The sequence below is a fragment of the Gemmatimonadota bacterium genome, assembly GCA_016704275.1.
GTDB lineage: Bacteria > Gemmatimonadota > Gemmatimonadetes > Gemmatimonadales > GWC2-71-9 > Palsa-1233.
Genome location: JADJAK010000002.1, coordinates 173,015 through 286,783, shown reverse-complemented (window position 1 = coordinate 286,783; position 113,769 = coordinate 173,015). Strand labels below are relative to the sequence as shown.

Genomic DNA, 113,769 nt, shown 5'->3' with positions numbered 1-113,769 from the left:
CGAGGGTGAGGTCGTCGTGGTGGGCGAGCACTTCGGCGTGCGGATCACGCGGGTGCTTTCGTTGCCGCGCGACACGGCGCCGCGTACCGGGGGACGCTGAATCGTGTATAGCGCGCTCGCAGCCCTTCTCATCACCGCGGGCGTGATGGTGCTGGCCCTCAAGCTGCTGGGCCGCCTGCAAGGGGTCGCGCCGCGCGGCGAACAGAGCGGTACGCTGCAGGTGCTCGACCGCATTGCGACCGGGCCGCGTCAGGGTGTCGTGCTCCTCCGTGCGGCCGATCGCGTGCTGATTGTTGGCGTGGGCGACGGCCACACGTTGCTGGGCGAGCTGGGCCCCGAGGCCTCGGAGGCGTTGCTGGCGCGGCGCGATCGGGCTGCAGCGGCCCGCACCGACGGCTCGCCGTGGCGGGCCGCGCTGTCGCGCGTCGGGCTGGTCGCGGCGCTGGTCCTGCTCCCTGCGATGGCATCGGCCCAGACGATCACGGTGCCGCAGCCGGCCGCCACGGGACGTTCCGCGGCGACGGGGATCAAGGCACCCACCGTGAAGGCGCCGACCCCGCCGACGATGGACGTGCGGGTGGGCGACGGGAGCGAGCAGTTGCGGCTCACCGGTGCCGTCGGCGTGGTCGTGCTGATGGGCGCACTCACGCTGCTCCCCGCCGTCTTCATGCTGATGACGGGCTTCACCCGCATCCTGATCGTGCTCTCGTTCCTGCGGTCCGCGCTGGGCACGCAGGGGGCGCCACCCACGCAGCTGCTGGTGGCGATCGCGATCATCCTCACCGGCGTCGTGATGCAGCCGACGCTGACCGAGGCGAACCGCGATGCCCTGCAACCCTATCTCCGCGGCGAAATCGGGCAGGTCCAGGCCTACGAGGCGGCGATCGTCCCGATGCGCCGCTTCATGCTCGCCAACACGCGCGACAAGGATCTCGGCGTCTTCGCCGAGTTGAGCGCGGTGCCCGATTCGGTGGCCGTGGAAGACTTGCCGACCGCCACGGTGATGTCGGCTTTCGTGACCAGCGAGCTGCGCACCGCCTTCCAGATGGGCTTCATCATCTTCCTCCCCTTCCTCGTCATCGACCTGATCGTCGCGTCGGTGCTGATGAGCATGGGGATGTTCATGTTGCCGCCCGTCCTCGTCTCGCTGCCGTTCAAGCTGTTGCTGTTCGTGCTCGCCGATGGCTGGACGCTGGTCATGCAGAACCTCGTCGCCTCGTTCCGGCCAGGCTGAGATGACCCCGCTGATTGCCGCCGACCTGCTGCAGCGCTCGCTCACGGTGGTGCTCACCGTGGGCGGTCCGCTGTTGCTGGCCGCGCTGATCGTCGGCGTCGTGATCTCGCTGATGCAGGCGGTGACGCAGGTGCAGGAACAGAGCCTCACCTTCATTCCGAAGCTGGTGGTCGTCGCCGTCGTGTTCGTCGCGGCGCTCCCCTGGATGCTCCGGGCGATGGTCGAGTTCACCGTCGGCATGCTGCAGTCGTTGCCCCAGGCCGCGCGATGAACTCGCTGAACCTGGTCGACGCGCTCCAGCCGATCAACTGGCCCAACTTCGCCTTCGTCAGCGCGCGCGTCGCCGGCTTGATGACGGTCGCCCCGCTCTGGGCGATGACGGTGGTGCCGGCGCGGTTGCGCGGGTCGATTGCGGTGGTGTTGTCGCTGGCGCTCCTGCCGCTCGTGCCGCCGGTGGAGTGGCCGATCGACGGGCCGTCGCTGGTCGTGCCGCTGGTGGCGGAGTTGCTGCTGGGGCTGGCGATCGGCCTGGCCGCGGCCTGCTTCCTCTATGGCGTGGCGGTGGCCGCGGAAGTCATCTCGCTGCAGATGGGGTTGTCGCTCGGCGCTGCCATCGGCGGAATGAACAACATCGGCTCTCCCGGGATCGGGCAGCTGGAGGGGCAGTTCGTGCTCGCGGTCTATGTCGCGGTCGGCGGGCATCTCACGCTGCTCACCGGGCTCGCGCGGTCGCTGCTGGTGATCCCACCCGGCTCGGCGATCGATGTGGCCGAGGGTGGCCGCTACATGGTCGTGCTGGCGGGCGGCGTCTTCTCCACCGCGGTGCAGGTGGCGGCGCCGATGATGGTCGCGCTGCTGGTGACCAACCTCGCGCTCGCCGTGGTGAATCGGGCGGTCCCGCAGCTCAACACCATGATGGTGGCGGTGCCGGTGACGGTCGCCGTCGGCTTGATCGCGCTGGGCGCGACGCTGCCGTTGGCAACCGGCTTTGTCACCGGCTGGGCCAATGACCTCGGGCGAAGCACCGATGCCGTGGTGCAATCCTTCGTGCCGGCGTGGCCCGAGCCATGGCCGAATACCATGCCCAGCAAAAGAGTGAACTCCCCACCCAGCGCCGGCTTGAACAGGCGATGGACGAAGGACGCGTCCCGAAGAGCCAGGAGCTTTCCGCGGCGATCGTCCTCCTGTCGGGTGCCACTGCGCTCGCCGCGTTTGGCGGGAGCGCGCTGGGTGAGGGGTCCTTCAGTGTGCTCCGTCGGACCGTGACCGCGTTGTCGGGGCCGGAGATGACGGAGGCAGGGGCGGCGGCACTGTTGCGGGGCCTGACCGAGACGACGCTCACGGCGTTGCTGCCGTTCCTCGCGGCCGTGGTCGTCCCGGTGCTGGTCGTCAACGTGATCCAGGCGCGCGGCGTCCTCTCGTTCACGCCGATCACGCCGCAGCTCTCGCGCATCTCGCCGATCGCCGGCCTCGGCCGACTCCTCTCGGTGCAATCGCTCTTCGCCCTCGGCAAGGCCATGGTGAAGCTCGGCGTCATCGGTTGGGTGACGTGGGTGGCACTCTCGCGCGCCTGGCCCGAGCTGACCGGGCTCGTTGGTGCGACCGCGCCCGCGGTGCTGGCCACGACACGATCGGTCACCATCCGACTCGTGCTCTTTGCCGTCGGTGCCTTCGCTGCCGTCGCCGTGGTTGACTACCTGTTCGAGGTCTGGCGCCACCAGAAGGGGCTGCGGATGACGCGCCGCGAGATCTTCGACGAAATGCGCGAGAGCGAGGGCGACCCGATGTTGCGGAGCCGCCGCCGCTCCCTGGCGCAGAGCTTTGCGCGCCGCCGGATGCTGCAGCAGGTCAAGCAGGCCGACGTGGTGATCGTCAACCCGACCGAGATCGCCATCGCGATCCGCTACGACGGGCGCAAGTCGATTGCCCCGGTGGTGGTGGCGATGGGGCAGCGCAAGCTCGCCGAACGGATCCGTGCGATCGCCCGCGAGGCCGGCGTGCCGATCGTGCGCAACGTCCCGGTCGCCCGCGCCCTTCTTGCCGGGGCGCGCGTTGGCCAGCCGATTCCCCCGGCGCTCTACGCCGCCGTCGCCGAGGTGCTCGCGTTCGTCTACCGTGTGCGCGGACGCCTGCCGCAGCACCTGGCTGAGGTGCGCGGCCGGTGAGCGCCGTCGGCGGACTCGCCCCGATCAGCACCACCGCGGCGGAAACCTCCGGCCGCGGCGTCGGCGTGCTGCCCGCTGCGCGGAGCGGCGCCGGAGGCTCGACCGCACCCAACGTCTTCAAGCGCGCCCTCGGCACCGAGGGGTGGCTGGCGATTGGCGTGATGCTCATCGTGGCACTGCTCATCGTGCCGCTGCCCCCGATCCTGCTGGATGGGCTGCTCGCGCTGAGCATTGCCCTCTCGGTGCTGGTGCTGCTCGTGACGCTCGGCACCCGCGATCCGATCGACTTCAGCGGCTTCCCGTCACTGCTGCTCCTGTTGACGCTCTTCCGCCTTGGTTTGAACGTCAGCACGACGCGACTGATCCTGGCGGACGGGTACGCCGGCGAGGTGATCAACGCCTTCGGCAACTTCCTGATCGGCGGCAACGTCGTCGTCGGCCTGGTGATCTTCCTGATTCTCGTGGTGATCAACTTCATGGTGATCACCAAGGGCTCTGGGCGCATCGCGGAAGTCGCGGCGCGCTTCACCCTCGACGCGATGCCCGGCAAGCAGATGGCGATCGACGCCGACCTCGGTGCCGGCCTGATCGACGAGGCCGAGGCGCGGCGGCGCCGCACCGACGTGGCACGGTATGCCGACTTCTATGGCGCGATGGACGGTGCGGCGAAGTTCGTCCGCGGCGACGCCGTGGCCGGGCTCATCATCACGGCGATCAACCTCGTTGGCGGCTTCGCGATCGGGATGATGCAGCAGGGGCTCAGTGCCAGCGACGCGATCACCCGCTACAGCGGGCTGTCGATCGGCGACGGCCTCGTTTCCCAGATTCCGGCGCTGATCGTCAGCACGTCGGCCGGCATCATCACGACCTATGGCGCCTCCTCGCCTGGTGTCGGTCAGGCGCTCGGCGGCCAGCTGACGCGCAACCCGCGCGCGCTGGGCATGTCGGCCGGGGTCCTGGTGTTGCTGGCGATCTTGCCCGGCCTGCCGGCGCTGCCGTTCCTGGCCCTGGCCGGGGCGGCGGGCGCGATGGCGTGGGCTGGCCGTCGCCCGTCGAGCGTGATGGCGCCGGTGAGCACCACGCCAAGCGCGACGGTCGCGTCGGCTGTGCCGGGGACGGCACAGATGCGTGAACTGCTCCAGGTCGAGCCGATCGAGGTCGAACTCGGCTACGCCCTCATCCCGCTCGTGGATGAGGCGCAACAGGGCGACCTCCTGCCGCGGATCGGACTGCTCCGTCGGCAGCTCGCCACCGAACTCGGCATCATCGTCCCGCCGGCACGCATTCGCGACAACATCCAGCTCTCGCCGACCGAGTATGCCATCCGGTTGCGCGGCGTGCGGGTCGCCGGCGGCGAGATCATGCCGCGTTACCTGCTGGCGCTTGACGCTGGCGGTCGCGGGCTGCCGCTCGACGGCATTCGCACCACCGATCCGACCTTCGGCATTCCGGCGCTCTGGATCACGCCCGAGCGGCGCATCGAGGCGGAGGCGAGTGGCTACAGCGTGGTCGAGGCCCCGACCGTGCTGGCCACGCACCTGATGGAGACGATTCGGCGTCACGCCGGCGACATTCTTTCGCGTCAGGATGTCCGCGAGCTCGTCGACGGCCTGCGCGAAACGCACCCCGCGCTCGTGGACGACCTCATCCCCGCGAAGCTGCCGCTTGGTGCGCTGCACCGCGTGCTGCAGCGCCTGCTGCGCGAGGGACTGCCGGTTCGCGACCTCGTCACCATTCTCGAGACGCTCTCCGACGCCGCCGACCAGAGCAAGGATCCGGAAGTGCTCACCGAGCATGTGCGGCGGGCGCTCGCGAACGTGGTCGCCCAACTCTTCGCCGATCCGGACGGCACCGTGCGCGGCATCACCATCGGCCCGCGACTGGAGTCGGCGTTGATGATGCTCTTCGCCCCTCGGGCCACGCGCGATGGCCAAACGCTCGAGCCCGACCAGTTGACCGGTCTGTTGCGTGCCCTGAATGAGCTGGCCACGACCGCGCGCCGCGACGGCCGCTCGAGGCCGCTGATTACCCCGCCTGCGCTCCGCGTGGGCATCCGTCGCCTGGTTGAACCGATTCTGCCCGACCTCCCGGTGGTCTCGCTCGGCGAATTGCCGCCGCAGATGCCGGTCCAGAGTCTCGCGATGTGGGAGCTGACCCGTGCCACTTGAAACGTTTACCGGGACCCACGTCCCGTCGCTGCTGCAGCAGGCCCGTGAGCGGTTGGGCGCGGATGCCACCATCGTGGCCGTCCATCGCGAGGGTGGTCGCTTCACCGTCGTGGCCACCGACGAACCACCACCGGCTCTCCGCCCCGCGCCTGGCGCGCGCACGATGATGCCGGAACCTCGGGACTTCCGCCGCATTCTCACCGACCAGGTGAGCGATGTGCCGGCCCGTCCTGCGCCCGCCACCGCGAGCCGCCGTGCCAAGACACGCCCACGCGTGATTGCGCTCGTCGGCCCGACCGGGGCGGGGAAGACCACCACCATCGCCAAGCTGGCAACCTCGGCGGTGGCGTTCGGTGCGCAACGGGTCGGACTGCTCGGACTCGACCACTATCGCATCGGCGCCGTCGAACAGCTCGCCGCGTACGCCGAGATCGCGGGATTGCCGCTCGCCACCGCCTCGTGCGAGGCCGAGCTCGCGCCCGCGATGGCACGACTGGCCGATTGCGATGTGATCCTCATCGACACGCCGGGGCGCTCGCCCAAGCAGGGCGATGACCTCGCCACACTGCGGCGGTGGTTGCTGCACCTGGCCCCCGATGAAGTGCACGTGGTCATCCCCGCGGGGTTGATGCCGCAGTTGGTGCGTCGGATCGTGGCACAGTACGCCAGCTTCGGCGTGACGCACCTGCTCGCCACCAAGCTCGACGAGTGCCCGACCGACTCCCGCGTCTTCGACATCGCCGTCGCCGACCGGCGCCCGATCCGCTGGTGCACCGACGGTCAGGAAGTCCCCAGTGACCTCCACGCGGCCGAGCCGTGGCTCGCGCCGGCAGCGGCGCGGTTGGCCGAACGCCAGTTGCGCACGCAGGAGGTCGCATGAACGATCAGGCCGCCGCCCTGCGCGAAGCGCGCCGCGATCCGATCCGCTTCCCGCTCCCTGCGGGCGGGGGCGACGCGCCCGCGGTGGTCGTGGGCAGCGGCAAGGGCGGCGTCGGCAAGTCGATCGCTGCGGTTTCCTTTGCCGCGTCGCTCGCCGAGGCGGGGCACCGCGTGCTGCTGGTGGATGGCGACCAGAACCTTGGCAACCTCCACGTCCTGCTCGGTGTGCGCCCCACGCTGACACCCGAGGCGCTCCTGCATGAGTCGCTCGCGCCCTCGGACATTGTCCTCCCGGTGGCCGAGCGCCTCTTCCTGATGCCCGCCGATTCGGGCACCGACGCCGTGCAGCGCCTCGGCCCGACCGATCGGGCGCGACTCCAGCGGCGGGTGAGCGGGATCTACGCCGACTACGATGCCGTCATCGTCGACGCCGCGGCGGGACTCGACAGTGCGCTGCGCTGTGTCGCACTTCACGCGACGCGCCTCGTGGTGATGACGATGCCGGAAGCGACGGCCCTGACCGACGCGTATGCGTTGATCAAGGTGGTGCACGGGCAGTTGCCGCGATTGCCGGTCGATATCGTGGTGAACCGCCTGCACGAACCGCACGAAGGAGAAATGGCGTTCGACAAGCTGCGTGCCGCCGCGGCCCGCTTCCTCGGCCGCCCGATCGAGTACCTCGGCGGCGTCCCGGAAGATCGGGAGATGCGCGCCCTGGCCGCCGATCCGGCGCGGCTCCTCCGCCCGAGTCAGGGGACGGCCGCCCAGCGCGCCTTCGCCGGCCTGGCGACACAGCTGATGTCGCGTGCCGCGATGTCGGCGGCCTGATCCACATGACCACGCCCAGCGAGTACCTCTGGCAACGCTGGCGTGACGAGCACGATGCATCGGCGCGCGCGGAGCTGTTGTCACAGCATCTCGGGCTCGTGCATCACGTGGTCCGGCAGATCGCGGCCCGGGTCGGTGACGCGGTGGCGTACGACGATCTGATCGGGGCGGGCACGCTCGGGTTGGTGCAGGCCTTCGAAGGCTTCGATGCCACCAAGGGTGCGGCCTTCAGCACCTATGCCACCACGCGGATCCGCGGCGCGGTCCTCGACGAACTTCGCGCCGCCGACTGGCGTCCGCGCTCGGTGCGCACTCGGGTGCGCGAGCTGCACGCTGCCGCGGACGCACTCGCGCGCACGCTCGGGCGCCCGGCGACGCCCGACGAGGTCGCGACGGCGCTGCAGATCGATGTCCCGACCTACTGGCGCTGGCATGCCGATGGCGAGACCACCACGATGATCCCGATCGACGCGCCGGTTCCCTCGAGCGAGCGCGGCAACGTCACGCTCGGGGAGATGATCCCCGACGCCGATGGGCCGGCTCCCGATGCGCCGCTGGAGGAAGAGGAGTCGAAGCGTGTCCTCCGCGAGGCGATCGCCGGGCTCCCCGAACAGCAGCGCACCGTGCTGACGCTCTGCTACTTCGAGGAACTCACGCTGCGGCAGATCGCCGAGGTGCTCCACGTCACCGAATCGCGGATCTCGCAGGTGCGGACGGCCGCGCTCAAGCGGCTCCGCGACCTGCTCACCGCCGACGGATTCGCGCTATGAGCCGGCGGCGGAACGGCACGACTTGCCGGACGGATCTGCCGCACCACCGGCGCGGGCTGATGGGGTTGGTGCAAGCTGTTGTTGGCAAAGGAGTTACGGACGCTTCCCGCGCGGCACATCGCTTGCACCTTCAGGGCCTGCATCTCTTGGAGGCTCCATGACCTTGCCTGCGATCGTCACCTCGGCACGTACCCTCGGCTACTACACCCGGCTGCAGGAAGTGACCGCCAACAATCTCGCCAACGTCTCGAGCGACGCCTACAAGGGCGACCGCATCACGGCGCAGGCGCTCGCCGGTGACACCTCCCCGACGGCGGTGCATACCCTCGATCTCCGTCAGGGGACGCTCCGGGAGACCGGCCGCGGCCTCGACGTCGGCCTTGAGGGTGATGGCTTCCTCGTCGTACGGACCGCCCAGGGCGAGCGGCTCACCCGTGGCGGGTCGTTGGAGATCTCCCGCGAGGGCTTCCTCGTCGATCGCCACGGCGACCTCCTCCTCGGCGAGGATGGACCGCTGCATGTCGCCGGCAAGGAACTCGTCCTCGAGGCCGATGGCACGGTGCTGGTGGATGGGGCCCGCGCCGGGCGCCTCCGCTTCGAGACGGTGGCCAGCCCGACGGCGCTGTTGAAGGAGGGCGAAGGCCGCTTCCGCACGACCGCCGCGACGATTGGCGCGGCCGGGCTGCAATTGCGGCAGCGCTCGCTCGAGGAGGCGAATGTCTCCCCACTGCTCGGCACGGTCGACTTGATCATGATCCAGCGCGCCTACGCGGCCAACACCGAGGCGCTGCGCACGATGGATGGCGTCCTCGGCACGGTCACTGGCGACATCGGCCGCGTCTGATGCGGCGACACATGGCACACGGAGACTTCACATGAATCCCGGCATGCGCACCTCGGCGAGCGGCATGATCGCCCAGCAGAAGATGGTGGACGTGATCGCCAACAACCTGGCCAACGTCAACACGACCGGTTTCAAGCGGAGTCGCGCGGCGTTCGAGGATGTCCTCTACGAAACGGTCCAGGGTCCCCGCTCGCCCAACGGCGAGGCGGTGATCAGCGCGATGCAGATCGGCCACGGCGTCCGGCTCGCCGCCGTCACGCGCATCGATGGGCAGGGTGGCCCCGAGATGACGGGGCGTCCGCTCGACCTCACCATCGAGGGCGAGGGCTTCTTCCAGGTCGAGACCGCCGATGGCGGCATCGCCTACACGCGCGACGGCTCCTTCACGCTCTCCGAGAGCGGCCAGCTGCTCACGCAGGGTGGCTACGCGCTCGTCCCCGGCATCGTGATTCCGCCCGATGCGACGGTGGTGACGATCAGCGGCAACGGCATGGTGTCGGTGTCGGTCGGCAAGGATGCCCAGACGGTCGAACTCGGGCGCATCGAGCTGGCGCGCTTCGCCAACACCACCGGCCTGTTGAGCGCCGGCGGCAACCTCTACACCGAATCGTCCGCCTCCGGCGCCCCGATGACCGGCATGCCCGACGAGAATGGCTTCGGCCGGATCCTGCAGGGATCGCTCGAGTCGAGCAATGTCGAAGTGGTGCAGGAGATGACCGACATGATCGCGGCCCAGCGCGCGTACGAAATCAACGCCCGCGCGATTCGCGCGGCCGAAGACATGATGCGCTCGATCGATGACCTCATTCGCTAGCCTGGCGCTCCTCGCGCAGCTTGCGGCGACGACGCCAGCGCCCGCGGTTCCCGCGGCGCTGGCGACGCGCGTGCAGGCCGCAGTCGCCGAGCAGTGGCAGCTGGCGCCCTCGGCGGTTCAGCTCGCCTGGGGCGCGCTGCCCGCGTGGCGAGCGAGCGACCTCGAGGCGCCGCTGCGCCTCGGCACCATCGGGCGCGATGGCTGGCTGGTGGTCACGCTGGAACCGAGTGGCGCCGCACCGCGTGCGGTGCGGGTGCGCGCCGGAGCCGCCGCCCCGTTGCCGGTGGCCGCGCGCGCGCTCACGGCTGGTGTCACCCTCACGGCCGCGGATATCCGATGGGAGTCGCCGGTGCAGTGGGGTCCGCCGGAGGCGACCGCGTCGCTGGTCGATGTCGGCTGGGAAGTGCGCCGGACGTTGCGCGCGGGCGAGGCGCTCCGCGGCGTGGCCGTGGCGGCGCCCACCGGGGTGGCCAGCGGTGCGCCGCTCCGCATTGTCTGGGCGCGGAATGGCGTCGAGATCGAGATGGACGCGGTGGCGTTGACGGCCGCCCGTGTTGGCGAAAAGGTGCAGGCTCGCACGACCACCGGACGCGTGATGGCGCGGATGACCGCGCCCGGGATCGCCCGGATTGAAGGAGGAGAACGATGAACACTCATCGCGCGCTGGCGGTTGCGATGCTCGTGATGGCCGGCCCACTGGCCGCGCAGACGCCCGTTACCCCAGCCAATACGGACAGCGTCCGGCCGTCGGCGCCACCGCCGGGCGGCCGCCGGCTGGGCTGGACCTCCGACCGACGTCCGCTCCGCGTCGGCGATCTGCTGACCGTCATTGTCGACGAGCAGACCTCCGCGAGCGAACGGGTGATCACCAGGGCCAAGACCGATCGCAGTCAGAAGGGCACCATCGACGCCAACGCCGCGCCGGTCGACCTCCAATCGGTCGGCATCGGCTACAAGTCGGAGTCGGACCAGACCGGGCAGCGCAACCGCACCGGTGACCTGGCGGCGATGTTGACGGTGCGGGTCACCGGGATCGAGCCGAGCGGAGTGCTCCGGGTCGATGGTGGCAAGTTGGTGACCGTTGATGGTCGCAAGCAGGAGGTGCGACTCGGCGGTCTGGTGCGTCCCGAAGACGTCACCGCCGGGAATGCGGTGCTCTCGTCCAGGATCGCCGACGCCTCGATCAGCTACAAGGGGAAGAACATCGATCCGAAGACTGGCCTCTTCGGCAAGATCCTCGGGTTGCTGTGGCCGTGAGATACGCCCTCGCAGCCGCGTTGTTGCTGGCCCCGCTGGCGCTCGGCGCGCAGGTCCGTGTCGGCGATCTCACCACGCGCACCGGCGAAGTGCCGGTGCGCATTGTGGGCTATGGGTTGGTCGTTGGTCTCGACGGCAGCGGCGATCGCTCCTTCGGCACCTCGTCCGGCTCGGTGCAGACGGTGCGGTCGGTCGTCAACCTCCTCCGACGCTTCAACATCGAAGTGCCGCCCGAGCGGCTCCGGCTGCGCAACGTGGCCGCGGTGCTGGTGACGGCGGAGATCTCGCCCTTCCTGCGGCCGGGCGGACGCTTCGAGGTGCAGGTCGCCTCCCTCGGTGACGCCACCTCCCTTCGCGGGGGCGTCCTCTGGATGACGCCACTCGTTTCGGACCCCGATCAGGCGCCGATCGCCACGGCCCAGGGCGCGATGCCGGTGCAGGCCGATGATCGTGGCCGCTGGGGCAATCGTGGCGCCTCAAGTGGCCGGATTGTCGACGGCGGGCTGCTCGAACTGGCCCTCCCGGCGGTCGCGGCCGTGACCGAGCCTCGCCTTCTCCTCCGGACCCCGGACTATCCGCTGGCGGCCAAGGTGGCGGCGGCGGTCAACGCCGTCTTCGGCGACAGCACGGCCCGGGTGGAAGATCCGGGCTCGATCCGGCTCAGGGCTCCGGCCGGAGCGACCGATAACCTTCCGGCATTCCTCGCCTCGGTCGACACCGTCCCGGTGACGGTCCCGATGGTGGCTCGGATCATCATCGACGCCCGGAGCGGGGTCGTGGTCGCGGGGGGCGATGTCCGTGTCGGGCCGGCGGTTGTCTCGCTCAAGGGGATCACCGTGCGGGTCGGCGATGCACCGCCAGCCACCCCGACGCAGGGTGTGGTGGCTGTGGGGCCGCAGGCGACGGTGCGGGACATCGCGGTCGGTCTGCAGTCGATCGGTGCCGCACCGGCCGACGTGGCCGCGGTCTTTGACGGCCTCCGCGCCGCCGGCGCGATCACGGCGATGGTGGTGGTCCGATGAGCAGCATCGGTGCCGTGCCGGGACAAGGTCCGACGCCGCCGAGTGCACGCGACCGATTGGAGCAGCAGGCGCAGGCGTTGGAGTCGGTGTTCTACGCGCAGCTCTTTCAGGCGATGCGCCAGTCGGTGCCGAGCGAGGGCGGGTTGCTCGAGCAGTCGACGGGTGAACAGATGTTCACCGGCATGCTCGACGAACAGGTGGCGCGGTTTGCCGCCGAGCGCAGTGACAGCGGACTGGCCGCTGCGATGACGAAGCAGTTGGGTCGCAACCTCCCACCGGAGGACGCGGCGGTGACCGCGGCTCCGGCCGCAGGGAGCGGGAATGTCCGACGTGGGTGAAGCGGCGCCGTTGCGCGCTGCGCAGATCATCGCGGCGATCCAGGCCGAAGAGCGGCTCCTCTCGGAGTTGCGTGGCGCGCTGGAGCGTCAGCGTGCCGGCATCGCCGAGGACGACACCGCCGCCATCGATGCAGCGACCCATGCCGTTTCGCGGTCCGTGTTGACGCTCGACGAAGCCCGTCGTCGGCGCGAGCAGCTGGTCCAGCTGGTCAGCGGCGGCGAGTCGGTCGGGCTTGACGGAATCGATCGCTTCATCGGCGAAGTCCCCGGCCTCCGCGAGGCGCGCCGCGCGGTCCGCCGGGCTGCCGAGGCGGCCGTGAGCGAGCTGGCGATGAACCAGGCGATCCTCCGGAGTGCGATGCGGACAGGCGATGCGTACCTGCAGTCGCTATTTTCGTCGGTGAGCGGGCCCGCCTCGCACTACCTGCCCCAGGAGGGGCTGGTCGACTCGCCCACCCCCAGCGGCGTCGTTCTCGACGCGCAGGCCTGAGCCATGTCGCTTGCCTCGATTCTGTCGATTGCCCGGTCCGCCCTCGTCACGCAGCAACGTGCGATCGATGTCACCGGCCACAACATCGCCAACGCCACGACGCCGGGGTACACCCGCCAGCGCCTGGAGATTGTTGCCGAGACGCCGTTCCGCACCCCGAAGGGCACCGTGGGGCGCGGCGTCACCGACGCCGGCGTCTTCGCCAATCGCAACGTCTTTCTCGACGCCACCGTGCGCCGGGAGCAGGGCAACCTTGGCCGGTCGGACACGCTGCGTGACATGCTCGGCCAGGTCGAGGCCGTCTTCGGCGAGCCGTCGGACACCGGGCTCGGCGCGACCCTCGATGCCTTCTTCAGCGCCTTCAGTGACCTCGCCAACGATCCCTCCTCGCTCGCAGCGCGGAGCGTGGTCCGGCAGGCCGGCAGTTCGCTGATTCAGCAGGTCGGACTGATCTCGGGTCGGCTCACCGACCTCGCGACCGACACGACCACGCGGACCCAGGACGCGGTCAGTCAGGTCAACGCGCTCGCCACGCAGATCGGCGAATTGAATCGCGACATCGTCGTGCAGGGCGGGCCGAACAAGACCGCGCCTGATCTCGAGGATCGCCGCGGCCAGTTGATCGACGAGTTGTCGAACCTGATCCAGGTGCGGGTGATCGATCATGCCGATGGTTCGGTGGGCGTCATCACCGGCGACACCCTGCTCGTGGACGGCAAGTTCGCGCAGCAGCTCGAAGTCCGTCCGCTGGTTGGCGGCGGCGTCGGCGTCGGCGTCATCGGCAGCGCGCGCCTGATCGATCCGGTCGGCGGGACATTGGCGGCGCTCACCGCATTGGGGCAGCAGGCGGTTCCGAGCATTCGCGCCGAGCTCGACCGCTTGGTCGCCGGCGTGGTGGGGGCGGTCAACACGGTCCATGCGGGTGGCACGACGCTGGGTGGGCTCACCGGCATCAACTTCTTCGACCCAGCCGGTGTGACGGCGGGCACGATGCGGTTGTCGACCGATGTCGCCGCCTCGGTGTCCAATGTCGTCGCCGGTACGACCTCGGCAGCGGGCGACAACCGCGTCGCCCTCGCGTTGGCCGGCCTGCGCAACGCCGGCATCCCGTCGCTCAACAGCAGCACGCCGGGCGAGTTCTACACCGCGCTGGTGACCACGGTCGGCACGCTGGTGCGGGATGCCGAGCGCGACGCTGAGGTCGCCAGCACGCTGGCCGACTCCGCCTCCTCGCGCCGCTCATCGGAAACCGGCGTGTCGACCGACGAAGAGATGGTGAAGTTGATCGTCCAGCAGCAGGCCTACGCCGCGGCGACGCGTCTGGTGACCACGGCCAATGAAATGATGGACGACCTGTTGCGGATGGTCTGAGCGATGCTGGTCCTCAACCGGCGGCCGGGTGAGGCGATCATCCTCGATGGGGGGATCCGGGTCGTGGTGCTCTCGTGCGACAAGCGGGGAGCGCGCCTCGGCATCGAGGCGCCCGCGACGACGGGGATTCTGCGCGAGGAGTTGGTGAAGCAGGTGGCATCCGAAAATCTGCGCGCGGCCAGCGCCGGCGATCACACGGCGGCCTGGGCCGCCCAACTGCCGCTACGCGCGCCGAGCGGTGAGGCTGGCAGCGGCACGCCGCCAGAGCGGTAACCGGAAGGCGAGCACCGCGCCGGCGGTCGCATCGGCCTCCAATTGCAGGTCCCCCCCATGACGACGGATGAGATCACGCGCCACCGGTAGTCCGATGCCGTGCGCGTTCGCCGCGTTCGCCCCACTCACGAAGAGCTCGAAGACGCGATCGCCATCGCGCAGCACCTCGGGAATCCCTGGGCCCGTGTCGGCGACGCGCACGACCACGGCATCGCCTTCGACGGCGCCAGACACCACGATCTCCCCGCCCCCCTGCGTCCGCACCGCCTCGATCGCATTCTCCAGCACGGCGTACATCGCCTCGGCCACATCGCCGGCAATGCCGATCGCGGGCGGCAGGGTGCGCGGCACTTCGGTGCGCAACGTGATCGGCGTCGGGCCGATTGCACGGCGCGCCAGCCGGACGGCCACCTCGGTGACGTCCGCGACCGACAGCGGCGTGATCCGTTGCCGTTCGGTGAGCGCGAACGCCTCGAGCAGCGAGACCTCGGCGAGCAACGCGTCCCGCAAGCGCGCGCACGCCTGGTCATGGGCCCTGAGCCCTTCGGGACCCCGCGATGCCGTCAGCTCGACCACGTCGACGACCTGCGCGAGGTCGCGCAGCGCGTGCGCAACGCTCCGCGCGATCGCCTCACCGAGGCGTTCGCGATGCACGCTGCGGAGGAGTTCAAGGTCGGTCGCGGAAGTGCTGTTGGAGAACGGCGCCAGAGAGCGGTCCTCGGGGAGTGGGCCATGCCCACCCCGGAGTCAACCGGTGGTGGGTCGGATCGGAACGCCGTGCACGATCGGGTCGGAGAGGTGCCGTCGACGGATCAGGTCGAGGGTGGCCTGGTTCAGCACCGAGCCGGCTGACAAGAGCTTGACCCCCGAGGCGGTGTGCAGGTCCGCGGCGAGAATCATCCCCTCGCGGAGCCGTGCCGGCGGCACCAGCTCCTGGTGACGGAGCCAGTTCGGGTCCATCTCAGTGGAGACGAGCACCTCCATCGCCGCCAGCACAGCCGGGTCGTACCAGGTGCCGGCGTGCTGCCCCAGCATCGACAGGGCAACGGCCAGCCGGCCCTTCCCGTTGCCCGGCACCCGGTCCGCTGCCGCCAGCAGGTCGTGCGCCCCCCGGAGAATCCGGGAGCGCATGGGAATCTGGCCTTGTTGCAGGTCCGTTGGGGCGCCGGAGCCGTCCCAGTTGGCTCCCATCCCCTCCAGCAGCATGGCCGCATCCGCCAAGGCTGGAATCTCGCCCAACATCGCCGAACCCGCGAGGGTCACCTCCGAAGGGAGGCCGTAACCGGAGCCGAGGGAGGGGACGCGCTGGTCCCGGATGCGCCCCAGTTCGTGCAGCCGGGCGGCGAACTCCATGGGAATGAGGAGGTCCGAGGGGACCTCGATCGCGTTGGCAACCGCCGTCGCCGCGTGCACCAACGCCTCCCCGCGCGCCCTCGCGCCCGGGATGGAGGCGTCGAGCGTGGTCGCCAGGAGCGCCACGAGGCGGCGAATGCTGTCGTCGGGCCCCGAGATCCGGCTGCTCCGGCTCCGCTCCGCGGCCCGGCGCTCCATCAGCACCATCAGGGCGCCGGCCACGTCGACGGGATCGGCGGGCCAGGTGAGGATCGCGTCCACCCCTTCCCGCCAGGCGGCGATCCGGATCGTGGCGGCGTCCTGTTCGGCGAGCAGTACCGTCGCGGGGTCCTGGCGCTGCTCCTCGCCGTGGAGGGTCCGGAGCAGGACGAGCCCCTCGAGGTCGGGCGGCTGATGCACCCCGACCACCGCGTCGACCGGCATGGTGGCGAGGGTATCGAGCGCGGCATCCAGCGTCCGGACCCGCACCACCTTCACCCCACCGAGTCGGTTCAGGTCCGCCGCGAGCACATCCGTTCCTGCCGGGCGCGCCTCGACCAGGAGGACCGTGCGCGCCGGGGCGCGGCTCATCGCGGAACTCTCGGGGGCGACGGCGGGAAGCGGGTCGGATCCTGCTTCGGCGGAAGCGAATCGGCGGCGGGCACGGTCAACTTGACCTCGATGGTGACTCGGCGATTCTGCGGGGCGAGCGGGTCGGTGGCGACGCGGAGGGACCGATCGGCCAATCCGCGAACGGCCAGGATCTGGCCATCGCTCAGTCCCCCGCCGACCAGGAGTCGACGCACCGCGTTGGCGCGATCGGCGCTGAGCTCCCAATTACTATAGCCGCTTCCGTCGCCATAGGGGCGGGCGTCGGTGTGGCCCTCGATCACGATCGGGAACTTGGCGCGGCCCAGCATGCCGCCAAGGGCCCGGAAGATCGGCTCGGCGAGGCCCCGCGGGGTCGGGGAGCCGGTGGCGAAGAAGACGCCGGTCGAGTCTTCGAGCAAGGAGATCCGCAGCCCCTCATCGGTCATCTCGATCACCAGGTTCTGCTTCATCTCCCCGGTCATCATCGAATCGCCGATGCTGGCCTGGAGTTGCTTGCTCAGCGCGAGCAGGTCGGCACGCTGGCCCATGCTCGACTGGATCTGGATCGGGTTGGTGGACGGGACGAGCGGCTGGCCGGCACCCGGGATCATCGAGGTGCCGAACTGGTCGCCGCGGCCGAGCGGATCCTGAAAGTAGCCCGCGATCGCGCTGCGGACTTCCGAGCTCTGCGTGATCAGCCAGAGCACCAGGAAGAGCGCCATCATCGCGGTCATGAAGTCGGCGAAGGCCACCTTCCAGGCACCACCGTGGTGCCCGCCGTGTTTGTTGACCTTGCGGACGATGCGGATGACCGTTTCGCGGTCACTCTTCACGCCGCCTTCTCCTGCCGCGTGGCCTTGCACGCCGCTTCCATCTCGGCGAAGGTGGGCCGCGTGTCCGCCGTGATGGCCTTCCGCGCAAATTCGGAGGCGATGATCGGCGGCAAGTTCTTCGCGAACGCCACGATCCCCGCCTTCAGCACCAGGAAGATCCGGTGCGACTCCCCGTTCTGGGTCTCCACCGCCGTGGCGATCGGTGCCACGAAGCCGTACGAGAGCAGAATGCCGAGGAAGGTGCCGACGAGCGCCGAGGCGACGTGGTGGCCGATCTCCTCGATCGGGCCGGCGATCGCCTGCATCGTCACGACGATGCCGAGCACGGCGGCGACGATGCCGATGCCGGGGAGGGCGTCGGCCACGCGGGTCAGGGCGGCCACGGTCTTGGCGTCCTCGTCGTGGTGCACTTCGATCTCGGCTTCGAGCATCGCCTCGAGGTCGTAGGCCGGCACCGAGCCGGCGAGGACCGTCCGCAGCGCGTCGCAGAGGAACTCGACGGCGTGGTGATCGTTGGAGATCGAGGGATACTTCTTGAAGACGCTGCTCTCCTCGGGGCGCTCGATGTGCGACTCGATCGCGATCAAGCCGTCCCGACGGGCCAGCTGGAAGAGCTCGAAGAGGAGGCGCAGGACGTCGAGGTACCCCTCCTTCGAGGGGGCGGCGCCGGTGAAGACCCTGGGGATCTTCTTTGTCAGGTGGCCGAGGACGGACTTCGGGGTGGAGATCAGGACGGTGCCGACCGCGGTGCCGACGATCACCACCCACTCGGACCAGGCCAGGAGGACGGCGAACGGGCCATGGGCCATCGCGAAGCCGCCGAGGACCGAGCCGAGAACCACGATGATGCCCAGAATTGCAAACACGCCCGTCGATCTCCCGATGATGGTGACTCGTCTGTTATCGGTCGGGCCGGGCGCCAGCATTACCGGGCCACCTCTGGCGGCTGGGCCCGCTTCTGTTAGACTCGGAGCGGTTCCCCTGACCTCCAGCGACCCTTTCGGACGGGCCATGCTCCTTCACCACCGCTTCCTGCGCACCGCCAAGGTGTACGCCGGCAAGACGGCCATCATCGACCGTGCCACCGGCACCCGCCTGACCTACGAGCGGGCGCTGATCGCGGCGCTCATCCTCTCGGAGAAGTTCTCGGACGGCGAGGAGGGCTTCCTCGGCATCATGCTGCCGACGTCGGCGGGGTGCGTGCTCTCGATCCTGGGGAGTCTGCTGGCCGGCCGGACGCCGGTGATGATCAACTACTCCACCGGGGCGGCCGCGAACTGCGTCTACGCGCAGAAGAAGTGTGCCTTCAAGACGGTGATCACGTCGCGGGCATTGCTGGAGAAGATCAACTGTCCGACACTGCCGGGGATGGTCTTCATCGAGGACCTGATGGCCGGCATCTCGGGGGTGGACAAGGCACTCGCCGCGTTCCGCGCCAAGCTCCCGCTCGCGCTGCTGCTCAGGACGGTGCACGGCGGTGACCTCGACGAAATGGCCGTGATGCTCTTTACCAGCGGCAGTGAGCGCGACCCCAAGGCGGTCCCCCTCACGCACCGGAATATCAACGCCAATCTCGAGGCGATCTCCTCCCTCCTCGCCGTCAGTTCCGCCGACATCTTCCTCGCCAACCTCCCCCTCTTCCACGTCTTCGGCCTCACCACCAATCTCTGGCTGCCGTTCTTCCACGGCATGACGGTGGTCACGTATGCCAACCCGCTCGAGTTCAAGACGATCTGCGAGATCATCCGCTCGGAGCAGGTCACCTTCGTGGTCGGGACGCCGATCTTCATGTGGGGCTATCTGCGGAAGTCGGAGCCGGGCGACTTCGCCTCCTGCCGGATCATGCTGACGGGGGCGGACAAGACGCCGGACACGCTGCGGCAGGAGTTCAAGCAGAAGCACAACCTCGAACTGCTCGAGGGCTACGGCTGCACCGAGACGTCGCCGGTCATCTCGTTCAACTTCCACGGCGCCAACCGGCCGGGCAGCGTGGGGCGGCCGTTGCCGAACGTCCGCGTGCGGCTGGAGCATTACGAGACCGGCCAGCCGTGCGAGGTGGGAGAGATCGGCAAGATCCTGGTGCAAGGCGAGAGCGTGATGCAGGGGTACTTCGACGACTTCGAGGCGACCACGCTCAGCATGCGGAATGGCTGGTACGACACCGGCGACATGGGGTACCAGGACGCCGATGGCTACCTCTGGCACGTGGGGCGGCTCAAGCGCTTCGTGAAGATCGGCGGCGAGATGGTCTCGCTGATCCGGGTCGAGAACGTCCTGGAGCGCTTCCTCCCCGAGGGGGTGGCCTGCTGCGTGGTCGAGGTGCCGGACGGGGTCCGTGGGGCGCGGATCGTGGCGGCGGTCTCCCAGCCGGTCGATCAGGGCGCGCTCCTGAAGCAGCTGGCGACGGAGCTGCCGAACATCGCGATGCCGAGGGACTTCGTGGTGATCGAGGAGTTGCCGACGATGGGGAGCGGGAAGATCGACTTCCGGCGGACCACGGAACTGGTCCGGGACATCGTCCAGGCGGGGTAGGGAAGGGTCCGACTGGGGTCCCGACCGGTTGACCCACGGGGCCGGGACGGCTAATCTTGGCGGCTCTACTGGGGCTTGTAGCTCAGGTGGTTAGAGCGCACGCCTGATAAGCGTGAGGTCGGAGGTTCAACTCCTCCCAAGCCCATTGATTGGCCACCCCCGAGACTCCGGTTTCGGGGGTGGTTTGGCGTTCTGGGGTGCCCTACGGCGTTAGGCGCCAATTGTCCACCGCGGTGGTCGCGTCGCGGCGCATCGCCCCGTGCTGGTGAACCCCGTTTCCGCGCACACCTGGTTGCCGTGGGCGGGCCGGGGGAGCGGTGCCCTCGACCAGGCGCGCGCGAACGCGCCACGGCCCCGCCGCCCGGCCGCGACCAGGCCGCCCCCCCGCCCGAACCCGACTGGCGAAGGCGCAGGGCCTGAAGCCGACAGGGTCCCCGCCGAAGGAGCCGCCCCCGCTGGGCGGTGAAGGCCAGCCGAGGTCGGCTGCACCACCGTTCATCACCACGCCGGCCTGCAGGGCCAGCAGGTCGAGTCCCGAGATGCAGGCGCCATCCCGGCGTCGGCAAGGTGCCCCCCCGCCGCCCCTCGCCCGACGCTGAACTCCGCCCGGGGTGCGCGCCACCGCGCCGCGGCCCGCAAGCGTCGGCGGATGGGTCAGAACCCTCCTGTGATGATCCCCGGCCGTCCGCGCCCAGGGACGCAAGGGACAGGAGTGGTCAGTGGTCGAGGCGCCCGCGCTGCGCATCATTCGCGCCCCCAACTCGCGGAACCCCGCGCCCGCCCCCGCCCCCGTCCGCCGGCAACGACACCATGCAGGCGAACGATTTTCCGTCGGGGCACCCCCGGGGCACCGTGGTCACCGCCCGACGCGAATCATCCGGTGGCAAGCCGACCTCGACGCGCGAGGCGGATTCGCACGCTATGAAGCATCGACCACCGGAGCCGATGGGCTACCGATCGCCGACGTCCCCGCACAGGTCGTGATGACGTGGCTCGGCGACTCGCTCATCCGTGAGCTGGTGACCAAGGGGGAGCGGTCGGAACAGCGCCTCGCGGTGCCTTCCGGCACGGTCCCCCGCCCCGTACCTGGGCGTCGTTCCTTCTTGGAGTGGGGCTTCCGGCAGGCCAAGCATCGGTGCCCGATTCCACCCCCGGTCATCCCAGCTGACCTCCATCGCCCGCCCGCCCCGCCTTCTGGCAGGCGGACCGACTTGCCAGGGACACCGGCGCCCGCGGGCTGCGCCCCACCACGCAGGGAATCGGGGCGATGTCGCCGCGTGACACCGTCGCGGAAACCATCGGAACGCTTGGCATCACGATCGACTACAGTCGGCCAGCGCGCCGTGGACGCACCATTTGGGGCGACGTCGTGCCCTTCGACCGCGTCTGGCGTCTCGGCGCCGACATGGCCACGCAGATCACGCTCTCGGCCGATGCGATGGTCGGTGGCACGTTCGTCCCGGCGGGTCGCTACTCCCTCTGGATGCTGCCGCAGCAGGCGGGCAGCTCGATGCTGGTGATCAACAAGCAGGCCCAGATATTCGGAACACAGTACAACGCCAAGGAGGACTTGGTGCGCGTTCCGCTGACTCGCGCACCTCTTGCGACCCAGGTGGAGCGGCTGACGCTGGCGATCGACAGCGCCCGGTTGGTGATCCGGTGGGGCGATCTTGAGTGGTCCGTGCCAATCGCCCCGAAGTAGCGGGACGCCCGGAGTCATCCGTGCGGTGGCTCTTCATCCGCTCGCGCGCGAACTGGACGCCCGCCCTGTTCGAGGGGGTCCGCCCGGTTTGCTCATCCGTGATTCCATCAACTCCCCGGCTGGCACTGGAGTGCCGCACAAATTGCCTCCAGCGTCGAGAAGCGAATCGCGCGCGCCTTGCCGGTCTTCAAGATCGACAGATTCGGGACGGTGATGCCGATCTCCTCGGCCAGGTCGGTCAGCGTCATCCGCCGCGCGTGCAACAACTCGTCGAGCCGAATGAGAATTGCCATCTCACACAGTCCCGTCGAGCTCGTCGCGCATCCGGGTCCCCTCGGTGAAGACCTGTGCGAGGACGGAGAGAGCAGGATCGCGATCCACGGCAAGAGGACGCCGGGTATGCAGCGGCTGCGGCACCAGCCGCGCGGTCACCCACGGCCGCAGGTTGAGCCCCCGTCCCGTGGCCCCCGATGCCGAGTTTCGGTGACGAAGGGGTCCCTCGCCCACCGTCGCGACGATCATCGCAGCTGGGTCAACACGCGATGGGCCCCGGCGATCCCGGAGCGCCACAGGAAGGCCAGCGCTTGGCGACGCCCGCCCAACCCGAACCCGCTCCATATCATTGGGCCGGCAACGAGACCCACCGCCAGCACCAGGACGAAGCCGCGATCTGATTGAGCGCCACCAGCGCGGCCAGCAGCCGGGCGCAAGCGAGATCGAAGACGGTGACCTTCGCGGCATTGATCCTCCGGGGCAGGGCCAGAACGAGGTAGCGATAAACGATATGGTTCATATCGATAAACGGCAAGTGGCCCGTCTCGGCCGTCACCCTCGGTCTGGCGATCGTTCGCTGTCCAGTCCACCGCCCTCGCTCTTCCGGCCCCGCCTCCGTCGCCCTACCTTCGACGCATGCAACGACGCGACTTCCTCGCCACGGCCTCCGCTGCCATCGCCGGCGCCGCCCTGGCCCGCCCCGCCTCCGCCTCCCTCCCGCTCCGGCGGGTCGGCCTCGAGCTCTACAGCGTCCGCACCGCGATGCGGAAGGACCCCGAGGGCACCCTCAAGGCCGTCGGCGCGATGGGCTACGACGACGTCGAGCTGCTCTGGTCGTTCAAGAACTTCGACCGCACGCGCGAACAGGTGAAGGCGTCGCTTGCCGCATCCGGTCTCAAGGCCCCGTCGGCGCACATCGCCCCAGAGATCCTGCTGAAGGATTGGGACAAGAGCCTCGACGACGCGCACTACCTCGGGCACCAGTACCTGATCGTCCCGTCGCTGCCGATCGACAAGACCAAGCCGCTCGATTCGTGGCGCCAGTGGGCCGATCACTTCAACACCGCCGGCGCGGCCGCGCGCCGCGCCGGGATCTGGCTCGCCTTCCACAACGAGCCCGACCACCAGAAGCCGATCGACGGCGTCATTCCGTACGACGTCTTCCTCGAGCGCACCGATCCGTCGGTGGTCCGCCTGCAGCTCGACACCGGCAACATGACGATGGGTGGCGGCGATCCGATGCGTTATCTCAAGCAGCACACCGCGCGCTACTGGAGCTTCCACATCAAGGACGTGGTCGCCGACCGCTCGAGCGACACCGAGCTTGGGCTCGGCACCGTGGACCTGAAGGCGTTCCTCGCGGCCGTCCCGCAGCTCGACCAGAAGCCGGTCATCGTCGAGCAGGAGGGCGGGCCCGATCCGCTCGCCAGCGCCAAGCGCAACCTGGCCCACATCCGGAGCATCGCGCCACGATGAATGCGGCCGGCATCGAACGCTGGCGGTCGCTCCTCCTGGTGGTGCTCGTCGTCGGCGTCCTCGGCATCCTCGCCGAGCTGCTGCTCCTCGGGCACGATCAGGACGCACTGCAGTTTGTCCCGCTTGGCATCGGTACGGCGTATCTGCTCGCATTTGCCTGGTACGGTTCGGCGCGATCCCGCGGTGCAGTGCTCGCGGTGCGCGTCGTCTCCGGGTTGGCGTGCGTGAGTGCGGCGGTGGGGATCTTCCTCCACTACCGCGCCAACGTCGAGTGGGAACTCGAAACCACGCCGACCATGCATGGCATGGAGCTGTTCCGCGAGGCCGTCACCGGCTCGTTGCCGCTGCTGGCCCCCGGCGCCATGTTGCAGATCGGTTTGCTGGGCTTGCTCTGGTCACATCGTCACCCTGCGCTCGCCGTCACGGCGGGCAGTCGCACCCTTCCCATGGAGTCTTGACCATGTCGTTCACGCTTCGCCGATTCGCCCCGCTCGCGCTGTTGCTGCTGGCCACGACGCCCCTCGCGGCGCAGGTCGGCAAGAACCTCGGCGCGCTGAATCCGAACCTCGCCACCGCCGAGCAGCTGGCGACGGTTCCGGGGATGACGCCCGCGATCATCGAGGCCGTGGTGGCCGGCCGTCCGTATCTCACGATGACCGCGCTCGATGCGGCGCTCGCCAAGAGCTTCACCGTGGCACAGCGGAAGGCGCTCTACCCGAAGCTCTTTCTCGAGGTGAATCTCAACACCGCGACCGATGCCGAGTTCAACCTGATTCCCGGCATGGGCCCGAAGATGCTGAAGGAATTCAACGAGTACCGCCCGTACGCGTCGCTCGCGGTGTGGCGCAAGGAGATCGGCAAGTACGTCGACGCCGCCGAGGTCGCGCGCTTCGAGCAGTACGTCTTCGTCCCGGTCGAGCTGAACACGGCGACCGACGAGGACATTCTCTCGATTCCGGGCGCCGGTCGGCGGATGGTGCGGGAGTTCAAGGAGTATCGCCCCTGGAAGAACGAGGCGCAGTTCCAGAAGGAGATCGGCAAGTACGTCGATGCGAAGGAAGTCGCGCGCCTCTGGCGCTACGTGACGATCGCGCCGGCGAAGTAACTCGCCACTGCGGTACCCAACGCCCCCGGTCGCCTACGCGGCCGGGGGCGTGGTGTGTCCCGCCCGTGCCTCGGCGGCGGCCGCGCGGCCACCGGGGCCGGCGAGCGCCAGCCCGAGCGCGCACCAGACGATCTCGCGCAGCCGCGTCATCACCGCCGCGATCAACCCGAGTGACGCCGGCACCCCGGCCAGCCCGAAGAAGTAGTAGAGCGATCCCTCGCGCGATCCCATCTCCCACGGCAGCAGGAAGAAGAGATTGACCGCGAGCGCCGACAGGCCCGAAATCATCACCGCGGGCGTGATACCCAGCGGAGTGCCGACGGCGTATGCCACCAGCAGCAGCTCCCCCATCGCCACCCAGCGCGAGAGGTAGTCCACCGCGATCGCCGCGCCGAGGCGCCCCGGCCGTTCGGCGTGGAGCGTGGTGATCTGCGCGTCCACGGCGACGAGCGCCTCCTCCTGCTTGGTCAGCCAGGCCGACAACCGTCCGAGCCGCCGGCGGGCGATCCACCCTGCGAGCCGCGCGACGAAACCGTGCCGGTGCCCCGAGCGCACCACGCCGAGTGCCGCCAGGATGACGCCCCCCATCGCGAGCAGCACCCACCAGATGCGGCCGTGCACGCCCGGCAACGTCAGCGCGGCGATGATCGCTGTCAGCCACATCAGCAGCGACGAGAGCGCGTGCAGCATGGCGTACTGCAGCACGCTGCCGGCCGCCTTGCGGCCGCCAAGCCACGGTGTGAGCGCCGCCATCCGGTATGGCTCGCCGCCGGCATTGACCACGGGGGTGAGGAAATTGATCGCGAAGCCGACGACGGAAATCCGGAAGATGCTGAAGAACGGCGGGGCGCCCGGCTCGTGCGCGAGGGTGATGTACCAGGCCACCGCGTTGAGGCCATACACAACGGCGTGCAGGGCGACGATCGGGACGGCGAACCAACCGACCGTACGCGCGCCCTCCGCGAGCGTATCGACACCGACTTCACGAATCAGCAGCGCGAGGACCGCCGCGCCCACGAGAAAGGCGACGAGGCGGAGCGTGCGGCTCATGCGCGCGCGGCGTGCGCCGGGATGAGGCGGGCAGCCATGGTGGTCGCGAAGACGGCGATGATCAACCCGGCGACGGCGTCCACCGCGTAGTGCACCTGGAAGTACACCACGCCCACGAGGATGCCGAGCGCGAACGGCAGCAGCACCATGCCGAGCGGACGCCAGTTGCGAAAGGCGAGGAGCACGGCGGCCATCGAGGCGGCGACGTGACTCGACGGAAACGCCGATCCCCACGAATCGCCGCCATCGATCAGGTCACGCACCAGGCGCGACGGCAGGGCGGTGTGGGCGCCGTCGGTCGGCCAGCCCCAGAGGTAGGTCGGCCCCGCCACCGGGAAGAGCAGGAAGACGAGGTAGCAGGTGAAGAAGGCGAGCGAGATCCCGAAGATCGTCTGCCGGGCGCGGATGATGTGGCCGCGCCACCAGAGGACGGCCGGGGCGGCGATCACCAACGGAAAGAAGCCGAGGTAGGCCAGCGAGAGCGGCCAGGAGAATGCCGCCTGCGTCTGGCTCCGGCTCCAGTCATGGGCGAGCTGGCGCCCGAAGGTGGCCAGCTCGAGGCGCTGAATCACGGCGTCGTGCGAGAGGCCCGCCGCCTGCCGCGGCCCATTCACCAGATCGACCGACGCATAGACCGCCACCAGCACCACCAGCGGATACCACTCCGCCAGGAAGCAGTGCTCGGCGCAGGCCTCGTTGCGTGCCTGCGCGGCAAGGAAGACCAGCACCACCAGGAGTGCGTGGGCCAGCAGTAGCCAGGCCAACTCGCCGGACGAGACCCGCATCGTGTCGGCCCCGATGGACTGGAGCGAGACGACGAGGAAGGAACTCGCCGTGTAGAGGATCGTCAGGATGTCGAGTGGGGCGAGGGTGCGCACCAACTCGGTCGGGCGGCGGGGCAACGACATCGTCGTCCGGTGATCGGGTTGGTAGGCGGCCAGTGCCACGGCGCCCTCCACCGAAAGATGGGGGGCCGGGCCCGGCAATGCCACGGGGACGCTACTTCTTCAGGAGTGGGACGAGGGGATCGCGGATGGAGTTCCAGAGGAACTGGGGGAGGGTCTCCCGCGGGGTCCAGCGGTGGTCGATGGTGCCATCACGGGGCGGCTCCTTCTTCCCCGCCACGTTGTCGTCCCGGACCATGAAGGCATTGGCCACGAACTTCCCCACGGCCCGCTTGAGGCCCCCGAAGATGCCGGTGTTCTTTCGGTCCAGTCCGGGGAGCTCGATTCCGAGATTGGTCCACCGCGGCGTGATGCGCCCGCGAGCACGTCCGCTGGCCACCGTGGCGTCGAAGCTGATCCCCTCGATCCGCCCACGGGTGAACTTCACACCGGCACCATCGGAGGCGAACGGATTCAGCGCCGCCGCGTCCATCGCGCCGAGGCGGCCGCGATAGCGCATGGTGAATTGATCGGCGAGCAGCGGCATCTCGAGTTCGAAGTGAAAGGGGGCCACGCCCATGAGGCGGGCGTCGGCGGTGAGGCGGAACGGCGTGCTGTCCTGCATCCGCGCCGGGTCGTTGGAGAAATTGATCAGTGTGGCGCGCAGCGATCGGAAGGCGATCACGCCCGGTGCTGGGGCCGACACCGCGTGTTCGCGGTACCGTGCCTCGCCGGCAAGGGTAAGCGTGTCGGCGCCGAACGGGAGCCCGAGGTCGCGGAGGGCTTGTTGCGGATACCGATGACTCGTCCGCTTGCCACGCTCCACCGGCATGCGCTTGTCGGTGAGGATGTCGAGCTCGACGCCGGTGGCGTCGCCGCGACGGATCCGGAACGCACCATCCTGCAAGTAGGCCGGAAAGTCCACGCCGGCGATCGCCACGCGTGCCGCCGAGAGCACCATCCGATCGGTGCGGAAGCGATGGCGCCGGCGAAACGCGGCGTCGTTGCCGTCGGGTCCGACGCGGAGTGAATCGACCCGTGCCGTGCCGGCCACGACGCTGAGTCGCAGCGCCCCGACCTGCAGCTGATTCTCGCCCTGCCGACGCGTGAGGTGGTCGGCTTCCACCGTGATCCGTCCGACCGGGAACGCGGTGCTCCAGCTGGTGGAGTCGTCGAAGTGCGCGCCTTGCACCGCGAGGCGCTCGAGCACGGTGACCGTGCTGTCCTGTCGATTCGTGGCGCCCTCGATGAGCGTGAAGCCCAGCACGCTGAGGGTGTCGAGTCGCATGTCGCGCCCGAGCGCGCGCAACAGCGAGCCGACGGTGCGCTGCGTCAGGGGCGTCGAGACCGGGGGCGCGGCGGTCTTCTTGGTGGCGGCGGCGCTCGGCTTCGGGGCCGCGCCCGGCGGCGGGAAGCGCAGCAGCGCGCGCTCCACCGCCAGCCGGCTCACGCCGACGTCCCCCGTGGTCAGGAAGCTGCGCCAGTCGACGCCGCGCAACTGCAGGTGTCCGACCTCGAGCGCCTGGAAGCCGAGCGAGTCACCCAGCGAACCGATGATCGGCTCGTACACCAGCCCATCGAGTTGGAAGGTCCCGCGGCCGAGCGACGCCGACATCGAGTCGAGCGAGAGGCGGGTCGCCGCTTCGCGATTGCCCTCGAAGCCGACCAACCGCAATGAGACGTCGCGCGAGAGCAGCGGCCCGCGCTCCTCGATCGGTTGCTTCGGGTCGTAGTGGAGCGAGTCGAGTCGCACCGCGAAGCGATCAAGCGAGAGCACCGTGCGCCGCCGATTCCGCCCGGAGAGCCCGAGCGCGATCGACACCTGCGGGAAGGCGATGGTATCCACGCTGATGGAGGGCACCTCGCGCGGCAGGTCGAGGTTGTCGCGCAGCGAGAGGAAGACGCCGGGGCGGATCGGGACGGGGGCCGCGCCCGGCTTCGGTGCCGGCACCTCGCCCTCCAGATGCACGCTGTCACAGCCCGCACTGCGCAGGTGGAGGCCGCGCCGCGCCGCCAACCGATCGAGGTCGATCCCTTCGAGATCACACCCCAGGAAGCGGAGGGTGACGGTCGGGAGCGGCGTCGGGCGGCGCGCGTTGGCCGCGACGTCCGTCACCAGCGTGATGGTGTCGATCGCCACGCGGTGTCGGGCCTTGTCCACGACGATGGTCGACGCGTGCAGTCGATAGACGCCGTCGGAAAGGCGGGAGACCTCACGCTCGGCCCAGCGTCGGACCTTCGGGTCGATGATCGCCACCGCACGACCACTGATCGCCCAGCGTTGGCTGTACGCCAGCACGCCGAGCGCCACGACGGTGACCACGGCCACGGCGATGAGGAGGATTCGACGCCGACGAGGGGAGAGGGAAGCCATATCCGAAACGTGGGATCGGACGGGATGCATCGCAACCACGTCGAAGGAGCGAGGTGTGGCGCAGACGCGTCGGAATGATCTCGCCACCACAGCACCCACGCAGGACACGCCCGGTGGCATTCCGGCAAGCTGTTGCCACCAAAGCACTTGCGTGGCAGCCCGCGAATCGATTCTCGCGGCCCGTCGCTTGCGAATGTGGTGGGCGTGAGTCGCCGCACCTGGCCGCGACCGATCGACACGAGCACGGATGGACCTGTGACGCTGCCTGATGCCGCTACGCCAAGCGATCTCGACCAGGCCGACTGCGCCCGCCGTCGTCACGTGGAGAAGATGGAGGCCATCACCCGACTTGCCTCCGGCCTCTCGTGCGAGCTCACGCCATTGCTGCACGATGCCGGGACGACGGTTCAGTCGCTGGTCGGGAGTCCGTTGGTCGATGCGTCGCTGCAGGCACGGCTCGAGGACGTCCGCGAATCGTTGCAGCGTGGCGCGATGATCGTCCGCCAGCTGGAAGCGGTGGGCCGCGCGGTCCCGCGCCCGGCCTCCGAGGTCGATCTCGACGAGGTGATCGCGCGGTTGCGTCCACTCTTCCCGCGACTCGCCGGTCCGCACATCACCATCACCGAAGGGAGCGGCACGCGCCGCGAACGCGTCGTTGCCGAACATGGGCAGATCGAGCAGGTGGTCCTGACGCTCGTGGTCAACGCGCGCGATGCCATGCCGCTCGGCGGTCAGATGAGCATCAACATCCGACGCTGGACCCTCGACGCGCCCCGGCCGCATCGCCACGGCATCCTGCCAGCGGGCGAGTGGGTGGTCCTCGAGGTGAGTGACACGGGCATCGGCATGGACGAGGCGACGCAGGCGCAGCTGTTCGAACCGTTCTTCACCACCAAGGCGCTCGGCGTCGGCAGCGGCCTCTCCCTCTCGGCGATGTACGGCATGATGGGGCAACGTGGCGGGCAGGTCATCGTCGCGAGCGAGCCGGGGGTCGGCACCACCGTCACGGTCTGCTTCCCGGCCCAGGCGGTGGCCGTCGGGCAGGCCCCCGATGACGACGCCCAGACCGCCGTCCTGGTCGTGGATGATGATGAATGGGTGCGCAATGTCACCGCGCGGATCCTGCGTCGCGCGGGGTACGGCGTGCTCGAAGCCGACCACGGCGAGTCGGCCCTCGAGCTGCTCCGCGACGTGGCCGGACAGTGCGTCGGCACGGTGCTCACCGACATCCACATGCCGCGGCTCGATGGGCACCGACTGGCGGAAGTCGTGCGGCGCGAGCATCCGGGGCTCCACGTCGTCCTCATGACCGGCGACGCGGATGGCGCGGACGGGCTCCAGGCGGTCCTCCGGAAGCCGTTCACGGCGGGCGAACTCCTCTCCGCCGTGCAGCGTCCCCACCGGGTCTAGCGCCACGGCATGGGGCACTCGGACGTCCAGGGGGAGGCCGTCGTGGCTCCCCCCGGAGTGTTTCGGGCGATTATCTTCTCGCGCTGGCCGGCGGGGACGGGTCCTGCCGGCAATCGATCACTTCCGAGAGTGGCCATGAAAGCGAACGACATCCGCAAGGGCACCGTGATCTACTACGAGGGGAAGCCGCACCTCGTGATGGACTTCACGCACCGCACGCCGGGCAACCTCCGCGCCTTCGTCCAGGTGCGCCTGCGCAATCTCAACAACGGGATGTCGCTGGACCATCGCTACAGCGCGACCGAGACGGTCGAGGAAGCGCGGCTCGACACGAAGGAGATGCAGGTCCTCTACGCCGACGGCAATGGTGTGCACGTCATGGATGCCGACACCTACGAGCAGTTCACCCTCGACCCCGAGATGGTGGGCGATGACGCGGCGTGGATGCAGGCCGAGATGCGCTTCGAGGCGGTGTGGCTCGAGGGGAAGCCGATCTCGTTCAAGCTGCCGTCGTCGATGGAACTCGAGATCGTCGAGACGGCGCCGGCCATGAAGACCGCGACCAAGTCGTCGAGCAGCAAGCCGGCGACGCTGAGCAACGGCGTGACCATCAACGTCCCCGAATTCGTGGAGCAGGGCGAGCGGGTGCGGGTCAATCCGCGCGAGCGCGCCTACATCGAGCGCGTGAAATGACGTAGGGCGACCTGTAGGGGCGAGCCCTGGGTCGCCCGGTTGTGTGGATGCGCCAGACCCAAGGGGCGACCAGTCGGTCGCCCCTTTTGCGTCCAGCGTTACAATTCGCGCCGGAAGGTCAGGTCGAAGGCGAGGTAGAGCGTCTTGGTGAACGGGAAGAGCAGCAGGGGCCCCAGCGCCATCAACGCCGGGCCGCCCCACTGGAGCAGCTGCCAGGGCGGGTCGGGCCAGGTGGCCACCAGGATCGCGGCCAGCAACCCGACGAACAGCAGTTCGATCGCGATCATCGCCACCAGGTACGACCCCACCTGATAACCCGACTCGCCGCGGTCGAAGGCCAGCCCGCAGCGGGGGCAGGCCGGGACCAGGGCGAACCAGTGACGGAGGATGCCACCGCTGCCGCACTTGGGGCAGCGGAGGCGGAGGGCGCGGAGGAAGGGGCTCAGCATGACGGAAAACTAAAGGGGCCCCCGGGTGGGGGCCCCTTCAGCGTGTCGGGCAGGGCGAGGGTTACTCGCCGCCGCCCCGCGTGCCGCCGGCGGGACGGCCCGGCGCCGCGCCACCCGCAGGCGCCGCTCCCCCCGGCTGCATCAGCCGGTTGATCCCGACCGGCTGCTTGGCGCTTTCCGGCATCAGCGACCACTGCACGTCGGTCAGCACCTTCTTGGTCAGCTCGATCGCCTTGATCTGGGTGCCCTGGAAGGCCTCGAAGATCGGGGCGAGCTGCGGGAAGAGCGCCTGCGTGTTGCCGTTGGCGGTCTTCGCCGCTTCTTCCAGCGTGGCGACCAGCGGCTGCAGCGCGTTGTTCGTCGAGTCGATGAAGGCCTGCAACTCGGCGATCTGCTTCGGCGCCAGCGCCAGCGAATCCTTCCGCTCGATGGCGACCTGCGCCGCGTTGAACGGGAGGTTGGCCAGCATCTGCTGCACGAACGTCGTGCCGCTTGCCGCGCCGGCCGCGGCGTTGCCCTGACCGAACGCCATCCGCTGCATCTCGCGGCGCTGATCGAAGCCGATGATGTAGCGCATGTTCACGCCGACCTGGAACGGCGAGCGGACGGCCGTGGCGCCGCCACCCGTCGCGCCGAAGCGGCTGTTGACGGTGTACTGGTAGCGGTTGGTCGACGGATCGAAGCCGGTGACGGCGAGCAGCGTGCCGTCCGGGCGCGCGAAGCCGCCCCAGCCCTTCAGGTTGTCCGCGCCGTTGAACAGCTCGTCCAGCCCGCCCAGCAGGTTGATCGTCGCGAACGAGATCGTCAACCGGTTCTGGAACATCCCCGGCTTCAGGTTCACCTGCAGGTTGAGCGACGGCGACCACGGCCCGATGCAGCTGTTGCGCTCGGCGACCTTGCCGACCTGCGACGCCAGACAGGCCTTGGCGCCCTTCGAGCCGTTCTTGAGCAGGTCATCCATCGCCGCGGCCAGGACCGGATCGTTGGCATTGGCCGGGTTGAAGACGTACGCCAGGTCATTGCGCGACCCGTCGCCGTTGATGTCGCTGCCGACCACCGGCGAGTAGCGCGAGCCCGACGCCATGCTGCCGATCGCGGTCAGCTCGAACGTCGGCGAGAAGACCTTGGTGAAGTTCAGCTGGATGTTGTGACGCCGCTCGTTCGACGACCGCGCCCACAGGAAGGCGTTCGGATCGCCCGGGGTCAGGTTGCCGCCGCCGCCGCCGAACCCGCCGCCACCACCGCCTGGTCGCGCGCGAACTGCATGGTGTAGTTGGCCGACAGCGTCGAGCCGCGGGTATTGAACCAGTTCATCGAGGCGGTGATCTGCTTCGTCTCGTTCTCGAGGCCGCTGAAGACCTGGTTGACCGAGCCGTAGCCGGCATCCTTCCGGGTCGACGTGAACGGGATCGCGCCCGTCGTCGGCACGATCAGCGACGGATTGATGTAGACCGGCCGGTTGCCCTCGTTCGCCAGCAGGAACGGCGTGCCGAGGTTCAGGTTCAGGTCACGCGACGCCGACTGGCCGATGCCCTTCACGTACGAGGCGTCGAGCGTCAGCGTGAACATCGGGGTGAGGCGGCGCGTCGCGCCGAGGTTGGCGCGGATGGTCTTCGCGGCGCCGTAGCCCTCGTCATACGTGGTGACCGACGGGCGACCCGCAATGACCGGGGTGTTCTGGTTGTTGAGGCACTGCGTCGGAATCGTCGACGGGTTGGTCGCGAAGTTGTTCCAGTCCGGGATCGGCACCGCGGCGCCGACGCAGACGAGCTGCGCCTCGGTGGTGCTGAAGCCGGCCTGCGCCTGCGCCGTGCTCGGCAGGGTGCTCGACATCGTGCCGCGGAAGACACCGACGCCGCCACGGAGCACGACGGCCGGCGGCGCGAAGCCGCGCTGGCCGAAGCCCTGCTGCTCGGCCGCCGGGATCGTCCACGAGAAGCCGAAGCGCGGGGTGAAGTAGGTCTCGGTCGGGAGCAGGTCGGTCCGGACGCCGAACTTCGCTTCCGCATCGGTGTTCCGCGCCGGGGCGCCGCCGAACTTCGAGTACTCCAGGCGGCCGCCGATCGTGAACTGCAGGTTCGGCCCCTTGCGCCACACGTCGCTCAGGAAGAGCGCCGAGTTCAGCGACGAGCCGTCGCGCACGACCGGCTGCAGCGTGCGGCTGAAGGTCGCCGGGACGTTCGCCGCGAAGTCGGCCAGCGAGTTGTAGCTGTAGCTGCCGTACTGGTTGTTGGTGTTGTTCGCCGTGAAGCTCTGCATGTTCAGCAGCGCGCCGAGCTGGAAGCGGTGTGCGCCACCAGCGGCGAAGTACGAAATCGTGTTGGTGAGCTCGAGCGACTTGGTCTTGTTGGTCGTCGGGAGACCGGAATTGCCGCCGAAGCCGAAGGAGGTCGTGGCGATGCCGCCGTCATCCAGCGTCGACTGGTTCTGCACCCGGCCGACCGGGACATACAGGAACGGCGTCGACTCGGCGTTGCTGATCGAGCCGTAGGCGCGGAACTCGTTCGAGAGATCCACGGTCGGGCGCGAGACGAGCGAGACCTGCACGCCGCCGCCATTGTTGCTCTGGTTGCCACCGACCTGCGGCAGCTGCGTCTGCCCGACGCGGGTCGGGTCGGACGTCGTGGTGTTCAGGTCGCCACGAACCGTGAGGATCTGGCGGTCGGCGACGTTCCAGTCGAAGCGCAGCGAGCCGCTGAAGCGGTCCTGGGTGCGGTTCGGGTCGACGGTGCCGACGCGGCTCGTCAGGCCGGTCGCGCCGACCAGCGAGATGAAGCGCGCCACCGAGTCCGGCGAGGCGCCGAGGCGAAGCAGCGTCGTGGCATCGGCGCGGTCAAGCGACGCCATCGGATTCACGGCGCGATTGACGTTGAACGAGCCGAAGAGGAAGAGCTTGTCCTTCCGGAGCGCGCCACCGAAGCCGGCGCCGACCTGCTGCGAGGTCTGGCCCGACGTGAAGACGTTGTCCGTCGCGCTGCCGAACGCCAGGTTGCGATCGCGGAAGTTGCCGCTGATCGAGCCCTGCTGCCGGTTGCTGCCGCCGCGGGTCGTCGCCGAGACCTGGCCGCCGGAGAACTGGCCGCGCGAGACGTCGAAGGTGTTGGTGATGACGCGGGTGCCGCGGATGCCGTCGGCCGGGAGCGCGCCGCCGTTCGAGGTGCCGTCGACGACGATGTTGTTGGACGCGCCGTTCTGGCCGGCGACCTGGAAGGTCGTCGCGCTCGAGTCGCTGCCGGCCGTCACGATCACGCCCGGCACCAGCTGCGCCAGGGCGGCGAGGTCGGAGGCATCGATCGGGAGGCGGGCCATCTGCCCGGCATCGACGTTCCGCTCGGTGCTGCCCGGCGTCGGCCGCTCGTTCTGGTCGCCCTGGGCGCGCACCGTCTGCGTGCGAATGTCGGTGAGGACCTGCGGACGGTCACCGAGCTTGACGTTCAGCACGATCCGGTCGTCGTCTTCCTGGCGCGACACGTTGGTGATGAACGGCGTCTTGCCGATCGCGCGCACCGTCACGCGGTAGCGACCGCCACCGTCGTTGAACGGAATCGAGAAGCGTCCCTTGTCGTTCGCCGTCGCCTTCTTGGTGACGTCGAGTTCGATGCTGTAGGCCTCGATGGTGGCGCCGATGACCGGCTTGCCGGTGCCATCAACGACCGAGCCGGTGATCCAGTCCACCGTGCTCTGGGCGGCCAGGGGGCGGGCGGCGAGTCCCACCAGCAACAGCAAGCTGGCGAGGGAACTCGCGAATCGTGCGAATGAGCGAAGCGACATGTCGCGTTCCGTTATCGGGTCCGTCGGCACGGCCAGGGCGGGAGCGCCCTGTCGCACCACGGCCTTGGTACGCTGGCACCGGGGGAAGGTTGCGGAGCGAGACGGGGAGGGGGACAACAGCCCCGAAACCAGCCGGTGGCGCTGGTCTCGGGGCGGGGTGGGGCTAGGCGGCCGGCGGGGCGTCCGCCGCGGGCGCGGCAGGCGGATCGACCGGGGGGGCGGGCGGTGCGTCGGGTGCCGCCGGAGCCGCCGGGGCCGCTGGCGCCCCGTCGCGATCCAGGAAGTCGGCCACCTTGGCGCGGAACTCCTGAAGCTCCTCCTTGGCCTCGCCCTTGAACTCTTCCAACTCTTCCTTGGCATCGGCGATGGCGCTGTCCATCCGCTCACGGGCCTTCGCCAGGAACTCGTCCTTGTTCTCCAGGGCGGCCTTCGCCTTCGCGGCCAGCTCCTTTGCCTTTTCGTCCAGTTCGTCAAACACACCCATGGGACACCTCACTCTGGGACCGCCGATCATGCACCGGGGCGACGGGCGGTGCGCGCCCCGGAATGACTGGAATATGGTGGCATCCGCGCCAGGGCGGTGTTCCAACCGTGCAACGCGAGAGTAAACTCCAGCGACCCCGCCGGCATCTCAGTCGGTGATGGCCTCCCCCTTCCGCGCCGCGAGTTGCTGATCGAGCCGCTGGTCGACGCCGCCCAACGCGGCGATGATGCCGCCTTCGCGGCCCTCTACGACGCCCACGTCGGGCGCGTCTTTGCGCTCTGCCTCCGGCTGAGCGCCGACCCGGCGTCGGCCGAGGAGCTGGTGCAGGACGTCTTCGTGCGGCTCTGGGAGCGACTCGGCTCATTCCGCGGCGAGAGCGCCTTCACCACCTGGTTGCATCGGTTGGCGGTGAACACCGTGTTCGAACAGGCCCGCGCCGGGAAGCGCCGTCGCCTGCGGGTGGCGATCACCGCCGACCTCGCGGGGATCGCCGTGAGCGGACCGGACGCCGAGGCGCCACATCACGATCGGGCGCTGCAGATCGATCTGGAAGGCGCCGTGGCGCGGTTGCCGGCGGGGGCGCGTGCGGTGTTTGTCCTGCATGATGTCGAGGGGTACCAGCACGGCGAGATCGGCCAGTTGCTGGGAATTGCCGAGGGCACCTCCAAGGCGCACCTCTTTCGCGCGCGGCGACTGCTGCGAGGAATGCTGCAATGATCGACGACTCGTTCGAGCCACCACTCTCCGAGCAACTGCCGGCGGAGCTGCCACCACCGGCCGCACTGCGCGGGCGCACGCTCGCGGCCGTCGCGCGGACGCGCCGCACGCGCCGGTGGAAGCGGATCGGCGGCCTCGCCATCGCGGCCTCGCTCGTCGCCATCATCGGGACCAGCCTCACGCCCCGGCAGAAGCGCGCCTCGGACGTGCCCGGCGGCGCCAGCATCCTGCTCGCCGCCGAGCGCGCCCAGCCGGCGTTCGAGGCGCTCGACCGTGCCGAAGGAGAATTGCGGAGTGCCCTCACCGCGACGCCCGACGACGCCGACCTCGGTGCGGCGCTCGCGGCAATCCAGGACCGCCGTGAGCGACTGCAGCGGATGATTCGCGAGGCGGCGTCGTGAGGCGCGCGCTGCTCGCGATCCTCATCGCCTCGCTGCTGTCGACCCCAGCGTCGTCCAGCGCGCAGACGCCGATCACGCGCGGCTGGGCCGCGGCGCCCGAGGTGGCGCTGCGCATCTGGCTCCCGGCTGGGCAGGTCGAGCTGGAAGGATGGGATCGCGACTCCATCGACGTGAGCGGCTCCGCGGCGCGCGGGGCGTCGTTCTTCGGCGGCGTCGGGGAGGGAGGCCGTGGCGGCAAGCTCGGCGTCGAAGCGCTCAAGCGCGACGACCCGGCGCTGCCGAGTGGCACCTTGCGCGTGCGGGTGCCCCGCCGGGCGCGCGTGGCGATCAAGATGACCGAAGGCCGCGTGACGGCGGTCGGGACGACGGGGTCGCTGGAGGTGTTGACCGTCACCGGGGAAGTCGTCGTGCGCCAGGCCAGTGGCAGCGTGACGGTCGAGACGATCGACGCCACGGTGCGCATCAGCGCCATGCAGGGCGCCCTGCGGGTTCGCAACGGTGGTGGCGTGGTCACGCTCACCGATGTCGAGGGCAGCATGACGCTGACCACCGTCGGTGGTAACATCACGGTGGATGGTCCGAAGGTGGGCGATGGTCGGCTCGAGACCATCGGCGGCAGCATCACCGTGCGCGGCGCCCTGAACCCGCACGCCCGCCTCGATCTGCAGAGCCACGACGGATCGATCATGCTGGTGCTCGATCGGGCGGCCCTGCCGCGCCTCGATCTGGCGACGCGGGGTGGCATCGTGCGCAACGGACTCGGGCTCGGCGATGCCCGCTTTGGCGACATCGTCGGTCGCTCCTTCAAGGGAGGGATCAACGTCGTGGCCCGGAGTGGCATCGAAGGGGGGAAGGTCACCAAGAACCCCTGATCCGGAGTTGTCCCCATGCTCACCGCCGCTCGCTTCATCTTCCTTGCCACGGCCGCGCTCGCGTTCGGCCCCCCCTCGATCACCGTGACGGCCGTCGACGGGAAGTCCGCGCCGACACCGGGGGCGGTCTTCCTGATCCACAGCGAACACCACCACGACGACTACGCGTTGACGGCGAAGGCGCGCGCCGAGGGAATCGTCAACGGCCGTCGAGTGTCACAACCGGTCGCGCTGGTCGCCGTGCCGGGGAAGGAAGTGACCTGGACGGCCACGCAGCAGTGGCGTGCCGGCCAGCCGTGGGTGCTGGTCTTCACGGTCGAACAGGGCGACGCCGGGAAGTACGGCGTGGCCGAGGCGATTGTCAGGGTGGCGGCCGATGGCCGGGTGCTCGGGATCGAACGGATGCGCGCGACCAACCAGCGCGGCGACAACTATCCCCGGGCCGCAGCGGCGAAGGAGATCGAAACGGCCCTCGCCACCCTCGCCCGGGGAACCTGACCCCCCGCTTTCCGGTTACCATTCTGGTCGGCCGGGTCTCTCCGGCCGACACAGGGTGGCAACCGAGGGGGCTTTCTGGCATTCCGGGGCGGCACGAGCGGGTTGGGCACGGGTGAACGGGGCGGGAAGGGCCGCGGCACGTCGGCGAACGTCGGCGAGCGGCCCAAGAAGAAGAAGGTCTCCAGCGAAGTGGTGTGGCGTGAAGCGCGCGAGCTGCTCTGGTTCCACCGCCGACGCCTGGCCGTCGGCTTCGTGCTCATGCTGATCAACCGCGCCGCCGGCTTCGTCCTGCCGTGGTCGTCGAAGGAACTGATCGACGTCGTGATCCCCAGCGGCAACGGCTCGCTGCTCTGGCCGCTGGCCGCCGCCGTTGGCGCCGCCACCGTGGTGCAGGCCGCCTCCTCCTTCGGCGTCTCGCAGATCCTCGGCGTCGCGGCGCAGCGCGCCATCACCGAGATGCGCCGCGCCGTGCAGTCGCACCTCGTCCGCCTTCCGATCCGCACCTTCGACGCGACCCAGACCGGGCAGCTCGTCTCGCGCGTGATGAGCGACGCCGAAGGGATCCGCAACCTGGTCGGCACCGGCCTGGTGCAACTCGTCGGCGGGGCCGTGACGGCCGCGGTCGCCTTCACCTGGTTGATGATCCTCAACTGGCGGCTCACCTCGGTGACCGCCGTCCTGCTCGTCGTCTTCGGCGGCGGCATGGCGTACGCCTTCACCCGACTGCGGCCGATCTTCCGCGAGCGCGGCAAGCTCAACGCCGAGGTCACCGGCCGACTGGTCGAGAGCATCTCAGGGATTCGCGTGGTGAAGGCGTACACCGCCGAACGCCGCGAGCAGCACGCCTTCGCGAAGGGCGCCAACAAGCTCTTCCGGAATGTCGCCGCCACCATGACGGGCGTCTCCGCCACCACCGCCCTCTCGACCGTGATCGTCGGCATCATCGGTACCCTACTGATCGTCGTCGGCGGGCGGGACATCCTCGCGGGTCGGATGTCGAGCGGCGACCTCTTCCAATACGTCTTCCTCACCGGCTTGCTCGCCGCGCCGCTGATCCAGATCGCCTCGATCGGCACGCAGGTCACCGAGGCCTTCGCCGGCCTCGATCGCATCCGTGAATTGCGTGCGGTCGCGACGGAAGACGAAGGCGATGCCGACCTGGCGCCGCTCGGCCAGGTGACCGGGCACGTCGCCTTCGAGAACGTGACGTTCAGCTATGACGAAGGGACGCCGGTCCTCAAGGGGATCACCTTCGACGCGCCCGCCGGGACGACGACCGCGCTCGTCGGCACCAGTGGTTCGGGGAAGAGCACCCTGGTGTCGCTGGTGATGGCGTTCAATCGCCCCGACAGCGGCCGCATCCTGATCGACGGTCGTGACCTCGCGACCTTCCGCCTCCGCGAGTATCGCCGCACCCTCGGCATCGTGCTCCAGGACAACTTCCTCTTCGATGGCACCATCCTAGACAACATCCGCTTCGCCAAGCCGGATGCGACCGCCGAGGAGGTGCGCGAGGCCGCGCGCATCGCGCACTGCGACGAGTTCGCGCTCCGCTTCGACCTGGGGTACGAGACGATCGTCGGTGAGCGCGGCGTCAAGCTGAGCGGTGGGCAACGGCAGCGCGTCGCAATCGCCCGCGCGATCCTCGCGAATCCGGCCATCCTCATTCTCGACGAAGCGACGTCGTCGCTGGACTCGGAGAGCGAGGGGCTGATTCAGGAAGGGTTGACGCGCCTGCGGGCCGGGCGGACCACCTTCGTGATCGCGCACCGGTTGTCGACCATCACGTCGGCCGATCAGATCCTGGTGCTGGAAGGGGGAGAGATCGTCGAGCGCGGCTCGCACGATGCCCTGGTCGATCTGGGGGGCCGGTACCACGCCCTCTACGAGCGGCAGTTCCGGCAGGCCCTCGATCGGTACGTCAATCCCGGCGAGGAGCTCGCGGGCGCGTCGCGCCAGCGGCCCTGACCGGGACCGAGGTCAGCAGCCGCCGACCTCGCGAAGCAGTTCGGCGATCGCCATCCGGCGACGGAGGCGCTCGTCGAGCACGCCCATCGCCGTCACGTCGTCGAGTTCCGTGCCGGCCTCGGATTCCGCGGCGTCCATCTCTTCGCGGCCTTCCTCGGCGCGGCGCAGCCGCTCCTCTTCATCCCACATGCTGTCGCCGAACATTCGGCACCTCCTGTGGCTGCGCGTCGTTCCGCCACGCGTCGGGGTGACACGGGTTGAGCCTGGAACGGGGACTCCGGGGCGGAATCACCAAGCGCAGCGTTTACTCTCTCATACTTCGTGCCAGACGCTTCAGGGAGCAGTATCGGCACACGCCGACTCGGATTGATGACGCGGAGGTCACGGCCCCGCAACGAGTTGCGCGGCCGCACGGTGGCGGGGCCGGGTTGAGCGGTGGCTGCCGTCCGCGCGCCGGGGAGGCGGAGGGGTGGGCGCTCTGCGGTGCGGCGCCGGCGCCACATCGCCCGTGCCGGTCAGAAATCGAAGGTGAGACCGATGCTCGGGAGGCGGCCGACCGAGGTGTCGGTCTCGACCGTCCGTTCCCGCAGGTTCCACTGGTACCGGGCGGGGTTTTCGCGGCCGGTGACGTTCTGGATGTCGAGGTAGAGGGTCAGCTGCGTGGCCCGGAAGCTCCAGCGTCGATCCACCCGAAGGTCGATGGCGTAGAAGGTCGGGAGGCGGGGACCGGCCAGATACGCCTTGAAGTTCGGCGTCCCCGCGAGCTCACCGGTCGTCACGAACGGCGTCGTCCGGGCGCCACTGCTAACCCGCACCTTGCCACTCACCTCGAGCCGTTCCGTGGGCCGCCACCCCGCCAGCGCCGTGACGATCACCGGGACGTCGAAGGCCCCTGGTCGCTCGATCCCGTCGAGCGCCGTGAAGCGCGCCCGCGCCAGTGTCAGCGAGGCCAGGCCGTAGACCGGGAGATTGTCCAGCCGCCGCTGCGCCAGGAGTTCGAGGCCCCAGGCGCGCCCCCGTCCGCTGCTCCGGAGGGGTTCGAGGCCAAACGGGATGTCATCCAACGCATCCTCGAACCCCGACGGCGTCAGCACCTCCTGCCGACGGAAGAGGCGGATCGGGTAGTCGCGGTAGCGCTTGAGATACCCCTCGACCTGCAGCGTCGTGCTCCCCCGGCGTGTCCGCACGCCGAGCGTTGCCTGATCGGCACGCCACGGACGGAGGACACCGTTGGTCGGATCGCCGACCTGCCAGATGAACGGTGGTGGCTGGATGGTGCGGCCGAAGGTTGCCGTGACGGTAGTGGCCGAGCTGACGTCGCGTGCGACACTCAGGCGGGGCGAGAGGTACACCGCGTTGCCGATCCAGGCGTAGCGATCCGCACGCAGCCCGCCGGTCACCCGCCACTGCTCGCGCGGGCGCCAGGTGGCCTCGGCATAGGCGGCGACGCGCCGCGCACTGAAGGTCGAGTCCACGCGGAGCGGCTGCGGCACACCGTTGCCATCACGACGCAGCGCTCCGGGGAGCGTCACGTCGTAGTGCAGCGCCGGCGCGATCCGACCGACGGCGCCGAAGCGCAGCTCCAGGTCGCTCCGGGGGGCCAGCAAGAGATCGGTGCGCAGCGAGGATTCCGCCTCGCGTGACTGCGCCGCGAAGATCGTGGTACCGGTCGTGTCCACCTGCCGACTGTCGAATGTCGTGCGGGTGTGCCCGAGCGTGACGGTGAGCGCACCGTTCGTCAGTGTGCGTTGCCAGGTGAGCCCCGCGACGGCACTGCGTTGGGCGCTGCCGAGGATCCGCGCGTTGTCGAGTCGCTGATCCGCGCTGTCGGTGAGGAAGTCGATGTCGTCGCGTGCCCCGAGGGCCAGGAGCGTGAGTTGGTCGCGCGTGCCGAGCCGTTGTGTCGCCTTGAGCGTGGCGTCGTAGTAGGTCGGCAGAAAGGAGAAGTCGAGCGCGCGGAACAACAGGTCCAGATACGACCGCCGCACCCCGAACAGCACCGAACCATTGCCGATCGGCCCCTCGGCGATCGCACCGATGCCGGTGGCCGACAAGTTCATCTGTCCGGCCCAGCGTTCCTCGTTGCCCTCGCGCAGGGTGATCGCCGTGGCCGAACTGGTCCGATCGCCGTAGGCAACCGATGGTGGTGCGCTGGTGAAGGCGGCGCCGCGCACCAGGTCGATCGGCAGCAGCGAGACCGGTCCACCGGTGGCGCCCTGTGAGCCGAAGTGGTTGATGTTGGGGACTTCGAGGCCATCGAGGAGAAAGAGATTTTCCGCCGCGGAGCCACCGCGCACGACCAGATCGTTGCGCCCGGGCGAGGTGACGCCGACGCCGGGGAGGAGGGCCACGGCGCGCACGATGTCCTCCTGCACTCCGGGCGCGCGGCGCGTCTCGTCGCGGCCAAGTGTCGCCGCGCCGCCACCCTGGCCGAGGTTGTCGCGGGGGGCAACGGCGGTGGTCAGGGTGCCGAGGTCGAGTGGACGCGCCTCGAGCTCGATCAACAACGGGACGGGGCGGCCGCTGCCGACGGCGATGTCGCGCAGTGTCATCGGGGTGAAGCCGATGGCGATCACCCGCAGCGTGACCGTCCCCGGCGTGATGCCGGTCAGCGTGAAGCGTCCCGCGGCACCGCTCCGGGCCTGCAGCGCCGTTCCCTCGACTTCGAGCCGGGCGTCGCTGATTCCCTCGCGGGTGAGTCGGTCGATGACCCGGCCGGTGAGCGTCCCCACCTGCGCAGCGAGCAACGCGGGGGAGGCAACGAAGACGAGCAGCAGCAGGGCACGGCGCAGGCGCGAAGTCATGGCCCTTCTACAATTGATCGAGCCCTTCCGTTCCGATCACCGGCTTCCAGTGCCGCAGGTCGTACTCGGCGAGGCCGCGCTGATGGAACGGATCGGCGTCGCGGATCGACTCCAGCGAGGGGCCGTCGTCGGGGAGCCGGAAGAGCAGGGCGCCACCCGTCCGGGGCTCGAAGGGGCCCGAGGCGAGCAGCCAGCCGCGCTCCCGGAGGCTCCGGAGGTAACTTCGATGGTCGTCCGTCGAGGCGATGATCTCCTCGAGCGGGGCGGTATAGCGCAGGATCACCAGGGCGTACATGGCAGGCCTATCGGCGAAGGAGTGGGCGTGGAATCTACCAAGGCGTCGTTGCCGGGTCCGTTGGTCACCGCGATGTGGCTCTCGATTCACCTCGACGAACCGGATCTCGTGGTGCTCGACACCTCGTGGTACCTCCCCGCCGCCGGCCGTGACCCGGACGAGGAGTACCGCCGCGCGCACATCAAGGGGGCGGTGCGCTTCGACCTCGATGCCGCGAGCGATGCCCAGAGTCCGCTGCCGCACATGGTGCCGACCGCCGAGCGCTTTGCCGGCCTCTGCGAGCGCCTCGGCATTCGTCGCGACGATCGGATTGTGTGCTACGATGGCAGCGGCGTGAACCTCTCGGCGGCGCGCGCCTGGTGGCTCTTCCGCTACTTCGGGCACGAGCGTGTGGCGGTGCTCGACGGCGGCTTCGGCGCGTGGGCGCGCGAGACGCGACCGGTGCAGATCGGCGTCGTGCGTCGTTACCCGACCGGCTACCATATCCCCGCGCCAAACCCGGCGCTGATTCGCGACCTCGCCGGCATCGAGCGGATCGTGGCGGGCACCGAGTCGGCGCAGCTGGTCGATTGCCGGAGCGGTGAGCGCTTTCGCGGCGAAGTCGACGAGCCGCGCGCCGGGCTGGCCCGCGGGCACATCCCCGGCAGCGCCAACATCCCCTTCACGACGCTGACCGATCCCGAGACCGGCCGTTTCCACACGCCGGCGCAGCTCGCGACGATGATCGCGGAGAGTGGCCTCGACATCACGCGGCCGATCGTGGCGTCGTGTGGCAGCGGCGTGACGGCGTGTACGCTGGCGCTGGCGGTGGAGGTGGTGCGCGCGGCGGGACTCGGACCGGTGGGGCCGCCGGTCGCGATCTACGATGGCAGTTGGTCGGAGTGGGGGCAGACGGCGCGCTAGCGGTTTCCCCCGCACGGCCGGGGCTGCTAGCCGATCACGAGGACGTCGCGCTTCACGACATGCCAGCGCCCGCCCTGTTGGTCGAGCGTGTATCGAACGATCGAGCCTGCGCGCACCGCGAGATGCATCTCGGCTCCATTGGGAAAGCTCCCCACGACCCGCGATCGGAGCAGCACCGTCGCCCGCGCGCCCTCGACGATCGGATCGCCGATCTCGAGGAGCAGCGTCCCCGTAGGCGGAAGCGTGCACGACGTGCTTTCCGACACGCAACGAATCATCTGTTCCTGCCCCGCGATCCGTGCGCCGGCCGCCTTCGCCATTGCCTCGACTTCGGTCGACGTGCGGGCGGGGAACGGTGTCTCGTTGCGCGCCATGCCGGTTGGGGTCGAGTGCATCTGATACGGTGCAGGGTCGAGCCAGGTCAAGCCGCCGAAACCGCGCCATTCGGTCGATTCGGCGGCGAGCGCCGCGAGGCGCGCGGCGGTGACCTCCGGCGCCTGGCCGAAAGCGTGAGCGGGGAGTCCGATGGTCAGGGGCAGGGCGAGCAAGACGGAGGTGAGGCAACTGCGACCCGACATCGGAACCTCCATGGCGAGACTCGGTTCAGCGCACCCCGCAGCGCGCGGCGGCGTTGCGGCTCGCGGGCCAGTTGGGTGCAAGGGCCATGGCGGCGCGCGCGTGGCTGCGGGCCCTCGCGCAGGGCAACCGCGTGGCGAGTGCGATGCGCAACGGATAGGACGTCGGATCGAGGCGTGCCGCCCACACCATGCGGCCCGTCGCGCGCCCCGACCCAGCCACCACGTAGGCCGCCGTCTGTTCGACGCTGCGCAACGCCACCACCATCAACACGAGCGGCAAGGCGGCGCGCCAGCGCGATGGCGCCACCGATTCCATCGGGAATGGCGTGGTCGAGGCCAACGCCCCGATCGCCAGGGCGACGAAGAGCAGTGGGACCGGCAACAACAGCACGGCGTCGAACGCCCCCACCACCGCCGTCGCCGTCAGCACACCAAGCGCCGCCGCACCACGCAGCGCGTCATCGCCCGCGCGTTGCAGCCGCCCGAAGGCCCGCCACGCCAGCGCGAGGCCGAGCAGCAACGATCCCGCGAGCGCGATGATGCCGCGCTCCGAAATCAGCGCCATCCAATCGCTACTCGGCCAGGGGTTGATGGGGATGACGTCGCCCCACACCCAGGTCGGATCGTTCGGCGGCGCCACCTCGTTGTAGCGAAGCGGCCAGTTGCCCGGGCCAACACCGACGATCGGGTGTGCCGCCGCCAGCTCGAGCGTGTTCCGGTATTGAATGACCCGGCCGCGCCCCGACCCTTCCTGCGTGTTCGCAATCCCGCTCAATGTCTCCGCATAGGGGGAATCGGAACGCCAGTTCAGGTCGTTGGGCAGCGTCAGCGCCAGCAGCGGGCCGATGACCAGCGCGAAGCCCAGCATCGCCACGCGTGCCGTCGCCACCGGGAGTGCCCCTCTGCGGCGCGCGAGCAGCAGCGAGACGACGACCACGCCGATCCCTGCCGCCGCCGCGAGCCACGCGGCGCGCGACCGCGTGAGCACGATCGCACCGACGAGCGCCCCACCGGCGGCGGCCGCGGCGAGGGCGCCAATCGAGCGACGCGCGGTCACGGCCAGCAAGGCGATGATCGGCAGGGCGATTGCAGCGAGGTGCGCCAGGAAGTTGCGATTGCCGAAGCTGCCACCAGGCAACCGGGTGGTCGCGAAGTTCGGCAGCTGCAGCCCATACGCCTGGGCCAGGCCGGTGAGGGTGCCGATGAAGGCCGCGCCCCCAAGCCAGGCCAACAGCACGCCACCCAGCCCGCGGGTCGCCAGCTGATGGGCGGCGAGCAGCGCGGCGGCCCCGGTGAGCGTCAGCGAGCCGGCGCGGAAGGCCAGCCAGGGATTGTCGGCGAATGCGGCCGAGGCCAGCGTCGCGCCGAGGAGCAGGGCGAGGCCGAGGCGGGCGGCACGGGAGAGCGATCCCATCCCTGGCCGCAGCAGGGCCACCGCCAGCCAGGTCGCCAGATGGACCACCGTCTCTTTCGGCAACTGGTGGCGATCGAGGTCCGTCGGCGCCGTCGGCAACGCCGCCAGCACCGCGAGGAGGAGGCCTCCGCCCAACAGGTGGGCGGCGAGGCGCTCCTGCCAGCGGACCACGGCGTCGCGGTCAAGGTCTGGGGCGAGGGAGAGCAGCGGATCGGTCATGGGGGCAGGGGGTAAGATATCGCCGACGGCCCTTCGAGGGTGGGGCTAGATTGCAGGGACTGGTTTGCCCGGAGGCGACGATGCACGACGACCATGAGAAGCCCGAAGCTGCAGGTGCCCCGGATGGGCGCCCGGCCACCGTCCTTGCCGCCACCGACCAACCGGTGCCGCTCGTGGTGCGCGAGGTCGAAGATGATCGGGTGCCCGAGGGGATGACGTGCCTGGGCACCTTCCTCGACGGCACGCTGGTGGCGCGCTGCGCCGTGCCGCCCGAGGCGGTCGAGTTCTTCGCCGAGCAGAAGTTGTTCGACGAGCCGCGCCAGCTCGTGCTCGCGGCGCGCGAGGAGGAGCCTGGGCTGCGTTGCGAGCTCTACGCGCTCGTGCCGATGCCGGAGCGCGAGATGCCCGTCTCGGAAGAGGAACCGGAGGAGCCGTGGCTCTCGTCGGTGCCGTCGTACGAGGAGGCGCTCGCCCGCGCGGAAGAGGAAGAAGAGGACGAGCTCGACGACGAAGATCTCGACGAGGACGACCTCGATGACGACGATCTCGCCGACGACGACGAGGACGACGACGAAGACGAAGACGTGTTGGCGGCGCTGCATGGCGCGAACGCGGACGGCCGTCCCATGGCGGCGGTGCTGCTCGGCCAGATCGTTCGCTTCCAGCGTGACCGGAAGCATCCTGACTCGCTGCCGCTCGAGACCGTCGACGTCCTCGCGCGCATCGTCTCGGGCCGTGTTGTCGAGGTTGTCGACAAGGTGCTTGAGGACCTGCTCGGGTCCTGAGTGGCTTTCCCCCCCTGACCACTTGATGGAGTGATCGCTTGGAACGCTACGCCATTTACCGCCTGCTGCATCTGGGCGGCATGTTTGCAATGTTCATGGGATTGGGCGGCATCGCCCTCCACGTCGCCAACGGCGGCACCAAGGCGTCGAACACCGCCCGGAAGCTGCTCGCCTCCGTGCATGGCGCGGCGCTCTTCGTGATCCTGCTCGGCGGCTTCGGCATGTTGGCGCGCCTGAAGCTGGTGCAGGGTGGCGGCCTCCCCGGCTGGATCTACCTCAAGCTCGCCATCTGGGTCATCATGGGCGCGATGGGCACGGTGATGTATCGCGCCCCGAAGGTCGCGCGCTGGATGCTGGTGCTGCTCCCGCTGCTCGGCATGGCGGCGGCGTGGATCGCGGTCTCCAAGCCGATCTGACCCCCGCGGGCTGATGCCGGTATGTGTAAGGGCGACGCATGCGTCGCCCTTGCCGGCATCGCACCGATCCCGATAGGGCGACGCATGCGTCGCCCCTACGGCGTCCCCCCAACCCGCAGGAAGTCGACGACGGTGTCGATCACCGCTCGGTCCCGCAGAATCGCGCGGTGGCCGAGCTTCTCCGTGGTGTGCAGGATGCTGCCGCGCCACGCCTCGGCGAGCTGCTTCCCCTCGGCGTAGGGCACGTCGGAGTCCTGCATGTCGTGGACAATCAGCGCCGGCTGCGTCAGTTGCCGCGCCAGCACCGGGAGATCGAGGTCATCCCAGGTCAGGCGCAGGCGGTGCTGCATGTTCCGCTGCATCCGGGTGTAGATCCCCTCTGGCAACTCGAAGGTGTCGCGGAAGCGGACGAGCCACGAGGTGATGTCGGCGGGGGCGGCGATCAGGACGGCGCGCGAGGCATTGAGGCCGCGGGCCAGCGCGAAGATCGAGGCGGAGCCGCCGAGCGAGTGCCCGACGACCGCGTGCAGGGGGCCGTGGTGGTCGCCGACGGCGCGGATCGTCGCGGCAAACTCCGGCATCGTGGCCCGCCACCCCGTCGAGCGGCCGTGCCCGGGGGCGTCGTACGCGACCACGCGCATGCCCGCGTCGAGCAGCCCTTTGGCCAAGGGGGCAAAGCGCCCCGCGTGGCTCCACCAGCCATGGGCGACCACCACGATCGGCCCGTGGCTGCCCCAGGCATAGCCGGCGATCGTCTGACCGGCGGCACGGACCGTGAACCGTGCGGCGGTGCCGAGCCAGGCCGCCTCGTCGGGGCGGGGGGCCGGCCGCGAGGTCTTCACGAAGAGGGCCTCGGCGATCCGCGCCGTGGCCCCGGGGGCGATCCGGCCGAGGGCGCGGAGGGCCGCGCGGGTCGTCATGACCCGCCGGTCGGCGCGCAGGAGCGGGTGGCCGGGCGCGAGCGTGGGCGAGGGGGTCGGGTCGTCGGCCATCCCGGAACATACTGGGACGCTATATTTGCCGGATGCCCACTCCATCCCACGCCCCGGTCTTCACGACCCTCGCGCCGCCTACCGACGGCGAACAGATCACCCTTGTCGATGGTGTCCTGCAGGTTCCCGACGCCCCGATCATCCCCTTCATCGAGGGCGATGGCACCGGCCCCGACATCTGGCGCGCCTCGCAGCATGTCCTCGATGGCGCGGTGCGGATCGCCTATGGCGGGAAGCGACGGCTGGCCTGGTTCGAGGTGTTCGCCGGCGAGAAGGCCAAGGACCGCTACGACTCCTGGCTGCCCGAGGACACGATCACGGCGATCAATCACTACCTGGTCGCGATCAAGGGGCCGCTGACCACGCCGGTCGGTGGCGGGATCCGCTCGCTCAACGTGGCGCTTCGGCAGCAGCTCGATCTCTATGCCTGCGTCCGCCCGGTCCGCTGGTTCACGGGTGTCCCATCGCCGGTAAAGGATCCGGGCGCCGTCGACATGGTGATCTTCCGCGAGAACACCGAAGACATCTATGCCGGCATCGAATACGAGGCGCACTCGGCCGGTGTGAAGAAGTTGATCGCCTTCCTGCAGCAGGAGATGGGCGTCAAGAACATCCGCTTCCCCGACTCGTCGGCGATCGGCATCAAGCCGGTGTCGGAAGAGGGCTCGAAGCGGCTGATCCGCGCGGCGATCCAGTACGCGATCAAGGAAGGGCGGCCCAGTGTGACGCTGGTCCACAAGGGCAACATCATGAAGTACACCGAGGGCGGCTTCCGCGACTGGGGCTACCAGCTCGCGCGCGAGGAGTTCGGTGCCGTCGATCACGAGGGCGGGCCGTGGCAGGTGCTGCCGAACGGGATCATCATCAAGGACGTGATCGCCGACGCGATGCTGCAGCAGGTGCTGACGCGGCCGCGCGACTACGGCGTGCTCGCCACGCTGAACTTGAATGGTGACTACATCTCCGACGCGCTGGCCGCGCAGGTCGGCGGCATCGGCATCGCGCCCGGGGCGAACATCAACTACGTCACTGGCCACGCGATCTTCGAGGCGACCCATGGCACCGCGCCGAAGTACGCCGGCAAGGACATGGTGAACCCGGGCTCCGTCATCCTCTCGGGCGAGATGATGCTGCGCCACCTCGGCTGGCACGAGGCGGCGGAGCTGGTGTTGAACTCGCTCGCCACGACGATCGGCCAGAAGCGCGTCACCTACGATTTCGAGCGGTTGATGGAGGGCGCCACCAAGCTCTCGACCTCGGCCTTCGGCCAGGCGATGGTGGACAACATGGTGGCCCCGACCTGAGGATGGGGCGGCTGCTCACGGATGGCACCGCGTGAGCAGCCCCGGGAAGGGTGCTGCCCTCCCCAAGGCCGTGGCACTCGTGCTGCGCGACCTCATCAACGCCGTGGGCAAGGCCACGATGTACCCGGCCAACCACCGCTTCGTCACCGATTCCGCCGCGCAGCTGGTCGATCGACTCACCCCGCTGGTCCTTGAACGCGGCGCGCTGACCCTCGGTGTCACGCCGAAGGGCTTCCTCCTCGATGGCGTCGCCGTCGATCCGCTCCCGCCCATCCTGCGCGAGTTTGCCGCGCGGCTGCATCGCAAGAATGTCGGCACCATTCGCGTCGCCGAGGGCGTGACCGCCACGGAAGTGACGGCGATGCTGGCCGCCCTGGCCGACCACGATGCCGCCGAACATGTCGGGCGCGACGGCTGGCGATCCGAGTGCATCCGGATCGACCCGCTCCTCTATGATGTCGTCGGCTTCACCGACACCCCGTTCGATCATGAACTCGACGAGGCGTTCTGGGGCGAGCTGGTGGAGGCCGCCTTCGGGCGCCGACTCACCGATGTCGAGGGCACCCCGACCACCGCGCAGGTCGCCGAGGCGATCACCGAGCGGGTCGAACGGAGCCCTGAAGAGGCGCGGCGCGTCTTCGAGGCGCTGGCGTCCTTTTCGTCGGCCATCGCGATGCGTGGCGACCGCGGCCCGGTTGGCGCCCGCAAGCGCTTCACCGAGGTGCTCGGTGCGCTGGCTCGCCCGACGCAACTGCACCTGATGCAGGCCGCGCCCTCGCCAAGCGCGCGCCGCCGATTCCTCGCCGACACCCTGCGCGTGGTCCCCCCGACGCTGCTGCTCCAGTTGCTCGAATCGGTGGCCGAGTCCGACGGCGAGCCGATCTCGGCGCATTTGCGATGGCTGCTCGGCAAGCTCGCCCTGGGTCCCGACGGCAGCATCACGGCGACGGCCTCCTTCACCGCGCAGGTGCTGGGCATCGTGGACCAGTGGGAAGGGACGGACGATCCCGAGCCGGGGATCGCCGATGACCCGCGCCTCCTCCTGGAACCGGTGCGCACTGTGTCACTCGGTCTGGAGCTCGCCACCGCCGGGCGCTCCGTGCTGGTGGCCGCGCGCCTGATGCGCGACCGCGGCCAATTCGTCGAGGTGCTGCAACTCGCCGATGCGCCCGGCGTCGATCAGGCCACGGCCGATGCCATTCTTGCGGCCGTGTTGGACCCCGGGCTGCTGACCCGTCTCCTCACGGCCGCGACCCCCGATTTTCCGTTGATCGAACGCGTGGTGCAGCGCAGCAAGGAGGCCGCGGTCCCGGCGCTGCTCGAGGGGATCGAACGCGCCGACAGCCGCACCGCGCGCCGCAAGATGCTCGACCTCCTCACGCATGTCGGTCCCGGGATCGCGCCGGAATTGGTGCGGCGACTCGATGGCGCGCCGTGGTACCTCGCGCGCAACATCCTGGTCGTGCTGGCGCAGCTCCCGCCGGTGGAGGATCCGCAACCGGTCCTGCATGCGCTCCACCATCAGGAAATCCGGGTGCGACAGGAGGCCCTCAAGGTGCTGCTCCGGCACCCGGCCACCCGCGAGCGCGCGATCAGCGACGTCCTCGAAGGGGGCGACGAGGCGCAGACCCGCATCGCGCTCACGTCGCTCGGCGGGCAGTGCCCGCCGTCGCTCGTCGCCCCGGTGCTGGCCGTGATCGGGCACCCGAATCCGGAACTGCGGTTGCAGGCCGTGCGCCTGCTCGCCGACTCGCCGAGTCCGCTGGTCGTGCCGCAGTTGCTCACGCTGGTGCGCACGCGGGGCGGACTCCTCCGCCGGCTGCGCCTCCTGCCTGCGACGCCGGTGATGCTCGAGGCGCTTGAGGTGCTGGCGAAGCGCTGGGCCAATCACCGACCGGTGATCGCCGTGCTCCAGCTGGCCGGTCGCTCCTCCGACCCGCAGGTGCGCGCGGCGGTTGGGGGCAGCGCGTGAGCCACGCCGTCCGCTTCCTGCACGCGCTCGCGCATGCGCTCGCGACGATGGCGCTCTACTCGCCCGGCCATCCGGCGGGACGCCGTGCGCAGGAACTGGCGCTGGACGCGTTGCGTGCGCTCCTCGCCGCCGATCCCGATCCGATCTTCCTCTTTCTTGGCGGGCCGCCGATCTATGCCGGGCGGGCGCTGCACGAACTCGGCGACTGGCCGTGGGGGCCGCGCTTCTCCGACATCTCCGTGCAGCGGCTCCAGTTCGATGGCCTCGCCACGTCGGAGTCGTTCGCGGCGCTGCTGGAGCAGTTGCAGGCGCGTCTCGCGGGCAGCGACGCCGCCATTCTCGGCGAGGTGCATCTCCCCGGCATCTCCTTCGGCCCGGTCGCCGTCGAGGCGATGGCGTCGGAGGAAGCGGTGCTCACACCCGAGGCACCGGAAGAGGGCGAGCCGCTGGTCTCCGTGGACCTCCGCGAAGAGCTCGAGGCGATGCGCTTCGTCCTCACTGAGGCACGTGCCGGCCGCGTGGCGCGCGCGGAGGCGGAGGCGATTGCGCGGATCCTGGCCGGGTTGGTCGAGCAGTATCTCCTGCCGCAGGCCACCGTGGCCGACGGTGGCGAACCCGCGGCTCACGCCGTCAACACGGCGCTGCTGACCATGGCCGCAGGCCAGCGTGCGGGGCTCGAGGGGCCCGACCGGGTTCGACTCGGGGTGGCGGCACTCTGGCATGACGTGGGGATGATGCGTTTGCCGGCGGAGTACGGTGCAAAGACTTCGCTCTCACCCGACGAGCGTCGGATGGTGGAGCGGCATCCCGTGCTCGGCGCCGAGCTCCTGTTGCAGGCCGGTGGGAGAGGGCTTGAGCTGTCGGCGCTCGTCGCGTTCGAGCACCACCTGCGCCCCGATGGCACCGGCTATCCCACTCGGCACTTCGGCCATCACCAGCACTGGGCCTCCGCCCTGGTGGGCGCGGCGGCCGCCTACACGGCCGTCCGCGCCCCCCGCCCCTTCCGAGAGGCGTGGGGCGCGGCGCGCGCGATGCACTACCTCGAGTCCGGCGCCGGCACCGTCTTCGATGCCGGCGTGGCTCAACTCCTCGCGGGACTCGTCGCCGCCTGATCGGCGGCAAGCGCCGCACCGACCCACAGCACGGCGAGCCAGAGCAAGTCGGCGGTGAGCAGGTGCAGCAGCTGCAGCGGCACCGGCACCAGCAGCACCAACGTCGCCACCCCCAATCCCCACTGCGTCACCACCAGTCCGGTCAGCGTCCGACTGGCGCGCGTCGTCATCGGGTCAGGCCGCCACTTGGGGGCGGCCAGTGAGAGCAGCAGGAGGCCGGTGCCCACCGTGACGGCAAGGATCGGGTGCCACATCCGCAGCCTGATCAGCGGATGCGCGGCGGGGTCCTGATCCTGGGCGAGCCCGGCCTGGAGCGAGCTCGCGGGGAAGAGGGTGTCGCCGAGCGAGACGATCGCCCCGGTCGTGCCGACCACGATCAACCCCAGCAGCCCGACCACCGGCCACCACGCGCGGCCCTGCAGGCGTACCATGGGGTGACCGGCACTCCACCACCCGGTCAGGGCGATCGCGGCCAGCAAGAGCTGCGTGTTGACCAGGTGCGCCGCGAGGGACCACGCGCGCGCCATCGAGGCGTTGTCCGCCACGAGTTCGAACTTCACCAGCCCGGCGCCGATCGCGGCTTCCATCAGCATCAGCACCATCGCCGCCACGGCGGCACCGCGGGCACGATGGCCGGGCGCCAACAGGCGACGCGTGCCCACCAACAGTGCCACCACGAAGAGCAGCGCCACCCCGCTGGTGACGCGATGGGTCAACTCGACGATGGTGTGAAGCGTCGGCGACTGCGGGATCACCTGGCCATTGCAAAGCGGCCAGTGGTTGCCGCAGCCGGCACCCGAGCCGCTGGCCCGCACAAACGCCCCCCAGATGATCACCAGCAGGTTCACACCGAGGGTCCACCAGGCGAGGCGGGCGAGTCGAGGCTGGGCGTCCGGAAGCGTCGTCATGGCAGAACCAATAGCACCCTCCCATCCTCAGCGGGACCCGGGGTCCTCCGGGGACGGTCGGGGAACCTCGAGGCCCCGCGGGGGTACGCCCCCTTGATCCCCGGGATGGTTCTCGGGTGCACCCCGCCGAGCCATGCCCGCGCGGGGCGCGGTGTATCTGTATCTGGAGGCCGAGGAGGTACCATGGTGGGGGCCAGAGTCGACCAGGTTGTGGCGGCCGTGCTGACCGGGATGGGCCGGACCGTCGTGCGGGCCGGCACGGAGTCCGAGCGTCACAGCGACACCCTCGCCGGCCTCCTCGAGGTCGCCGCGACGGAGCAGCTGGCCTTCCTCCAGCGCGAGGCCTCGCTGCCCGCCGTGACGGAAACGCTCCAGGGTCGGGTCCTCCCGGCCGTCCTCTGGCGGAGCGATGCCTTCGCCGTCGTCGTCGCGGCGACCGACCGTGACGAGTTGCTGCTGACGATCGCCGACCCCTCCGGCGCGACCCGTGAAGAGCCCTGCCCCTCACCGAGGTGGTCGCCCGCCTCACGGCGCTCGGCGCGGTGGGGGCGGGCCCGACCCTGCTGCTCACCCCGTTCGAAGTCCAACCGGTGCTCGGGGCCGGTTCGACCGAGGAGCACGGCGACGCGCATCCCACGCCGGTGCAGCGTCTCTGGCAGTTGCTCCGCCACGAGCGCAGCGACATCGGCCTCGTCTACCTCTATGCCACCCTCAACGGCCTGATCTACCTGACGCTGCCGCTTGGCGTGCAGTCGATCACCGGCCTCGTCTCCGGCGGACTGATCCTGCAGCCGGTCGTGTTGCTGATCCTCTTCGTCATCTTCGGCTCGCTCGCCTCCGGCGTGCTGCAGCTCCTGCAGCTCAGCGTGGTCGAGCTGCTGCAGCAGCGCATCTTCGCGCAGCTCGCCTTCGAGTTCGCCTTCCGCCTGCCGCGGGTCCGCCTCGAAAGCGTGCGCGACGAATATCTGCCCGAGGTGATGAACCGCTTCTTCGAGTCGGTGATCATCCAGAAGTCGCTCGCCAAGCTGCTCACCGAGTCGACGACGGCCGCGCTGCAGGTGCTCTTCGGCCTGGTGCTGCTGACGTTCTATCACCCGTACTTCGCGGCCTTTTCGCTGCTGCTGCTCGCCGTGCTCGCGCTGATCTTCCGGGTCTCCGGCCCGCGCGGCCTGGCGACGTCGATCGCCGAGAGCGCGGACAAGTACGCCGCGGTGCGCTGGCTGCAGGAGATCGGCCGCTCGATCACCGCCTTCAAGTTCGCGGGGAGCAGCGCCTTCGCCGTCGAGCGGATGGACCGCCACGTCACCGACTATCTGCACCACCGCAAGGCCCACTTCCGCGTGCTGGTGCAGCAGGCAATGGGGATGGTGGTCTTCAAGACGGTGGTGATCGGCACCGTCCTGATCCTCGGCTCGCTGCTGGTGATCAACCGCCAGATCACGCTGGGGCAATTCGTCGCCTCGGAGATCGTCATCGTGATGGTGATGGCCGGGATCGAGAAGCTGATCCTCTCGCTCAGCACGCTCTACGACATCCTCACCTCGGTCGACAAGGTCGGCCATGTCTCGGAGCTCCCGGTCGAGCGCGATGGCGGCACGGCGCTCGCTGCGACATCGCCGGCCGGCATGACGCTGCGCACCCACGACCTGCGGTACCGCTATCCCGGCGCGCCGTCGGCCGCGGTCGATGGCATCACGCTCGACGTGGCCGCCGGGTCGCGCGTGGTGATCACCGGCTTCGACGGTGCGGGGCAGACCACCTTCCTGCGCGTGCTGGCCGGGCTCTACCACGACTTCGAGGGCGGCCTCGCGTATGACGGCCAGCCGGCACGCTCGCTCGAACTCGCCGCCATGCGCAGCCAGGTGGGGCAGCTGCTCTCCGCCACCGACCTCTTCGACGGCACCCTCGCGGAGAATCTGCGCGTCGGCCGCGCGCATCTGAGCAACGCCGATCTGGCCGCGGCGCTGGACGCCGTCGGCGCCGGCGATTGGCTCGCCACGTTGCCCAACGGCCTCGACGCACCGATTCGCTCCGGTGGCCGCTCGCTGCCATCGCACCTCGTGGCGCGGCTGCTCCTCGCGCAGGCCATCGTCGGGTCGCCGCGCCTCGTGGTCATGGACGACTTCTTCCAGAACCTCGAGGCGCAGACGCGCGACCTCTTCGTCGAGCTCCTGATGGATCGTCGGCGGCCGTGGACCGTGATCGCGGTGTCGCATGACCAGGCGTTCCTCGCGGCGGCCGATCGCGTCCTGGTGATGCAGGCCGGTCGGGTGGTCGCCGATGGTCCGCTCGACGAAGTGTCCCGGACGCCGGCGGCGAGCGCGATTCTCGGCGCGGTGGGGGTGACGTCATGAGCGCCACACCCGATCTGAGCCGCGATCCGGAAGGACTCGGGCTGCACGCCCCGAGCCTCCTGCGCACTCCCCGCCACCACGGCGTGCTGCGCCGCTGGCTGCTCGGCATCGGCCTCGTCGTGTTGGTGATCCTCTTCCTCCCCTGGCAGCAGTACGTCTCGGGGAAGGGCGCGGTGATCGCCTACCGTCCGGAGGATCGCCCGCAGTTGGTCAACAGCGCGATCGCCGGCCGCATCACGACATGGCACGTCGCCGAGGGGCAGTTCGTGCGCCGCGGCGACCCGATCCTCTCGCTCGCCGAGATCAAGGACGACTACCTCGACCCGTCCACCGCCGATCGCTACGGCGAGCAGGTGGCGGCGAAGCGGATGGCGGCGACGGCCAAGGCGGCGAAGGTCTCCGCGCTCGACCTGCAGATTGCCGCGCTCACGGAGGGGCAGGGGCTCAAGGCGCAGCAACTGCGCACCAAGATCGAGCAGGTGCGCTTCACCGTCGTCGCGGACTCGGCCGCAGTGGAGGCCGCACTCCTCGACAGCGCGGTGGCGATCCGCCAACTCGGCGCACAGGAAGCGCTGTATCGCGAAGGGCTGAAGAGCCTGGTGGAAGTCGAGGGGGCGCGGACGCGGGCGCAGTCGGTGGCCGCGCGCGTCGCCTCGGCGCGCGGCACGTTGGCGAAGAGCCGCGCCGAGCTGGAGAACGCGACGCTCGAAGTGCGCACGGTGGCGGCGGAATACGCCGACAAGCTGGCGAAGGCGCGCGGTGATCGCAGCGCGACCTCGGCGGAGATGCACGAGACCCGCGCCGACATCGCCAAGCTGCGCAACAGCGAGGCGAACGTCCGGCTGCGCAACGGGCTCGCCACGGTCACGGCGCCGCAGGATGGCTACGTCGTGCGCGTGCTGCGCGCCGGCGTCGGCGAGACGGTGAAGGAGGGCGAGGCCGTCGCGACCGTGATGCCGAACGCCGCCGACTTGGCGGTGGAGCTGTACGTCAAGGCGATGGATGTGCCGCTGCTGCGCCCCGGCCGCAAGGTGCGCCTGACCTTCGATGGCTGGCCGGCGCTGCAGTTCGCGGGCTGGCCGAGTGTTGCGGTCGGGACGTTCGGCGGCATCATCGCGGTGATCGACCAGATCAACGCGCCGGATGGCACCTACCGCATTCTCGTCCGCCCCGACGGCACCGACGAGCCGTGGCCCAGTTCGCCGTCGCTCCGCGTGGGCTCCGGCGTCGTGGGCTGGGCGATGCTCGACGAAGTGCCGATCTGGTACGAGTTCTGGCGCACCCTCAACGGCTTCCCGCCAACGGTGCAGCAACCCGCGCCTGGTGCGACGCCGAAGGGCGGCGGCGGCAAGTGAGGTGGCTCGTCGGAGTTGCGCTCTTGGTGGGCATGCCACGGCCCGTGCTGGCCCAGTCGCCGGTGCTCTCGCTCGATTCACTGCGCGCCGTCGTTGCCGCCCATCATCCGGTGGCGCGGCAGGCGCAGCAGTTGGTGCGCCAGGCCGATGGTGCCGTACTCGCCGCCACCGGCGCGATGTTCGACCCGCAGCTCTCCGCTTCGTGGGAGCGGAAGGCGTTCGGCGGCCGCGAGTACTACAACTATCTCGAGGCCGCCATCAAGGTCCCGACGCCGCTTGGCATCGACCTCAAGCTCGGCCTCGAGAAGACCAGCGGCCAGTATTTCGCACCGGACCGGCGGACTCCCGCGCAGGGGCTGCTCTCGCTCGGCCTCTCGATGCCGATCGGGCAGGGAATCATCACCGATCGTCGGCGGGCCGAGTTGGGTGCGGCGCGCGCCAAGCGGGAGGGCGCCGCCGCGGCGCGCGAGGAACTCCTCAACGCGCTGCTCCTCGAGGCAACGACCGCGTGGGCCGAGTGGTACCGCGCGGAGCGCCTTCTCGAGATTGCGCGCGAGGGCCGCACGCTGATCGACGTGCGCAGTCGGGGCATCGCGGCGCGCGTGGCGCGCGGCGACCTGGCGGCCGTCGACACCATCGAAGTCCGGCTGGAGGTGGTGCGTCGCGAGGCGACCCTTGCCCTGGCCGAGGCCGACGCGGCGGCGGCACGCGCCCGCGTAGCGACCTACCTCTGGGACGCAGGCGGCGACCCGCTCGAGTGGGATGCGGCCACTCGCCCTGGGGTGGCGCCGACCCTGCTGCGCCCCGATTCGGCGTGGCTCGCCGCTGAACTGACCCGCGCCCTCACCATGCACCCGAAGGTCCGGAAGGCGCGCGCCGACGGCGATGCGGCATCGGCGGTCCGACGCCAGGCGAGCGCCGAGCTCTTCCCTGACCTCGAGGCGGAGGTGGCGCGCCTCGCGGACCGGGATGGGGTCGCTGGCCTCTCGGACTTCCCGTCCGGCGCCGGCAACTACAAGTTTGGGCTCCGGGCCAGCACGGGCCTGCTCCTGCTCAAGGAGCGCGGCAAGGCGGGCGAGGCGTCGGCGAAGGACCGGATCGCCGCCCTCATCCTCGCCGACATTCGCCGCGACGTGGTGGCAGAGGCTCGGGCCGCGGCGGCGGGCCTCGAAGGTGCCTCCCGGGCAGCAGGGTGGCAGATTGAGGCGGTCGCGTTGGCCCGACAGCTCCTGGCGGCCGAGCAGCGGCGCTTTGATGCCGGCGAATCATCGCTCTTCCTGGTGAATCAGCGCGAGCGCGGATTGCTCGACGAAACGACCAAACTGGCCGATGCTGAGGTGAAGCGTGTCGCCTCGGCGGCCAAGCTCGCCACCGCCCTCGGATACCCCGCCCGACTCCCGGAGTCCTGACCTGTCCCCACGCCTCCAGATCGCGATCGCCGCCTTGCTCTTCTCGACCGGTGGTGCCGCGATCAAGGCGGCCCAGCTGACCGGGTGGCAGATCGCATCGTTCCGGAGTGGCGTGGCGGCGCTGGCGTTGCTGGTGGCGGTGCCGGCGGCTCGCAAGGGATTCGGCTGGAAGACCGCGCTCGTTGGCATCACCTACGCCGTCACGCTGGTCACCTTCGTGCTCGCCAACCGGCTGACCACCTCCGCCAACGCGATCTACCTCCAGTCGACCGCCCCCGTCTACCTGCTGCTGCTGGGGCCCTGGCTGCTGCGCGAGCCGATCTCGCGTCGTGACCTGCCGATCCTTGCGGCGGTCGCGACGGGGCTCGCGCTGGTCTTCCTGGGGGTCGATGTGCCGAGCGTGACCGCGCCGGATCCGGTCCGGGGGAACCTGCTCGCGGTGGTCAGTGGCGTGGCCTACGCGGTCATGCTGATCGGCCTCCGCTGGCTCGGGCGCGATCCCGCCACGCAAGGGCATGGCGTCTCGGCGGTGATCCTCGGCAACCTGATCGCATGCGTGGCCGTGCTGCCGTGGGCGCTGCCGGTGGGGCCGACGCCGATGGCCTCCTGGGGCGTGATCCTCTATCTGGGGGTGTTCCAGATCGGCGGCGCGTACCTGCTGGTGACGAGCGGCCTCAAGCATGTGCCGGCGCTCGATGCGTCGCTGCTGCTGCTGGTGGAGACGGCGTTGAATCCGGTCTGGTCGTGGTTGCTGCTGCGCGAGGTGCCGTCGATGATGGCGCTGGCGGGCGGCGCGGTGATCATCGTCGCGACGGCGTGGCAGGCGTTGCGCGGCACGCGCGTGGCGGAACCCGTGGCGGTCATGTGAGCGCCCCGCAGGCGGCGACGACGCTGCTGGAGACGGTGCGGGTGCGGAACGGCGTGGCGCCGCTCTGGCCGCTGCACCTGGAGCGACTGCACCGCAGTGCCGAGGCGCTGGGCATCGCCGTCGGCGAGCTGGCGCGGCCGGAGGGTGGCGACGACCGCATCGTGCGCTTCGAGGTGAGTGACGGGCTGGTGCGCAGTACTGAGCGCGAGGTCGGGAGCACGGCGCCGCTGGCGTTGGTGACGGCGCACGTGCCGCATCAGGGGTATCCGCACAAGATTGCGGCGCGGGCGTGGCTCGAGGCCGCGCGGTTGCCGACCAAGTCGCAGAGCACCGACGACGTGCTCTTTTTCGACGCCGAGGGGTACCTGGTGGAGGCCTCGATCTGGGCCATTGGCTGGTGGGACCGGGAGACGCTGGTCTTCCCGCCGTTGGCGCTGGGCGGGCTGCCGTCGGTGGCGCGGGCGCGGCTGGCGGAGACGGTGCGCGGGGGGATCGCGACGGGGCGGCTCCGGCGGGAGGAGATCGCGGGGACGGCGCTCTTGGCCTGCAACGCGGCGCGTGGGGTGGTGCAGATTGCCGCGTTGGACAAGGACGCGGTGGTGGCGAACATGCGGACCCTGGCGGTGGGGAAACGGTTCTGGGAGCGTCGCGACGCTTGACCCGGAGGGCTTCGGGGGCCATTTTGGGCGTCCGTTGTCGTGGTGCTTGTAGCTCAATTGGTTAGAGCGCCGGATTGTGGTTCCGGAGGTTGCGGGTTCAATCCCCGTCAGGCACCCTGGAGAGAGTCGTAGGTCATAGGTCGTAAGTCGTAGGTCGTACGGCGCAGGGTGTTTGCTTAGGTCCGTAGCTCAATTGGTAGAGCACCGGTCTCCAAAACCGGGGGTTGCAGGTTCGATTCCTGCCGGGCCTGTTGGGGGTTGATCTGCCTCCCGGGCGGGGTATATTGGCCGCTCTTGGTTAGGCCACGGCGCTATCGTCTAGGGGCCTAGGACACAGCCCTCTCAAGGCTGGAACACGGGTTCGAATCCCGTTAGCGCTATGCAGGGGAACCCAGGGGAAGTCGGCCCCATCGTCTATCGGTTAGGACGCGACCCTTTCAAGGTCGAGAGACGGGTTCGATTCCCGTTGGGGCTACTGCAGGAAGCGCCTCGATAGCTCAATTGGTAGAGCACGTGACTCTTAATCACTAGGTTGTAGGTTCGAGTCCTACTCGGGGCATGGCCAGCCGCCCGTCACTCAGCAGAGTGGCGGGCGGTTTGGTGTTCTGGACCGCCACCCCTCCCGGCGCCGCCTAGGCGCCGTACCTTTGTGGTGTCAGGCGTGCTCGGTGCCGGACGCGTTGCGGCACGTCACTCCTCCTCAATGACAGAACTCGGGGGCCTCGAGGCTTCCGATCCACGCGCTCGCACGGGGTGAGGATGAAGCTCTTCATCGCCGCAACCCTGACGCTCGCTCCCCTCAGCGCGCTCATGGGCCAATCACCCCAACCCCTGCGGGTGGTCCCCTGGCCTGGCGCCGAGGGCGTTGATTGGGTGTCGGCGGGTGCAATGGCGGTCTCCCGTGCTGGCATCGTTGCCGTCGCTGAGGGAGCCGACTGGCAAGTCGTCCTCTTTCCGGTGGGCGGGCGTGCTCCAACGCGAATCGGTCGGAAGGGTGAGGGCCCCGGCGAGTTCGAGTCGATCGGACGGATCGGCTGGCATGTCGATTCGCTCTGGGTGAGAAACCAGCGAAAGCTCTCCCTCTTCTCGCCCAGCGGTCAGTTCATCCGGGACATTCCAATTCCATCTCCCCAGTTGGCGCTCCCCGGCCGCGAACCGGAGCGCCCCCTTGCCGGGGACGTGCTGGCGCTTGGCGCCGGCGATCAGATGCTGCAACTCGTGACCACCCGGGCGCAGGCGATCGTGGTCGGCACCATCGGGCCCAGTGGTCTCCTCAATCGAGCCGCGATGTCGATCGAGCCGCCGAAGTGTCCGGGACAGGATGTGCCCGGCGCGATCCGGATGCCATTCTGCACCAAGCCGTTGGTGTCGGCCTCGGCCAATGGCCGTTGGATCGCGTCTGTTGTATTGGCCTCTCGCGCCGCGGGCCGTGTCGCGATGAACGTCACGGTGACGGATGAAGCAGGAACGGTGCGCTGGGCCCAGAAGCTGGACTTCGCCGAGGTGCCGATTTCGCGCCAGTTCGCGGACAGCATCCGCGGCGTGATCGCCGGATACCGAGGCACACCGCCAGATCTCGCGGCCAAGATCCGCGCGGCGGAGATGTCGACGTTTTTCCCGCCGGTCACCGACGTGCTCGTGGGACCGGACGGCGAACTCTGGCTGCGTGTCCGCACCGCGCCGAATGGATTCGTCTGGCAGCGACACGACGGTACCGGACGCATGATCGGTCGAGCGAGCGCGTCCCCGCGCCTGGAGTTGCAGGCTGTCGCGGGCATTACGGCGTGGGGTGTGATGCGAGACGCCGATGATGTTCCGCAGGTGGTGCGGGCCGTCTGGCCGTAACGTGTTTCCCTCGCTCGCTGCCTGCTCCGGCGGGATCGGCGGTAAGCTTGGGGGGCAACTTGCACCCATCGTACACCCGGATCGGATCTTCCGAGCTGAGGGTCGCATGACACGCTATCTCGTGTTGCTGATTGGCCTGCCCGGTTGCGGATCACCCGACCGCGCCACCCCAGACTTCAGTCAGGACTCGACCGCTCGACAAGCCGCCACCCAGACCGTCAGCAGCGCCGCCGTCGATGCGGTCGTCGCACGCAATCGGCCCGCCATCGTGCTCGTCGAAAAGGACCGCGTCATCTGGGTGGGAGACTCCGCGGGGCCGGCGATGGCGCAGGCGGCTTGGGCGGACTTCGTGCGCGAGGCGAGAATACCTGGCGTGGTCCCAGCACTCCTCACTCGTGACGTAGAGTCCATCCGCGTGAGTCGCTGGCAATTGCGCGGCGAGGTGACGGACACGGCAGTGATTGCCCTCTCGGGCATCGGCTTCTCCCCGTCCGGGGACGAGGCGGTCCTGCTGGTCGACTACCGCTGCGGGACTCGATGCGGCGTTGGCATGATCTGGACGCTGCAGCGCCGGGGCGAGTCGTGGGACGTCACCAAGTCCGATACGGTCTACCGCAATGGTCCCCGCGGTCGGGAACCAGTGCGCATGCGGCAGCAGCGCTAATCCAGAGAGGTCTTTCGATGCGAACCACCTGCCAAGTGATCACACTTGGATTGACCCTGATAGGGGCCACTCCCGCCGCCGCCCAGGTCCGCACGATCGACCTGACCGGGCGGCCGGCGGCGACGATCTCCACGCCTATCAGCAGCGTGAGCCGAGGCGCGGAGTTGGCGAACGGCAAGTTCGTCTTCGTCGATGGGGGTGAGGTCGCGATTCGGGTGGCGGACTTCTGGCGCCGATGCGCTCCGCGCCCTGTCGCGGACGGGCGGCGGTCCGGGGGAATATCGACGGCCGATGGAGGCCCTTGCCGACGGGAAGGGTGGTGCGGTCGTTCCCGATGGCGCGCTCGGACGCGCGGTGCTGATCTCGGGTGGCGCAGAGGTGGTTGGAACGGGATTCGAGCTGCAGACCACCGGAGTGATCCCGGGCATGATCCGCGGCTTCGACCCCCAGGGCCGCGCGTATCGCCGAGGGCGTGCCGCAGCAGCGGGGCGCGATTCACTTCCCATCGAGCGGTGGGACCCGGCGACCAAGACGGTGGCAGTTCTCGCATGGCAACAGCTGGTGCGCGTGCAGCCCACGCCGATGCGGAAGCTCCCCGACGGGAGAATGGGTGGGGAAATCCTCGCCGCTCCCGAGCTCTTCCCGATGCGACCAGACTGGATGCCACTCTTGGATGGCAGCGTCGCGATCGTCAATCAGGCCCCCTATCGGGTGGACGTTGTCACCCCAGCGGGGAAGCGAATCGTCGGGCCGGTCGTGAAGTACCAGCCGATCAAGGTCACCAGCGCCTACCGGACGTGGTGGTCGAAGAGTCAGTTCCCCGCGCAGGATGACATGTTTCCAGCCGTGCTCCCCCCCGTCGATGGCCTCATGTCCCAACTCCGTGCCTCAACGGAGGGGGAACTCTGGGTGCCGCGCCTTCGTGACTGGAATGACTCGCTGCCGAAGTACGACATCTTCGACAAGACGGGGACTCTCACCGGTCGGGCGGTCCTGAAACCGCACTCGCACGTGATCGGTTTCGGCCGCGGCGTGATCTACGTCGCGCGGCAGACGCCGGACGATGATTTTTGGCATCTTGAGAAGTACCAGGCGAGACCCTAGCCGCCGTGGCTCCCCCTGGCTGTGGTTCTCCCCCCGACCGATCCGTCCCATATTGCATGCGATTCCAACTCGTCGGCCCCCGTCCCCTTCAGCCCGCGTGAGTTGCCCCATGTCCCGTCGTCCTGCCTCCGCCATCTCTCGGCTCGCCGCTGCATTCCTCCTGACCCTCGCCACGCCCGCGTTGGCCCAGAAGCCAGCCGCTGAGCCATCCGCCGCCGCGCTCGTCGGCACCTGGGTCGGGAGCGTCACCGTGCCGTTCGGCGACAGCTCGATCGTGGCGCCGGTGAGCTACACATTTGTGACAGTACCAAGTGGATTGGGTGGCACGGCGATGGTGCCGGGGCAGGGGAGCGGGACCATCTCCAACGTGGTGCGCACTGGCGCACGCGTGCAGTTCCGCGTGACGGTCGCGGCGGCGACGGCGGCAGCCGCAGGCGCGACCTCCACCGGCCCCAAGTTGCTGGAGCACGACGCGAAGCTCGGTGCCGATGGTGCGCTGGAAGGGCTGGTGAACCTCGCCGGTCAACCGGTGGCGAAGTTTAAGATCACGCCGAAGAAGTAGCCTGCGGGTCGTCGAGCTCGAGAAGCTGGAAGGCGAGGTTGGAGACGAGGCAGTACGCGGCAAAGAAGTAGAAGCCCTGCCCGGCCACCGCCGAGAGATTGGCGGTGCCCTTGGCGGCGAGCAGCGCGATCAGCATCCCCACGGCAAAGACGTCGGCCATCGACCACTTGCTGATGGCGCGCACGAAACGAAAGAGCCGGATGCGCTGCGCGGCGTTGCGCAGCGTGAAGATCGGGATCAGTAGCGCCGCCTTCGTCACCGGGATCAGGATGCTGAATACCACGATCAGCCCGGCCACGAAGTCGTTGCCCGACTGGTGCAGGCTCCGCACCGCGCCGACGACGCTCCGCGTCTCGTTCGACAGCTCGCGCGTCTGGCCGAACATCTCCATCGTGGCGCGAATCGTCAGCGCCGGCTTGACAAGGCCGGGCCAGAGCAGGATGACGGAGCCGATGGCCAGGGCGATGGCGAGGCGGTTGCGAAGACTCATGCTGCGAAAGTAGCGCGCCCTCCGGCGGCGTGCCATCCCACCCCCCGAGGCCCTGTGATGCGCGCCACCTCCCTGATCGGTCTCGCGGCGACGATGGCGCTCGCAACCGGATGTTCCATGCCGAACACCCCGCACCAGCTCCCCAGCAATCACGCAATCGACTCCGCCGCCGCCGCCCTCATGGCGCGAGACTCGGTCCAAGGGCTCGCCATCGCCGTGATCGACGAGGGGCAGGTGCGCCACGTCACGGCGCTCGGCTGGCGCAACGCCGCCAAGCGCCTGCCGCTCGACACCGCGACCATCATGTACGGCGCGTCGCTCACCAAGGCGACGATTGGCTATCTCGTGTTGCAACTGGTCGACGAGGGGAAGCTCGACCTCGACGCCAGCATCGCGACGCTCCTCCCCAAGCCGCTACCTGAGTACGACGACTATCACGACCTCGCCGGTGACGAGCGCTGGCGCGCCCTCACGCCGCGCATCCTCCTCAATCACGCCACCGGCTTCGCCAACTTCCGCTGGCTCGAGCCCGACCAGAAGCTGCGCTTCCACTTCACGCCAGGGACGCGCTACGGCTACTCCGGCGAGGGCTTCTACATCCTGCAGCTTGTCCTCGAGGAAGCGCTCAAGCTCGACGTCGGCGCTGAAGCGCAGCGTCGGCTCTTCGACCGCTTCGACATGCCACGCACGTCGCTGCAGTGGCGCGCCGACTTCGCGAGCAACCTTGCCGATGGCCACGGCCTCGACGGCACGATCGAACCGCACGACGAACGGAGCAGCGTGAGCGCCGCCGGCTCGATGGACACCGACATTGCCGATCAGGCCCGCTTCTGGGCGGCGGTCGTTCGCGGGGATGGCCTGACGCCCGCGTCGCGCGCCGAGTTCAGCCGGCCGCAGCTCGCCATCACGTCGCGGCAGCAATTCCCGACGCTGCTCGAGGCGCGTGGTACATGGGATAGCACTATCGGCCTCTCGGCGGGGCTCGGTGTCGTCACCTTCCGCGACAGCTCGGGACCGGCCTGGTTCAAGGGCGGCCACAACGACTGGACCGGCAACATGGTCATCTGCCTCGAGGCACGCCGCCGGTGCGTCGTCTTCCTCGGCAACGACGTCCGCGCCGAGCGGATCTACCAGGAGCTGGCGGCGTTCATCCTCGGGCCGACGCAGATGCCGTGGGGGTGGGAGTACGGGACGCCGTGATCTGGTGGGGTGGCGGCGCCACCCTTGGAGCCCCCCGGCCGCCACGCATAGCTTTCGCGATGCCTACCATCTGTCGGACCGCCCTCGCCGCACTCCTCCTGGCCGCGCCGCTCGGTGCCCAGCAACCCACGTCGGCTCTCGACTCCGCCTTGACGAAGGTCACCGCCCGAGGAAAGCAGTTGGTCGCCCAGGACATCGCCCTCTGGCATGGTGGCGACGCGCTGATGGCGCTCCGCCCGACCGCCGCTGAAGTCGGCGCCGTCGTCGCGCACGTCCTCCCGAACGGGCGCTGGGAAGTGCTCGCCGGCACGCTGACAGCCGGGCGCGATACTCTGGTCGTGCGCTTCCGGGCGTCGCAGGCCAATGCCGACAGTCAATTCGTGGCGACCCGTCTCGACGTGCCGCTCCGATTGACCGGGGTCGAACGCGAGATGGCGGTCGCCCTCGCGGTGGCGAGCCAGGATTTCGGTCGAGTCACCCGCCCGTTCAATAGCTACGTCTTTCCGGTCGGGGCGGGCGACGTCGACGTGTATTTCCTTCCGGCGCAGACTCGCCCCGACGTAGTGCCCCATGGCGGCGACGTCCGCTACCGGATCACCGACCACGGAACGCGCATCCTCACGAAGACGCCGCTTCATCGCAGCATTCTCGACCGCCCGAACAACCCGGAGGCGGTGGCGATGATGCACACGTCGTTCGATTCACTCCCGGTCGAGACCGACGTCTTCCTCGCGATGCGTCGCGCGCCCAAGCTCCCCGAGTTCGTCGTGACCGAGCGTTGGACGTACGAGGTCCAGACCGATGGGCGCATCACTCGGCGGCCGACCACGCCCTAGGCGCCCCCGCCTTGCCGGATCCGGTCCGGCGCACGACCTTCAATTCGTCACATGGGCCGTACCTCCCCCCGCCCTTCGAGGTCACCATGCTCCCCGCCTTCCTCTCCGCAGGCATCGTGCTGGCGTCCACCGCGCCGGCACCGCCGCTCATGCGCGCCTTCCCGAGTTACGTGCTCGTCCGAGGCGGGGCGATCACGGAACCGATCCTGATCTACCATCGCCCGTCCCCGCCGTTTCGCGGCATCAAGGGCGTGATCACCTACAGTCCGGTCGCGACGTTGTTCAGCCTGGAAGACCCGGTCTGGCCACAGCCCGCGCTCCCCGGGCAGATCGTGTATGAAGTCGCCGAGTTCTGGATGGCCTCCATCGCATCCGGCGGCCGACCACCCTCACCTCCCAAGTGGGAGTCGGCCTCGCAGTACTCCCGGCTCCATGTGACGACGAACGGCGAGGTGTACTGGGAGGCGCTCAAGGGAGAGTTCCAGGGCGCGCGCGTCGCGTATCAGCGGCTGCCCCTCCCCGGGATCGAGGTGCTCGCCGAGTTCGGCGTACCCCTACCTGCATCAGTGCCGCGCTTCGATCCGCTCGCGGCCGCGACCAAGGTGGTCGGCTGCTGGCAACTCCAGTTCAGTTGGCACTTTGGCCCCGGCGAAGTCGGCGCCGGTCTTCCGGCACGACTCGTCCTCGACGCCGCGCCGGCGGACGCCAACGGTCGGTGGCCATTGAGTGTCCCCTCGACGGCCGCTAGTCGTGACGCGTGGGCGCGCGGGACCTGGTCGTTCAGCCGTGCCGACATGATCATCGCCGAAATCCCGGGGCCGCAGGGCATCCGCCGCGCGCATCTCTCGTTCGAGGATGTGCCTGGCGCGCTGCGCGGCATGGTGGATACCGGACCGCTGGCTCCCGCCGACCTGTCGGGCGATGTCGCCAAGTTTCTTCGCACCAATTGTCCCTGAATCGGACGGTCACCATGCTCCCGCGCATCCTTGCCGCCGGGCTGATTCTCGCCTCGACCGCCCCAGCACCGCCAGCAGCGCGTGCCTTCCCCTCCTACGTCCTCGTGCGCGGGGGTGGCATCACCACCCCGGTGCTGGTTCACCATCGCTCGGCCCGACTGCGCGGCCTGCGCGGTGACGTCTCCTACAGCCCGCTCGCGACGCTGTTGGACCTCGAGGACGAGATGCTCCAGGCACCGACCCAGCCGGCGACCGTCGTGTACGAGGTCGCCGAGTATTGGATGGCGCCCACCGACAGCATGGGGCGCCCCCCGAGCCCACTCAAGTGGGAGGCCGCCACGCAGTACGCACGTATCCAGGTGATGCCGGATGGCGAGGTCCTCTGGCAGTCACTGCCGGGTGGCTTCCACGGCACGCAGGTGAGCTATCGACGGGTGCAACTCCCCGGCATCGAAGTACTGGCCGCTGCGGGGGTGACATTTCCACCGGCGGTGCGCCGCTTTGCGCCGCAGGCGGCGGCTCTGACCGTGGCAGGCTGCTACACGACCGCGGAGGCGAGGCAATTCGGCGGCGGGGCGCCGGGCACCGGACTCCCGACGCGCATCGTCCTCGAGACCACGCCGACGAGTGCCGCCAATGAATGGGCGCTGCGTGTACCGCAGCCCGAGGGAAGCGCGCGTGGCAGTTGGCACTTCGGCCGTGCCGACATGGTGGTACTCAAACTCCCGGACGCGATGGGCGGCCGCAGAGCTCATCTCCTCACCTCGACGCGTGACAGCTGCGCGGCATGGTCGAGACGGCCGCGTCGACACCAATCGACGTCGTTGGTGACGGACTCCGGATGGCCCGGACCCGCTGCGAGTGAGCGCGACGCGCGGCGGCATCGTGCCGCGGCGCGTCGCACTGAGCGAACCTCGCGGCGCTACGGCGTCGTGAGGAACTTCATCATCATCGACGACGACTGATACTCCACCACCCGCTTGAGTTCGCTGCCGTCGGCATTGAGGATGATCATCGTCGGGTAGCCGCTGGTGCCGAATCGCTTGACCAGCGGCTTCTCCAGGTCGACGTCGATCTTCACGCCGAGGTATTCGGCGTTCAGCTTGGCGGCGACCTCGGCGTCGGTCCAGATCCACTCATCCATGGTATGGCAGGGGCCGCACCAGGTCGCTTCGAAGTCGAGGAAGAGCTTCTTTCCCGACGTCTTGGCCTGCGCGAGTGCCGCGTCGAGGCCGGCCGACCCATGGGCCCAGGCAAATGCCACCGTGGTGCGCGGGCGTGGCCGCTCCTCACGCAGCTGGTCGTCCGGCGCGCGGTCCTGCGCGCTTGTGACCGGCTTGTCGATCACGGCGAAATCGACAGTGCGGCCGTCGGGCGAGAAGCGGCGGAACTCGAGCACCAGTTCCTTGCCACTCGTCGGCAGGAACATCAGTCGGTTCGTACTCCGTGCCTCGGCGATGCTCAGCACCGCCTGCTCCGCCTTGGGGAGCGATGCCGCCAACACGCTCCAGGTGTCCTTGGCGTCGAAGATGGCGTTGTTGTCGCTGTCCATCGCGGCGACCAACGCGGGGACGCCATTCACCGTGACCGTGCCGCCACGCCACGAGCCGGTGGAGAAGCGGATCACCTCGGGCGTTTCGGCGGAATCGTTCCGCACCACCCAGAAATTCACGAAGTACGGCTCGGTCACGGCGGCGGAATAGCGCACCGGAAGCTCGACCTTGTTGAACGAGGTCCACCACGCGCGCGTCTTGGCGTTCTGTGCTGGCGTCCCGGTCAGGGCAGGGCCGTCATCGCTGAAATTGCCATTCCGATTGCGGTCGATCCACAACTGCACCAGGTCCGTGGGGAACGCCTTGCTCGCCGTGGCCAGCACTGGGACCCAGCTTGCCTTGGTCGCGCCGAGCTGGAGCATCCCGCGCTTGGCGGGGCGGACCGCGCCAACCGGAAGCTTGACGGTCCGGGGCACCGCGGTGAGCGCGACCTGCATCCCCTTCGGCGAGAAGTTGGGCTTCGGCTGGCCGTCGACAGGCGCGTGGTAGGTGAGCGGGACCTGGACCAGCTGCTCAGGTGCCGACACAGCCTGCGCGCCGAGCGCAACGGGCATGAACGTGACGAGGGCGAGGAGGCGCATCAGGCAGATCTCCATGCCGGCGACCGGCCGGTGCGGGGTGTGGCGTGGGTCAGCGAACGGCGACTGGTGCGACGCCGCGCAGGAAGGTGAGGTACTCCTCGCTGCTGCGGGTCATCCCGAGGAACTGTGCCTGCGGCGTCCCGAGCGTATCCATGATGGCATAGTAGGGCAGTGCGACCGTGCCGAAGAGGTCGAGCTCGAGTTGCTGCTGCTTGCGGTAGAGATCGCCCTGACCGTCGGTATAGAGGCGCACGCGGACGAATCGCTCAAGCTCGCGCGTGATCTCCGGCCGCGGGAACATGTTGGCTTCCATCCAGCGGCAGTTGGTGCAGGTGTAGCCAGTGAAGTCGACCAGCACGCGCTTCTGCTCACGCTTGGCCTGGGCCAGCGCGGCGGGGAGGTCATTCACCATCCAGGGCAGCTCCCCGTCGACCGTGGCGGTGCCACTGGTGACGGCGCCTTCGGGCGGTGGCAGGAAGGACTCCAGTTCGCCGAGCCGTGTGCCGCCGACGCCCCGGCCGAGCCACACGGCGACCGCGATGCAACTCACTGCGACCAGTTGCTGCACGATGGCGATGCGCGGCCGCGGCCTCGTGAAGAGACCAAAGAGCCACGCGGCGGCGACGACGGCGGTCACGACCCAGACGATCAGCACGACGTCGCGGGTGAAGATGCCCCACTGCCACACCATGTCGGCGTTGGCGAGGAACTTCATCGCCGTCGCGACCTCGAGGAACCCCATCATCACCTTGACGCGCTGCAGCCAGGCCCCCGAGCGCGGGAGCTTCGCCACCGCGCGTGGCATCAGGGCCAGCAGGAAGAACGGCAGCGCGAAGACCGCGGAGAAGACCAGCAAGCCAAGCAGCGGCCAGCGCCAGTTGCCCTGCGCGGCCATCACGAGGAGCGTGCCCACGAGCGGCGCGGTGCAGGTGAACGAGGTCAGCGTGAAGGTGAGCCCCATCGCCAGGATGCCGGCGGTCTCACCGCCGCGCTTGCCGTCCGACGCGGCGTTGAGCTTCGTCAGCAACGCGCTCGGCAGCGTCACCTGCCAGACGCCGAAGAGATTGAGCGCGAACGCGAGGAAGAGGCCGGTGACGAGGAGGTTGACCCACGGATTGGCGGCGAAGCGGTTGATCCCGCCGGCCCCGACCAGGATGGCGATCGCCATGCCGAGGATCGTGAACGTCGCGACGATGCCGAGCGCATACGTGAACGCATTGCGGGCGGCCGAGTGCCCCGAGGTCTCGCTGGTGCGCGTGAAGTACGACACCGTGATCGGGATCATCGGGAAGACGCAGGGCGTGAGCAGCGAGAGCGCGCCCATCACGGCGGCGAGCCAGAGGAAGAGCGGCAGCGATTGGCCCGTGTTGCTGCCACCCGGCAAGAGGACGCCCTGGCTTGGTGGTGTCGGCGCAGCGCTGACGGTCGCGGGAGGGGTGGCCGCCGGCGGTGTAGTGGGTGGGGTCACGGCCGTGGCAACGGGCGTGGCCATCTCGGCGCCCGGCGCCGCCGCCATCACGTCGAACGATGCCTCGACGATGTCGGAGGTCGGCGGCAGGCAGTAGCGATCGGTGCAGGTCTGATAGGCGACCTGCAGCGCGAGCTTGGCGCGGCCAGGCGCGAGCGCCGTGACCGGTACCGTGAAGGTCGCCGAGTCGGTGTAGGTCTCGGTCAGGATGCCGAAGTTCTTGTCCTCGGCGATGTCGGGCTCGGGGGAGCGGATCGTGCCGGTGATTGCGACCGCCGCCCCTGCCGCCGTCGTGATCGTGGTCGGGACGGGTCCGCCGGGGCCCTGCGTGATCGAATAGAGGTGCCACCCCTGCGGGATGGTCGCCCGCAACGCGAGCCTGACCACGGCGCCCTGCGTGATGCGCGCCGGCGGGCGCACCACCGCCCAGCTGATCGGATGTTCCTGGGCCGCCATCGGCCCGACGACCAGGGCGGTGAGCGCGAGGAGCGGAGCGAGGCGCGAGGAAATCAGGCGCAGGATCGGCACAGAGGCTGGGGTCTGGGGCACGGTCAACGATAGCCGCCGAGCGGTCGGGAGGCCACCGGTCGGGCCGGTCAACTTGCAGTGGCCAGACGGCGTATCATGTGGTTGGGCGCCCGATGGCTGCCTGCCCCTCACACCAGCTTCGCCGGAGATTTCCGTGTCCCGCACCCGTACTGCCGCGCTCGCCGTGGCGCTGATCGCCTTCGCGGCCCCGCTGCGCGCCCAGGAGAAGCCGACCGACGCCATGATGAAGGCGATCGCCGGCACCTGGAAGCTCGATTCGACCCGCAGCGATTCCACCCCGCCGGGGCTGGCCGCGCTGCTCAATCCGCGTCCAGCGGCGCGCCCGCAGCCCGACTCGACCACCGCGGCCGGCTCGGCGGCGGCGGGTGGCGGCGGTGGGGGCGGTCGTCGTGGTGGCGGTGGTGGCGGCGGAGGTGGCGGGGGCCGAGGGCTGGGTGCGCGGAGTGCTGGTGCGGCCAACGGCAACGCCCGCGCCTTCGCCACCGAAGTCCGCCCGCAGCAGCTCCTGGTCCTGAAGATCAGCGACGGCATGGTCGTGACGACCGATCCGTCTGGCTACGAGACCACCTGGAAGACCGACGGCAAGAAGCACCAGGTCGCCCAGATGGAGGGCGGGGTGATCGAGTTCCAGGGAGAATGGCAGGGGAAGGTCCTGCTGCTCGAGAAGAGCATTCCCGGCGCTGGCGCCGTTGAACGCGAGTTCAAGCCGACCAAGGAAGGCGATCTCGAGGTGACCATCACGCTGAATCTGGGCAAGAAGGTCGAGCAGAAGTTGATGTACACGCGCGTGCCGTAAGGGCAGCGAGAAGCGAGAAGCGAAGCGAGAAGCGAGAAGCGTGGCCCGGCGGAGAGATTATTCCGCCGGACCACGCTTCTCGCTTCTCGCTTCTCGATCCTCGAACCCGGATCTTGCCTCACACCGATCCCCGGGATATTGTATACAATCATGTCCATCCCCCGCCGCACCCTGACCGACGCCACCGCCGACGCCCTCCGCGAGCGGATCCTCGACGGGGTGTATCCGGCCGGGACGCCGCTGCGGCAGGCCGCCCTCGCCGCCGAGCTCGGCGTGAGCCGGATTCCGCTGCGGGAAGGGCTGCTCCGGTTGGAGGCCGAGGGGTTGGTGACCCTCTCGGCCCATCGCGGCGCCGTCGTCGCCTCGCTCCCCGCCGGCGAGGTGGCCGAACTCTTCGAGTTGCGCGCCTTGCTGGAGGCCGACCTGACGCGGCGCGCCGTGCCGCACCTCACCGCGGCCGACGATGCCTTGCTGCGACACCACGCCGTCGCCTTCGAGCATGCCGTCGCGAGTGCCAACACCGCGGCCTGGGGCGAGGCCAATCGCGCCTTCCACCTGGCGCTCTACGCGCCGGCCGGCCGCCCCCGGACGATCGAGGTCATCCATCGCCTGCACGCGCAGTGTGATCGCTACCTCCGGTTGCAGTTGGTGCTCACCCGTGGCACCGCGCGCGCCGTGCGCGAACACCGTGCGATCCTCGCCGCCGCTCGCGCGCGCGACACGGTGCGCACCGTTCGCCTCGTGCGCGATCACATTCTCGGCGCCGGCGCCGCGCTCACCGATGCGCTCGCCCGTCACCGCCATGCGGAGTCCTCCTGATGTCTGAGCTCATCCCGCGATTCGTCGCCGGCCACTTCCACGCACAAGCCGGCACCACCGTCCGCGACCAGCTGAATCCCTCCGACACGCGCGACGTGGCGAGCCGCTTCGTGCCGACCTCCACTGCGGAAGTCGCCGATGCCGTTGCGGCGGCGTCCGCGGCCGCACCCGGCTGGCGCGCCACCACGGGCCCGGCGCGTGCGGATCGGCTCTACGCCTGGGGCGAGGCGATTGCGGCTCGCGCCGAGACGCTGGCGCAGGCCATCACGCGCGAAGTTGGCAAGCCGATCGGTGAGGCACGCGGTGAGGTGGGGCGCGCCGTGGTGATCTGCCGCTACTACGCCGGCGAGGCGGTCCGCGAGAGCGGCGAGGTCATCCCGTCGCAGGCCGCGGATGCGCTGCAGTTCACCGTGCGCGATCCGCTCGGTCCGGTGGCGTTGATCACCCCATGGAACTTCCCGCTGGCCATCCCGCTCTGGAAGGCGGCCCCGGCGATCGCCTTCGGCAATCCCGTGCTCCTCAAGCCGTCGGAGCATGCCAGCGGCGTCGCGCACGCGCTCGCCGAGACGGCGCTGGCGGCGGGGTTGCCGGCCGGTGTCTTCAATGTGCTGCCGGGCGACGGCACCACCGGCGAGGCGCTGCTGCGGCAGGATGGCGTCCGCGGCATCTCGTTCACGGGGTCGGCGGCTGTCGGTGCGCGCGTCGCCGCGATCGGCGCCGAACGCAACGTGCGGACGCAAACCGAGATGGGCGGCAAGAATGTGGTGATCGTCGCCGCCGACGGCGATCTCGACCGCGCAGCTTCGCTCACGGCGGCCGGCGCGATGCGGTACGCGGGCCAGAAGTGCACCGCCACCTCACGCGTCATCGTCGATCGCCGGGTGGTCGAGCCGTTCCTCGAGAAGCTGCGCGCAGCGATGGCGGCGCTTCCGCTCGGCCCCGCAACGGACGTGGCATGCGCGGTCGGCCCGATGATCACCGCCGCGGCCCGCGATCGCGTGCTCGCCGCGCTCGCGGCAGACCCGGCCGAGGTGCTGGCCGGTGGCACGCTGCCGGACGACGCGGCGTACGCACACGGCCATTGGTTTGCGCCCCGCATTGTGCGCTTTGAGGGGACCGCGCATCCGCTGGCGCAGCGGGAACTCTTCGGCCCCGTCCTCGGCCTGCTCGTCGCCGATGACCTCGAGCACGCCCTCGTGATGGCCAACGAGACGCCCTACGGCCTGTCGGCGTCGCTCTTCACGCGCGACCTCGGCAGCGCGATGCAGTATCTCCGCCGGATCGAAGTCGGCCTCGTTCGCGTCAACGGCGATACCACCGGCGTCGACCCGCACGCTCCCTTCGGGGGACTGAAGGGGTCGTCGTCGGGGAGCAGGGAGCAGGGCCGCGCCGCACGCGACTTCTACACCGAAATCCGCACCATTCAGATTCACGCCTGAGAGGAACCACCATGTCGTCGATGACCGCCCAGCAGTGGCACGGAGTCTTCCCCGCGATCACCACCCCGTTCGGACCGGACGGCAAGGTCGACCACGGCTTCCTCAGCGGCCACGCGCGCCGCCTGATCGCCTCCGGCTGCCGCGGGATCGTGGCGCTCGGCTCGCTCGGCGAGGGAGCAACGCTGACCTTCGACGAGAAGGTCGAGGTGTTGCGCACCCTGGTCGCCTCCGTCGGCGATCGCGTCCCCGTCGTGGCGGGCATCTCGTCGCTGAGCACCGACGAAGCGGTGTCGTTGGCGCGCGCCGCGGCAGGAGCCGGGTGCAACGGGCTGATGGTGTTGCCGCCGTACGTCTATCAGGGTGATTGGCCCGAGATGCGCGCCCATGTCTCGGCGATCATCACCGCCACGCCGCTCTCCTGCATGCTCTACAACAACCCGATTGCCTACGGCACCGACTTCATCCCCGAGCATGTCCGCCAGCTCTGCGAGCACGCCAACCTGCATGCCATCAAGGACTCCAGTGGCGACGTGCGGCGCATCACGGCGCTCCGGGCGCTGCTCGGCGATCGGCTCGCGCTGTTCGTCGGTCTCGATGATGCCCTGCTCGAAGGCGTCGCCGCGGGGGCCCGCGGCTGGGTCGCCGGCCTGGTCAACGCCCTCCCCGACGAATCGGTGCTCCTCTTCGAGCACGCGGCGGCCGGGCGGGTGGCGGAGGCGCGGAAGCTGTATGATTGGTTCCTCCCGCTGCTCCGGATGGACACCGTGCCGAAGTTCGTGCAGCTGATCAAGTTGGTCCAGCAGGAAGTCGGCCTCGGCGACGAGCGGGTGCGCGCGCCGCGTCGTGTGGTCGAGGGGGCCGAGCGCGAGATGGCGATGGCCGTGATCGGGCAGGCGCTCGGCAGCCGGCCGGTGGCCGCGTCGTGACGCTGCCGCTCACCATCGAGGTGGTGGACTCCCACACCGAGGGAGAGCCGACGCGCGTCGTGGTGAGTGGCTGGCCGCAGCCCGCGGGCGAGACGATGGCGGCGCGTCGCGACGCGATGCGCGCCACGCAGGATCATTTGCGCCGCGCGGTGGTCCTCGAGCCGCGTGGGCACGAGGCGGTGGTTGGCGCGCTGTTGACGCCGCCCGTGCGGCCCGACGCCGTCGCGGGCGTCGTCTTCTTCAATGACGTCGACTATCTCGGGATGTGCGGCCACGGCCTCATCGGCGTCGTGCGCACGCTGCAGTTCCTGGGGCGCATCACCCCAGGCACCGTCCATCTCGACACGCCAGTGGGCCCGGTCAGTGCCGTGCTGGCCGAGGACGGCGAGGTGACCATCCGCAACGTGCCGTCGTACTGCCACCGCTCTGACGTGTCGGTGGAGGTTCCTGGCCTCGGGCGCGTCACTGGCGACGTGGCGTGGGGCGGCAACTGGTTCTTCCTGACCTCCATTGCCGCACCGACGCTCGAGTTGGCGAACCGCGCCGCGCTGTTGCAGGCGACGACCGCCATTCGTGACGCGCTCATTGCGGCCGGCATCACCGGTGCCGATGGCGCGCTGATCGATCACGTCGAGCTCTTCGGCCCACCGCAACGTGCCGACGCCGACTCGCGCAACTTCGTCCTCTGTCCTGGGGCCGCGTACGATCGATCGCCGTGCGGAACCGGGACTTCCGCGAAGATGGCGGCGCTGGTGGCGCACGGGATGCTCGAGCCCGGCATGCCGTGGCGGCAGGAGAGCATCGTCGGCTCCCGCTTCGTCGGATGGGTCGAACGCGAGGGCGACGCCTTGATTCCCTTCATCCGCGGCAACGCCTTCGTCACGGCGAGCAGCACGCTCCGCTTCGACCCGGCCGACCCGTTCCGCCTCGGCCTCGCGTGAGCACGGCGCCGGCGCCTGATGTGATCGTGATCGGCGCCGGTCTCGTCGGCACCGCCACGGCATTGGCGTTGGCGGAAGCCGGGGCACGCGTCACACTTGTCGAAGGGGCCTTCGCGGGGAGTGGCAGCACCGGGGCGGCGATGGGGCACCTCGTGGTGATGGACGACTCCCCCGCGCAACTCGCCCTCACGGCGCATTCGCGGCGGCGATGGCACACCCTCGCCGAAACGCTGCCGCCCGATGCCGAGCAGGATCGCTGTGGGACCCTGTGGATCGCGGCCGACGACGCCGAGCTCCAGGGTGCTGCAGACCGGATCGCCGGCTATGGCGGGGCAGGGGTGCATGCGGAGCTGCTGACCGCCGCCCAGTTGCAGCGCGAGGAGCCAGCGCTTCGGCATGGGTTAGCCGGCGCCCTGCTCGTTCGCGACGACGCGGTCTGCTATCCACCCACCATCGCGCGCGAATTGCTCCGCCTGGCTGTGGCGCTCGGTGCCGTCGTGCTCGCGCCCTCGCGGGTGCAGGCCATCGCCACCGGCCGCGTGACGCTCGCCACTGGTGAGGTGCTGCATGCCGGCGCCATCGTGGTGGCCGCCGGCGTCGAGAGTCCCGCGCTGGTGCCCGGGCTTCCAATCGTGCCACGCCGTGGTCATCTGGTGATCACCGATCGACGCCCCGGCACGGTCCATCACCAACTCGTCGAACTCGGCTATCTGCACTCCGCCCATTCCTTCGGGGGCGCCTCGGTCGCGTTCAATGTGCAGCCGCGTCGAAACGGCCAACTGCTCATCGGCTCCTCACGTGAACTCGTGGGCACCGACCCGACCATCAACCGGCCGCTGGTCCACGCGATGCTCGCCCGTGCCACCGACTATCTCCCCGGCCTGGCGCAGCTGCGCGCCCTGCGCACCTGGGTCGGCTTCCGCCCGGCCACCGCGGACAAGCTGCCGCTGATCGGTCCGTGGCCCGCGATCCCCGGCGTCTGGATCGCGGCAGGGCACGAAGGCCTCGGCATCACCATGGCACCGGGCACCGCCGACCTGATCGTGGCGGGATTGCTCGGGACCACGCCGCCGGTCGATCCCGCGCCGTTTCGTCCCGACCGATCGATGCCCGCGCTCGAGGCGGCGGCATGACCGACGACGTCACCATCCTCGTCAACGGCGTGCCGCGCCGGGTCAGCGCCTCCGCCACGGTCGCCGCGGCATTGCTTGGCCTCGGGATCACCGCGTTTCGTCGCGATCAGCACGGCGCGCCGCGTGCCCCCATCTGCGGGATGGGGAGTTGTCACGAGTGTCGGGTGCGGATCGATGGGACGACGGAAGTGCGCAGTTGCCTGGTCGGCGTGCGCGACGGCATGCGCGTCGAGACGGCCTCGTGACCCGCCGCCGGGCGATGGACGTGGTCGTGGTCGGTGGTGGCCCCGCCGGACTCGCGGCGGCGGCCGCGGCAGCGGAAGGCGGCAAGCAGGTCTTGCTGATCGATCAGGGACGCGCGCTCGGCGGCCAGATCTGGCGCCATCGGCGGGCGGCGGAGCTGCCGGTCGCCGCGCTGCAATTGCTCGATCGTGTTCGGGCCGCTCGGGTCACCGTGGCGAGCGAGGCGAGGGTGATCGACGCTCCGTCCGCGAACGAACTCGTCGTCGACTTCCGCGGCCGGGTGGATGTGCAGCGCGCCGAGCAGCTGATCCTGGCCACCGGTGCGGTCGAGCGCTTCGTTCCCTTCCCGGGCTGGACACTCCCTGGCGTCACCGGTGTCGGTGGATTGCAGGCATTGATCAAGAGCGGCCTGTCGTTGACGGGGACCCGCGTCGTCGTGGCCGGGAGTGGTCCACTGCTCTGGCCGGTCGCCGCCACCGCGATCAAGGCCGGCGCGCGGCTCGGTCTCATCGCGGAGCAGGCCTCCCGCGGCCAGCTCCTCCGCTTCGTGGGCGCGGTCATGAACGATCCCGAGAAGCTCCTCCTCGCCGCGCAGTATCGGTGGGCGACCCTCGGTGCGGCCTTCCGGACGGGGAGCTGGGTGCTGCGCGCAGAGGGCGACGATCGGGTCCGCGAGGTGGTGCTTTCCGTCGGTGGCAGGGAGCGGCGTCTCCCCTGCGATTGGCTGGCGACCGCGTGCGGTCTGGCCCCCAACACCGAACTCGCGCGGCTGCTCGGCTGTGCCCTCGATGGCGACGCCATTCGCGTGGACGAGACGCAGCACACCTCGGTGCCATGGGTGCAGGCGGTCGGCGAGTGTACCGGCGTGGCGGGTGATGCTGCGGCGCGCGCCGAAGGCGAGATCGCCGGTCGGGCGGCCGCGGGCGACGAGCGCGGCGCGCGCGAGACGAAGCTCGTGCAGCAGCGCGATGCCGGTCGGCGGTTCGCCGCGGCGCTGGCGCGGGCCGTGGCGCCGCGCGAGGAATTGCGCCATCTCGCGGCGCCCGACACGATCCTCTGCCGTTGCGAGGACGTCCCGGTCGGGGCGGTGGATCCCACGTGGTCTGCTCGGCAAGCCAAGCTGTGGACGCGGGTCGGCATGGGCAGTTGCCAGGGTGCCGTCTGCGGCGAGGCCTGCAAGCTGCTCTTCGGCTGGGACGCCAACAGCGCTCGGCCGCCCCTCGGCGGGCCGGTGATTGGCGGATGGAACGAAGCGATCGGCAAGCTGGGCGAGTAGCCGACTACTCGACCCGGAAGACCCCTCGCAGTCGCAGGTCCTTGGACGACGCCCCCACCATCACACGAAAGCTCCCCGGCTCCACGATCCGCCGCCCCAGGGTATCGGTGAGGGCCAGCTGCGTCGAGTCGAGACGAAAGCGCACGGCGCGTGACTCTCCGGCCGCCAAGTGGATGCGCTGGAATCCCTTCAGGGCGATCACCGGTTGCGCCACCGACGCGAGTTCGTCGCGCAGGTAGAGCTGCACCACCTCGTCGCCGGCGCGACCACCGCTGTTGCGAATCGTCGCGCGGACGTCGAACCGCGCCGCGCCGAGCGGCACGATCTGCAGCGCGCTGTACTCGAACGTGGTGTAGCTCAGGCCGTGCCCGAACGGAAAGAGCGGCTGGCCGGAGAGATCGGCGTAGTCGTCACCGCGGCCGGTGGGGAGATGCAGGTAGGGAAGCGGCAGCTGGCCCTCACTCTGCGGCACCGTGAAGGGCAGGCGGCCGGCGGGGTTGACGTCGCCGAAGAGCACCTCGCCCACCGCAGTGCCACCGGTCTCGCCGGGGTACCACGCGTTCACGACGGCCCCGACCCGATCGATCCATGGCCGCATCGTCACGGCGCTGCCACCCACCACGACCACCGTCACCGGTCGTCCGGTCGCGGCGACGGCGCGGATGAGCGCCTCCTGTGCGCCGGGCAGTGCCAATGAGGCGCGGTCGCGGAACTCGCCCTCCTCGATGCCCGCGACCACGACGACCGCATCACTGCGCCTGGCGAGCGCCACGGCCTCCGCAATCCGCTCGGCGGAGTCGTCATGCACGCCCGCATTCCACACCAGACGGATGCGACCGTTGCCGGCGCGCTCGGCGTATTCAATCCGCAGCCGGAAGCGCTGCCCGCGCGCCATCCGGACGCGAGTCGTGGTCGTGGCGTACGAGGCGGGCTGCGACTTGTCGATCAGCAGGCGATCGTCGAGCCAGAGCCGGTAGCCGTCGTTGCCTTCGATGCCGAGCTGGACGGTGCCGGTCCCCGGAGCGACCAGGGCGCCGCTCCACCGCACGCCATACCAGTCCCAGGCGAGCGAGGTGTCGGGCGCGAAGAGCGTCCAACCGAAGGCGATCTGTGCGTCGCGGCGGACCAGGCGTGGTGCGCCGGTGAAGCTCCGGGTTGTCGAAGTACTCGCCCTGCAGGCCACCGGGCAGGGCCGTCGCGGGGACGGTGACGTGCGTGGCGATGGCACGGCCGGGGCCGGCCAGATGATCGACTCGGACGCGCGCGCCACCGGCCGCACGAATGCCGTCGAGGATCGAGATGCGCGACGTCCCACTCCCGCTGTAGCCGCCGAACCGCGCTTCGGTCGCATCGGGGCCGATCACGGCGAGGGTGCGCAACGTGCTCCTGTCGAGCGGCAGCGTCCCGCGCACGTTCCGCAGCAACGTGATCGAGGCGCGTGCCGCCTCGGTGGCCAGCGCACGATGCGCCGGCGACGCCGCGACCCGCTCGGCTTCGGCGACATCGACGTACGGCGAGTCGAAGAGTCCGAGGGCGAACTTGGCGCGAAGGACGCGGATCACGGCGCTGTCGATTGCGGCGGTCGGGATCGAGCCGTTGGCGAAGGCGGGATAGAAGAGCGGGACGTGATCCCACGAGGTCTGGAAGATCACGTCGAGCCCGGCGGTGATCGCGCGGCGGGTCGCGTCCGGATAGTCGCGCGCGGTGAAGTGCAGGACGTTGGCGCCGCCGGTGCCGCCGGCATCGGCGATCACGAAGCCGCCGAAGCCCCACTGTCGACGGAGTGTCTCGGTGAGGAGCGCGGCATTGGCCGTCGACGGGGCGCCGCTGATGGAGTTGTACGAAGCCATCGCACTCCGGGCACCGGCGGCGAATGCCGCGCGGAACGGCGGGTAGATCACGTCGTCGAGGAAGCGCTGATCGTAGTGGATCGGGTAGCTGTCCCGCCCGCCATCGCCGACGTTGGCGGCAAAGTGCTTCGGCGTGGTGATGACCCCGGCAGCCTCGAACGGCTTGATGAAGGCAACACCGAGTCGTGACGTCAGCCACGGATCCTCGCCGTACGTCTCCTCGACTCGGCCCCACCGCACGTCGGTGACGACGTTCAGGACCGGCGAGAGAATCTGGCGCACGCCGCGACTCCGCGCTTCGGCAGCAATTGCCTGGGCGACCCGTCCGACGAGCACCGTGTCCCATGTCGCGGCGAGTCCGATCGCCTGCGGGAAGACGGTCGCGCCCTGCTGCACCAGCCCGTGCAGTCCCTCCTCGAAGGGGATGATCGGGATGCCGAGTCGGGTCTGCTCGCGGAACCAGCGCTGGGTGGCGTTGAGCCGCGTGGCGACGTCGCGCGCCGAGCCGGTGGCATTGCGCGTCAGCAGCTGGGCGGCGGCATCACCGCGATCACCGCGCGCCGCGATCTGCAAGCCGAAGAGGCCATGGCGAAAGCGACTGCTGTCGGGGGCGAGGTCGCCAGGCAGCATGTAGAGCTGGCCGAACTTCTCCTCCAGTGTCATCCGTCCGAGCAAGTCGCGGGCGCGCGTGGCCGTCGGCAGCGCAGCATCGCGATACGGCGGTTGCTGAGCGGCGAGCGGTGCCGCGAGGAGCACCACCAGCAGGGCGATCCGTCTCATGCGGGCTCGATCGGTGTCGTGAGGGCGGTGGCGGTCGCCGTCAGCAGGCGACCCAGCTGTTCCGCATCGGTCGGGCCCAGCGAGGCCACGATGGCGTCCTCGAGCTCGCGCCAGTTGCGGCGCACCATCGCTTCGAGCAACCGCGATCGGGGCGTCGGATGAATGCGCCAGAGTCGTCCGTCGTGCGGGTCACGGCGTCGCTCCAGCAGGCCGCCTCGCTCCAATCGCTCCACGACGCGGGAGACCGTGGCCGGTTCCACCCCGAGGCGCTCAGCGAGTGTCACCTGACGCAGTCCTGGCTCGGCCCAGACCACCGCGAGCAGCGTGTCTTGCCCCGGATGGAGTCCGTGCGGGGCCAACAGGGCGGCCAGCCGGGCGCGGTGCGCACGGTGGCACGCCTGCAGCGCCTCGAGCAACGGGGGAAGGGTCATTCCGGTACCAGGTCGTCAGAGGGGAGGTGACGCCGGAAAGATAGCGCACCCGTTCGGGAGTCCGTGGCACTCCCGCACTCAGTCCGTAGATCTCCGGTCGGCATTCGTCCGGATTATGCGCAGGCGTGGCGCGTCCTACGTTGCAGCCGTGGTGCCGCACTCGGCGACACGCACGAACCACCCAGCACTTCACGCGGTCCGGTCTCCCATGACATCTGCTCCGATGACGCGCACCGTTGTCGCCCTTGGCCTGCTGGCCATGATGGGCTGCAACGGCGAAGCGACGTTGCCCGATACCACCGGCCCCGGCCCGACGGGCCAGGTCAGCATCAACGCCACCTCCACCACCGACTTCCGCTACTTCAACCTGGCGACCGGCAGCGAGGTCACCGTGGTCGATCCGCGCAGCAGCACGGCGTGGGACATTGCCATCCGCCGGTACGAGGTGCGCCTGAACGGCGGCGTTGCGGGGACGAAGGGCGTCACCGGTGTCCGCGTGCTCGACAACAGCACGCTGGCGGCCTCCACCCTCCTCGGTTACACACCAGCCAGCCAGCTCGCCTCGTTCGACGGCATCACCGCCGCGTCGATTCCGGCCGCGTCGGGGTTCACCTCCACCGACCTCGCCGAGACGCTCACCGCCTGGTTCCGTGCCGTGAACGCCACCACGATCGTCGCGGCGCCTTCGGCCGCGTGGAAGGTCCGGCGTGCCGACGGCGGCTACGCGGTCGTGCGGGTCGCCGAACTCACGCTGAACGGCTTCTCGCTCGCCAGCCTCCGCCTGGAGTATCGATTGCAGCCCGCCGCCGGCGTGCTCGGTGCCGTGCAGAGCGTGACGGTACCCGCAGGGGCATCCGGTGCGCCGGGCAAGGTGCTGCTGACCACGGGCTCGACGGTGACGACCAGCGGCTGCACCTGGGACTTCGCCATCACGTCGGCGATCACGCTGGCCGTCAACCCGGACGCGTCGTGCCCGACGGGGACCTATCCCCTCGAGAGCACGGAGTCGTTCACCACGATGACGAGTGCGTCGGATGCCCCCAACTACGGTCGCTTCGTCTCGGCGCTGTCGTCGCCGATTCCGAACGGCTTCACCGCCGACGTCAAGCCGCCCTTCCTCTACGGCATCGATCCGGTGAACCAGAATCGGCTGACGCCGACGTTCAACATCTACCTCGTGCGCTCGGGGTCGTCGACCTACAAGCTGCAGTTCCTGTCGTTCTACGATCCGACGACGGGCGAAAGCGGCCGCGTCACGCTGCGCTACGCTCGAGTCCAGTAATGCGCCGCGCGGTGCGGGTCCTCATGTTGGTGGGTGGCGCCGCGATCGCGCTGCCATGCCGCTCGTGGGCCCAGGACCTCGCGGGACTCGTCGCCGATGCGCAGAGTGGCGCGCCGATCGTCGGGGCGGAACTCAGGTTCCTGCCAGGTGGGCCCGTGGCGATCACCACCGGCAGTGGGGCGTTCCGACTGCCGCGGCACGGTCCGCAGGACACCGTGGCCATCCGCGCCATCGGCTATCTCCCAGTGCGTGTGGTCGTCGGTGTGCGCACTGCCCCGCTGCTGGTGAGGTTGCAGTCGGCGGCCACCACCCTCGCCGACCTCGTCGCGATCGCCGGGCTGCGTACCCAAGCGGCGGCCGGCATCGTCATGCCAGTGCAGCGCGTCGAGCGCGAAGAGTTGCTGGCCACCGGGGCGCTTTCCGTCGTCGAGGTCCTGCGCACGCAGCCGGGGTTGCAGGCCACCACATCGCCCCCGACCGGCAGCGGGATTGCCATCCGGGGCATCGGTGATGGCCGGGTCCTGGTGCTCCGCGATGGCGAGCCGGCGCCCGGACAGATGCTCGAAGACCGCGACCTCTCGCGCCTCTCGACGGTCGGCGTCGACCACATCGAGGTCGTGAAGGGACCGCTCTCCGTCATTCACGGATCGCAGGCGCTCGGCGGCGTGATCAACATCGTGTCGCAGGTGCCGGAGGGCGCGCTGCATGCTGACGCCGCCACCCACGGCGGCTCGCTGGGCCGTCGCGATGCCACGCTCACCGTGCAGCAGGGTGGCCGCGTGGCCTGGCGAGCCACCGTCGGCGGTCGGCAGCAGGACCGGATTCCCGGGCAGGTGGAGCAGCAGGGCACGCGGCAGCGACTCGTGGATGGACAAGCGTCAGTGCGCACCACTGTCGGGCCCGTGGCGCTCCGCTTCGACGCCTCGGCCTTCCGCGAACGGCAGCGTTGGGGTGTTGGCGGTGGCTTCTTTGCCTTCAACGACAACACCGGCGTCACGGCATGGAGCGAGGCCTCCCTCGATGCACTCGGCGGCAGTTGGCGGCTCCGCCTCAGCAATCAGGAGTTCCGCCATCGTTTCCGCCAGGCGCTCGGCGACGTGCCGTACGCCGACACGGGAGCGCCCACCCAGGAAGAGCAAACGCGCCGGCTGCAGCTCAGCCACAGTCGTCGCGTCGGTGGGCGGCATCAGGTCGATCTCGGCATCGACGCGAGTCGTCGTCGCGTCGTCGCCGCGGATCGATTGCTGGGTGAGCGGCTGAGCGATGCGATGCTCGAGGGGTACGCGCAGGACGCCATCACCGCGGGCCCCCTGCTCGTCACCATGGCCGCGCGCTACACCCACAACTCGCGTTGGGGCAACGCGCTCACCCCGAGTGTCGGCGTGGCGTTGGAGCCGAGTGGGACGCTCCGGCTGCGGATCGGCGCTGCGCGGGGCTTTCGTGGGCCGAGCTTCAAGGAGCTGGGATGGCGCTTCCTCAATGCCGCGGCCGGCTACACCGTCGAGGGCAACGACGCGTTGGTGCCGGAATCGAGTTGGCAGGTCTTCACCGGGGCCACCTGGGCGCCGTCGCGGGCACTCCGCGTCGATGCCGATCTCTATCGCAACAACCTGCGTGAGATGATCGACCTCGTGCTGGTCGGCAGCACGGAGGCGGGGCTGCTGCGGTACACACCGCAGAATCGTGCGCGCGCGCGGACGCAGGGGCTCGAGCTCGCGGTCTCCTATCACGCGGCACCACTGCACCTCTCGGCCAGCTACGAACGGCTGCAGGCCACTGATCGCACCACCGGGCTGCCGCTGAGTCAGCGCGCTCCCCACACCGTGCGGCTCCATGCCGATCGGCAGTTCCACGCCCTCCGCCTCGATCTCACCGGTCGGTGGGCGGCCGCGGCCCCGGTGATCGACGCGGCGGGGACACGCCTCGCCGATCAGGGTGCGCTGATGACGTGGGACGCCTCGGCGCACTTGGCGCACCGACACCGGCTGACGCTGGAAGCCGGTGTCGACAACCTCCTCGATGCGCGGCCCGCGGGTTGGCAGATCGCGTTGCAGCGGACGGTGCGGCTCGGGTTGCGGGTCGGCACCACGCCATAGCGTCCGACGGGGAGATGCGATTGAGGCCGGCATCCTGGGGGATGCCGGCCTCGGTCGTGCACCATGGGCGAGTGGTGGCTACTTGCGCCGCAGTTCCACGCCCGTCGCGACGAAGCCGACTTCGATGGCAGTGCCGTCGGCGTTCTGAATCAGCTTGGCGCCCTCGCTGATCAGGTGATCGGCATCGGCCTTCGAGTGCTTGGTGGTCACGACCACGCCATACGCCTTGGCCGTCATCCCCGCGGCATTCAACGGAATCAGAAAGCTCTCATCCTTGAAGGTGACGCGCACCCCCGTTTCCTCCGCGCTGGGCGCGAGCTGCATCCAGCACCCCTCGACGGTGCAGCTCTTCACGATGACGCCCTCCACGAGGACCGGCGCCTTCGTGTAGGTCGTGGGCGTGGCGAGCACCTTGGCCATCGGCACCGCCGCGGTGGTGGGGAGCGCCACGCCACGAAGGATGACGGTGTCAGCGGGGGAGAGCAGCGTCGCCAGCGTGGCGAAGGTGGTCAGCAACATGAATGTGGTCCTTGAGGAAGAGTGGAACGCAAGGTCAGTGACAGCCGCACGACGGACCGCACCCGCCCGTCACGGTCGGCTCGGTGCCGCCGGTGATGGGCGTCAGGGGCCCGCGGCCGCCGGTGATCACCCGCTCGACCGGCTCGCCGCTCACCGGGTCGTGCGTGAGCGGTGGTTCGCTGATCGACTGCTTCACCTCGAAAGATCGCGGGGTGCTTGCGGGGTCGGTCGGGCGAGTCTGGTACAGGTACGTCGGCATTCCGGAAATATAGCGACCGCCGAATCCTATCCGACAGGAATCGGTAAGGGTGAGCCGATCAACCACGCCGTCAATGCCAGGGCGACGGCCCCGAGCAGCAGCTCGGCGGCGACCGCCCGCCGCAACGATGTGGCGGCCGCCGGGGTACCCGCCGTGAGGCTCGGCGTGATTCGCCGCCAATTCCACCAGCCGAGCAGCAGGATGCCGATGACGGCCAGCAACTTCAGCAAGAGGAGTTGCCCCCACACGGCGCCGGGGAGGCCGAGGAGGTCGCCCCCGCTGTAGCGCCACGTGGCGGTCGTGCCGGAGCCCACGACCAGGAGCGCGCCGATCCGCGCCGGGTACGAGAAACCCCGGACGATCGCGGCGAGCTGGGGCAGCGACTCCTCGCTGCGGAGCGAGGGAAAGACCACCAACGCGAGAATCGCCAGGGTCCCGAGCCACAGTCCGCTGCCGATCAGGTGCACCGCATGCACCACGCGCCCGAGCACCCCTGGCCACACGTCGTCGGCGCCGTGACCGAGGCTCCCCTCGGCCGCCGCGGCGATCACGAGCAGGACCACCATCATGAGGGTGAGCCGGCGCGGCTCGCGACGCCACAGCCACGCCATCGCGAGGAGGAGGAACGCGACGCCGCTCTGGACCATCCACGCCGTGCCCCAGCTCCCTTCGAGCAACACGGCGCGCACCAGATCGCTGTCGATCGGCACGCCGGGGTCGGCGAAGGAGAGCAGTTGCAGCGCGCCGCGCAGCAGCGAGCAGATGAGGAGGAACCACGCCAGCAGGCCGGGGAGTCGCTCGAACCAGCCATCCATCGTCTCGCGCGCGGGTAGCGCGGGGCGCGGGCCGTGTCGGCGCACGAGTGCGGCGGCGACGGGAATGCCGATGAGGAGAAGCAGGGTGGCGGCGATCAGTCCCCGGACAACAGGGAAGAGCAGGGGGAGCGCGCCGGACATCAACTCAATGCGCCGGCGTGCACTCGGGACACTTGCCGTACAGCACGATCTCGTGCGACTCGAGCGTGAAGCCTTCCGGGACGATGGCGTGCAAAGTCCCGACGCATCCGGGGACTTCGAAGACGCGGTCGCATCGGCGGCAATGGAAATGGTGGTGGTGCGCCTTGCCGTGCAGCTCGTACCGGGGCACTTCGCCGGGGAGCTCCACCGTCACGAGCCACCCTTCGTCGAGCATCGCGCGGATGTTGCGATAAATCGTCGCGATACCGAGCCGTCCGACCTCGGCACGAGCCAGCTCCAGCACCTCGGCGGTGCTGAGAGGCCGGTCGGCGCGCTGGAAGGCCCGACGGATCGCACCGCGCTGTCTGGTGTTACGTTCCATGGCCGCTGTTTCCTCGGGGTCCTGCGGTGACGGGGACGTTACGAAGATACGCTTCTCTCCGGTCCACCCCAACCCGCGAGAACCGCTCGATGCGTTTTGCCCGTCCCGGCCTGGCTGCCCTCCTCGTGCTCCCAGCCTCTCTCAGCGCCCAGACCGCGCCCCGCAAGCCGATTCGGCTGGTGATCGCCCTCGCGGTGGATCAGCTTCGCTCCGATTATCTCGACCGTTTTAGTCGCAATTTCAATGGTGGATTCGCCCTGCTGCTCCGCGACGGCGTCTTCTATGCGAACGGGTTGCAGGACCACGGCGTGACCGAGACGGCACCCGGGCATGCGACGATGATGTCGGGGCGTTCTCCGGCGAGCACCGGCATCATCGGCAACGACGTCGGAGTCCCCGACCCGGGATCGCCCCTCCTCGGCTCGACCGCCACCGGCGCGTCGCCATGGCGATTCCGCGGCACCACGCTCGCGGACTGGATGAAGGTCAAGGACTCCGCGACGCGAGTGCTCTCGGTGTCACGGAAGGATCGCGGGGCGATTCTCCCCGTGGGCCGGATGGTGGCGCCGGTCTACTGGTTCAGTCAGGGGAAATTCACCACATCCCGGTTCTATGCCGACACCTTGCCGACCTGGCTCAAGGCGTGGAATGCGCGCGACCCGGTCAAGGCGCTCGCCGGCACCTCGTGGGAGCTCGGCCGCCCCGCGTCGACGTATGCCGAGGCTGACGATCGGCCGTTCGAATTCGGCGGGAAGAACACGACCTTCCCCCATCCGATTCCTGCCGACTGGACGATGGCCTCGGGGGAACTCGAGAACAGCTCGGTCATGGATTCGTTGATTCTCGATGTGGCGATGGCGGGAACGCAGGCACTCGGCCTTGGCCGACGCAACGGCACCGATTTCCTGTCGATCTCGCTCTCGACGCTCGATGCGGTCGGTCATCGCTACGGCCCAGGCTCGCGCGAGGTCCATGACCACGTCTTGAACCTCGATCGCTGGCTGGGACAGTTCCTCGATTCGCTGTCCCGGACCGTGCCGCTCGATCAGGTCGTGATCTCCCTGACCGCCGACCACGGCGTGGTGGAATTCCCGGAAGCAGGGGCAGGGGGCCGGGCCACGATCACGGCACCGCTGACGGCGATGACCCGCACGGTGTTGCAGCGCTACGGCATCAAGCTGGGCGCGAGCAATGAATCCGGCCTGGTCATGGCCAACGTGGACGACCTCCGCGCGCGCGGCGTCAACGTCGATTCGCTGAGCCGGGCGTTGGCGACCACGATTCGTGGGCTGCCCGGGGTCCGCGCCGTCTACACCCCGCGCACGCTGGCCGCCGCGCCTCGTCGCGACGCCGAAGCGATGCGCTGGCGTCGGCTGGTGATGCCGGAGACCGGGTGGCTTGTCATCGTGGCCGTGCAGCCGGGGTGGGTATGGGGCAGCGGCAAGACGTCGACGTCGCACGGCACGACCAATCTCGACGACTTGCGCGTGCCGATCCTCTTCCGCATCCCGGGCGTGACCGCCGCGCGTCCGTCCGAGACGGTGCGCACGATCGACATCGCACCCACGCTCGCCGCGGCGCTCGGCGTGCGCCCGACTGAAGCCATCGAAGGAATTCCGCTGCCCGCCGCGCTGGGCCCACGTCACCGGAGATAAGCCATGCTGCGTCGCCTTCCCCTGTTGTCGCTCTCACTCTTTGCGCTCCCACTCGCCGCGCAGGCGCCGGCCGAGGACGCTGCGCTACGACACGCCAGAGCGCTGCTGGCCGATCGCCCCATCTTCGATGGCCACAACGATCTCCCGTGGGAGATCCGCGTCAATCCCCAGAGCAAGATGGATGTCAGCAAGTACGACATCCGCGGTCGAGCACCCGGACACACCGATCTGCCGCGCCTGCGGGCCGGCGGCGTCGGGGCGCAGTTCTGGTCGGTCTATGTGCCCGGCGAGATCAAGGACTCCGGCTATGCGCGCGTGCAGCTCGAGGAGATCGACATCGCGCGGCAAGTCATTGCCCGCTACCCCGACGCGCTTGGCCTCGCGCTCTCGGCCGATGACGTGGTCAAGATCCGCAAGTCGGGGCGGGTCGCGTCGCTGCTCGGCATGGAGGGTGGCCACGCAATTGAGAACTCGCTCGGCGCACTGCGGATGTACTACGCCCTCGGCGTGCGCTACATGACGCTGACCCACAACGTCACGCTCGACTGGGCCGATGCCGCCACCGGGTTGCCGACGCACGGCGGCCTCACCGACTTCGGGCGGGACGTCGTGCGGGAGATGAACCGGATCGGGATGATCGTCGACCTGAGCCACGTGGCACCGAGCACGATGTCGAACGTGCTCGACGTGGCGACGGCGCCGGTGATCTTCTCCCACTCCTCCGCCCGCGCGATCCTCGATCATCCGCGCAACGTGCCGGATTCGATCCTCGCACGGTTGCCGAAGAATGGTGGCGTGGTGATGATCACCTTCGTTGGCTCGTTCATCTCGCCGACGATCCGTGCCTGGGAGCAGATGCAGCGCGACTCGACCGGCAGCATTGCCGATCGCGAGACGCGCCGCGTGGCCGTGGAGGGATTCCTGCGGCGGCATCCCAAGCCGCAGGCGACCGTGGCCGAGCTCGCGAATCACATTGAGCACGCCCGGAAGATCGCCGGCATCGCGCACGTCGGATTGGGGAGCGACTACGACGGGACCAGCGAGCTTCCCGTCGGGATGGAGGACGTCAGCGGCTTCCCGCAGCTCTTCGCCGAACTCATCCGTCGCGGTTGGACGGATGCCGACCTCAAGAAGCTGGCCGGCGAGAACGTGCTCAGGGTGCTGCGAGAGGCGGAACGTGTCCGGGACCGCTCCGCCGCAGCGCGATGACGCCGAAGGCGAGGATGGCGATTGCGATGCAGATCCACTGCACCACGTAGCTGAAGTGCGGCCCCTCGTCGAGTGTGGGGGGCTTCACGCCGACCAGCCCGCCGGGGCCGGTGGAGTCGCTCTCCAGGAGCAGGTAGGCAGCGGGCGCGCCGGCCAGCGTCGTCGTGGCCACACCGCGATCGAGTCGGCGATAGGTGAGCTGACCTGAGCGAGTGAGTGGCTGCCCGCTGTCGGTCGTCTCCGGGATGGCGAGCAGCACGCCGGTGATGGTGACGCTGCCGGCCGTCGGGAGTGGGACCTCCGCGGGGGGCGTGGTGGCGTCGGGCGATCTCACGAAGCCGCGCAGCACCCAGAGCTGTCCGGCGCCGCTATCCAGCACGAACGGCGTCATCACTTCGAGCCCCGGCGCCTTGTTGTTCACCCGGCCACGCAGCAACAGATTGCCAGCGGGGTCGAAGCGGCCGTGGGCCAGCGCCATCCGTCCTTCCAGGGGCGTCCCGTCACGGAGGGCCTGTCCGAGGTCGAGCGGCGGCAAGGCGCGGCCGGCCAGGAAGAGGGCGTTGGTCGCCTGGCGCTCACGGAGCCGGGAGAGTTGCCAGAAGGCGAGCCGTACCGCGCCGCCGGCCGCGAGCAGGACCGTGATGGCGAGCAGGGTGCGTCGAGTTGGGGACACCAGTGACCCTCCGAGAGGACAGTCCGACCGGAGCGGACTCGCCCCGAAAATCGCCAAGCTGTTGTGGCGATGGAAGATATCGCAGTGGCACAGGCCCTGCTCCTGACTGGAACGTCCCGGCCGCCACAGGCGGCATTGTATCACCGACACGACATGCTCTGGAGAGCCGACGATGCGTCGTCCCATGCTGATTCTCGCCCTGCTCGCCCTCGCGGCCAGCACCACTTCGCCCTTGGCCGCCCAGCGTCGCGACCGCGACCGTGGCATCGTGGAACTCGCCCCCGAGGCCGCCCGTGGCGGCTTCTACTTCGGTGCCGGTCTCGGCGCCGGTCGCGAGTCCTACAAGTACAGCGACGGCCTCAACTACACCGACGGCCTGACCAAGCCGACCATCTCCCTCCGGTTCGGTGGCACGCCAAACCCCACCACCCGGATCGGTGGCGAGATCTTCGCGTGGGGCAGCGAGGTCCCCGAGGGCACCGAGAGCTTCGCGGCCTTCCTGATCAGCGCCCAGATCTACCCGATGCGTGACGCGGGCCTGTACGTGAAGGGCGGTGGCGGCATGGCCCGGAGCGGCATCGATTACAACAACGGCTCCAGCAGCTATGAGACCGGATTCGCGTGGAACGTGGGCGCGGGCTACGACATCGCCCTCTCGCGCGCCGTGGGCCTCGGGCCGATGGTCGACTTCTATCAGGGCAGCTTCACCCGGCGGAATGAGCCGACGCTCACCGAGCGGGTCATGAACATCGGCGTCCAGGTGACCTTCCAGACGGGCGGCCGCGGGCGTTGACCCCCGGCGCAGCGGCCACTATGTTCTCCCCGCTGCGCCCTGGTGGTGAAACTGGTAGACACGCTATCTTGAGGGGGTAGTGCCGCAAGGCGTCGCGGTTCGAATCCGCGCCAGGGCATCGAATGAGCCTGCCACTGTAGCTCAGGGGTAGAGCACTCGATTCGTAATCGAGCGGTCGTCAGTTCAAATCTGACCAGTGGCTCTGCTGTCGATGCACAAAAACCTCGCAACACCCGCAACGGCGTCTCCTCGGAGACGCCGTTGTGCGTTCAGTCCCCTCGGATCACTTCGCCGTAACTCGCGGCCAGGCGGTCCAGCTCGGACTCCCAGGAAAGGGCCTCGGCAGTGCGACGGGCACCCTGCGCCAACCGAGTCCGCAGTGCCGGGTTCGTCGCCAGCCGTTCGATCGCTTCGGCCATCGCGGTCACGTCGCCGGGCGGGTAGGCCAGCCCATTCTCCTCATGGCGCAGGTGGTCGGCGACCCCGCCCGCCGGTGCGGCGATCACCGGGAGCCCGCTCGCCATCGCCTCGAGGATCACCAGGCCGAGCGTCTCGGTGTGCGAGGCGAAGAGAAAGGCATCGGCGCTGGCATAGAGGGCCGGCAGGGCCTTCAGTCGATCGAGATTGCCGAGGAACGTCACCCCGGCGGGAGCAGCGCCACGAAGGGCGGGGAGTACCGGCCCGTCGCCCGCGACGATCAGATGCACTGGGCGGCGGCCCGCGAGGCTGCTGCTCGCGAGGCGGTACGCGTCGAGGATCCTGTCGACGCCCTTCTCCGCAGCGAGCCGTCCCACATGCAGGAAGACGAACGCCTCGGGGTCGACTCCGGGAAGCCGGACCGTCGCGGGATTGCGCTGCGCTTCGTTGAATTGCACGAGGTCGACGCCCCGCCCCCAGACCTCGACTCGCGACACACCCAAGGCCGCCAGCTCGTCCCGGGCGACCATGCCCGGGGTGTAGACGCGCGCGCTGCGGCGATGGAAACGCGCCAGATAGCGCTGCACGGCGGGTCGCAGGCGAGGGACGCCGTACGCCTCGGTGTAGCGCGAGAAGTCCGTGTGGTACGAGGAGACGGCCGGGAGTCCATGCCGGGCGGCCTCGCGCTGTCCGGTCCAGCCGATCATGAACTCGGTGGCGGAGTGGACCACGTCGGGACGGAAGCGCTGAATGAGGGAACGCACCGCGGTGCGACACGGGGCGGCGACGCGAATCTCGGGGTAGCCCGGCATCGGCACGCTGCGCACGCGGACGCTCAGCGAGCGCGAGCCCTCGTGCGCCACATCGCGAAAGACGTCGGACGCGTCTGCCGGATAGCGCGGCGAGATCACCGCGACCTCCCACCCGCGTCGGTGCAGCCCCTCGACGGAGAGCGCGGTGACCACGGAGACCCCGTTGACCTGCGGGGGGTAGGTGTCGGCACAGACCAGGAGGCGAGGGGGGCGAGTCATGCCCACAGTCTCCACGGCCTCGCGCACGAATCGGCGACGATTGCGTCACGGCTTCGTGCCGATGTACCTGATCGGGATTGGAGCGCGACGCGGCCGCGACCCCGTCGTGATCCGATCGTGCTGATCGGCCGCCACATTCATGCGTGTCACGCCCCGCGCTCTTTTCCGAGGAGGCCTGCCGTGTCCGCTCCCAGTGGCATCGAACGCGTGATTCTCGTCGTGCTCGACGGGTTGCGCCCCGAGCTCATCACCCCCAATTGGCTCCCCTGCCTGAGCGGGCTGGCCACGTCGGGCAGCCACACCCTCTCCGGCACGACGGTGCAGCCCAGCGTGACCGCGGCGGCACTCGCCTCGCTCTTCACGGGGGTTGATCCGACGGTGCACGGGATCGTCGGGGAGACGACGCTGCGTCCTCGGCTCGGTCATCGATTGACGCTCCTGCCACGCGCGTTGGCCACCGGCGGCGTGCCGATGGTGGGGCACATGCGCGCCCTGCCGTGGGGAACGCGCACGCTCGGGACGCTGCTCGCGGCGCAGCTCGGCATGCGGACGATCTTCGGCGGACACGAGGCGGAGGGCATCCTCGATCGGGCCGTGGCAACCCTTCGCGCAGCGACCCGCGGCGTGACGTACCTGCACTGGCCCGATGCCGATCAGGCGGGCCACGCGTGGGGGTGGATGTCCCCCCACTATCGGGCCGCGGCGCGCCGACTCGACGCGGCGATGGCGCGGCTGCTCGACGTCAGCGGAGTCCTCCACGACCCACGCGCCGTGCTGATCGCGCTGGCGGACCACGGCGGCGGCGGCCAGCGACACGATGATCACGACAGCACGCACCCGCACGACGTCACCATTCCGATCATGATGGCCGGCGGGCAGGTGCGACGCGGCGAGTTGCCGGGTGGCAGCTCGCCGATCGATGTCTGTGCCACCATCCCCTGGCTCTTCGGCATTGCGCCGCCGAGCGGCTGGAGCGGGCGGCCGCTCCGCGAGGCCTTCACGTCGGCGCCGCGCATCGCGACGGCGGTGGCCGCGTGACGATTCCGCTGCGCGTGATGCAACAGCTGGACACGCATGATCGCCGGCTGCTGGATCGGTGGTCGCTCGGCGAGCACGCCGGCGACGCGCATCGTCGCGGATGGATCGTCGTCACGCATGCCGGCGGTGCGGTCGTGACGATCGCCAGTGTGCTGATCCCACTGCTTGTCGTGCCGTGGCCTCGTGCCATCAGCATCCGGGCAGCCCTGGCGTTGACGATCTCCCATCTGCTTGTGCAGGCGCTCAAGCGGATGGTGAATCGGGAACGTCCCGATGCCACCGCCCTGATTCGCTGCCCCGATCGCTTCTCCTTTCCCTCCGGTCACGCGACCGCGGCGCTGGCGGTCGCGCTGAGCTATGCGCTGGCCTGGCCCGGCCTCGCTCCACTGCTCGTGCCGGCGGCAGTGCTGATCGGCTGGAGTCGTGTTGCCCTGGGGGTCCACTATCCTGGCGACGTCCTGATGGGGCAGGTCATTGCGCTGGCCACGGTGGCAGGCGTCGCCATGTTGTGGTGAGGTGTGCCGCAGTGTGGCGCAACTTGTGTCGTGCTTGTCACGCCGATGTGACGCGCCGCCGAGAGCTTGCTTCGCATGCGCATCGCGATCTTCTCCGAAGTCTACCGGCCGATGGTGAGCGGCGTCTCCCTCGTGCTGCAGCGTCTCGTGGCGGCCCTGGAGCAGCGAGGGCATGTGGTGCGGGTCTACGCCCCCGACTACCCGCTCGCGCCAGGCCACGTCGACGACCCCAACATCTGTCGCACGCCGTCGCGACGGCTCTTTCTCTACCCGGACGTCCGTTGGGGCTTTCCGGAGTGGCCGGCGATCCGCGCGGACTTCGCCGCGTTCCGGCCGGACCTCGTCCACGTGGCGACAGAGTTCGCCATGGGCACCACGGGGATCCGACTCGCGCGTGAGTTCGACCTCCCGGTGATTGCCTCGGCGCACACCGACTACGAGCGCTACTCGTCCCGCTACCACCTCGACTGGCTGATGCCGGCGGGGTGGCAGTATCTGCGCTGGTTCTATGGCCACGCGACCCGCGTGCTCTGCCCGTCGCGCCCCTACGAGCGACACCTGCACCTGCGCGGTGTTCGCCACACGGCGCTCTGGAGCCGCGGGGTGGACCGCGCGCCACCCCCGCGCATCGTGACGCGGCGGTGCGGGCAGAGTTCGGCCTCGCCCCCCGACCAGCCGATGGTGCTCTACGTCGGTCGACTCGCGGCGGAGAAGAACCTCGACCTGCTGCTCGAGGCGTGGCGCCAGCTGGGGCCTCGTGCCGACGATCCGCGACTCGTGCTCGTCGGGGCGGGCCCGCTCGAGGCGGAGCTGCGAACTGCGACACCACCTGGGGTGGTGATTGCCGGAGTGCGTACCGGCCTGCCGCTCGGGGCATGCTACGCGTCGGCTGACCTCTTCGCCTTTCCGTCGAGCACCGAAACGTTCGGCAATGTCCTGCTCGAGGCGATGTCCTCCGGCGTGGCATCGCTCGCGGTCAGTGCGGGGGGCGTCACCGACTTCGCCGAGCATGACGTCAATGCCTGGATGGTCGAGCCGGATTCGGCCACGGCGCTGACCGAGGGACTGCGGCGGCTCCTCGATGACCGCGCCCTGCGGCGACGACTCGCCGCGGGCGGCGAGGCCACGGCCGCCAGTCGCGACTGGAAGTCGATCTTCACCGGCGTGCTCCAGGAATACGAGCGGGCCTTGGCGCTCGCGCGGCTCGATCACGCGGCCTGAGCCGGGCGCCACGCCATCGCTCCCCTGCCCACCATCGCGCCGCCGCTCGGCTTCCCCAGGACGTTGCCGGCCATCGGTCGGCCGGACGCCGCGCTCGCGGTCCTCGACATTTCGGAATACTTCGGCGATCGCAGCGGCGGCGTCCGCACGTACCTGCACGCGAAGGGCCGCTACATCGCCTCGCGGCCGACACTGCGCCGCACGTTGGTCGTCCCGGGTGCACTGGACGCCATTCGCGAACAGCCCGGCGACCGCACCTACCAACTGCGTGGTCCCGCGATCCCCTTTGCGTCGTATCGCCTGATGCTGGCGACGCGTACCGTGGCGCGCATCATCGCGCACGAGCGCCCGGATGTGGTCGAGGTCGGATCGGCCTACCTGGTCCCATGGCTCGTTTCGCGCGCGCGGCGACGCCACCCGGCCAAGGTGGCGTGGTACTACCACAGCAATCTCCCGCGTCTGGTCGTCCCCGATTTTGAACGGCGTGGCATCGGGCCGGCGCTGGTCGCCCGCACGATTGGTGACTACGTGCGCCGCTTGAGCCGGCTCGCCGATGTCACGCTCGCCGCCTCGGACTTCTCTGCGCGCGAGCTCGAGCGGTGGGGCGTCGCGCGCATCGAGCGGGTGACGCTCGGCGTCGACACGGAGCAGTTCACGCCGGGTCGCCGCGTACGCCGGGAGGCGGTGCGCGCGCAGCTCGGTGTCGACGAGGGTCCGCTGGTCGGCTTCGTGGGCCGACTCGCCACGGAAAAGCAGGTGGACGTCCTGCTTCGTGCCTGGCCCACCGTGGCTCGGCGGAGCGGGGCGACGTTGGTCAGCGTCGGCGACGGGCCACAGGCCGCACGGCTTGCCGCGTTGGCTCGAGGGCAACGGGTGATCATGCGCCCGCACCTGACCGATCGCGACGCGTTGGCCGACCTGCTCGCCGCCCTCGACCTCTACGTCTCGCCCGCGCCGTTCGAGACCTTCGGCCTTGCGGTGTGCGAGGCACTGGCCTCCGGCGTACCGGTGGTGTCCGTCGACCACGGCGCGGCCGCCGAACTGGTCCGTGCCTCGGGCGGGGTTGCTCACGCCGCTCGGCGACGTGGCGGCCCTGGGCGAGGGGATTCTCGCCGCCATCGGACTGTGATCGCGAACCGCTCGCCGCTGCCGCTCGCGCACATGTCGACCGGCATCATCGATGGGACACCGCCATCGGACAGCTGCTCGACGTCTACCGTCGCTTGGTCGCATGAACCTTCCGCTGGCGGTGCACCTCGGCTGTGCGGCACTCGTCGCCGCCGATCTGGCGGCGCGGAGTTGGCGACTCCGCGTCCTCACCGCGAGTGCCGGATACACGCTGCGGCCGGTCGAGGCGCTCCGCGCCAATCTGCTGGCCGATGCCGGCGCCGTGCTGTCGCCGATGCGGGTTGGGGCGAGCCGGCGCGCGTGGCAGGGCTCGCCGCGACCGGGATGGGGATGCCCGCCATTGTCGCGACCATCGGCTGGGAGCTGGTCACGGCATGGCCCACCCTGCTCGCCATGGGTGCGATCCTCCTGTTGGTCGCTGCGCCGGAATGGCTCGCCAGCACGGGGCCGTTACTCGCCGAGCGGGTCGCGGCGTCGAAATCGACGCTCGTGCTGCTCGGGACCGTGATGGTGATCGGGGGCATCGCCGCGAGCGGACTGCGGCGGAGGATCGCGGCGGCGATAGGGGGCCGCATCGCAGAGTATGTCATTCCATGGCGGGGCATGCGTCGCAGAGCGCTGGTCATGAGCGTCGCCCTCTCCGCCGTCAACGTGGCCGCACGCACCGCGCTGCTCCCCGTGCTGGCGATGGGGCTGACGTCGCCTCCGTCGCCGGAGGTGGTCTGGCTCGGATCGTTCGCGCTGGTCTATGGGCAACTGATCTTCCCGACCCCGGCCGGGGTCGGGGCGGTGGAGTTCGGCCTTGCCGGGGGTGCGGCAGGTGATCTCGGCAGCGATCTCGGGGTGCTGTTGGCGTGGCGCTGGTGGGCGACCCTGTTGCCGGCCCTCCTGGGCCTGATGGTGGCGTGGGAACTGCGTGGCGCGTTGCGTCGCCTTGTCCGCCCGCGGTGACGCCGGGCGTGGCCCGACGGCGCAACTACCCAAGCGCCGCCAGCCACGCCTTCATGTCCGCGACCTCGGCTGACCCGATGGTGTGCCCCATCCCTTCGTACGAGTGCGATGTGAGCCGCGCATTGGCCATCCGCAGCGCGTGCTGGCCAGCCGCACCATGCTCGTGGGGAATCGCCATGTCGGCGGTGCCATGGCCCCAGAAGATCGGCGTCGTCCCCACGGTGTGCGGGGTCGCCGCGACCGTGGGATGGTCGGCCAGGAAGCCACTGCAGACCATCACGCCGCGCACGCTGCCTGGATGCCGCAGGAGCTGTCCCAGCGCCGTCGTGCCGCCCTGGGAGAAGCCGCCGAGGATGATGCCCCCCGGCAGCCCGTCGAAGCGGGCAGGGAGCGTCTCCAGGAAGGCCGTGAGCGACTGCTGGCCCCACTCGAACGACTCGGGGTCCGGTGTCGTGTCCTCACGGGCAACCGAGGGGAGTCCGGGACGTAGCGCAGTCCGGTAGCGCACTACCTTGGGGTGGTAGGGGTCGCGGGTTCAAATCCCGCCGTCCCGATGTCATGAGGCCCCGCCGATCTCACGATCGGCGGGGCCTCGTCATTGCCGGTCGGGGGCGGCTCAGCCGCCGCGCTTGGCGAGTTCCTTGGTGGCTTCGGTGTGGTTGCGCGCGGCCGCCTTCCGGAGCCATTCCATCCCCGCCGCCTCGTCCTTCGGCGTCCCCTTGCCCCGGAAGTAGGCCTGCGCCGCCTGCCAGGCCGACTCAGCCGATCCCTTCTCACCCGCCTTCTTGTACCAGTCGAGCGCCTCGGCTTCGTTCTTGGTCACCCCACGGCCCTTGGCGAGGAACTCTGCGAGCTTCTCCTGACTGGCCACGTCGCCCTGTTCCGCCGCGCGACGATACCAGAGCGCCGACTCGGCCTCGTCCTTCTTGATCCCGCCGCCGTTTTCGAGGCGGAAGGCAAGATTCTGCTGGGCCCGAAGCAGCCCGCCCGCAGCGGCCTCGCGCAGGAGGGCGATCGACTCCCCCTGGTTGGCCGGCGCCCCGCGCCCGGTCTCGAGCAGACGGGAGAGCGCCATCTTGGCCTCGAGGTCGCCACCCGAACTCGCCTTCCGGTACCACTCCACCGCCTTGGCCGGGTCGGCGGTCACCCGCTGCCCCGGTCGTACAGGAGCCGAGAATCCGCTGGGCCACCGCGGAACCGGCGGCCGCCTCGGTGGCGCAGGCGTTCGCCGCGCCGAGCCAGTCGCCGTTGGCGGCGGCTCGGCTGCAGCTCGGGCCGGTGGGGGCCTTGGTCGGGGCGGGCGCGGCGGTCACGACCGGCGGCGCGGCGGGGGTCACACCCTTGGCCCCGGGCTTGGTCACCGGCGGGGTCTTCGGGGCAGCGGTCCCACCGGCCGGCGTGGCGGTCGGCGGTGCGGCCGGCGGCGTCGCGCCGGCGCCGAGGGCGGTCCCCGACGGTGCCGGGTCCGTCGTGACGGCGGCGGGCGGTACGAGTGTCTCGTCGCTGCTTGTTGGTGCGGGGCTGCCCTGGGAGAAGTACCAGCCCACCATCGCGAGCGCGGCGACCACGCCCATCAGGATCGACGTGCGCCGCGACGATGCCGCCTTGCCGGGGGTGATCCCCGGACCCGGCTTCGGCGTCAGGGTGAGGCTGCTGTCGCCCTCGAGCATGGCGGCGAATTCGCGCATCGACGGGAAGCGCTCGTTCGGCTCCTTCGCCATCGCGCGCTGGATCGCGACGTTGATCGGGCCGGGGAGGTCGGGCATCCGCTCGCCGAGCGGCTTCGGCTCACCCACCAGCTGCTGATAGAGCACGGCACGCGTCGACTCGCCGTCGAACGGCAGCGTGCCGCTGAGCATCCGGTAGCCGACGACCGCCAGCGAATACTGATCGCTGCGCGCGTCGATCGACTTGTCGCCGCACGCCTGCTCGGGGCTCATGTACTGCGGCGTGCCGATGATGATGCCGGTGCTTGTGAGCCCCTCGCTCGGGTCGCCATCGTCCCCGGCGCCGCCACCCACGACCTTCGCGATGCCGAAGTCCATGAGGAGGACCCGCTTCTCGGGCCCTTCGAGCATCACATTCTCGGGCTTGATGTCGCGGTGGACCACGCCGGCATCGTGGGCGGCAACCAGTCCGGAACAGGCTTCGCGGAGGATCCGCTGCACCTCCTTCACCGGCATCGCGCCTTCGCGCTCCATCACCGTGCGCAGATTCTCGCCGACAATCAACGGCATGATGAGGTAGGCGAGCCCTTCGGCTTCGCCGACATCGTAGACCGGCACGATGTGCGGGTGACGCAAGTTGGCGATCGTCTCGGCCTCGCGGCGGAAGCGCATCACCAGGTCGGGCGAGAGGCCAAGGTCAGGGCGCAGCACCTTGACGGCGAGATCGCGCTTGAGGCGCAGGTCGCGCACGCGGAATACTTCGGCGAAGCCGCCCGCGCCGATGCGATCCTGCAGCTCGTACCCGGGGCCGAGTGCGCGCCGCAACTTCTTGCGCAGCTCGGTCGGACCGACCCCCGAAATGCCCACCGCCACACGCTCGCCGGTTTCCTTCATCATCCCGACGGGCGTCTCGGTGCCGCAGACGTAGCAATACGCCGCCATCCCCGGCAGCGGGGTCTGGCAGGTAGGGCACGCGCGGGTGGGCTGGCTCATGGCGACTCAGGCGAGGAGGAGGCTACCCATCAAGATATGGCGGTTCCCGAGTCGCTCAAAGGGATGGTGCGGCGGCACCGTCGGAGGAGGTCAGTCCGGAGTTCCCCGGCGGCGGCCCCGGGCGCGGGCGAAGAAGGTCGCTCGCCCGGCACGGTCCGGAAAGGCGAGCAGGTAGTGCTCCTTCCATCCGGCGAGGAATGCGGCGCATTCCGCCTCCCGCACCAGCGCCCAGACACTGCCGCCAAAGCCCGCGCCGAAGGCAGAGGCGGCGGCAGCCCCGAGGCGTCGTGCGCTGCGCACCAGTTGCACGGTCTCGGGCACCTGGTTGGCCAACACCGTTTCGGCGAGCTCCTGCGAGCGGTCGACAACGCTGCCGATCGCCTCGGGGTCGCCCTGCTGCAACGCCTGCGTCACCGAGGGATGATCGTCTCGCACTCCTCGGCGAACTGACCAAGTCGTGCGACGAGCGCGTCGCCCTCGACCGGGTGCTCCAGGCGCACCGCCTGCGCGAGCGCCTCCCGCGCCTCAGGACCTGCCGCGAGGGCGGTCAGGAGCGAGTCGGGTGTCGTCCCGCTGATCCGACGCCAGGTCGCGAGCAGCAGCGCCAACTGTCGTGCGAGTCCGTTGTAATGCTCCTGCACCGCGCCACCCTTCGCGGCATGCACGCCGGAGACGCCGATGGCGAAGGTCCACCCCGCCGGCAATGCGGCGTGTGCCTCGGGGGCCACGGGCAGGAAGCGATACTGGGCCAGGGCGCCTGGCGTGCAGCGGAGGATGGCGGTGTGGTCCTCGCTCCCGCCGTGCGTGCCCACGCCGCGATCGGCCGCGAACGGCCCAAACACCTTGCCATTCTCCATCGCGCCGAGGTAGCCGGCGAGCGCATCCTGATCGGGGATCGCGTCGAGCCACCCCGGCTGCTGCTCCATCCGATTGAAGGCCGCGAGCGGGAGAAAGGTGGCGATCACCAGGGCGCTCGACGACGACAATCCCGACGCCGAGGGCAGCGACGAAATCAGCACCGCATCCATCCCGGTGTGAGTCCCGGGGAAGTCGCGCGCGAGGCGGCGGATCACCGAGATCGGATAGTCGGACCAGGCGCCCGGCCGCGGCGGGACATCGGCGCGCAGCGGGAGGCGCAACGTGGTGTGACGTGAGGCGTCGATGAGGCGAACGATGCCGTCCCGACGCGGGGAGGCAAGGACGTGAAATCCACGCTCGACGGCGGCCAGCAATGACCGCCCACCACCGTAGTCCGTATGCTTGCCCAACACCTCGATCCGGCCGGGGGATCCACCAGGCGCGGGCGCGCGTCGGATCACCGACCCGCCGCGCATACGCGGTGCTGACGACGGCGAACTGGCGCGCCGCATGATCGGCCGCGTCGCCCGTGAGGCCGAGCGCCTCGATGCGGCGAGGCCAGTCGTGCATCACGGCGCACACCGCGCGGTGGCGAGTGCGGCGGCCACCGCGGCGATGTCATCCTGCCGCGACAGGTCGAGGACGCCGGCCCGCATGGTGACCGCCTGCAGCCGAGTCCCGCGTCCGATGGCCAGGGTCACTGCGGTGGGCAGTTCCAGCTCGCCACGCGGCGACGGGGTCACGTCGTGACACGCCGCAAAGAGCGAGTGGTCGAGTCGAAAGAGATTCATGCTCACCCACGGCGTCGGCCCCGCAGCGGCGAGGGTCACGGCGTCAGGCTTCTCGATGATGGCCGCGACGCTGCCGTCCTCCCGGAGCGTGAGGATCGCGAACGACGCGATCCGCGCCGCCTCGATGTTGCCCTCGCGCACCAGCGCCTCGGGGTCGAACGCGATCAGGCCCGGACCGCCGAGTGTGACCAGTGCGGCGATCGCGGCGACCGGATAGAGGTTGTCGGCGTTGAGCACCAGCACATCTCGACCCGCGGCCCACGACTCGGCGGCGAGCACCGCGTCCGCCGTGCCCCGGGGCTCGGCCTGAATCGCCCAGGCCAGTCGCACCCGGGTCGGCGGATGTGCCGTGTAGTGCGCGCGGATGGCGGCGTGGTCCGGAGCGACAACGAGACAAACATCGGTGATGCCGCCATCAGCGAGCGACGAGAGGACGTGGTCGAGAAACGGCCGTCCGGCGTCGTCGGGGATCATCCCTTTGAGGCCGGCGGCCGCGGCGGCGGCCTGCCGCGGGTCGAGCGCCACCCCTTCGGCGGGGCGGCGCATGCGGCTGCCGAGCCCGCGCGCGAGAATGACGGCGGCGGTCGCGGCCGCGGCGGTCATGACTCCACCGGACTCGCACTCCACATCTTCGGCACGATCCGGAGCAGCACCCCGGCGCTGATCACGAAGACGGTGATCCAGAAGGCGGCGGTTCGGGTGTGGCCGTAGATCAGCGAGCCGGTGCCGAAGAGCGCGCCATAGACCATGAAGCAGCCGAACATCCATGCCAGAAAGGCCTGCGGCAGCGAATCGGGCGACGCCGGCAGCCCGGTCTCCGCCCGAATCGATTCCCACCCCGGACCGGCCGGGCGCACCTTCCGGTAGAAGGCGAGCAGCACGTTCCGGTCGGTCGGCGCGGTGACGATCGCCGTGGTGACCCAGACTGCCGTGGTCACGGCGATGGTGAGCAGCAGCGAGATGTGCGCCGGAATCTGCATCCCCATCTTGTTGGCGATGAAGAAGCCGAGCGCGACGACGAACGACGAAATCATCGCGGTGATCTCGCACCAGGCGTTGATCCGCCACCAGAACCAGCGCAGCAGGTAGATCAGGCCCGTGCCGGCCCCAATCGACAGCAGCAACTGGAACGACTCGGCCGCCGTGTCGAGCGCGTACGTGAGCAGTCCGGCGACAATCATCAGGGCCGCGGTGATCCAGCGGCCCACGCCGACGTAGTGCGCCTCGGTGGCGTCAGTCTTCACGAAGCGGCGGTAGAAGTCGTGCACCAGGTAGGACGAGCCCCAGTTGAGGTGCGTCACCAGGGTCGACACGTATGCGGCCAGCATCCCGGCGATCATCAGGCCGAGGAATCCGTGCGGGAGGAACTTGAGCATCGCCGGATAGGCGAGGTCGTGCCCGATCAGCCGCGGGTCGACATTCGGGAAGGCGACCTGGATCGACTCGAGCGTGGGGAAGACGAGCATCGAGGCGAGGGCCACGATGATCCACGGCCACGACCGCAAGGCATAGTGCGCCACGTTGAACAGCAGGGTGCCGCCGAGGGCGTCGCGCTCGGACTTGGCCGCGAGCATCCGCTGGGCGATGTACGACCCGCCGCCCGGTTCTGCCCCCGGATACCAGACCGACCACCACTGCAGCGTCAGCGGAATCACGAACAATGTCAGCGTCAACGGCCAGTTGCTGAAGTCCGGCACCAGCGAGAGCGTCGACTCGGGCAACTTGGCCACCAGCCCCGCCATGCCGCCGACCTCGGGCTGCTTGAGCGCGAAGTACATCGCCGAGAAGGCGCCGGTCATCGCGATGCCGAACTGGATGAAGTCGACGACGAGGACGCCCCAGAGCCCCGAGCTCGCCGCGAAGGCGACGTTGAGGACGCCACAGATCACCAGCGTCTGCCACATCGGCCAGCCGAGGACGATCGAGGCGATCTTCGCAGCGGCGAGATTCACCGAGGCCATGATGAAGCAGTTGAAGAAGAGGCCGAGATAGACCGCCCGGAAGCCACGCACGAGCGTGGCGGCACGGCCGCTGTAGCGGAGCTCGTAGAACTCGAGGTCGGTGAGGACGCCGCTCCGCCGCCAGAGGCGCGCAAAGAAGAAGACCGTCGCCATCCCGGTGAGGAGGAACGCCCACCACTGCCAGTTGCTGGCGACGCCGCCGGTCCGCACGAAGTTGGTGACGAGGTTCGGCGTGTCGGTGCTGAAGGTGGTGGCCACCATCGAGACGCCGATCAGCCACCACGGGGCGGACTGGCCCGACGTGAAGAACTCCGCGGTGCTCGAGCCGGCGCGCTTCGCCAGGAGGATCGGCGGGATCGCGCAGATCACGATGGAGGCAAGCACGATCCCCCAGTCGAGCAGGGTCGGATTCACGCGCCCGTCCGCGGCCGCTGCCAGGCGCCGTTGGAGAAGTCCGGGAACTTCATCGGCGCACTGCCCTTGGCAAGCGACGCCTCGGAGAGCGGCCACGGCGCACTCCACGCGGCGGCGTCATAGACATCGAAGTCCGGCACCAGCCCCTCGCGCATGCACTCGACCATCCGGAAGGCCATGATGTAATCCATCCCGCCGTGGCCGCCCTTCTGCCGCGCGATTTCGCCGACGCGCTGCCAGAGCGGGTGGGTGTGCTCCGCCTTGTAGGTGTCGACGGGCTTGAACGCGTGGCCGCCCGGCTGCCCTTCGAGGAAGATGCGACCCGGATAGTCCTTGAAGACCCCCTTGGTGCCGCGGACCGAGTTGAGCCGGTCATACGGCGTGGGGAGGGTCACGTTGTGCTGCAGCAGGATGGTCTTGCCGCGGATCGTCTTGATGAACGAGGAGTTGATGTCGCCGGCGACGTACTTCTCCTGCCACTTCGGCGACTCCTTCGGCACCTTCGCTTCGCGCCACTCCGTCAACCCGCGCTCCGGGGTCGACATCGAGACGAGATAGTCGAAGCGGTCGCCCTTGTGGATGTCGAGATACCACGCGACCGGGCCGAGGCCGTGGGTCGGGTAGAAGTTGCCGTCGCGGTTGGTGTGCGGCTTCCGTCGCCAGAGCCCTTCGTCACGATCCTCGAAGAGGATGCTGCGCAGGTCGTGAATGTAGGCGGCCTCGGCGTACATGATCTCGCCGAAGAGCCCCTTCTTCACCATCGTGTCGACCAGCATCTCGTTGAAGTCGTAGCAGCAGTTCTCCATCATCAGGCAGTGCTTCCGCGTCCGCTCCGACGTGCGCACCAGTTCCCAGCACTCGGCGAGCGACGTCGCCGCCGGGACTTCCGTGGCGGCGTGCTTGCCGGCCTTCATCGCGGCGAGGCAGACCGGCGTGTGCCAGGGCCACGGGGTGGCGGTGTAGACGATGTCGATGTCGTCGCGCTTCACCAGCTCCTCGAAGGCACGGTCGCCACTGCTGTAGGTCGCGGGGGCGGGCTGGCCGGCGTCGGTGACCCGCTTCGCGGCGCGTGCCACCTTCGCCGGGACGATGTCGCAGAGCGCGGTGATCTGCACGCCATCGACCGCGAGCAGTTCGCCGAGGACCGAGCTGCCGCGAAGGCCGGTGCCGACGATGGCCACGCGCACCTTCGCATGCCGCTCGAACGGCACGCCCATCATCGTCGCCGCACTCAGCGTCGTCTGGGGTGGTGGCGTTGGCGTCGCGTGGCTCTCGGTGCTGGAAACGGCGATCGCAGCGCTGGCGGCGCCAGCAGCCTTGAGCAGGTCGCGCCGGGAGAGCGGCGCGTCGGCAGGTCCGTGCGGCATCTGTGAAGTCTCGGCTTGGGAGGGGACGCCCCGGCGCGGTGCCCGGAGCCGCACGGATTTTAGCGGGACGCCACGTCCGGCGCGAGGTGCCCGACGTCGTCCTATCTTTCGGGCACCCCATGACCACACCCCATACGCGCGCTCCGCTCGGCTTCGCCGCCGCCCTCGCCACCGTCGTGGCCAACATCGTCGGCACCGGCGTCTTCACCACGCTCGGCTTCCAGGTGCTGGGCACCACGGATGGCTTTGCCCTCCTCGCGGCCTGGGGCATCGGCGGTCTCATCGCAGTGGCCGGCGCACTCTGTTACGGCGAGCTTTCGGCGGCCATCCGCGGCTCGGGGGGCGAGTACCGCTTCCTCGGCCGGATCTATGCGCCCGCTGTCGGAACCGTCGCCGGATGGGTGTCAGTGGCCGTCGGCTTCGCGGCACCGGTCGCGCTCGCCGCGATGGCGCTGGGCCGGTACGCCGGTCCGCTGCTCGAGATCCCGGCGGGTTCCCTGGCCGTCGCCGCCATCGTGGCCGCCACCGGTGTGCACCTCCTCGCGCCGGCGGTCGGCGGCAAGGTGCAGGTGGTGGTCACCACCGTGAAGGTGCTGCTCATCCTCGCCTTCGTGGCGATGGGACTGGCCGCGTCGGGCACCACGCTGAGTGTGGCGCCGAGCGCGGCCTCGATGGGGCAGATGACGAGCGGCGCCTTTGCGATCTCGCTGATCTTCGTCTCGTACGCCTACACCGGCTTCAACGCGGCGGCGTATTTCCAGGGGGAAGTCGTGAACGCGGAACGCAACGTGCCGCGCGCGCTGGTCCTCGGCACGCTGCTGGTCACGGCGCTCTACATGGGATTGAACTGGGTCTTCCTGCGCACCACGCCGATCACCGAGCTCGCAGGGCAGGTGGAGATCGGGGCGATCGCCGCCGGGCACATCTTCGGCGACGCGGGAGGGCGGTTGATGAGCGGGGTCATCGCCCTGCTCCTGATCTCCACGATTTCAGCGATGACGCTCGCCGGCCCGCGCGTGATCGAAGCGATGGCGGAGGACAATCCGCCCTTGCGACCGCTGGCACAGCGCACCGCCACCGGGAGTCCCAGCCGCGCGGTCTTGTTGCAGGGCGGCCTCGCCCTGCTCTTCGTGCTGACCGATTCGTTCGAGGGGATCCTCACCTACGCCTCCTTCACCTTGAATCTCTTCATGGTGCTGGCGGTGGTGGGCGTCATTCTGCTGCGCAAGCGGGAGCCGACGCTGCCGCGCCCCTATCGAGTCTGGGGCTATCCGTGGACGCCGCTCTTCTTTGCGGCGTTCTCGATCTGGTCGTTGTTGGTGGTCGTGCGCGATCGCCCGATGGAGGCGGTGGGCGGCGTGGTGACGTTGGGGGTGGCGGCGCTACTGACGTGGCTCGTGGCGGCGGTGCCGGCCGACGAGTCGGGGGCGGCTTAGCTGCCGCTGGTGCGGCTGACGAGCAGGGAATCGAAGAGCGTAATCGGCGGGGCGTCATCGGCACCACCAAAGATGCGGCGGGCACCCTTCCACCAGGTCTTGGCCCTGGTCCCCGTGGGCAGGGCAGCTTCCACGACGCCCTTCCGACGATTTGCCGCGTGCACATACTTGCCGTCGCCGACGTAGATGCCGATGTGGCTGACGGTCTTCCCCTTCCCGAAGTAGAGCAGGTCGCCCGGCCGGAGCTGCGTCGGATCCTTCGGGACCTCGATGCCCGCCTTCGCCTGCTCACGCGAGGTGCGCGGCAGATCCAGATTGAACGCGGCCATCACCCACTGCACCAGCCCGCTGCAATCGAATGCCTTTCCCGGCGCCTTCGCGCCAAGCTTGTAGCGGGTGCCGATCTGCGCCTTCGCCAGCGTCACCAATGAGTCCGAGGGTGCGTCCTTCGCGAACATCTTGGAGATGGTCGTGAACGGCTTCTCGTCGCGCGAGAAGGCCGCGGACTGCGCACGCGCCGACGCCGGAATGCTCGCGGCCATGGCGGCGGCGAGCAGGGCGGGGAGTGCGAGGCGGCGCAACAGGGGCACGGGGACTCTAGTGCGAAGGAGCGAGTAATGGCGACCGGTCATTCTAGTGTCGGATCCACACTTCGGCTACCCCAGCGCATGTTTCGATCTGAACCAAATGACTATTTCACCGCAAAGGTGATCCGGACCACGCCCGTGACCTCCTTGTCCCGATCGCTGGTGTCGTACATCCCGTAGTCGTTCACCTCGGTGGAATTCCGCTTGGTCACCTGGAAGACCCCGACCCGCACGGCCTTGAGCCGCCCCGTCTTGGCCCCCACCGCCCCCAGGATCTCGTCGGCGCGGGTGCGGGCGTCCTTGGTCGCCTCGGCCAGCAACGGACCCCGGATGTCCGGCAGCTTGGCGTAGAGGTACTCCGGCGCCTGCCCGACCACTCCCACTCCCGCCGTCAGCAGCCCGGAGAGGTCGCCAGCCAGCGCCGCGACCTTGTCGACGTCCGGGGAGCGCAGCTCGACCTGCTGGGTGACCCGGTACCCCAGGACGCGGCCGGTCTCGTTGCCGTTGATGTACTCGTTGACCACCATCGTGAAGGGCGCGCGCACGGTGATGCTCGAATCGGGGAAGCCCTGCGTCATCAGGAAGGCGCGGGTCTGCTCGGCACCATCGCGGGCGATGCGGGCGGCATCGGCCTGCGTCCCTGCCTGACGGCCGACGTCGAGTCGCCACACCGCGAGATCGGCGCGCACCAGCCGCTTGGCCGATCCGGTGACGGTGATGTCATCGTTGGCGCGCTTGAGGCCGCTGACCGCCCCGGCGGCGACGAGCGCTGCCAGCACGATGGAAATGCCGAGGATCAGGGCGGGGCGGGTGCTGGGCTGGTCACTCATCGACTGCTCCTAGAGAATGCGCTGGCCGAAGGCGCTTGCCATCAACTCGACCGCCAATTCCGCGGTCTGATTGTACGAGTCGAGCACGGGATTCACCTCGACCAGGTCGAGCGAGACCACTCGACCACTATCCCACAGCATCTCCATGGCGAGATGCGCTTCGCGGTAGGTGACGCCGCCGCGCACCGGTGTGCCCACACCGGGCGCGTCGCGCGGGTCCACGAAATCGAGATCGAGCGAGACGTGCAGCCCCGTCGTGCCGGCGCTGACCTGCGCGATCGCCTCGGCGAGAATGGTGCGGAGGCCGCGCTCGTCGATGTCGCGCATGGTGTAAATGGTCACGCCGTACTCGCGCGCGTGGGTCCTCTCGGCCTGATCAAGGTCGCGCGCCCCGATGATCACCAGGTGCTCGGGACGCACCGCCGGGCCCGGCGACGCAATCGATGCCATCCCCCGGTCGCCGTGCCCCAGCAGGTGCGCCACCGGCATGCCGTGCACATTGCCGCTGAGCGTGCTCTCGGGGGTGTTGAGGTCGGCGTGGGCGTCGAGCCAGATCACCCCGAGGCGATCGCCACGTTCGGCGAGCGCGGTCGCCACACCGGCGATTGATCCGGCCGCGAGCGAGTGGTCGCCACCGAGCACGAGCGGAATGCGTCCACCCCGCACAATGTCCGCGGTGCGGGCGGCGATGTCGGTGCAGATGCCGGTGATGGTCGGGAGGAACTCGATGCCGCGCCCCACGCCGAGCGTCTCGCGCGTGGGGATCGGGACGTCGCCGGTGTCGACGACGTCGTGGCCGAGGCGTTCGAGGCGCTGGGCAAGCTGGGCGAGGCGGACGGCGGAGGGGCCCATCTCGACTCCGCGCCGTGAGGCGCCGAGGTCGAGGGGCACACCGAGCAGGGCGAGGGAAGCCATGCCCGTAAGCTACCGGATCGTCTCGCCCGGCGCGGGGGTGAGGAGGCGGTTCCGGAGGCTGGGGGAGAGCAGCCGCTTGAGCTCGGCGGGCGTCCCCGGCAAGCCCGGAAACGTCCCGTAGTGCTGGGGAACGATCCACTTCGGGCGGACCAGTTCGCACGCCTTGGCCGCCTGCCGCGGCCCCATCGTGTAGAAGTCACCGATCGGCAGCATCAGGATGTCGGGATTGTACATCTCGCCGATCAGCGCCATGTCGCCGAAGACCCCGGTGTCGCCGGTGTTGTAGATCACCAGGTCGCGGGCACACTCGAGCACGAAACCACACGGGGTGCCGATCTCCCGCGGGCGGCCGTCGGCCGTCGCGAGGGAGGAAGAATGGAACGCCTGCACCAGCGTTGCCGTCACGCCGTGCGTCGTGTGCGACCCGCCAATATTGAAAGCCACCACCTGCCCCTCCGGCGCCCCCTCGGCGACCAGCTCCATCCCCAGCTCGACGCTGCAGAGGATCGTGGCGCCGGTCTGCTTTGCCAGCGCCACCGTCTCGCCGATGTGATCGGCGTGCCCGTGGGTCACGCAGATCACGTGGGCCGTCGCCGCGAGCTCGGCGGCATTCGCCGGCGCGCGGGGATTGCTCAGCCACGGATCGAACAGCAGCGACGGGCCACCCCAGATGTCGAGGTGGAAGGCCGAGTGGCCGAGCCAGGTGAGGGAAACTCCGAGTGGCACCGTCATGTCAAACTCCGTGATCGATCATCGATGATCGATCATCGATCATCGATAAAACGTGTTGAAGACGAACCGATACGTCCCCGCCGGCTGTGCCCGGAACAGCACTTCGGGACCGTACAGGTAGAGGGTACCCTGACCCACGGTCGCTTGTGCCATGGCGACCCCGTCCTTGAGGTACTCCTGGCCGATGGCCCAGCCGGAGCGCAACGGCTTCTCGGCGGTGTAGCGGGCGATCGGCGTGACGCCCTTGGCGGCGGCATCGGGGAGGAGGCGCCAAACCGGCGAGTTGTCGAAGAAGACGTCGGTGGCCGGGCGCGCGCCGCGGGCCACGGCGACCGTGGTGTCGACGCTGGTGACCAGGACCGAGCCGGGGATGTAGAACTTGTCGCTCGAGATCGGGCGCGTGGTCCCGTTGGCCTGCTTCTCGGTGATCTGGCTCTCGACCGGCAGCGTCAGCGCCGCGGCGAGGTTGGTCGCCGACGAGCCGATGGCGACGACGCGTCCGCCCTGCTCGAGGAAGCTCTTGATCTGCGGCACCGTGGTCGCCGCCGAGACGTTGCCGAGCTGATCGCGGAATTCGGCGGGCAGCGTCATCGGATCGAGCACACGGCCGCCGCCACCACCACCGCCACCGCCGGCACCACGTCCGCCACCGGTGCCGGGGATTGCCCCGTTGACGAAGAGCAGCACGTCGAACTGTTGGCGGAGATTGCCGGCGTCAAGCGTCGGCGCGTAGACCACCGTGAACGGCATCTCGTACTGTTCGAGGATCCACCGCGTCCATCCCGACTCCATCGAGCCGCCATACCGATCCCACAGCCCGATGCGGAGCGGGGTCACCGCCGTGCCGCGCTGCGCCAGCGTCGTCGCCGTGGTCGGGAGCGCGCGATCGCGCGCCATCTCGCCCAGTACCTTGGCCGCCGCGGAGGAGGCGGGGACGAGGAAGTCGCCGTTCGGGAGGCGCTCGACCTTCTGCTTCGCCTTGAGCAGGCGGTTCACCGCGACGAAACCGTCGGTGGCGCCGGCGGGGATGCGCCACGCCTTGGCCTTGGTGTCGAAGGCGGCCGCGTCGGGGCGGATGTCCTCGCTGGTGATCGGGGCGAGCGGGGCCTGGAACGGATCGAGAATCCGGTCAAAGCTGACGCCCATCTGGTACGCCAGCGTGTAGCCGGCGTTGTCGTACGGCCGCTTTGGCGGGCCGCCGGGGTACTGCAGGTCGGTCGGGTGCCACTGCGGCTCGAACATGTCGAGCACATGCGGCCGGAACGCCTGGTCGGTACGGACGACGAACGAGCCCTTCGGGTACCGCGTACCCCCGATGCTGAAGTCCGCGGTCGCCTTCTGCACTTCGATGCCCGACGTGGAGAGCGCCTGCAGGAAGTCGAGCGCGTTGCCGATCTCCGCCTGGTTGGCCGGGAGCACATAGGCTCGCGGGTCACGCCGGGCCGGGTTGCGGAGCGCGGCGGCCTGCGCCTGGGTCGACGTCCCCGCAGCGCGGGCGGCGTCGATCGGCACCGGGCGTGGTGGTCCAGGTGTCGGTCTGGCCGCGCGCGATCGAGTTGCGCCCCATCTGCCAGAAGTCGAACAGCAATTCCTCGCGATAGCGGGAGGCGTAGTCGAGGATCGCCCGATTGGCCGTCATCGAGTAGTCGATCGATTGCCGGAAGCGCCACACCTGTGGCGCGATCGGGAACTGGCCGCTGCCGCTCGGCAGTTGCCGCGCGAGCACGAGCGGAATCGTGGTCGGGGTCGGCGAGCCGATCGTCTCGGTCAGGATGCCGATCATGTTGTGGAAGTAGCCTGCCGTGCGGAGCCCGCCGTTCCACCAGGTGGAATACGACGAGGCTTCCCTCGAGACCACGCCCGGCTTCCCTTCGGAGGCGAAGCGACGCTGCATTCCCATCGCCACAAAATCGAGCCCGGTCGGGATCATCGGGTCGAAGACGTAGTTGAACGGATCGCGGAACGGCGGCGCGAACATCACCGAGCCTGCGGGGCCGGTCTGGTGATGGTTGTAGATGACCTGCGGGAACCACGTCCGATAGAGCGTCCGGCTGATGTTGCGCGACTCCGCCTGCGCGTTGCGATAGAAGTCGCGGTTGTTGTCGTGGCCGACGTACTTCTGGTACAGCCGCGGCAGATCGCCCATGTTGCGCTGCAGCGTGTCCGGCTTGCGCATGTACCATGACGAGACGAGTTCCATCCCATCCGGATTGGCATGGGCCACCAGGATGATCACGTCGTCGAGGATCCGCGTCGTCTCGGCATCATCCTGCGAGACGAACTGCCAGACCATCTCGAGCAGCTGTTGCGCGCCGAGCACTTCGGTCGCGTGGAGTCCACCGTCAATCCAGATGACCGACTTGCCGTTGGCCGCCAGGCGCCGCGCGGTGGCCTCGTCGACCCGGCCTGCGGCCAGCAGTGCGTTGTTCTTCCGGT

107 protein-coding genes, 9 tRNA genes and 3 pseudogenes (2 of these 119 only partly in view) are annotated in these 113,769 nt (G+C 69.6%); 76 read left to right on the top strand and 43 right to left on the bottom strand.

Translation table 11 applies throughout. The features are described from left to right. The 18 genes from fliN to IPG05_05010 form a co-directional block, all read left to right on the top strand. A protein-coding gene (gene fliN / locus IPG05_05095; GenBank protein MBK6494460.1) for a flagellar motor switch protein FliN crosses the window boundary here: on the top strand, positions 1-100 show its 3' portion. Its footprint begins 245 nt before the window's first position; the window shows 100 of its 345 coding nt (coding positions 246-345); its start codon lies beyond the left edge, outside the window; the stop codon is at positions 98-100. 3 nt (positions 101-103) lie between these two features. After that, positions 104-1,234: a flagellar type III secretion system pore protein FliP gene (gene fliP, locus IPG05_05090; protein ID MBK6494459.1), complete on the top strand. Its 1,131-nt coding sequence runs from the start codon at positions 104-106 to the stop codon at positions 1,232-1,234. A gap of 1 nt (position 1,235) precedes the next feature. After that, positions 1,236-1,505 (top strand): flagellar biosynthetic protein FliQ, encoded by a 270-nt coding sequence (locus IPG05_05085; protein MBK6494458.1) that lies wholly within the window; start codon positions 1,236-1,238, stop codon positions 1,503-1,505. Next, entirely contained in the window at positions 1,502-2,500 is a 999-nt protein-coding gene (locus IPG05_05080) for a flagellar biosynthetic protein FliR (protein ID MBK6494457.1), read from the top strand. Before IPG05_05085 ends, IPG05_05080 begins: the two co-directional genes overlap by 4 nt. Further along, on the top strand, positions 2,482-3,399 hold the full coding sequence (locus IPG05_05075; GenBank protein ID MBK6494456.1) for an EscU/YscU/HrcU family type III secretion system export apparatus switch protein: 918 nt from the start codon (positions 2,482-2,484) through the stop codon (positions 3,397-3,399). The genes IPG05_05080 and IPG05_05075 overlap by 19 nt, the downstream gene beginning before the upstream one ends. 161 nt (positions 3,400-3,560) lie before the next feature. After that, the gene (gene flhA, locus IPG05_05070; protein MBK6494455.1) at positions 3,561-5,567 is read left to right on the top strand and encodes a flagellar biosynthesis protein FlhA; all 2,007 of its coding nucleotides are present in this window, start codon (positions 3,561-3,563) and stop codon (positions 5,565-5,567) included. Continuing rightward, a complete protein-coding gene (locus IPG05_05065) occupies positions 5,557-6,447 on the top strand; it encodes a hypothetical protein (GenBank protein MBK6494454.1) in 891 nt (296 codons plus the stop codon). Before flhA ends, IPG05_05065 begins: the two co-directional genes overlap by 11 nt. Next, positions 6,444-7,274: an AAA family ATPase gene (locus IPG05_05060; protein MBK6494453.1), complete on the top strand. Its 831-nt coding sequence runs from the start codon at positions 6,444-6,446 to the stop codon at positions 7,272-7,274. Before IPG05_05065 ends, IPG05_05060 begins: the two co-directional genes overlap by 4 nt. A 5-nt stretch (positions 7,275-7,279) precedes the next feature. After that, positions 7,280-8,044 carry a FliA/WhiG family RNA polymerase sigma factor gene (locus tag IPG05_05055; GenBank protein ID MBK6494452.1) on the top strand — a complete coding sequence of 255 codons (765 nt, stop codon included), beginning with the start codon at positions 7,280-7,282 and terminating at the stop codon, positions 8,042-8,044. A 157-nt stretch (positions 8,045-8,201) separates the two neighbouring features. Then, positions 8,202-8,888 (top strand): flagellar hook basal-body protein, encoded by a 687-nt coding sequence (locus IPG05_05050; GenBank protein MBK6494451.1) that lies wholly within the window; start codon positions 8,202-8,204, stop codon positions 8,886-8,888. Between the two features lie 31 nt (positions 8,889-8,919). Further along, the gene (gene flgG, locus IPG05_05045) at positions 8,920-9,702 is read left to right on the top strand and encodes a flagellar basal-body rod protein FlgG (protein ID MBK6494450.1); all 783 of its coding nucleotides are present in this window, start codon (positions 8,920-8,922) and stop codon (positions 9,700-9,702) included. Next, on the top strand, positions 9,686-10,351 hold the full coding sequence (gene flgA / locus IPG05_05040; protein ID MBK6494449.1) for a flagellar basal body P-ring formation protein FlgA: 666 nt from the start codon (positions 9,686-9,688) through the stop codon (positions 10,349-10,351). The genes flgG and flgA overlap by 17 nt, the downstream gene beginning before the upstream one ends. Then, positions 10,348-10,959, top strand: coding sequence for a flagellar basal body L-ring protein FlgH (locus IPG05_05035; protein MBK6494448.1), 612 nt, complete (start codon positions 10,348-10,350; stop codon positions 10,957-10,959). Before flgA ends, IPG05_05035 begins: the two co-directional genes overlap by 4 nt. Then, the gene (locus tag IPG05_05030) at positions 10,956-11,981 is read left to right on the top strand and encodes a flagellar basal body P-ring protein FlgI (GenBank protein ID MBK6494447.1); all 1,026 of its coding nucleotides are present in this window, start codon (positions 10,956-10,958) and stop codon (positions 11,979-11,981) included. Before IPG05_05035 ends, IPG05_05030 begins: the two co-directional genes overlap by 4 nt. After that, the gene (locus tag IPG05_05025) at positions 11,978-12,319 is read left to right on the top strand and encodes a rod-binding protein (protein ID MBK6494446.1); all 342 of its coding nucleotides are present in this window, start codon (positions 11,978-11,980) and stop codon (positions 12,317-12,319) included. The genes IPG05_05030 and IPG05_05025 overlap by 4 nt, the downstream gene beginning before the upstream one ends. After that, complete coding sequence (flgN, locus tag IPG05_05020; GenBank protein ID MBK6494445.1) at positions 12,303-12,809, top strand: flagellar export chaperone FlgN; 507 nt, start codon at positions 12,303-12,305, stop codon at positions 12,807-12,809. The genes IPG05_05025 and flgN overlap by 17 nt, the downstream gene beginning before the upstream one ends. A gap of 3 nt (positions 12,810-12,812) precedes the next feature. Next, positions 12,813-14,180, top strand: coding sequence for a flagellar hook-associated protein FlgK (gene flgK / locus IPG05_05015; protein MBK6494444.1), 1,368 nt, complete (start codon positions 12,813-12,815; stop codon positions 14,178-14,180). Between the two features lie 3 nt (positions 14,181-14,183). Then, complete coding sequence (locus tag IPG05_05010) at positions 14,184-14,453, top strand: carbon storage regulator (GenBank protein ID MBK6494443.1); 270 nt, start codon at positions 14,184-14,186, stop codon at positions 14,451-14,453. Here IPG05_05010 and IPG05_05005 read toward each other — a convergent pair. The 4 genes and pseudogenes from IPG05_05005 to motA form a co-directional block, all read right to left on the bottom strand. Continuing rightward, positions 14,403-15,107 carry a sensor histidine kinase gene (locus tag IPG05_05005; GenBank protein MBK6494442.1) on the bottom strand — a complete coding sequence of 235 codons (705 nt, stop codon included), beginning with the start codon at positions 15,105-15,107 and terminating at the stop codon, positions 14,403-14,405. The two genes, IPG05_05010 and IPG05_05005, sit on opposite strands and share 51 nt — an antisense overlap. Before the next feature lie 93 nt (positions 15,108-15,200). Next, positions 15,201-16,376 (bottom strand): hypothetical protein, encoded by a 1,176-nt coding sequence (locus IPG05_05000; protein ID MBK6494441.1) that lies wholly within the window; start codon positions 16,374-16,376, stop codon positions 15,201-15,203. Further along, a pseudogene (locus IPG05_04995) lies at positions 16,373-17,143 on the bottom strand (OmpA family protein). Before IPG05_04995 ends, IPG05_05000 begins: the two are co-directional and overlap by 4 nt. 62 nt (positions 17,144-17,205) lie before the next feature. Then, a complete protein-coding gene (gene motA, locus IPG05_04990; GenBank protein MBK6494440.1) occupies positions 17,206-18,075 on the bottom strand; it encodes a flagellar motor stator protein MotA in 870 nt (289 codons plus the stop codon). A 145-nt stretch (positions 18,076-18,220) separates the two neighbouring features. On the opposite strand from motA, the gene IPG05_04985 reads away from it, so the two are divergent. The 3 genes from IPG05_04985 (at position 18,221) to IPG05_04975 (ending at position 21,443) form a co-directional block, all read left to right on the top strand. Then, positions 18,221-19,741 carry an AMP-binding protein gene (locus IPG05_04985; GenBank protein ID MBK6494439.1) on the top strand — a complete coding sequence of 507 codons (1,521 nt, stop codon included), beginning with the start codon at positions 18,221-18,223 and terminating at the stop codon, positions 19,739-19,741. Positions 19,742-19,812: 71 nt separating this feature from the next. Further along, positions 19,813-19,886 (top strand) — tRNA-Ile (locus tag IPG05_04980). A 1,122-nt stretch (positions 19,887-21,008) separates the two neighbouring features. Further along, positions 21,009-21,443, top strand: coding sequence for a DUF2911 domain-containing protein (locus IPG05_04975; protein MBK6494438.1), 435 nt, complete (start codon positions 21,009-21,011; stop codon positions 21,441-21,443). A 107-nt stretch (positions 21,444-21,550) separates the two neighbouring features. Here IPG05_04975 and IPG05_04970 read toward each other — a convergent pair whose 3' ends face one another. Together IPG05_04970 and IPG05_04965 are read right to left on the bottom strand one after the other, a co-directional pair. After that, a complete protein-coding gene (locus IPG05_04970) occupies positions 21,551-21,736 on the bottom strand; it encodes a helix-turn-helix transcriptional regulator (GenBank protein ID MBK6494437.1) in 186 nt (61 codons plus the stop codon). A gap of 326 nt (positions 21,737-22,062) precedes the next feature. Then, a complete protein-coding gene (locus IPG05_04965; GenBank protein MBK6494436.1) occupies positions 22,063-22,236 on the bottom strand; it encodes a hypothetical protein in 174 nt (57 codons plus the stop codon). 116 nt (positions 22,237-22,352) lie between these two features. Between IPG05_04965 and IPG05_04960 the strand changes: the two genes are divergently transcribed. From IPG05_04960 to IPG05_04950, 3 genes are read left to right on the top strand one after another with little or no spacing between them, the layout of a single operon-like run. Next, the gene (locus tag IPG05_04960) at positions 22,353-23,192 is read left to right on the top strand and encodes a sugar phosphate isomerase/epimerase (GenBank protein MBK6494435.1); all 840 of its coding nucleotides are present in this window, start codon (positions 22,353-22,355) and stop codon (positions 23,190-23,192) included. Further along, positions 23,189-23,650: a hypothetical protein gene (locus IPG05_04955; protein ID MBK6494434.1), complete on the top strand. Its 462-nt coding sequence runs from the start codon at positions 23,189-23,191 to the stop codon at positions 23,648-23,650. Before IPG05_04960 ends, IPG05_04955 begins: the two co-directional genes overlap by 4 nt. Positions 23,651-23,652: 2 nt before the next feature. Then, entirely contained in the window at positions 23,653-24,297 is a 645-nt protein-coding gene (locus IPG05_04950; GenBank protein ID MBK6494433.1) for a hypothetical protein, read from the top strand. Positions 24,298-24,330: 33 nt separating this feature from the next. Here IPG05_04950 and IPG05_04945 read toward each other — a convergent pair whose 3' ends face one another. The 3 genes from IPG05_04945 to IPG05_04935 are packed head-to-tail and all read right to left on the bottom strand — an operon-like array spanning position 24,331 to position 28,605. Next, the gene (locus tag IPG05_04945; protein MBK6494432.1) at positions 24,331-25,347 is read right to left on the bottom strand and encodes a flippase-like domain-containing protein; all 1,017 of its coding nucleotides are present in this window, start codon (positions 25,345-25,347) and stop codon (positions 24,331-24,333) included. Continuing rightward, positions 25,344-26,294 (bottom strand): phosphatase PAP2 family protein, encoded by a 951-nt coding sequence (locus IPG05_04940; protein MBK6494431.1) that lies wholly within the window; start codon positions 26,292-26,294, stop codon positions 25,344-25,346. Before IPG05_04940 ends, IPG05_04945 begins: the two co-directional genes overlap by 4 nt. 52 nt (positions 26,295-26,346) lie before the next feature. Continuing rightward, on the bottom strand, positions 26,347-28,605 hold the full coding sequence (locus tag IPG05_04935) for a hypothetical protein (GenBank protein ID MBK6494430.1): 2,259 nt from the start codon (positions 28,603-28,605) through the stop codon (positions 26,347-26,349). A gap of 255 nt (positions 28,606-28,860) precedes the next feature. On the opposite strand from IPG05_04935, the gene IPG05_04930 reads away from it, so the two are divergent. Together IPG05_04930 and efp are read left to right on the top strand one after the other, a co-directional pair. Further along, the gene (locus IPG05_04930; protein MBK6494429.1) at positions 28,861-30,015 is read left to right on the top strand and encodes a response regulator; all 1,155 of its coding nucleotides are present in this window, start codon (positions 28,861-28,863) and stop codon (positions 30,013-30,015) included. 135 nt (positions 30,016-30,150) lie between these two features. Further along, a complete protein-coding gene (gene efp, locus IPG05_04925; protein ID MBK6494428.1) occupies positions 30,151-30,708 on the top strand; it encodes an elongation factor P in 558 nt (185 codons plus the stop codon). Positions 30,709-30,806: 98 nt separating this feature from the next. On the opposite strand, the gene IPG05_04920 is transcribed toward efp, so the two are convergent. The 4 genes from IPG05_04920 to IPG05_04905 form a co-directional block, all read right to left on the bottom strand. Beyond that, complete coding sequence (locus tag IPG05_04920) at positions 30,807-31,157, bottom strand: DUF983 domain-containing protein (GenBank protein MBK6494427.1); 351 nt, start codon at positions 31,155-31,157, stop codon at positions 30,807-30,809. A 61-nt stretch (positions 31,158-31,218) separates the two neighbouring features. Then, positions 31,219-32,241, bottom strand: a complete 1,023-nt coding sequence (locus tag IPG05_04915) for a hypothetical protein (protein MBK6494426.1) — start codon at positions 32,239-32,241, stop codon at positions 31,219-31,221. 119 nt (positions 32,242-32,360) lie between these two features. After that, positions 32,361-34,928, bottom strand: coding sequence for a TonB-dependent receptor (locus IPG05_04910; protein ID MBK6494425.1), 2,568 nt, complete (start codon positions 34,926-34,928; stop codon positions 32,361-32,363). A gap of 163 nt (positions 34,929-35,091) precedes the next feature. Next, complete coding sequence (locus IPG05_04905; protein MBK6494424.1) at positions 35,092-35,406, bottom strand: hypothetical protein; 315 nt, start codon at positions 35,404-35,406, stop codon at positions 35,092-35,094. A gap of 189 nt (positions 35,407-35,595) precedes the next feature. Here IPG05_04905 and IPG05_04900 point away from each other — a divergent pair, with 189 nt between their 5' ends. From IPG05_04900 to IPG05_04880, 5 genes are all read left to right on the top strand, one after another. Continuing rightward, positions 35,596-36,129 (top strand): RNA polymerase sigma factor, encoded by a 534-nt coding sequence (locus tag IPG05_04900; protein ID MBK6494423.1) that lies wholly within the window; start codon positions 35,596-35,598, stop codon positions 36,127-36,129. Beyond that, positions 36,126-36,530, top strand: a complete 405-nt coding sequence (locus IPG05_04895; GenBank protein ID MBK6494422.1) for a hypothetical protein — start codon at positions 36,126-36,128, stop codon at positions 36,528-36,530. The genes IPG05_04900 and IPG05_04895 overlap by 4 nt, the downstream gene beginning before the upstream one ends. Continuing rightward, positions 36,527-37,402 carry a hypothetical protein gene (locus IPG05_04890; GenBank protein ID MBK6494421.1) on the top strand — a complete coding sequence of 292 codons (876 nt, stop codon included), beginning with the start codon at positions 36,527-36,529 and terminating at the stop codon, positions 37,400-37,402. Before IPG05_04895 ends, IPG05_04890 begins: the two co-directional genes overlap by 4 nt. A 15-nt stretch (positions 37,403-37,417) precedes the next feature. Beyond that, positions 37,418-37,900 carry a hypothetical protein gene (locus IPG05_04885; protein MBK6494420.1) on the top strand — a complete coding sequence of 161 codons (483 nt, stop codon included), beginning with the start codon at positions 37,418-37,420 and terminating at the stop codon, positions 37,898-37,900. A 258-nt stretch (positions 37,901-38,158) separates the two neighbouring features. Then, positions 38,159-39,868: an ABC transporter ATP-binding protein gene (locus IPG05_04880; GenBank protein ID MBK6494419.1), complete on the top strand. Its 1,710-nt coding sequence runs from the start codon at positions 38,159-38,161 to the stop codon at positions 39,866-39,868. Positions 39,869-39,880: 12 nt separating this feature from the next. Here the strand turns inward: IPG05_04880 and IPG05_04875 are convergent, their stop codons facing one another. From IPG05_04875 to IPG05_04865, 3 genes are all read right to left on the bottom strand, one after another. Then, positions 39,881-40,072, bottom strand: coding sequence for a hypothetical protein (locus tag IPG05_04875; protein MBK6494418.1), 192 nt, complete (start codon positions 40,070-40,072; stop codon positions 39,881-39,883). Between the two features lie 311 nt (positions 40,073-40,383). Then, positions 40,384-42,672 carry a TonB-dependent receptor gene (locus tag IPG05_04870; GenBank protein ID MBK6494417.1) on the bottom strand — a complete coding sequence of 763 codons (2,289 nt, stop codon included), beginning with the start codon at positions 42,670-42,672 and terminating at the stop codon, positions 40,384-40,386. A gap of 7 nt (positions 42,673-42,679) precedes the next feature. Further along, positions 42,680-42,967: a hypothetical protein gene (locus IPG05_04865; GenBank protein MBK6494416.1), complete on the bottom strand. Its 288-nt coding sequence runs from the start codon at positions 42,965-42,967 to the stop codon at positions 42,680-42,682. Between the two features lie 72 nt (positions 42,968-43,039). Between IPG05_04865 and IPG05_04860 the strand changes: the two genes are divergently transcribed. After that, positions 43,040-43,870 carry a sulfurtransferase gene (locus IPG05_04860; protein MBK6494415.1) on the top strand — a complete coding sequence of 277 codons (831 nt, stop codon included), beginning with the start codon at positions 43,040-43,042 and terminating at the stop codon, positions 43,868-43,870. Between the two features lie 26 nt (positions 43,871-43,896). Here IPG05_04860 and IPG05_04855 read toward each other — a convergent pair whose 3' ends face one another. Both IPG05_04855 and IPG05_04850 read right to left on the bottom strand, forming a co-directional pair. Beyond that, the gene (locus tag IPG05_04855) at positions 43,897-44,448 is read right to left on the bottom strand and encodes a hypothetical protein (GenBank protein MBK6494414.1); all 552 of its coding nucleotides are present in this window, start codon (positions 44,446-44,448) and stop codon (positions 43,897-43,899) included. 25 nt (positions 44,449-44,473) lie between these two features. Beyond that, the gene (locus IPG05_04850; GenBank protein MBK6494413.1) at positions 44,474-46,081 is read right to left on the bottom strand and encodes an O-antigen ligase family protein; all 1,608 of its coding nucleotides are present in this window, start codon (positions 46,079-46,081) and stop codon (positions 44,474-44,476) included. An 80-nt stretch (positions 46,082-46,161) separates the two neighbouring features. Between IPG05_04850 and IPG05_04845 the strand changes: the two genes are divergently transcribed. Then, positions 46,162-46,866 carry a hypothetical protein gene (locus IPG05_04845; protein MBK6494412.1) on the top strand — a complete coding sequence of 235 codons (705 nt, stop codon included), beginning with the start codon at positions 46,162-46,164 and terminating at the stop codon, positions 46,864-46,866. A gap of 38 nt (positions 46,867-46,904) precedes the next feature. Beyond that, positions 46,905-47,282 (top strand): hypothetical protein, encoded by a 378-nt coding sequence (locus tag IPG05_04840; protein ID MBK6494411.1) that lies wholly within the window; start codon positions 46,905-46,907, stop codon positions 47,280-47,282. Between the two features lie 95 nt (positions 47,283-47,377). Here the strand turns inward: IPG05_04840 and IPG05_04835 are convergent, their stop codons facing one another. After that, positions 47,378-48,274, bottom strand: a complete 897-nt coding sequence (locus IPG05_04835) for an alpha/beta fold hydrolase (protein MBK6494410.1) — start codon at positions 48,272-48,274, stop codon at positions 47,378-47,380. Positions 48,275-48,306: 32 nt separating this feature from the next. On the opposite strand from IPG05_04835, the gene icd reads away from it, so the two are divergent. From icd to IPG05_04820, 3 genes are read left to right on the top strand one after another with little or no spacing between them, the layout of a single operon-like run. After that, a complete protein-coding gene (gene icd / locus IPG05_04830) occupies positions 48,307-49,578 on the top strand; it encodes an NADP-dependent isocitrate dehydrogenase (GenBank protein ID MBK6494409.1) in 1,272 nt (423 codons plus the stop codon). 31 nt (positions 49,579-49,609) lie between these two features. Beyond that, positions 49,610-51,550: a hypothetical protein gene (locus tag IPG05_04825; protein MBK6494408.1), complete on the top strand. Its 1,941-nt coding sequence runs from the start codon at positions 49,610-49,612 to the stop codon at positions 51,548-51,550. After that, a complete protein-coding gene (locus IPG05_04820; GenBank protein ID MBK6494407.1) occupies positions 51,547-52,662 on the top strand; it encodes an HD domain-containing protein in 1,116 nt (371 codons plus the stop codon). The genes IPG05_04825 and IPG05_04820 overlap by 4 nt, the downstream gene beginning before the upstream one ends. On the opposite strand, the gene IPG05_04815 is transcribed toward IPG05_04820, so the two are convergent. Further along, a complete protein-coding gene (locus IPG05_04815) occupies positions 52,632-53,570 on the bottom strand; it encodes a COX15/CtaA family protein (GenBank protein ID MBK6494406.1) in 939 nt (312 codons plus the stop codon). The two genes, IPG05_04820 and IPG05_04815, sit on opposite strands and share 31 nt — an antisense overlap. A gap of 512 nt (positions 53,571-54,082) precedes the next feature. Here IPG05_04815 and IPG05_04810 point away from each other — a divergent pair. The 14 genes from IPG05_04810 (at position 54,083) to IPG05_04745 (ending at position 64,390) form a co-directional block, all read left to right on the top strand. Beyond that, positions 54,083-55,924 carry an ATP-binding cassette domain-containing protein gene (locus tag IPG05_04810; protein MBK6494405.1) on the top strand — a complete coding sequence of 614 codons (1,842 nt, stop codon included), beginning with the start codon at positions 54,083-54,085 and terminating at the stop codon, positions 55,922-55,924. Then, positions 55,921-57,279 (top strand): HlyD family efflux transporter periplasmic adaptor subunit, encoded by a 1,359-nt coding sequence (locus tag IPG05_04805; GenBank protein ID MBK6494404.1) that lies wholly within the window; start codon positions 55,921-55,923, stop codon positions 57,277-57,279. The genes IPG05_04810 and IPG05_04805 overlap by 4 nt, the downstream gene beginning before the upstream one ends. 32 nt (positions 57,280-57,311) lie before the next feature. Then, positions 57,312-58,688 (top strand): TolC family protein, encoded by a 1,377-nt coding sequence (locus tag IPG05_04800; protein MBK6494403.1) that lies wholly within the window; start codon positions 57,312-57,314, stop codon positions 58,686-58,688. A gap of 1 nt (position 58,689) precedes the next feature. Then, positions 58,690-59,556, top strand: a complete 867-nt coding sequence (locus IPG05_04795; protein ID MBK6494402.1) for a DMT family transporter — start codon at positions 58,690-58,692, stop codon at positions 59,554-59,556. Further along, positions 59,553-60,215 carry an aminotransferase class IV gene (locus tag IPG05_04790; GenBank protein MBK6494401.1) on the top strand — a complete coding sequence of 221 codons (663 nt, stop codon included), beginning with the start codon at positions 59,553-59,555 and terminating at the stop codon, positions 60,213-60,215. The genes IPG05_04795 and IPG05_04790 overlap by 4 nt, the downstream gene beginning before the upstream one ends. A gap of 42 nt (positions 60,216-60,257) precedes the next feature. Further along, positions 60,258-60,331 (top strand) — tRNA-His (locus tag IPG05_04785). Between the two features lie 62 nt (positions 60,332-60,393). Then, a tRNA-Trp gene (locus tag IPG05_04780) sits at positions 60,394-60,466 on the top strand. 56 nt (positions 60,467-60,522) lie between these two features. After that, a tRNA-Glu gene (locus IPG05_04775) sits at positions 60,523-60,595 on the top strand. A 23-nt stretch (positions 60,596-60,618) separates the two neighbouring features. Then, a tRNA-Glu gene (locus IPG05_04770) sits at positions 60,619-60,690 on the top strand. An 11-nt stretch (positions 60,691-60,701) separates the two neighbouring features. Then, positions 60,702-60,774 (top strand) — tRNA-Lys (locus IPG05_04765). Between the two features lie 200 nt (positions 60,775-60,974). Then, complete coding sequence (locus IPG05_04760) at positions 60,975-62,060, top strand: hypothetical protein (GenBank protein MBK6494400.1); 1,086 nt, start codon at positions 60,975-60,977, stop codon at positions 62,058-62,060. Positions 62,061-62,166: 106 nt separating this feature from the next. Beyond that, positions 62,167-62,724, top strand: a complete 558-nt coding sequence (locus IPG05_04755; protein ID MBK6494399.1) for a hypothetical protein — start codon at positions 62,167-62,169, stop codon at positions 62,722-62,724. 291 nt (positions 62,725-63,015) lie between these two features. After that, entirely contained in the window at positions 63,016-63,828 is an 813-nt protein-coding gene (locus IPG05_04750; protein MBK6494398.1) for a hypothetical protein, read from the top strand. Positions 63,829-63,937: 109 nt separating this feature from the next. Further along, positions 63,938-64,390, top strand: a complete 453-nt coding sequence (locus tag IPG05_04745; protein MBK6494397.1) for a hypothetical protein — start codon at positions 63,938-63,940, stop codon at positions 64,388-64,390. Here IPG05_04745 and IPG05_04740 read toward each other — a convergent pair. After that, complete coding sequence (locus IPG05_04740; GenBank protein ID MBK6494396.1) at positions 64,374-64,880, bottom strand: paraquat-inducible protein A; 507 nt, start codon at positions 64,878-64,880, stop codon at positions 64,374-64,376. The two genes, IPG05_04745 and IPG05_04740, sit on opposite strands and share 17 nt — an antisense overlap. A 93-nt stretch (positions 64,881-64,973) precedes the next feature. Here IPG05_04740 and IPG05_04735 point away from each other — a divergent pair, with 93 nt between their 5' ends. From IPG05_04735 to IPG05_04720, 4 genes are all read left to right on the top strand, one after another. After that, positions 64,974-66,080, top strand: coding sequence for a beta-lactamase family protein (locus IPG05_04735; protein MBK6494395.1), 1,107 nt, complete (start codon positions 64,974-64,976; stop codon positions 66,078-66,080). A gap of 59 nt (positions 66,081-66,139) precedes the next feature. After that, positions 66,140-66,916, top strand: coding sequence for a hypothetical protein (locus tag IPG05_04730; GenBank protein ID MBK6494394.1), 777 nt, complete (start codon positions 66,140-66,142; stop codon positions 66,914-66,916). An 86-nt stretch (positions 66,917-67,002) separates the two neighbouring features. After that, positions 67,003-67,872, top strand: coding sequence for a hypothetical protein (locus tag IPG05_04725; GenBank protein MBK6494393.1), 870 nt, complete (start codon positions 67,003-67,005; stop codon positions 67,870-67,872). Positions 67,873-67,886: 14 nt separating this feature from the next. Next, complete coding sequence (locus IPG05_04720; GenBank protein MBK6494392.1) at positions 67,887-68,837, top strand: hypothetical protein; 951 nt, start codon at positions 67,887-67,889, stop codon at positions 68,835-68,837. Here IPG05_04720 and IPG05_04715 read toward each other — a convergent pair. Continuing rightward, on the bottom strand, positions 68,795-70,006 hold the full coding sequence (locus tag IPG05_04715; GenBank protein ID MBK6494391.1) for a thioredoxin family protein: 1,212 nt from the start codon (positions 70,004-70,006) through the stop codon (positions 68,795-68,797). The genes IPG05_04720 and IPG05_04715 overlap by 43 nt on opposite strands. Before the next feature lie 49 nt (positions 70,007-70,055). After that, positions 70,056-72,023: a thioredoxin family protein gene (locus tag IPG05_04710; GenBank protein MBK6494390.1), complete on the bottom strand. Its 1,968-nt coding sequence runs from the start codon at positions 72,021-72,023 to the stop codon at positions 70,056-70,058. 133 nt (positions 72,024-72,156) lie between these two features. Here IPG05_04710 and IPG05_04705 point away from each other — a divergent pair, with 133 nt between their 5' ends. The 8 genes from IPG05_04705 to IPG05_04670 all read left to right on the top strand — a co-directional run bounded on the left by IPG05_04705 (position 72,157) and on the right by IPG05_04670 (position 79,596). After that, entirely contained in the window at positions 72,157-72,819 is a 663-nt protein-coding gene (locus IPG05_04705; GenBank protein ID MBK6494389.1) for a hypothetical protein, read from the top strand. A gap of 150 nt (positions 72,820-72,969) precedes the next feature. Then, positions 72,970-73,638 carry a GntR family transcriptional regulator gene (locus tag IPG05_04700; protein MBK6494388.1) on the top strand — a complete coding sequence of 223 codons (669 nt, stop codon included), beginning with the start codon at positions 72,970-72,972 and terminating at the stop codon, positions 73,636-73,638. Then, positions 73,638-75,077, top strand: a complete 1,440-nt coding sequence (locus tag IPG05_04695; protein ID MBK6494387.1) for an aldehyde dehydrogenase family protein — start codon at positions 73,638-73,640, stop codon at positions 75,075-75,077. The genes IPG05_04700 and IPG05_04695 overlap by 1 nt, the downstream gene beginning before the upstream one ends. Positions 75,078-75,088: 11 nt before the next feature. Further along, a complete protein-coding gene (locus IPG05_04690) occupies positions 75,089-76,003 on the top strand; it encodes a dihydrodipicolinate synthase family protein (GenBank protein ID MBK6494386.1) in 915 nt (304 codons plus the stop codon). Beyond that, positions 76,000-76,944 (top strand): proline racemase family protein, encoded by a 945-nt coding sequence (locus IPG05_04685; protein MBK6494385.1) that lies wholly within the window; start codon positions 76,000-76,002, stop codon positions 76,942-76,944. The genes IPG05_04690 and IPG05_04685 overlap by 4 nt, the downstream gene beginning before the upstream one ends. Then, a complete protein-coding gene (locus IPG05_04680) occupies positions 76,827-78,077 on the top strand; it encodes an FAD-binding oxidoreductase (protein MBK6494384.1) in 1,251 nt (416 codons plus the stop codon). The genes IPG05_04685 and IPG05_04680 overlap by 118 nt, the downstream gene beginning before the upstream one ends. Beyond that, positions 78,074-78,322, top strand: coding sequence for a (2Fe-2S)-binding protein (locus IPG05_04675; protein MBK6494383.1), 249 nt, complete (start codon positions 78,074-78,076; stop codon positions 78,320-78,322). The genes IPG05_04680 and IPG05_04675 overlap by 4 nt, the downstream gene beginning before the upstream one ends. 14 nt (positions 78,323-78,336) lie before the next feature. Then, positions 78,337-79,596, top strand: a complete 1,260-nt coding sequence (locus IPG05_04670; protein MBK6494382.1) for an NAD(P)/FAD-dependent oxidoreductase — start codon at positions 78,337-78,339, stop codon at positions 79,594-79,596. Positions 79,597-79,600: 4 nt separating this feature from the next. On the opposite strand, the pseudogene IPG05_04665 reads toward IPG05_04670, so the two are convergent. Both IPG05_04665 and IPG05_04660 read right to left on the bottom strand, forming a co-directional pair. Beyond that, a pseudogene (locus IPG05_04665) lies at positions 79,601-82,226 on the bottom strand (glycoside hydrolase family 3 C-terminal domain-containing protein). Next, positions 82,223-82,657 carry a MarR family transcriptional regulator gene (locus IPG05_04660; GenBank protein ID MBK6494381.1) on the bottom strand — a complete coding sequence of 145 codons (435 nt, stop codon included), beginning with the start codon at positions 82,655-82,657 and terminating at the stop codon, positions 82,223-82,225. The pseudogene IPG05_04665 and the gene IPG05_04660 overlap by 4 nt, the downstream one beginning before the upstream one ends. Positions 82,658-82,880: 223 nt before the next feature. Between IPG05_04660 and IPG05_04655 the strand changes: the two genes are divergently transcribed. Both IPG05_04655 and IPG05_04650 read left to right on the top strand, forming a co-directional pair. Then, positions 82,881-83,939, top strand: a complete 1,059-nt coding sequence (locus IPG05_04655) for an HmuY family protein (GenBank protein ID MBK6494380.1) — start codon at positions 82,881-82,883, stop codon at positions 83,937-83,939. Next, positions 83,939-86,035: a TonB-dependent receptor gene (locus IPG05_04650; protein ID MBK6494379.1), complete on the top strand. Its 2,097-nt coding sequence runs from the start codon at positions 83,939-83,941 to the stop codon at positions 86,033-86,035. Before IPG05_04655 ends, IPG05_04650 begins: the two co-directional genes overlap by 1 nt. A gap of 78 nt (positions 86,036-86,113) precedes the next feature. On the opposite strand, the gene IPG05_04645 is transcribed toward IPG05_04650, so the two are convergent. Genes IPG05_04645 through IPG05_04630 form a run of 4 tightly spaced genes read right to left on the bottom strand, consistent with a single transcriptional unit; the run spans position 86,114 to position 88,151 of the window. Then, a complete protein-coding gene (locus tag IPG05_04645) occupies positions 86,114-86,554 on the bottom strand; it encodes a DUF4920 domain-containing protein (protein MBK6494378.1) in 441 nt (146 codons plus the stop codon). Between the two features lie 34 nt (positions 86,555-86,588). Next, the gene (locus IPG05_04640; protein MBK6494377.1) at positions 86,589-86,813 is read right to left on the bottom strand and encodes a zinc ribbon domain-containing protein; all 225 of its coding nucleotides are present in this window, start codon (positions 86,811-86,813) and stop codon (positions 86,589-86,591) included. A gap of 26 nt (positions 86,814-86,839) precedes the next feature. After that, positions 86,840-87,769, bottom strand: a complete 930-nt coding sequence (locus tag IPG05_04635) for a CopD family protein (GenBank protein ID MBK6494376.1) — start codon at positions 87,767-87,769, stop codon at positions 86,840-86,842. A 4-nt stretch (positions 87,770-87,773) separates the two neighbouring features. Beyond that, a complete protein-coding gene (locus IPG05_04630) occupies positions 87,774-88,151 on the bottom strand; it encodes a transcriptional repressor (GenBank protein MBK6494375.1) in 378 nt (125 codons plus the stop codon). A gap of 89 nt (positions 88,152-88,240) precedes the next feature. On the opposite strand from IPG05_04630, the gene IPG05_04625 reads away from it, so the two are divergent. Continuing rightward, the gene (locus IPG05_04625; protein ID MBK6494374.1) at positions 88,241-89,806 is read left to right on the top strand and encodes an alkaline phosphatase family protein; all 1,566 of its coding nucleotides are present in this window, start codon (positions 88,241-88,243) and stop codon (positions 89,804-89,806) included. A 3-nt stretch (positions 89,807-89,809) separates the two neighbouring features. After that, positions 89,810-91,015: a dipeptidase gene (locus IPG05_04620; protein MBK6494373.1), complete on the top strand. Its 1,206-nt coding sequence runs from the start codon at positions 89,810-89,812 to the stop codon at positions 91,013-91,015. On the opposite strand, the gene IPG05_04615 is transcribed toward IPG05_04620, so the two are convergent. Then, a complete protein-coding gene (locus IPG05_04615; protein MBK6494372.1) occupies positions 90,960-91,688 on the bottom strand; it encodes an SURF1 family protein in 729 nt (242 codons plus the stop codon). The two genes, IPG05_04620 and IPG05_04615, sit on opposite strands and share 56 nt — an antisense overlap. 172 nt (positions 91,689-91,860) lie before the next feature. Between IPG05_04615 and IPG05_04610 the strand changes: the two genes are divergently transcribed. From IPG05_04610 to IPG05_04600, 3 genes are all read left to right on the top strand, one after another. After that, on the top strand, positions 91,861-92,481 hold the full coding sequence (locus tag IPG05_04610) for a hypothetical protein (protein ID MBK6494371.1): 621 nt from the start codon (positions 91,861-91,863) through the stop codon (positions 92,479-92,481). A 36-nt stretch (positions 92,482-92,517) separates the two neighbouring features. Beyond that, a tRNA-Leu gene (locus tag IPG05_04605) sits at positions 92,518-92,599 on the top strand. A gap of 12 nt (positions 92,600-92,611) precedes the next feature. Continuing rightward, positions 92,612-92,683: transfer RNA gene (locus IPG05_04600), tRNA-Thr, on the top strand. 67 nt (positions 92,684-92,750) lie between these two features. On the opposite strand, the gene IPG05_04595 is transcribed toward IPG05_04600, so the two are convergent. Next, positions 92,751-93,929, bottom strand: coding sequence for a glycosyltransferase family 1 protein (locus IPG05_04595; GenBank protein ID MBK6494370.1), 1,179 nt, complete (start codon positions 93,927-93,929; stop codon positions 92,751-92,753). A gap of 180 nt (positions 93,930-94,109) precedes the next feature. Between IPG05_04595 and IPG05_04590 the strand changes: the two genes are divergently transcribed. The 4 genes from IPG05_04590 (at position 94,110) to IPG05_04575 (ending at position 98,782) form a co-directional block, all read left to right on the top strand. Further along, a complete protein-coding gene (locus IPG05_04590) occupies positions 94,110-94,967 on the top strand; it encodes an alkaline phosphatase family protein (GenBank protein ID MBK6494369.1) in 858 nt (285 codons plus the stop codon). Continuing rightward, the gene (locus IPG05_04585) at positions 94,964-95,482 is read left to right on the top strand and encodes a phosphatase PAP2 family protein (protein ID MBK6494368.1); all 519 of its coding nucleotides are present in this window, start codon (positions 94,964-94,966) and stop codon (positions 95,480-95,482) included. The genes IPG05_04590 and IPG05_04585 overlap by 4 nt, the downstream gene beginning before the upstream one ends. Positions 95,483-95,557: 75 nt before the next feature. Continuing rightward, positions 95,558-96,703, top strand: coding sequence for a glycosyltransferase family 1 protein (locus IPG05_04580; protein ID MBK6494367.1), 1,146 nt, complete (start codon positions 95,558-95,560; stop codon positions 96,701-96,703). Positions 96,704-96,766: 63 nt separating this feature from the next. Then, positions 96,767-98,782 (top strand): glycosyltransferase, encoded by a 2,016-nt coding sequence (locus IPG05_04575; protein ID MBK6494366.1) that lies wholly within the window; start codon positions 96,767-96,769, stop codon positions 98,780-98,782. 25 nt (positions 98,783-98,807) lie between these two features. Here IPG05_04575 and IPG05_04570 read toward each other — a convergent pair whose 3' ends face one another. Further along, the gene (locus tag IPG05_04570) at positions 98,808-99,290 is read right to left on the bottom strand and encodes a dienelactone hydrolase family protein (GenBank protein ID MBK6494365.1); all 483 of its coding nucleotides are present in this window, start codon (positions 99,288-99,290) and stop codon (positions 98,808-98,810) included. Here IPG05_04570 and IPG05_04565 point away from each other — a divergent pair. Next, positions 99,263-99,336 (top strand) — tRNA-Pro (locus IPG05_04565). The genes IPG05_04570 and IPG05_04565 overlap by 28 nt on opposite strands. Before the next feature lie 62 nt (positions 99,337-99,398). Here IPG05_04565 and IPG05_04560 read toward each other — a convergent pair. From IPG05_04560 to IPG05_04535, 6 genes are all read right to left on the bottom strand, one after another. Then, the gene (locus IPG05_04560) at positions 99,399-99,905 is read right to left on the bottom strand and encodes a sel1 repeat family protein (protein MBK6494364.1); all 507 of its coding nucleotides are present in this window, start codon (positions 99,903-99,905) and stop codon (positions 99,399-99,401) included. Between the two features lie 1,627 nt (positions 99,906-101,532). Next, positions 101,533-101,856, bottom strand: coding sequence for a hypothetical protein (locus tag IPG05_04555; protein MBK6494363.1), 324 nt, complete (start codon positions 101,854-101,856; stop codon positions 101,533-101,535). After that, positions 101,853-102,710 (bottom strand): hypothetical protein, encoded by an 858-nt coding sequence (locus IPG05_04550; protein MBK6494362.1) that lies wholly within the window; start codon positions 102,708-102,710, stop codon positions 101,853-101,855. The genes IPG05_04555 and IPG05_04550 overlap by 4 nt, the downstream gene beginning before the upstream one ends. Positions 102,711-102,869: 159 nt before the next feature. After that, positions 102,870-103,694 carry an NTP transferase domain-containing protein gene (locus IPG05_04545; GenBank protein MBK6494361.1) on the bottom strand — a complete coding sequence of 275 codons (825 nt, stop codon included), beginning with the start codon at positions 103,692-103,694 and terminating at the stop codon, positions 102,870-102,872. Next, positions 103,691-105,466, bottom strand: coding sequence for a Na+:solute symporter (locus IPG05_04540; protein MBK6494360.1), 1,776 nt, complete (start codon positions 105,464-105,466; stop codon positions 103,691-103,693). Before IPG05_04540 ends, IPG05_04545 begins: the two co-directional genes overlap by 4 nt. After that, entirely contained in the window at positions 105,463-106,833 is a 1,371-nt protein-coding gene (locus IPG05_04535; GenBank protein ID MBK6494359.1) for a Gfo/Idh/MocA family oxidoreductase, read from the bottom strand. The genes IPG05_04540 and IPG05_04535 overlap by 4 nt, the downstream gene beginning before the upstream one ends. A 119-nt stretch (positions 106,834-106,952) precedes the next feature. On the opposite strand from IPG05_04535, the gene IPG05_04530 reads away from it, so the two are divergent. Beyond that, positions 106,953-108,269, top strand: coding sequence for an APC family permease (locus tag IPG05_04530; protein ID MBK6494358.1), 1,317 nt, complete (start codon positions 106,953-106,955; stop codon positions 108,267-108,269). Here IPG05_04530 and IPG05_04525 read toward each other — a convergent pair. The 5 genes and pseudogenes from IPG05_04525 to IPG05_04505 form a co-directional block, all read right to left on the bottom strand. After that, the gene (locus IPG05_04525) at positions 108,266-108,859 is read right to left on the bottom strand and encodes a C40 family peptidase (protein ID MBK6494357.1); all 594 of its coding nucleotides are present in this window, start codon (positions 108,857-108,859) and stop codon (positions 108,266-108,268) included. The genes IPG05_04530 and IPG05_04525 overlap by 4 nt on opposite strands. 101 nt (positions 108,860-108,960) lie before the next feature. Continuing rightward, on the bottom strand, positions 108,961-109,686 hold the full coding sequence (locus IPG05_04520) for an SIMPL domain-containing protein (GenBank protein ID MBK6494356.1): 726 nt from the start codon (positions 109,684-109,686) through the stop codon (positions 108,961-108,963). 9 nt (positions 109,687-109,695) lie between these two features. After that, entirely contained in the window at positions 109,696-110,601 is a 906-nt protein-coding gene (gene rocF / locus IPG05_04515) for an arginase (protein MBK6494355.1), read from the bottom strand. A 9-nt stretch (positions 110,602-110,610) separates the two neighbouring features. Continuing rightward, positions 110,611-111,333, bottom strand: coding sequence for a metal-dependent hydrolase (locus IPG05_04510; GenBank protein MBK6494354.1), 723 nt, complete (start codon positions 111,331-111,333; stop codon positions 110,611-110,613). Between the two features lie 39 nt (positions 111,334-111,372). Beyond that, positions 111,373-113,769, bottom strand: a pseudogene (locus tag IPG05_04505) (peptidase) (it continues 271 nt past the right edge of the window).

Coding starts and splice junctions, on each gene's coding strand:
- IPG05_04970 (MBK6494437.1), bottom strand. CDS start 21,736: ATGGCAATTCTCATTCGGCTCGACGAGTTGTTGCACGCGCGGCGGATG.
- IPG05_05025 (MBK6494446.1), top strand. CDS start 11,978: ATGAGCAGCATCGGTGCCGTGCCGGGACAAGGTCCGACGCCGCCGAGT.
- IPG05_05085 (MBK6494458.1), top strand. CDS start 1,236: ATGACCCCGCTGATTGCCGCCGACCTGCTGCAGCGCTCGCTCACGGTG.
- IPG05_05010 (MBK6494443.1), top strand. CDS start 14,184: ATGCTGGTCCTCAACCGGCGGCCGGGTGAGGCGATCATCCTCGATGGG.
- IPG05_04650 (MBK6494379.1), top strand. CDS start 83,939: ATGCGCCGCGCGGTGCGGGTCCTCATGTTGGTGGGTGGCGCCGCGATC.
- IPG05_04965 (MBK6494436.1), bottom strand. CDS start 22,236: ATGAACCATATCGTTTATCGCTACCTCGTTCTGGCCCTGCCCCGGAGG.
- IPG05_04655 (MBK6494380.1), top strand. CDS start 82,881: ATGACGCGCACCGTTGTCGCCCTTGGCCTGCTGGCCATGATGGGCTGC.
- IPG05_04945 (MBK6494432.1), bottom strand. CDS start 25,347: ATGAGCCGCACGCTCCGCCTCGTCGCCTTTCTCGTGGGCGCGGCGGTC.
- icd (MBK6494409.1), top strand. CDS start 48,307: ATGCCCACTCCATCCCACGCCCCGGTCTTCACGACCCTCGCGCCGCCT.
- IPG05_04545 (MBK6494361.1), bottom strand. CDS start 103,694: ATGACCGCCGCGGCCGCGACCGCCGCCGTCATTCTCGCGCGCGGGCTC.
- IPG05_04510 (MBK6494354.1), bottom strand. CDS start 111,333: ATGACGGTGCCACTCGGAGTTTCCCTCACCTGGCTCGGCCACTCGGCC.
- IPG05_04670 (MBK6494382.1), top strand. CDS start 78,337: ATGGACGTGGTCGTGGTCGGTGGTGGCCCCGCCGGACTCGCGGCGGCG.
- flgN (MBK6494445.1), top strand. CDS start 12,303: ATGTCCGACGTGGGTGAAGCGGCGCCGTTGCGCGCTGCGCAGATCATC.
- IPG05_04855 (MBK6494414.1), bottom strand. CDS start 44,448: ATGTCGGGTCGCAGTTGCCTCACCTCCGTCTTGCTCGCCCTGCCCCTG.
- IPG05_04680 (MBK6494384.1), top strand. CDS start 76,827: ATGGGTCGAACGCGAGGGCGACGCCTTGATTCCCTTCATCCGCGGCAA.
- IPG05_04730 (MBK6494394.1), top strand. CDS start 66,140: ATGCCTACCATCTGTCGGACCGCCCTCGCCGCACTCCTCCTGGCCGCG.
- IPG05_04735 (MBK6494395.1), top strand. CDS start 64,974: ATGGCGCTCGCAACCGGATGTTCCATGCCGAACACCCCGCACCAGCTC.
- IPG05_04660 (MBK6494381.1), bottom strand. CDS start 82,657: ATGACCCTTCCCCCGTTGCTCGAGGCGCTGCAGGCGTGCCACCGTGCG.
- flhA (MBK6494455.1), top strand. CDS start 3,561: ATGCTCATCGTGGCACTGCTCATCGTGCCGCTGCCCCCGATCCTGCTG.
- IPG05_04595 (MBK6494370.1), bottom strand. CDS start 93,929: ATGACTCGCCCCCCTCGCCTCCTGGTCTGTGCCGACACCTACCCCCCG.
- IPG05_04715 (MBK6494391.1), bottom strand. CDS start 70,006: ATGCGCCTCCTCGCCCTCGTCACGTTCATGCCCGTTGCGCTCGGCGCG.
- IPG05_04720 (MBK6494392.1), top strand. CDS start 67,887: ATGCTCCCGCGCATCCTTGCCGCCGGGCTGATTCTCGCCTCGACCGCC.
- IPG05_05000 (MBK6494441.1), bottom strand. CDS start 16,376: ATGAGCCGCGCCCCGGCGCGCACGGTCCTCCTGGTCGAGGCGCGCCCG.
- IPG05_05050 (MBK6494451.1), top strand. CDS start 8,202: ATGACCTTGCCTGCGATCGTCACCTCGGCACGTACCCTCGGCTACTAC.
- IPG05_04880 (MBK6494419.1), top strand. CDS start 38,159: ATGCTGATCAACCGCGCCGCCGGCTTCGTCCTGCCGTGGTCGTCGAAG.
- IPG05_04520 (MBK6494356.1), bottom strand. CDS start 109,686: ATGAGTGACCAGCCCAGCACCCGCCCCGCCCTGATCCTCGGCATTTCC.
- IPG05_04745 (MBK6494397.1), top strand. CDS start 63,938: ATGTCCCGTCGTCCTGCCTCCGCCATCTCTCGGCTCGCCGCTGCATTC.
- IPG05_04725 (MBK6494393.1), top strand. CDS start 67,003: ATGCTCCCCGCCTTCCTCTCCGCAGGCATCGTGCTGGCGTCCACCGCG.
- IPG05_04755 (MBK6494399.1), top strand. CDS start 62,167: ATGACACGCTATCTCGTGTTGCTGATTGGCCTGCCCGGTTGCGGATCA.
- IPG05_04760 (MBK6494400.1), top strand. CDS start 60,975: ATGAAGCTCTTCATCGCCGCAACCCTGACGCTCGCTCCCCTCAGCGCG.
- IPG05_04975 (MBK6494438.1), top strand. CDS start 21,009: ATGTCGCCGCGTGACACCGTCGCGGAAACCATCGGAACGCTTGGCATC.
- IPG05_04800 (MBK6494403.1), top strand. CDS start 57,312: ATGCCACGGCCCGTGCTGGCCCAGTCGCCGGTGCTCTCGCTCGATTCA.
- IPG05_04935 (MBK6494430.1), bottom strand. CDS start 28,605: ATGGCTTCCCTCTCCCCTCGTCGGCGTCGAATCCTCCTCATCGCCGTG.
- IPG05_04700 (MBK6494388.1), top strand. CDS start 72,970: ATGTCCATCCCCCGCCGCACCCTGACCGACGCCACCGCCGACGCCCTC.
- efp (MBK6494428.1), top strand. CDS start 30,151: ATGAAAGCGAACGACATCCGCAAGGGCACCGTGATCTACTACGAGGGG.
- IPG05_04640 (MBK6494377.1), bottom strand. CDS start 86,813: ATGCCGACGTACCTGTACCAGACTCGCCCGACCGACCCCGCAAGCACC.
- IPG05_04630 (MBK6494375.1), bottom strand. CDS start 88,151: ATGGAACGTAACACCAGACAGCGCGGTGCGATCCGTCGGGCCTTCCAG.
- IPG05_04620 (MBK6494373.1), top strand. CDS start 89,810: ATGCTGCGTCGCCTTCCCCTGTTGTCGCTCTCACTCTTTGCGCTCCCA.
- IPG05_04805 (MBK6494404.1), top strand. CDS start 55,921: ATGAGCGCCACACCCGATCTGAGCCGCGATCCGGAAGGACTCGGGCTG.
- IPG05_04860 (MBK6494415.1), top strand. CDS start 43,040: ATGTGGCTCTCGATTCACCTCGACGAACCGGATCTCGTGGTGCTCGAC.
- IPG05_04675 (MBK6494383.1), top strand. CDS start 78,074: ATGACCGACGACGTCACCATCCTCGTCAACGGCGTGCCGCGCCGGGTC.
- IPG05_04690 (MBK6494386.1), top strand. CDS start 75,089: ATGTCGTCGATGACCGCCCAGCAGTGGCACGGAGTCTTCCCCGCGATC.
- IPG05_04610 (MBK6494371.1), top strand. CDS start 91,861: ATGCGTCGTCCCATGCTGATTCTCGCCCTGCTCGCCCTCGCGGCCAGC.
- IPG05_05060 (MBK6494453.1), top strand. CDS start 6,444: ATGAACGATCAGGCCGCCGCCCTGCGCGAAGCGCGCCGCGATCCGATC.
- IPG05_04635 (MBK6494376.1), bottom strand. CDS start 87,769: ATGTCCGGCGCGCTCCCCCTGCTCTTCCCTGTTGTCCGGGGACTGATC.
- IPG05_04530 (MBK6494358.1), top strand. CDS start 106,953: ATGACCACACCCCATACGCGCGCTCCGCTCGGCTTCGCCGCCGCCCTC.
- IPG05_04815 (MBK6494406.1), bottom strand. CDS start 53,570: ATGACGACGCTTCCGGACGCCCAGCCTCGACTCGCCCGCCTCGCCTGG.
- IPG05_04750 (MBK6494398.1), top strand. CDS start 63,016: ATGGAGGCCCTTGCCGACGGGAAGGGTGGTGCGGTCGTTCCCGATGGC.
- IPG05_04895 (MBK6494422.1), top strand. CDS start 36,126: ATGATCGACGACTCGTTCGAGCCACCACTCTCCGAGCAACTGCCGGCG.
- IPG05_04875 (MBK6494418.1), bottom strand. CDS start 40,072: ATGTTCGGCGACAGCATGTGGGATGAAGAGGAGCGGCTGCGCCGCGCC.
- rocF (MBK6494355.1), bottom strand. CDS start 110,601: ATGGCTTCCCTCGCCCTGCTCGGTGTGCCCCTCGACCTCGGCGCCTCA.
- IPG05_04865 (MBK6494416.1), bottom strand. CDS start 42,967: ATGTACGCCCTGGTGATCCTGCGCTATACCGCCCCGCTCGAGGAGATC.
- IPG05_04845 (MBK6494412.1), top strand. CDS start 46,162: ATGCACGACGACCATGAGAAGCCCGAAGCTGCAGGTGCCCCGGATGGG.
- IPG05_04910 (MBK6494425.1), bottom strand. CDS start 34,928: ATGTCGCTTCGCTCATTCGCACGATTCGCGAGTTCCCTCGCCAGCTTG.
- flgA (MBK6494449.1), top strand. CDS start 9,686: ATGACCTCATTCGCTAGCCTGGCGCTCCTCGCGCAGCTTGCGGCGACG.
- IPG05_04955 (MBK6494434.1), top strand. CDS start 23,189: ATGAATGCGGCCGGCATCGAACGCTGGCGGTCGCTCCTCCTGGTGGTG.
- IPG05_04695 (MBK6494387.1), top strand. CDS start 73,638: ATGTCTGAGCTCATCCCGCGATTCGTCGCCGGCCACTTCCACGCACAA.
- IPG05_04625 (MBK6494374.1), top strand. CDS start 88,241: ATGCGTTTTGCCCGTCCCGGCCTGGCTGCCCTCCTCGTGCTCCCAGCC.
- IPG05_04920 (MBK6494427.1), bottom strand. CDS start 31,157: ATGCTGAGCCCCTTCCTCCGCGCCCTCCGCCTCCGCTGCCCCAAGTGC.
- IPG05_04870 (MBK6494417.1), bottom strand. CDS start 42,672: ATGACTTCGCGCCTGCGCCGTGCCCTGCTGCTGCTCGTCTTCGTTGCC.
- flgK (MBK6494444.1), top strand. CDS start 12,813: ATGTCGCTTGCCTCGATTCTGTCGATTGCCCGGTCCGCCCTCGTCACG.
- IPG05_04950 (MBK6494433.1), top strand. CDS start 23,653: ATGTCGTTCACGCTTCGCCGATTCGCCCCGCTCGCGCTGTTGCTGCTG.
- IPG05_04580 (MBK6494367.1), top strand. CDS start 95,558: ATGCGCATCGCGATCTTCTCCGAAGTCTACCGGCCGATGGTGAGCGGC.
- IPG05_05035 (MBK6494448.1), top strand. CDS start 10,348: ATGAACACTCATCGCGCGCTGGCGGTTGCGATGCTCGTGATGGCCGGC.
- IPG05_05080 (MBK6494457.1), top strand. CDS start 1,502: ATGAACTCGCTGAACCTGGTCGACGCGCTCCAGCCGATCAACTGGCCC.
- IPG05_04985 (MBK6494439.1), top strand. CDS start 18,221: ATGCTCCTTCACCACCGCTTCCTGCGCACCGCCAAGGTGTACGCCGGC.
- IPG05_04915 (MBK6494426.1), bottom strand. CDS start 32,241: ATGGCGTCGGGCTCGCGCTACTCGCCGGTGGTCGGCAGCGACATCAAC.
- IPG05_04835 (MBK6494410.1), bottom strand. CDS start 48,274: ATGGCCGACGACCCGACCCCCTCGCCCACGCTCGCGCCCGGCCACCCG.
- flgG (MBK6494450.1), top strand. CDS start 8,920: ATGAATCCCGGCATGCGCACCTCGGCGAGCGGCATGATCGCCCAGCAG.
- IPG05_05055 (MBK6494452.1), top strand. CDS start 7,280: ATGACCACGCCCAGCGAGTACCTCTGGCAACGCTGGCGTGACGAGCAC.
- IPG05_04535 (MBK6494359.1), bottom strand. CDS start 106,833: ATGCCGCACGGACCTGCCGACGCGCCGCTCTCCCGGCGCGACCTGCTC.
- IPG05_04885 (MBK6494420.1), top strand. CDS start 37,418: ATGCTCACCGCCGCTCGCTTCATCTTCCTTGCCACGGCCGCGCTCGCG.
- IPG05_04960 (MBK6494435.1), top strand. CDS start 22,353: ATGCAACGACGCGACTTCCTCGCCACGGCCTCCGCTGCCATCGCCGGC.
- IPG05_04850 (MBK6494413.1), bottom strand. CDS start 46,081: ATGACCGATCCGCTGCTCTCCCTCGCCCCAGACCTTGACCGCGACGCC.
- IPG05_04740 (MBK6494396.1), bottom strand. CDS start 64,880: ATGAGTCTTCGCAACCGCCTCGCCATCGCCCTGGCCATCGGCTCCGTC.
- IPG05_04645 (MBK6494378.1), bottom strand. CDS start 86,554: ATGTTGCTGACCACCTTCGCCACGCTGGCGACGCTGCTCTCCCCCGCT.